The organism is Streptomyces sp. NPDC107528, from assembly GCF_055639295.1.
The window spans coordinates 459,503-574,845 of sequence record NZ_JBVKAV010000005.1; the positions used below are offsets into that span (position 1 = coordinate 459,503).

92 protein-coding genes and 12 pseudogenes (1 of these 104 cut by a window edge) are annotated in these 115,343 nt (G+C 68.7%); 59 read left to right on the top strand and 45 right to left on the bottom strand.

Annotated elements, in window-relative coordinates; all coding sequences use genetic code 11:
- Positions 1 to 69 precede the first annotated feature (69 nt).
- Positions 70 to 705, top strand: coding sequence for an ABC transporter ATP-binding protein (locus tag ACZ7L5_RS19000; RefSeq protein WP_471517969.1), 636 nt, complete (start codon positions 70 to 72; stop codon positions 703 to 705).
- The gene (locus ACZ7L5_RS19005; protein ID WP_471517971.1) at positions 702 to 1,493 is read left to right on the top strand and encodes a hypothetical protein; all 792 of its coding nucleotides are present in this window, start codon (positions 702 to 704) and stop codon (positions 1,491 to 1,493) included. The genes ACZ7L5_RS19000 and ACZ7L5_RS19005 overlap by 4 nt, the downstream gene beginning before the upstream one ends.
- Positions 1,494 to 1,571: 78 nt before the next feature.
- On the opposite strand, the gene ACZ7L5_RS19010 is transcribed toward ACZ7L5_RS19005, so the two are convergent.
- Positions 1,572 to 3,311: a PP2C family protein-serine/threonine phosphatase gene (locus ACZ7L5_RS19010; RefSeq protein ID WP_471517973.1), complete on the bottom strand. Its 1,740-nt coding sequence runs from the start codon at positions 3,309 to 3,311 to the stop codon at positions 1,572 to 1,574.
- A 270-nt stretch (positions 3,312 to 3,581) separates the two neighbouring features.
- Positions 3,582 to 5,267 (bottom strand): ribonuclease J, encoded by a 1,686-nt coding sequence (locus ACZ7L5_RS19015; RefSeq protein WP_471517974.1) that lies wholly within the window; start codon positions 5,265 to 5,267, stop codon positions 3,582 to 3,584.
- 804 nt (positions 5,268 to 6,071) lie between these two features.
- On the opposite strand from ACZ7L5_RS19015, the pseudogene ACZ7L5_RS19020 reads away from it, so the two are divergent.
- A pseudogene (locus tag ACZ7L5_RS19020) lies at positions 6,072 to 6,173 on the top strand (IS5/IS1182 family transposase); the annotation flags it as partial.
- Here the strand turns inward: ACZ7L5_RS19020 and ACZ7L5_RS19025 are convergent.
- On the bottom strand, positions 6,157 to 6,819 hold the full coding sequence (locus ACZ7L5_RS19025) for a hypothetical protein (protein ID WP_471518131.1): 663 nt from the start codon (positions 6,817 to 6,819) through the stop codon (positions 6,157 to 6,159). The pseudogene ACZ7L5_RS19020 and the gene ACZ7L5_RS19025 overlap by 17 nt on opposite strands.
- 489 nt (positions 6,820 to 7,308) lie before the next feature.
- Complete coding sequence (locus ACZ7L5_RS19030) at positions 7,309 to 8,289, bottom strand: GNAT family N-acetyltransferase (protein ID WP_471517975.1); 981 nt, start codon at positions 8,287 to 8,289, stop codon at positions 7,309 to 7,311.
- A gap of 195 nt (positions 8,290 to 8,484) precedes the next feature.
- On the opposite strand from ACZ7L5_RS19030, the gene ACZ7L5_RS19035 reads away from it, so the two are divergent.
- Positions 8,485 to 8,664, top strand: a complete 180-nt coding sequence (locus ACZ7L5_RS19035; RefSeq protein ID WP_471517976.1) for a hypothetical protein — start codon at positions 8,485 to 8,487, stop codon at positions 8,662 to 8,664.
- Positions 8,665 to 8,823: 159 nt separating this feature from the next.
- Here ACZ7L5_RS19035 and ACZ7L5_RS19040 read toward each other — a convergent pair whose 3' ends face one another.
- The 3 genes from ACZ7L5_RS19040 to ACZ7L5_RS19050 all read right to left on the bottom strand — a co-directional run bounded on the left by ACZ7L5_RS19040 (position 8,824) and on the right by ACZ7L5_RS19050 (position 10,696).
- Positions 8,824 to 9,000, bottom strand: a complete 177-nt coding sequence (locus ACZ7L5_RS19040; protein WP_471517977.1) for a hypothetical protein — start codon at positions 8,998 to 9,000, stop codon at positions 8,824 to 8,826.
- 119 nt (positions 9,001 to 9,119) lie between these two features.
- Entirely contained in the window at positions 9,120 to 10,229 is a 1,110-nt protein-coding gene (locus ACZ7L5_RS19045) for an SPFH domain-containing protein (RefSeq protein WP_471517978.1), read from the bottom strand.
- Between the two features lie 29 nt (positions 10,230 to 10,258).
- On the bottom strand, positions 10,259 to 10,696 hold the full coding sequence (locus ACZ7L5_RS19050) for an NfeD family protein (protein WP_471517980.1): 438 nt from the start codon (positions 10,694 to 10,696) through the stop codon (positions 10,259 to 10,261).
- Positions 10,697 to 11,152: 456 nt separating this feature from the next.
- Here ACZ7L5_RS19050 and ACZ7L5_RS19055 point away from each other — a divergent pair, with 456 nt between their 5' ends.
- Complete coding sequence (locus ACZ7L5_RS19055; RefSeq protein ID WP_471517982.1) at positions 11,153 to 11,773, top strand: hypothetical protein; 621 nt, start codon at positions 11,153 to 11,155, stop codon at positions 11,771 to 11,773.
- 105 nt (positions 11,774 to 11,878) lie between these two features.
- Here ACZ7L5_RS19055 and ACZ7L5_RS19060 read toward each other — a convergent pair whose 3' ends face one another.
- The gene (locus ACZ7L5_RS19060; RefSeq protein WP_471517984.1) at positions 11,879 to 12,115 is read right to left on the bottom strand and encodes an NAD-dependent epimerase/dehydratase family protein; all 237 of its coding nucleotides are present in this window, start codon (positions 12,113 to 12,115) and stop codon (positions 11,879 to 11,881) included.
- 174 nt (positions 12,116 to 12,289) lie between these two features.
- Here ACZ7L5_RS19060 and ACZ7L5_RS19065 point away from each other — a divergent pair, with 174 nt between their 5' ends.
- The 5 genes and pseudogenes from ACZ7L5_RS19065 to ACZ7L5_RS19085 form a co-directional block, all read left to right on the top strand.
- Entirely contained in the window at positions 12,290 to 13,027 is a 738-nt protein-coding gene (locus tag ACZ7L5_RS19065; RefSeq protein ID WP_471517986.1) for a flavodoxin family protein, read from the top strand.
- Between the two features lie 274 nt (positions 13,028 to 13,301).
- Complete coding sequence (locus ACZ7L5_RS19070; RefSeq protein WP_471517988.1) at positions 13,302 to 14,657, top strand: PucR family transcriptional regulator; 1,356 nt, start codon at positions 13,302 to 13,304, stop codon at positions 14,655 to 14,657.
- A gap of 325 nt (positions 14,658 to 14,982) precedes the next feature.
- Complete coding sequence (locus ACZ7L5_RS19075; protein WP_471517990.1) at positions 14,983 to 15,291, top strand: hypothetical protein; 309 nt, start codon at positions 14,983 to 14,985, stop codon at positions 15,289 to 15,291.
- Positions 15,291 to 16,925, top strand: coding sequence for a sodium/solute symporter (locus ACZ7L5_RS19080; RefSeq protein ID WP_471517991.1), 1,635 nt, complete (start codon positions 15,291 to 15,293; stop codon positions 16,923 to 16,925). Before ACZ7L5_RS19075 ends, ACZ7L5_RS19080 begins: the two co-directional genes overlap by 1 nt.
- A gap of 298 nt (positions 16,926 to 17,223) precedes the next feature.
- Positions 17,224 to 17,345: pseudogene (locus ACZ7L5_RS19085) on the top strand (universal stress protein); the annotation flags it as partial.
- Between the two features lie 318 nt (positions 17,346 to 17,663).
- Here the strand turns inward: ACZ7L5_RS19085 and ACZ7L5_RS19090 are convergent.
- Together ACZ7L5_RS19090 and ACZ7L5_RS19095 are read right to left on the bottom strand one after the other, a co-directional pair.
- Positions 17,664 to 17,828 (bottom strand): hypothetical protein, encoded by a 165-nt coding sequence (locus ACZ7L5_RS19090; RefSeq protein ID WP_471517993.1) that lies wholly within the window; start codon positions 17,826 to 17,828, stop codon positions 17,664 to 17,666.
- 53 nt (positions 17,829 to 17,881) lie between these two features.
- Positions 17,882 to 18,556 (bottom strand): type III effector protein, encoded by a 675-nt coding sequence (locus ACZ7L5_RS19095; protein WP_471517994.1) that lies wholly within the window; start codon positions 18,554 to 18,556, stop codon positions 17,882 to 17,884.
- Between the two features lie 129 nt (positions 18,557 to 18,685).
- Here ACZ7L5_RS19095 and ACZ7L5_RS19100 point away from each other — a divergent pair, with 129 nt between their 5' ends.
- The 3 genes from ACZ7L5_RS19100 (at position 18,686) to ACZ7L5_RS19110 (ending at position 20,108) form a co-directional block, all read left to right on the top strand.
- Positions 18,686 to 19,117 (top strand): Hsp20/alpha crystallin family protein, encoded by a 432-nt coding sequence (locus ACZ7L5_RS19100; RefSeq protein ID WP_471517996.1) that lies wholly within the window; start codon positions 18,686 to 18,688, stop codon positions 19,115 to 19,117.
- A gap of 100 nt (positions 19,118 to 19,217) precedes the next feature.
- The gene (locus tag ACZ7L5_RS19105; protein ID WP_471517998.1) at positions 19,218 to 19,613 is read left to right on the top strand and encodes a DUF2267 domain-containing protein; all 396 of its coding nucleotides are present in this window, start codon (positions 19,218 to 19,220) and stop codon (positions 19,611 to 19,613) included.
- A gap of 57 nt (positions 19,614 to 19,670) precedes the next feature.
- Positions 19,671 to 20,108: a DUF2267 domain-containing protein gene (locus tag ACZ7L5_RS19110; protein WP_471518000.1), complete on the top strand. Its 438-nt coding sequence runs from the start codon at positions 19,671 to 19,673 to the stop codon at positions 20,106 to 20,108.
- A 430-nt stretch (positions 20,109 to 20,538) separates the two neighbouring features.
- On the opposite strand, the gene ACZ7L5_RS19115 is transcribed toward ACZ7L5_RS19110, so the two are convergent.
- Positions 20,539 to 21,852, bottom strand: coding sequence for a cation:proton antiporter (locus tag ACZ7L5_RS19115; protein ID WP_471518002.1), 1,314 nt, complete (start codon positions 21,850 to 21,852; stop codon positions 20,539 to 20,541).
- 256 nt (positions 21,853 to 22,108) lie between these two features.
- Here ACZ7L5_RS19115 and ACZ7L5_RS19120 point away from each other — a divergent pair, with 256 nt between their 5' ends.
- The 3 genes from ACZ7L5_RS19120 to ACZ7L5_RS19130 all read left to right on the top strand — a co-directional run bounded on the left by ACZ7L5_RS19120 (position 22,109) and on the right by ACZ7L5_RS19130 (position 24,065).
- Entirely contained in the window at positions 22,109 to 22,327 is a 219-nt protein-coding gene (locus tag ACZ7L5_RS19120; RefSeq protein WP_471518003.1) for a hypothetical protein, read from the top strand.
- Between the two features lie 142 nt (positions 22,328 to 22,469).
- Positions 22,470 to 22,922, top strand: coding sequence for a hypothetical protein (locus ACZ7L5_RS19125; protein WP_471518004.1), 453 nt, complete (start codon positions 22,470 to 22,472; stop codon positions 22,920 to 22,922).
- 126 nt (positions 22,923 to 23,048) lie between these two features.
- Positions 23,049 to 24,065, top strand: a complete 1,017-nt coding sequence (locus ACZ7L5_RS19130; protein WP_471518005.1) for a 5'-nucleotidase — start codon at positions 23,049 to 23,051, stop codon at positions 24,063 to 24,065.
- A 451-nt stretch (positions 24,066 to 24,516) separates the two neighbouring features.
- Here ACZ7L5_RS19130 and ACZ7L5_RS19135 read toward each other — a convergent pair whose 3' ends face one another.
- From ACZ7L5_RS19135 to ACZ7L5_RS19145, 3 genes are all read right to left on the bottom strand, one after another.
- Complete coding sequence (locus ACZ7L5_RS19135; RefSeq protein ID WP_471518006.1) at positions 24,517 to 27,903, bottom strand: CARDB domain-containing protein; 3,387 nt, start codon at positions 27,901 to 27,903, stop codon at positions 24,517 to 24,519.
- A 511-nt stretch (positions 27,904 to 28,414) separates the two neighbouring features.
- Entirely contained in the window at positions 28,415 to 29,353 is a 939-nt protein-coding gene (locus ACZ7L5_RS19140; protein ID WP_471518007.1) for a sigma-70 family RNA polymerase sigma factor, read from the bottom strand.
- Between the two features lie 10 nt (positions 29,354 to 29,363).
- Positions 29,364 to 30,554 carry an NAD(P)/FAD-dependent oxidoreductase gene (locus ACZ7L5_RS19145; RefSeq protein WP_471518008.1) on the bottom strand — a complete coding sequence of 397 codons (1,191 nt, stop codon included), beginning with the start codon at positions 30,552 to 30,554 and terminating at the stop codon, positions 29,364 to 29,366.
- A gap of 943 nt (positions 30,555 to 31,497) precedes the next feature.
- On the opposite strand from ACZ7L5_RS19145, the pseudogene ACZ7L5_RS19150 reads away from it, so the two are divergent.
- The 4 genes and pseudogenes from ACZ7L5_RS19150 (at position 31,498) to ACZ7L5_RS19165 (ending at position 34,986) form a co-directional block, all read left to right on the top strand.
- A pseudogene (locus ACZ7L5_RS19150) lies at positions 31,498 to 32,117 on the top strand (ABC transporter ATP-binding protein).
- Between the two features lie 29 nt (positions 32,118 to 32,146).
- Positions 32,147 to 32,929, top strand: coding sequence for an ABC transporter permease (locus ACZ7L5_RS19155; RefSeq protein WP_471518009.1), 783 nt, complete (start codon positions 32,147 to 32,149; stop codon positions 32,927 to 32,929).
- A gap of 99 nt (positions 32,930 to 33,028) precedes the next feature.
- On the top strand, positions 33,029 to 33,700 hold the full coding sequence (locus ACZ7L5_RS19160; RefSeq protein ID WP_471518010.1) for a hypothetical protein: 672 nt from the start codon (positions 33,029 to 33,031) through the stop codon (positions 33,698 to 33,700).
- A gap of 5 nt (positions 33,701 to 33,705) precedes the next feature.
- A complete protein-coding gene (locus tag ACZ7L5_RS19165) occupies positions 33,706 to 34,986 on the top strand; it encodes a hypothetical protein (RefSeq protein WP_471518011.1) in 1,281 nt (426 codons plus the stop codon).
- A gap of 17 nt (positions 34,987 to 35,003) precedes the next feature.
- Here ACZ7L5_RS19165 and ACZ7L5_RS19170 read toward each other — a convergent pair whose 3' ends face one another.
- The 3 genes from ACZ7L5_RS19170 to ACZ7L5_RS19180 form a co-directional block, all read right to left on the bottom strand.
- Complete coding sequence (locus ACZ7L5_RS19170; protein WP_471518012.1) at positions 35,004 to 36,074, bottom strand: polyprenyl synthetase family protein; 1,071 nt, start codon at positions 36,072 to 36,074, stop codon at positions 35,004 to 35,006.
- 91 nt (positions 36,075 to 36,165) lie between these two features.
- Complete coding sequence (locus ACZ7L5_RS19175; RefSeq protein ID WP_471518013.1) at positions 36,166 to 37,242, bottom strand: polyprenyl synthetase family protein; 1,077 nt, start codon at positions 37,240 to 37,242, stop codon at positions 36,166 to 36,168.
- A gap of 381 nt (positions 37,243 to 37,623) precedes the next feature.
- Complete coding sequence (locus tag ACZ7L5_RS19180; RefSeq protein WP_471518014.1) at positions 37,624 to 38,487, bottom strand: YhjD/YihY/BrkB family envelope integrity protein; 864 nt, start codon at positions 38,485 to 38,487, stop codon at positions 37,624 to 37,626.
- Positions 38,488 to 38,640: 153 nt separating this feature from the next.
- Between ACZ7L5_RS19180 and ACZ7L5_RS19185 the strand changes: the two are divergent.
- Positions 38,641 to 38,799: pseudogene (locus ACZ7L5_RS19185) on the top strand (ISL3 family transposase); the annotation flags it as partial.
- 42 nt (positions 38,800 to 38,841) lie between these two features.
- Here the strand turns inward: ACZ7L5_RS19185 and ACZ7L5_RS19190 are convergent.
- The 3 genes and pseudogenes from ACZ7L5_RS19190 to ACZ7L5_RS19200 form a co-directional block, all read right to left on the bottom strand.
- Positions 38,842 to 39,381, bottom strand: a complete 540-nt coding sequence (locus ACZ7L5_RS19190) for a DUF4262 domain-containing protein (protein WP_471518015.1) — start codon at positions 39,379 to 39,381, stop codon at positions 38,842 to 38,844.
- Positions 39,382 to 39,565: 184 nt separating this feature from the next.
- A pseudogene (locus ACZ7L5_RS19195) lies at positions 39,566 to 40,066 on the bottom strand (helix-turn-helix domain-containing protein); the annotation flags it as partial.
- Positions 40,067 to 40,176: 110 nt separating this feature from the next.
- Entirely contained in the window at positions 40,177 to 40,995 is an 819-nt protein-coding gene (locus tag ACZ7L5_RS19200) for an SAM-dependent methyltransferase (RefSeq protein ID WP_365064392.1), read from the bottom strand.
- A 308-nt stretch (positions 40,996 to 41,303) separates the two neighbouring features.
- Here ACZ7L5_RS19200 and ACZ7L5_RS19205 point away from each other — a divergent pair, with 308 nt between their 5' ends.
- The 4 genes from ACZ7L5_RS19205 (at position 41,304) to ACZ7L5_RS19220 (ending at position 45,234) form a co-directional block, all read left to right on the top strand.
- Positions 41,304 to 42,644 carry a ferredoxin reductase family protein gene (locus ACZ7L5_RS19205; protein ID WP_471518016.1) on the top strand — a complete coding sequence of 447 codons (1,341 nt, stop codon included), beginning with the start codon at positions 41,304 to 41,306 and terminating at the stop codon, positions 42,642 to 42,644.
- 178 nt (positions 42,645 to 42,822) lie between these two features.
- Positions 42,823 to 43,626 (top strand): hypothetical protein, encoded by an 804-nt coding sequence (locus ACZ7L5_RS19210; protein ID WP_471518017.1) that lies wholly within the window; start codon positions 42,823 to 42,825, stop codon positions 43,624 to 43,626.
- A gap of 313 nt (positions 43,627 to 43,939) precedes the next feature.
- On the top strand, positions 43,940 to 44,371 hold the full coding sequence (locus ACZ7L5_RS19215) for a class I SAM-dependent DNA methyltransferase (protein ID WP_471518018.1): 432 nt from the start codon (positions 43,940 to 43,942) through the stop codon (positions 44,369 to 44,371).
- 155 nt (positions 44,372 to 44,526) lie between these two features.
- The gene (locus ACZ7L5_RS19220) at positions 44,527 to 45,234 is read left to right on the top strand and encodes a hypothetical protein (protein ID WP_471518019.1); all 708 of its coding nucleotides are present in this window, start codon (positions 44,527 to 44,529) and stop codon (positions 45,232 to 45,234) included.
- Positions 45,235 to 45,618: 384 nt separating this feature from the next.
- Here the strand turns inward: ACZ7L5_RS19220 and ACZ7L5_RS19225 are convergent, their stop codons facing one another.
- Positions 45,619 to 46,071, bottom strand: coding sequence for a VOC family protein (locus tag ACZ7L5_RS19225; protein ID WP_471518020.1), 453 nt, complete (start codon positions 46,069 to 46,071; stop codon positions 45,619 to 45,621).
- 536 nt (positions 46,072 to 46,607) lie between these two features.
- On the opposite strand from ACZ7L5_RS19225, the gene ACZ7L5_RS19230 reads away from it, so the two are divergent.
- Positions 46,608 to 46,799 (top strand): hypothetical protein, encoded by a 192-nt coding sequence (locus ACZ7L5_RS19230; RefSeq protein WP_471518021.1) that lies wholly within the window; start codon positions 46,608 to 46,610, stop codon positions 46,797 to 46,799.
- The gene (locus ACZ7L5_RS19235; RefSeq protein ID WP_471518022.1) at positions 46,796 to 48,124 is read left to right on the top strand and encodes a hypothetical protein; all 1,329 of its coding nucleotides are present in this window, start codon (positions 46,796 to 46,798) and stop codon (positions 48,122 to 48,124) included. The genes ACZ7L5_RS19230 and ACZ7L5_RS19235 overlap by 4 nt, the downstream gene beginning before the upstream one ends.
- A 95-nt stretch (positions 48,125 to 48,219) precedes the next feature.
- On the opposite strand, the gene ACZ7L5_RS19240 is transcribed toward ACZ7L5_RS19235, so the two are convergent.
- The 3 genes from ACZ7L5_RS19240 to ACZ7L5_RS19250 all read right to left on the bottom strand — a co-directional run bounded on the left by ACZ7L5_RS19240 (position 48,220) and on the right by ACZ7L5_RS19250 (position 52,224).
- Positions 48,220 to 49,917, bottom strand: coding sequence for a serine/threonine-protein kinase (locus ACZ7L5_RS19240; protein WP_471518023.1), 1,698 nt, complete (start codon positions 49,915 to 49,917; stop codon positions 48,220 to 48,222).
- Positions 49,914 to 50,708 carry a serine/threonine protein kinase gene (locus ACZ7L5_RS19245; protein WP_471518024.1) on the bottom strand — a complete coding sequence of 265 codons (795 nt, stop codon included), beginning with the start codon at positions 50,706 to 50,708 and terminating at the stop codon, positions 49,914 to 49,916. The genes ACZ7L5_RS19240 and ACZ7L5_RS19245 overlap by 4 nt, the downstream gene beginning before the upstream one ends.
- Positions 50,709 to 51,162: 454 nt before the next feature.
- Entirely contained in the window at positions 51,163 to 52,224 is a 1,062-nt protein-coding gene (locus tag ACZ7L5_RS19250) for an Lrp/AsnC family transcriptional regulator (RefSeq protein WP_471518025.1), read from the bottom strand.
- 106 nt (positions 52,225 to 52,330) lie between these two features.
- Here ACZ7L5_RS19250 and ACZ7L5_RS19255 point away from each other — a divergent pair, with 106 nt between their 5' ends.
- From ACZ7L5_RS19255 to ACZ7L5_RS19270, 4 genes and pseudogenes are all read left to right on the top strand, one after another.
- The gene (locus tag ACZ7L5_RS19255; RefSeq protein ID WP_471518026.1) at positions 52,331 to 52,720 is read left to right on the top strand and encodes a VOC family protein; all 390 of its coding nucleotides are present in this window, start codon (positions 52,331 to 52,333) and stop codon (positions 52,718 to 52,720) included.
- A 124-nt stretch (positions 52,721 to 52,844) separates the two neighbouring features.
- Positions 52,845 to 53,141 (top strand): annotated as a pseudogene (locus ACZ7L5_RS19260) (DoxX family membrane protein); the annotation flags it as partial.
- 498 nt (positions 53,142 to 53,639) lie between these two features.
- Positions 53,640 to 54,716 (top strand): NAD(P)H-dependent amine dehydrogenase family protein, encoded by a 1,077-nt coding sequence (locus ACZ7L5_RS19265; RefSeq protein WP_471518132.1) that lies wholly within the window; start codon positions 53,640 to 53,642, stop codon positions 54,714 to 54,716.
- Positions 54,717 to 54,718: 2 nt separating this feature from the next.
- Positions 54,719 to 55,207: a carboxymuconolactone decarboxylase family protein gene (locus ACZ7L5_RS19270; RefSeq protein ID WP_471518027.1), complete on the top strand. Its 489-nt coding sequence runs from the start codon at positions 54,719 to 54,721 to the stop codon at positions 55,205 to 55,207.
- Positions 55,208 to 55,338: 131 nt separating this feature from the next.
- On the opposite strand, the gene ACZ7L5_RS19275 is transcribed toward ACZ7L5_RS19270, so the two are convergent.
- Complete coding sequence (locus ACZ7L5_RS19275; RefSeq protein ID WP_471518133.1) at positions 55,339 to 56,892, bottom strand: GMC oxidoreductase; 1,554 nt, start codon at positions 56,890 to 56,892, stop codon at positions 55,339 to 55,341.
- Positions 56,893 to 57,303: 411 nt separating this feature from the next.
- On the opposite strand from ACZ7L5_RS19275, the pseudogene ACZ7L5_RS19280 reads away from it, so the two are divergent.
- Together ACZ7L5_RS19280 and ACZ7L5_RS19285 are read left to right on the top strand one after the other, a co-directional pair.
- Positions 57,304 to 57,669 (top strand): annotated as a pseudogene (locus tag ACZ7L5_RS19280) (STAS domain-containing protein); the annotation flags it as partial.
- 22 nt (positions 57,670 to 57,691) lie between these two features.
- Positions 57,692 to 57,961 (top strand): annotated as a pseudogene (locus ACZ7L5_RS19285) (hypothetical protein); the annotation flags it as partial.
- A gap of 424 nt (positions 57,962 to 58,385) precedes the next feature.
- Here ACZ7L5_RS19285 and ACZ7L5_RS19290 read toward each other — a convergent pair.
- Complete coding sequence (locus ACZ7L5_RS19290) at positions 58,386 to 58,847, bottom strand: hypothetical protein (protein ID WP_471518028.1); 462 nt, start codon at positions 58,845 to 58,847, stop codon at positions 58,386 to 58,388.
- 331 nt (positions 58,848 to 59,178) lie between these two features.
- Here ACZ7L5_RS19290 and ctaD point away from each other — a divergent pair, with 331 nt between their 5' ends.
- The 6 genes from ctaD (at position 59,179) to ACZ7L5_RS19320 (ending at position 65,284) form a co-directional block, all read left to right on the top strand.
- Positions 59,179 to 60,891: an aa3-type cytochrome oxidase subunit I gene (gene ctaD, locus ACZ7L5_RS19295; RefSeq protein WP_471518029.1), complete on the top strand. Its 1,713-nt coding sequence runs from the start codon at positions 59,179 to 59,181 to the stop codon at positions 60,889 to 60,891.
- Positions 60,888 to 61,262, top strand: coding sequence for a hypothetical protein (locus tag ACZ7L5_RS19300; RefSeq protein WP_471518030.1), 375 nt, complete (start codon positions 60,888 to 60,890; stop codon positions 61,260 to 61,262). Before ctaD ends, ACZ7L5_RS19300 begins: the two co-directional genes overlap by 4 nt.
- Before the next feature lie 645 nt (positions 61,263 to 61,907).
- A complete protein-coding gene (locus ACZ7L5_RS19305) occupies positions 61,908 to 62,339 on the top strand; it encodes a DUF2243 domain-containing protein (protein WP_471518031.1) in 432 nt (143 codons plus the stop codon).
- A gap of 53 nt (positions 62,340 to 62,392) precedes the next feature.
- The gene (locus ACZ7L5_RS19310; protein ID WP_471518032.1) at positions 62,393 to 63,172 is read left to right on the top strand and encodes a cytochrome c oxidase assembly protein; all 780 of its coding nucleotides are present in this window, start codon (positions 62,393 to 62,395) and stop codon (positions 63,170 to 63,172) included.
- Positions 63,173 to 63,479: 307 nt separating this feature from the next.
- Positions 63,480 to 64,679 (top strand): hypothetical protein, encoded by a 1,200-nt coding sequence (locus ACZ7L5_RS19315; RefSeq protein WP_471518033.1) that lies wholly within the window; start codon positions 63,480 to 63,482, stop codon positions 64,677 to 64,679.
- A gap of 11 nt (positions 64,680 to 64,690) precedes the next feature.
- Entirely contained in the window at positions 64,691 to 65,284 is a 594-nt protein-coding gene (locus tag ACZ7L5_RS19320) for a hemerythrin domain-containing protein (RefSeq protein ID WP_471518034.1), read from the top strand.
- A gap of 498 nt (positions 65,285 to 65,782) precedes the next feature.
- Here the strand turns inward: ACZ7L5_RS19320 and ACZ7L5_RS19325 are convergent.
- Positions 65,783 to 66,414 (bottom strand): annotated as a pseudogene (locus ACZ7L5_RS19325) (HemK2/MTQ2 family protein methyltransferase).
- A gap of 735 nt (positions 66,415 to 67,149) precedes the next feature.
- Positions 67,150 to 67,812, bottom strand: a complete 663-nt coding sequence (locus ACZ7L5_RS19330) for a GAF and ANTAR domain-containing protein (RefSeq protein WP_471518134.1) — start codon at positions 67,810 to 67,812, stop codon at positions 67,150 to 67,152.
- Between the two features lie 369 nt (positions 67,813 to 68,181).
- Here ACZ7L5_RS19330 and ACZ7L5_RS19335 point away from each other — a divergent pair, with 369 nt between their 5' ends.
- Both ACZ7L5_RS19335 and ACZ7L5_RS19340 read left to right on the top strand, forming a co-directional pair.
- Positions 68,182 to 68,370 (top strand): hypothetical protein, encoded by a 189-nt coding sequence (locus ACZ7L5_RS19335; protein WP_471518035.1) that lies wholly within the window; start codon positions 68,182 to 68,184, stop codon positions 68,368 to 68,370.
- A gap of 128 nt (positions 68,371 to 68,498) precedes the next feature.
- On the top strand, positions 68,499 to 70,007 hold the full coding sequence (locus tag ACZ7L5_RS19340) for a DUF4246 domain-containing protein (RefSeq protein ID WP_471518036.1): 1,509 nt from the start codon (positions 68,499 to 68,501) through the stop codon (positions 70,005 to 70,007).
- A gap of 76 nt (positions 70,008 to 70,083) precedes the next feature.
- Here the strand turns inward: ACZ7L5_RS19340 and ACZ7L5_RS19345 are convergent, their stop codons facing one another.
- Entirely contained in the window at positions 70,084 to 70,662 is a 579-nt protein-coding gene (locus ACZ7L5_RS19345; RefSeq protein ID WP_471518037.1) for a TetR/AcrR family transcriptional regulator, read from the bottom strand.
- A gap of 421 nt (positions 70,663 to 71,083) precedes the next feature.
- On the opposite strand from ACZ7L5_RS19345, the gene ACZ7L5_RS19350 reads away from it, so the two are divergent.
- The 6 genes and pseudogenes from ACZ7L5_RS19350 to ACZ7L5_RS19375 form a co-directional block, all read left to right on the top strand.
- Entirely contained in the window at positions 71,084 to 71,662 is a 579-nt protein-coding gene (locus tag ACZ7L5_RS19350) for a (2Fe-2S)-binding protein (RefSeq protein ID WP_471518038.1), read from the top strand.
- The gene (locus ACZ7L5_RS19355) at positions 71,659 to 72,651 is read left to right on the top strand and encodes an FAD binding domain-containing protein (RefSeq protein ID WP_471518039.1); all 993 of its coding nucleotides are present in this window, start codon (positions 71,659 to 71,661) and stop codon (positions 72,649 to 72,651) included. Before ACZ7L5_RS19350 ends, ACZ7L5_RS19355 begins: the two co-directional genes overlap by 4 nt.
- Positions 72,648 to 74,771 carry a xanthine dehydrogenase family protein molybdopterin-binding subunit gene (locus tag ACZ7L5_RS19360; RefSeq protein ID WP_471518040.1) on the top strand — a complete coding sequence of 708 codons (2,124 nt, stop codon included), beginning with the start codon at positions 72,648 to 72,650 and terminating at the stop codon, positions 74,769 to 74,771. The genes ACZ7L5_RS19355 and ACZ7L5_RS19360 overlap by 4 nt, the downstream gene beginning before the upstream one ends.
- Positions 74,764 to 76,089: an XdhC family protein gene (locus ACZ7L5_RS19365; protein ID WP_471518041.1), complete on the top strand. Its 1,326-nt coding sequence runs from the start codon at positions 74,764 to 74,766 to the stop codon at positions 76,087 to 76,089. Before ACZ7L5_RS19360 ends, ACZ7L5_RS19365 begins: the two co-directional genes overlap by 8 nt.
- 829 nt (positions 76,090 to 76,918) lie before the next feature.
- A complete protein-coding gene (locus ACZ7L5_RS19370) occupies positions 76,919 to 77,770 on the top strand; it encodes a M64 family metallopeptidase (RefSeq protein WP_471518042.1) in 852 nt (283 codons plus the stop codon).
- A 155-nt stretch (positions 77,771 to 77,925) separates the two neighbouring features.
- Positions 77,926 to 78,270 (top strand): annotated as a pseudogene (locus ACZ7L5_RS19375) (NF041680 family putative transposase); the annotation flags it as partial.
- Positions 78,271 to 78,493: 223 nt separating this feature from the next.
- On the opposite strand, the gene ACZ7L5_RS19380 reads toward ACZ7L5_RS19375, so the two are convergent.
- From ACZ7L5_RS19380 to ACZ7L5_RS19425, 10 genes and pseudogenes are all read right to left on the bottom strand, one after another.
- Positions 78,494 to 79,789, bottom strand: a complete 1,296-nt coding sequence (locus ACZ7L5_RS19380; RefSeq protein WP_471518043.1) for an MFS transporter — start codon at positions 79,787 to 79,789, stop codon at positions 78,494 to 78,496.
- Positions 79,786 to 80,325: an ArsR/SmtB family transcription factor gene (locus ACZ7L5_RS19385; protein ID WP_471518044.1), complete on the bottom strand. Its 540-nt coding sequence runs from the start codon at positions 80,323 to 80,325 to the stop codon at positions 79,786 to 79,788. Before ACZ7L5_RS19385 ends, ACZ7L5_RS19380 begins: the two co-directional genes overlap by 4 nt.
- Positions 80,326 to 81,160: 835 nt before the next feature.
- Positions 81,161 to 83,254: an NAD-dependent DNA ligase LigA gene (ligA, locus tag ACZ7L5_RS19390; protein WP_471518045.1), complete on the bottom strand. Its 2,094-nt coding sequence runs from the start codon at positions 83,252 to 83,254 to the stop codon at positions 81,161 to 81,163.
- A gap of 123 nt (positions 83,255 to 83,377) precedes the next feature.
- On the bottom strand, positions 83,378 to 84,484 hold the full coding sequence (locus ACZ7L5_RS19395; protein ID WP_471518135.1) for an FG-GAP and VCBS repeat-containing protein: 1,107 nt from the start codon (positions 84,482 to 84,484) through the stop codon (positions 83,378 to 83,380).
- Between the two features lie 185 nt (positions 84,485 to 84,669).
- Positions 84,670 to 84,831, bottom strand: a pseudogene (locus ACZ7L5_RS19400) (FG-GAP repeat protein); the annotation flags it as partial.
- A gap of 253 nt (positions 84,832 to 85,084) precedes the next feature.
- Entirely contained in the window at positions 85,085 to 86,443 is a 1,359-nt protein-coding gene (locus ACZ7L5_RS19405; RefSeq protein WP_471518046.1) for an FG-GAP and VCBS repeat-containing protein, read from the bottom strand.
- Positions 86,444 to 87,108: 665 nt separating this feature from the next.
- A complete protein-coding gene (locus ACZ7L5_RS19410) occupies positions 87,109 to 87,522 on the bottom strand; it encodes a WD40 repeat domain-containing protein (protein ID WP_471518047.1) in 414 nt (137 codons plus the stop codon).
- Between the two features lie 306 nt (positions 87,523 to 87,828).
- Positions 87,829 to 88,950, bottom strand: coding sequence for a glycoside hydrolase family 12 protein (locus ACZ7L5_RS19415; protein WP_471518048.1), 1,122 nt, complete (start codon positions 88,948 to 88,950; stop codon positions 87,829 to 87,831).
- 224 nt (positions 88,951 to 89,174) lie between these two features.
- Positions 89,175 to 90,197 carry a LacI family DNA-binding transcriptional regulator gene (locus ACZ7L5_RS19420; protein WP_365064300.1) on the bottom strand — a complete coding sequence of 341 codons (1,023 nt, stop codon included), beginning with the start codon at positions 90,195 to 90,197 and terminating at the stop codon, positions 89,175 to 89,177.
- Positions 90,198 to 90,614: 417 nt separating this feature from the next.
- Complete coding sequence (locus tag ACZ7L5_RS19425; RefSeq protein ID WP_471518049.1) at positions 90,615 to 93,407, bottom strand: AAA family ATPase; 2,793 nt, start codon at positions 93,405 to 93,407, stop codon at positions 90,615 to 90,617.
- Positions 93,408 to 94,025: 618 nt separating this feature from the next.
- On the opposite strand from ACZ7L5_RS19425, the gene ACZ7L5_RS19430 reads away from it, so the two are divergent.
- The 10 genes from ACZ7L5_RS19430 (at position 94,026) to ACZ7L5_RS19475 (ending at position 106,504) form a co-directional block, all read left to right on the top strand.
- Positions 94,026 to 94,994: a GlxA family transcriptional regulator gene (locus ACZ7L5_RS19430; protein ID WP_471518136.1), complete on the top strand. Its 969-nt coding sequence runs from the start codon at positions 94,026 to 94,028 to the stop codon at positions 94,992 to 94,994.
- Between the two features lie 484 nt (positions 94,995 to 95,478).
- A complete protein-coding gene (locus tag ACZ7L5_RS19435; protein WP_471518050.1) occupies positions 95,479 to 98,358 on the top strand; it encodes an AfsR/SARP family transcriptional regulator in 2,880 nt (959 codons plus the stop codon).
- A 779-nt stretch (positions 98,359 to 99,137) separates the two neighbouring features.
- Positions 99,138 to 99,920 (top strand): class I SAM-dependent methyltransferase, encoded by a 783-nt coding sequence (locus ACZ7L5_RS19440; protein WP_471518051.1) that lies wholly within the window; start codon positions 99,138 to 99,140, stop codon positions 99,918 to 99,920.
- Positions 99,921 to 99,933: 13 nt separating this feature from the next.
- Positions 99,934 to 100,647 carry a 7-carboxy-7-deazaguanine synthase QueE gene (locus tag ACZ7L5_RS19445; protein ID WP_471518052.1) on the top strand — a complete coding sequence of 238 codons (714 nt, stop codon included), beginning with the start codon at positions 99,934 to 99,936 and terminating at the stop codon, positions 100,645 to 100,647.
- Positions 100,648 to 100,682: 35 nt separating this feature from the next.
- Complete coding sequence (locus ACZ7L5_RS19450; protein ID WP_365064286.1) at positions 100,683 to 101,045, top strand: 6-pyruvoyl trahydropterin synthase family protein; 363 nt, start codon at positions 100,683 to 100,685, stop codon at positions 101,043 to 101,045.
- A gap of 37 nt (positions 101,046 to 101,082) precedes the next feature.
- Positions 101,083 to 101,673, top strand: coding sequence for a GTP cyclohydrolase I (gene folE, locus ACZ7L5_RS19455; RefSeq protein ID WP_471518053.1), 591 nt, complete (start codon positions 101,083 to 101,085; stop codon positions 101,671 to 101,673).
- Between the two features lie 163 nt (positions 101,674 to 101,836).
- Complete coding sequence (locus tag ACZ7L5_RS19460; RefSeq protein ID WP_471518054.1) at positions 101,837 to 102,817, top strand: aspartyl/asparaginyl beta-hydroxylase domain-containing protein; 981 nt, start codon at positions 101,837 to 101,839, stop codon at positions 102,815 to 102,817.
- Positions 102,818 to 102,849: 32 nt separating this feature from the next.
- Positions 102,850 to 103,539 (top strand): 7-cyano-7-deazaguanine synthase, encoded by a 690-nt coding sequence (locus ACZ7L5_RS19465; RefSeq protein WP_365064278.1) that lies wholly within the window; start codon positions 102,850 to 102,852, stop codon positions 103,537 to 103,539.
- Positions 103,536 to 104,561 carry an isopenicillin N synthase family dioxygenase gene (locus ACZ7L5_RS19470; RefSeq protein WP_471518055.1) on the top strand — a complete coding sequence of 342 codons (1,026 nt, stop codon included), beginning with the start codon at positions 103,536 to 103,538 and terminating at the stop codon, positions 104,559 to 104,561. The genes ACZ7L5_RS19465 and ACZ7L5_RS19470 overlap by 4 nt, the downstream gene beginning before the upstream one ends.
- A gap of 110 nt (positions 104,562 to 104,671) precedes the next feature.
- The gene (locus ACZ7L5_RS19475) at positions 104,672 to 106,504 is read left to right on the top strand and encodes an AfsR/SARP family transcriptional regulator (RefSeq protein WP_471518056.1); all 1,833 of its coding nucleotides are present in this window, start codon (positions 104,672 to 104,674) and stop codon (positions 106,502 to 106,504) included.
- Positions 106,505 to 106,598: 94 nt separating this feature from the next.
- On the opposite strand, the gene ACZ7L5_RS19480 is transcribed toward ACZ7L5_RS19475, so the two are convergent.
- From ACZ7L5_RS19480 to ACZ7L5_RS19490, 3 genes are all read right to left on the bottom strand, one after another.
- A complete protein-coding gene (locus ACZ7L5_RS19480; protein ID WP_471518057.1) occupies positions 106,599 to 107,738 on the bottom strand; it encodes a GNAT family N-acetyltransferase in 1,140 nt (379 codons plus the stop codon).
- A gap of 338 nt (positions 107,739 to 108,076) precedes the next feature.
- A complete protein-coding gene (locus ACZ7L5_RS19485; protein WP_471518058.1) occupies positions 108,077 to 108,532 on the bottom strand; it encodes a hypothetical protein in 456 nt (151 codons plus the stop codon).
- A 66-nt stretch (positions 108,533 to 108,598) separates the two neighbouring features.
- Positions 108,599 to 109,738, bottom strand: a complete 1,140-nt coding sequence (locus ACZ7L5_RS19490) for a GNAT family N-acetyltransferase (protein WP_471518059.1) — start codon at positions 109,736 to 109,738, stop codon at positions 108,599 to 108,601.
- Between the two features lie 295 nt (positions 109,739 to 110,033).
- Here ACZ7L5_RS19490 and ACZ7L5_RS19495 point away from each other — a divergent pair, with 295 nt between their 5' ends.
- Together ACZ7L5_RS19495 and ACZ7L5_RS19500 are read left to right on the top strand one after the other, a co-directional pair.
- Positions 110,034 to 111,437, top strand: coding sequence for a hypothetical protein (locus tag ACZ7L5_RS19495; protein ID WP_471518060.1), 1,404 nt, complete (start codon positions 110,034 to 110,036; stop codon positions 111,435 to 111,437).
- Between the two features lie 9 nt (positions 111,438 to 111,446).
- Positions 111,447 to 112,811, top strand: coding sequence for an MFS transporter (locus ACZ7L5_RS19500; protein WP_471518061.1), 1,365 nt, complete (start codon positions 111,447 to 111,449; stop codon positions 112,809 to 112,811).
- Between the two features lie 178 nt (positions 112,812 to 112,989).
- On the opposite strand, the pseudogene ACZ7L5_RS19505 reads toward ACZ7L5_RS19500, so the two are convergent.
- From ACZ7L5_RS19505 to ACZ7L5_RS19515, 3 genes and pseudogenes are all read right to left on the bottom strand, one after another.
- Positions 112,990 to 113,109: pseudogene (locus ACZ7L5_RS19505) on the bottom strand (EamA family transporter); the annotation flags it as partial.
- Positions 113,110 to 113,266: 157 nt separating this feature from the next.
- Complete coding sequence (locus tag ACZ7L5_RS19510; protein ID WP_471518062.1) at positions 113,267 to 114,124, bottom strand: alpha/beta fold hydrolase; 858 nt, start codon at positions 114,122 to 114,124, stop codon at positions 113,267 to 113,269.
- Positions 114,121 to 115,343, bottom strand: the 3' end of a protein-coding gene (locus ACZ7L5_RS19515; RefSeq protein WP_471518063.1) for an amino acid adenylation domain-containing protein. The gene runs 1,744 nt beyond the window's last position; the window shows 1,223 of its 2,967 coding nt (coding positions 1,745-2,967); the start codon falls outside the window, past its right edge; it ends in the stop codon at positions 114,121 to 114,123. The genes ACZ7L5_RS19510 and ACZ7L5_RS19515 overlap by 4 nt, the downstream gene beginning before the upstream one ends.

Here is a 115,343-nt window from a genome sequence, read left to right on the forward strand (position 1 = left end):
ATCGGTCCGCCCGGGGCCGCACCGTGCGGGTCGGCTCGTTACATCTGTCCGATCATTCGAGGGGCTCATGTGCAGACAGTAACGACGCGCCACCGGCCACGGCTGCGGATCAGCGGAGTCTGCAAGGCGTTCGGCGGCAGGCAGGTCCTGCGCGATGTGGATCTTGATGTGTCTGCCGGGACGCTGGTGGGAGTCGTCGGCGAGAACGGGGCGGGGAAGAGCACTCTGTTGCAGATCGCCGTGGGACACCTCGCACCCGACCGCGGAACGGTGGCACGGACCGGGGCGGTGGGATACTGCCCGCAACGGGCGGTACTGAACGACGCGTTCACCGTCGGACAGCATCTGCGGTTGTTCCAGATGGCCTACCGACTGCCGACACTGGAGCGCGCCGGCGAGCTGATGGAGCTGCTGGCGCTGGCCGGCTGCCGGCGACAGCAGGTCGGCGAACTCAGCGGCGGAACGCGACAGAAGCTGAACCTGCTGATCGCTCTCATGCACGATCCGCAGTTGCTGGTCCTGGACGAGCCCTACCAGGGCTTCGACTGGGACACCCATCAGCGGTTCTGGACCCTGGCCGCCGACCTGCGTGATCAGGGCCGGTCGATCATCGTGGTCTCCCACCTGCTGCACGACCTGCACCACTTCGACGCGATCGCTCACCTGCGCCAGGGCCGTCTGCACTTCGAGGAGACCAGCCGTTGAAAGCCACCTGGACGGCATTCACCGAACTGCTGCGCTGCACTCTTCGGGGCCACCTGCGCAACCGGCTGGCCCTGGTCCTGGCGATCGCGTTCATCCCCATCTGGATCGCCGTGGCACGCCTGTGCACCTCCGATCAGGTGGTGCGCATCCGGCTGGACGCCATCAGCACCCCCGTCTCCGCCCCGGCCAGCCAGGCCGGCCAGGTGGCCAGCGCGCTGGGTGCCATCACCATGGTCGCCGGCTTCATCACCTTCATCGAGACCTTCCGATCGCGGGAGATGGACCGCCGCCTGCTGCTGGCGGGCTACCCCCGGCTGCCGATGCTGCTGGCCAAACTTGCTGCCGTCGCCCTCACCACCGCCGCGCTGGCCCTCTACACCACGATCCTGCTGTGGATCTCCCTGCCCGTGGGCCGCACAGGTCCACTGGTACTGGCCCTTGCGGGTGCCGGCCTCGTCTACGGCGGCATCGGCCTTCTGCTCGGCTCTCTGGTCCGCGGCGAGTTGGAGGGCTTCTTCCTCATCATCATGCTCAGCCTGGTCGACACCGGCCTGCAGAATCCCGTCTTCAACACGCTCATGGACGTGGCGGGCGTGTCCGCCCTTCCTCTGTACGGCGTGAACCAGCTGGCGCTGAGCTCGGCCCTCACCCCCCACACCCCCTGGTCCCACGGTCTGCTCTCCCTCACCTGGTCCGCAGCGACCGGCGCCCTGGCGCTCCTCGTCCTCCACACCCACCGCCCTTCCCGCTCCCCGTGGTCCCGCAGAACGAGAGCCCAGGCAGAGTGATCACGGTGAGGACGGTCTTCGTCCCGGGCTCTCGTTGCCCACCGGGAGGCTGTCCCGTCATCGGTGTGCACGCGCGAGTCAGGCGGGTCCTACGGGAGGGGGTGTGCGCAGCGCGATCATGGCGACGTCGTCATCGTTGTCGCTGGGACGGACCTGGTCCAGCAGCAAGTCGCAGAAGGAGTCGAGGGGGCGGTGGGCGAGGGAGGCCGCGTGTCGGCGCAGCCGGTCAAGCCCGTGATCGATGGAGTGGTGCGGGGATTCGACCAGTCCGTCGGTGTAGAGCAGGAGCATGGCCCGGGGTGGCAGGACGGTGACGGCGTCGGGGCGAGGTCTGGTGACGCCGGTGCCGAGGAGTATGCCGTGGGCGTCGTCGAGGTAGCGGGTCTGTCCGTCGTGGGTGATGAGCAGGGGCGGCGGGTGGCCGGCGTTCGTCCAGCGCAGGCGCCACAGTGTGTCGTCGCCGAGCGTGAGCCTGGCGAGGATCATGGTGACCATGGGTACCTCGGCTATGTGCATCACTGCCTCGTCGAGCCGTGTGACGACGGCGCTGGGTGCGGCCTCGGGGTGGGACCAGGCGAAGGCCCGCAGCATGTTGCGGACCTGCGCCATGCCGGCTGCGGCGTCGAGATCGTGTCCGACGACGTCGCCGATGGCCAGTGCGTGGGCATGGGCGGCCAGAGCGAAGGCGTCGTACCAGTCACCGCCCACGGATGAGGCGTCCGGAGCGGGAACGTAGCGCGCGGTCATCTCCAGTCCGGGCAGGACGGGCAACTGCGGCAGCAGGTGGCGTTGCATGGTCTCGGCGACTTTGCGCTGGCGCTGGTACAGGCGCGCGTTGTCCAGCGCCAGGCCCGCCCGGCGGGTGAGGTCCTCCAGCAGCGGCAGGTCGGCAGGGGTGAAGGCGTCATGAGGCTGGGCGCGCCCCAAGGTCAGGGCGCCGAGTACGTCGCGCAGTCCCCGAATGGGTGCGATGACGGCGGAATGCATACCTGTCGCGGTGAACAGGCGCTGCTGCTCGACCGCGATGCCGGAGTCGGGCGGACCTTGGTAGGTGGCGGGGCCGGCGAGGGAGGAGGCGGCGCCGCGCAAGGCCCGTGACAGGGGCATCGGGGACTCTGCCGGCACAGGAGGCATCGGGCCCTGCAGGTCGTCCCGCTCGACGAGAATGCCGTCCTTGTGCTCCATCACGAGAACGCGTCGTACTTCGTCACGTTCGGTGAGCAGATCGAACACGGCCCAGTCCGCGAGCCGGGGCACGGTCAGGGCCGCCAGCCGGTGCAGCGCCTCGTCCGCGTCCAGGGTGGAGGTGAGCTGCGTGGTCGTCTCCGCCAGCAAGGCCAGACGGTCCAGTTCCGTCAGCGGCGCGGAGTGCCCGCCGTCGCTGTGGCGCGTGCCCTCCGGTTTCGGCTCGTACAGCATCGCCAGCGCACCTGTCCCGCCCGGACCGAGTGCGTAGGGCGTGACGAGCCAGGACAACTGGACGAGAGCGCCGTCCCCACGGGCGAACCACTCGGCGTCGCCATGCCTGGTGTCCCCCGTGAGCAGCGCTTTCCTCATCCGGCAACGCGTGCGCGGCACCGAGTGCCCGTATCTGTCCCGGTGCAGCAGGTCGTGGAAGTCCTCACCGACGAGTTCTGAAGCTGCCCTGCCCAGCAGGCTTTGGGCTGCGCTGTTGACCGCGACGATGAGGCCATCGTCATCGACCGCGATGGCGGAAGCCCGCAGGTTTTCCAGCGTTCCGCCGAGCAGGGCGCCAGAACGCGCCTGGTGCCCCGACAGGGCAACACTTTCCCTGCCGGGAGCGGCGACGTCGTCCATGTCCCTCCTCCGTTTCAAGCCCGAATCGCGTCGAGTACCCCAACCGGATTCCGGCATGCATCGAAGGCTCGTCTGTCCTGCTGCGACTGATCGAGCACACCCTGGCGGTGCAGGAGGAAGCTTCCCTAGCTGTCCCGAAGATCCCGAATGCCGGTTCTATGACTCACTTGCGGAGTGCGTTGCCACCCCGGCCCCGGGGTGCTGCCCGTGTCCGGCCTCGATGACGGCGGGACCGCCACCGGAACTAGGGGCGTGCTCCCGGGCGGTGGCTCAGGCATCGATGATGACGGGGATGATGAGGGGCTTGCGGCGGTGGGTGCGGAACGCCCAGTTCGCCACGGCGCGTGCGACGAGTTGTTCGAGTTGGCGCGCGTCCCCGACACCTTCCTCGGCCGCGGTGGCCAGCGTCTTCTCGATGACGGGGATGACCGGCTCGAAGGTGGTGTCGTCGTGGACGAAGCCCCGGGCCAGGAAGTCGGGGGCCTCGGCGAGGGCGCCGGTGTCGGCGTCGACGATCGCCACCACCGTGACTACGCCTTCGGCGGCGAGGGTGAGGCGGTCCTTGAGGGACGCTTCGGTGGCGCCGCCGACTTCCATGCCGTCCACGTAGACATTGCCGGCGGGGACCTTGCCGGTGATGGATGCGCGCCCGTCGACGAGGTCGACGACGACGCCGTCCTCGGCGATGACAACCCGGTCGGGGTCGACGCCGGTACGGATGGCGAGGTCGCCGTTGGCCCGCAGGTGGCGCCATTCGCCGTGCACGGGCATGACGTTGCGGGGTTTGACGATGTTGTAGCAATAGACGAGTTCGCCGGCGCTGGCGTGTCCGGAGACGTGCACCTTGGCGTTGCCCTTGTGGACCACGTGGGCGCCCCACCGGGTGAGTCCGTTGATCACCCGGTAGATGGCGTTCTCGTTGCCGGGGATGAGAGAGCTGGCGAGCAGGACGGTGTCGCCCTTGCCGATGCGGATCACGTGGTCGCGGTTGGCCATCCGTGACAGCGCGGCCATCGGTTCGCCCTGAGAGCCGGTGCACACCAGAGTGATCTTGTGGTCCGGGAGCTTCTCCAGCTCCTTCGTGCTCACGACCAGACCGGACGGAACCTTCAGATATCCCAGGTCGCGGGCGATGCCCATGTTGCGGACCATCGACCGGCCTACGAAGGCCACCTTACGGCCGTGCTGGTGGGCGGCGTCCAAAACCTGCTGGATGCGGTGCACATGGCTGGCGAAGCTGGAGACGATGACCCGGCGCGGCGCGGTGCGCATCACCTGCTCGATCGCCGGGTTCAGCTCACGCTCGGAGGTGGTGAAGCCGGGCACTTCGGCGTTGGTGGAGTCGGTGAGGAACAGGTCCACGCCCTCCTCGCCGAGGCGGGCGAAGGCGCGCAGATCGGTGATGCGGTCGTCGAGAGGGAACTGGTCCATCTTGAAGTCGCCGGTGTGCAGCACCATCCCGGCGCTGGTGCGGATCGCGACCGCGAGGCCGTCCGGGATGGAGTGGTTGACCGCCACGAACTCGCAGTCGAACGGCCCGAAGCCGCGCCGGTCGCCCTCCCGCACGCGCACCGTGCGCGGCCGGATGCCGTGTTCCTTGAGCTTGGCCTCCAGGAACGCCAGCGTCAGCTTGGAGCCGACGACGGGAATGTCGGACCGCTCGCGCAGCAGGTACGGCACGCCGCCGATGTGGTCCTCGTGGCCGTGGGTGAGTACTACGGCCACGATGTCGTCCAGCCGGTCCCGGATCGAGGTGAAGTCCGGCAGGATCACGTCCACGCCGGGCTGCGTCTCCTCGGGGAACAGCACGCCGCAGTCGACGATGAGCAGCTTGCCCGCGTGCTCGAACACGGTCATGTTGCGGCCGATCTCACCCAGGCCGCCCAGGGCGATGACCCGCAGCCCTCCTTCGGGAAGCGGTGGGGCGGCTTTAAGGTCGGGATGTGGGTGACTCATACCTTGACGTTACCCGGAGAGCGGGAGGGGGTGATCCACTGCCTGCGTGATCTCTTCTTCCTCCGGAGCGGGACATGCGCAGTGGATGCCCCCAGGACGCTCGGATCACGCCGTCGGACGGGCATGCACTCACGGCCGCTGAAGAACAGAGGGTGAACGTGATGTCGACCTGCCCCGGCGGCCCGAGAGCATCACTGGGAGCGCAACAGCTCAGGAGCTAAAGACGCCCAAACTTGACTCATCTGCACCAACCCCGTGGGCCGCCCCGCCCCACGCTGTCAATCGGATGGGACGCCAGCGCCGCGACAGACTCGGAACGACAGCCGAGATCCTTCGAGCGATCGCCCGCCACACAAACAGCGCCCGCCCAAACTGTCCAGAAAAAAGAGCGACCCATGGCCATCGACCAGGACGCTGCCTGTTGCGAGTGACGGACGAAGCGCCCCACCGTCAAACAGACAGTGCCCGGCCGGGGCTTCTACTGTGCTCGCCTGCTCCGCGTCGGGCAGCGCTCCGCCCACATCCTGGCCGCCATCTCATCCGCTTCGACCTGCGGCGTACCAGCTTTCACGAGAATGATGCCGCGCGACTGGTCAGGGAACGTCACCTCGCGCATGGTCGTACCCAGGGGGCTCGGCGAAGACTCGTCCGACATGGCACACCCAATCTGTTGACAAACGGCCACGCTAGCCGCCGACAGCTGCCACACACGGCGCGAGCCGACACGCGTCCGGGTGATCTCGGACAGCAGCGGCAACACCCCGGGTTGCGTGGCCCGCCATGCCGGCTCAACTACGCACCTTCGCCCGCCGGAGCATGGAGACCCCACAAAGACCCGGACGCCACCGATGGGTCGTCGAACGGACCATGTCCTGGCTCGCTGGCTGCCTCATTCGCCGTGGAGACCCCACGCGTCGAGGCCACCGTAGACATGGGCCTCAAGGCATCGCGGGGCGTCCATGCCGACCGCCTCACCCCGGTAAACGGCGATGAGTGAGTCCTTGCCCCGCCACCATGTGTCAGTCAAGCCCCGCACTTCAGCTACCGGCTCGTACCCTTCGAGGTCTAGGGCGTCGACGGCCTTCCCGGTGATCCTCGTGATGGTTTTGGCCCAGCGTCTCGCGTGGCTGGCCAGCGCCAACGATTCCACCCAGCCCTCGGTACTGGCATGCAGTGGCGCCCAACTGGAGCCCTGAATCCCGAACTCGCCACCAGGACCGATCACGAATCCGTAAGCCATGGACACACGACAGTCCCCGGCCGGGATCCACCAGCCCTCAGCGGCCGACCCCTCGGGGACGTCAGCGCCCAGGATGCGCGGGCCGCTCTCGTAGAACGGCGCCGGTGGCAGGGCGAGACCACCCCAACGGCCTTGGAAGGCCACTGCACGGTCGATCTCCACGGTCGGGATGCCGTGCTCGATCCAGGCATCCCGGTGACGCTCGATGTCCCGCCGAGCAACCTGGATGCCCTCCACCTCGATGAACCTCGTGGCCCTGCGGGACAAACCGGCCGGTGCGACCGGGATGGGCGATGGGGGAGTGGCGGCCATCATGGTGCCGGAGTCTACGGGTGGGGGCCGGTAGCACCTTTGACGGAAGCCAGCCCGCTGGCTCGCGGGGCCAGGAACCGCGCGCAAGGGCCAAACATTCACGCTCCGTCCCACATGGCCCAAGGAGATCGCCATAAGAACGACGTCTAAGGCCAGGTCCGTCCGTGCCCCCGACTCGCGAGGTCTGAACTGCCAGGTGGTTCAGGCCCGTTCGGCTGCTGCATTACTTGGTGCACGGCCGACAGCGGTTCGAGACAGATTCCAAGTAGCCCGCGGCCCTGAACTCCCAATCAAGGCACCCGTGTGGCGTACCGAACCGAGGCTGGAGTGGCACAGCGCCGTATTTGCCGAACGCGCGGTGGCTCTGTCCATGAGAACGGACCAGCACTTCGACAGGGGTCCGGGGGTGTCCGGCCGTCGGCGCCGGCGAGTTATGTTCGCGGTTCGGGCAGCACCGGGCCTTCCTCGCGGGCCGAGTGCGGCGGGGTCTCAGCGCCAGTCGTCGATCACGTAGGCGTCGGGGTGGCTGTAGCCGGGTTCGTTGGGCCTGTGCATGGCCACGCCCTGCAACCAGGTGCGGAAACCGCGGTCGACCATTCGCCGGTAGGCATCCTGGCGGGCCAGGTTCATTCCGGCGTCCAGTTGCCCCAGGCCGCGCTCGGCGGCGAGCCGCTCGCACGCGGTGAGCAGTCGTTCGAACCGGTCGGCCGCCTCCGGGCCAGGACGCACGGCGCCGAATTTGACGAAGCACACGTCTTCTCCGGCCTCCGACCCGGCTCCGCAGTGGCAGACGGCCAGGCCATCGAGCTCTGAGCCGGCCCCCTGGAGCAGGATGGTGTCACCGAGTCCCTGCGCGTGCGTGGCCACGATCTCGCGTTCCACGCTCAGGCCCTCGAACACGGCCCCGGTCAGTGTGCGACAGAGGCTCAGGGCGGCGAGCCGCTCGGCGTCGGGAAGCTCGCCGTACAGCACTCGGCCGGGGACCGCGGCACCGCCTGCGACCTGCTTCTTCATGATGGCTGTGAGGAATCGGGGCCAGAAACCGTACCGGCGGTAGAGCTCAAGGTGCTTGGGACTGTGCGAGAAGGTGAACAGGCCCAGGTGCCGGTTCTCCCAGGTCTCGAAGCAGTCCATGACCGGCTCCATGAGGCGCCTGCCGACGCCCTGGTCCCACAGGTCCGGACGTACGGTCAGCGGGCCGAAGTACCCGACGCTGCCCCAGTTGACGGCGAAGTTCGATGCAACGACTTCGCCCTCGACCGTCGCTGCGAAGGCCGCCTGTGGATCGGCCGCCCAACGAGTGCGGACGTAGTCGGCGGTCCCGAAGAATGTCTTCGGCTCGGGAGCCCCGAGGAACGTCCCGAAGGCGACCCTGAAGACCTCGTCGGCCCGATCCAGATCCGCCTCACCGAGCGGGCGGACCGACACAGGGCCCGTGCCATTCCTGCGCTCCCGTGCCCGTGGGGTCATCGCTCTCTCCTTCCCGACCACCCCCTGTTTCATCGCACCACGGGCGTGCGCCGCAAGCGAGGCGAAAGGTCCACCGATACCCAGGGGCCGAGGACCGGGCGGTCTGCCTTGCCTGTCCGCCGGGAACTGCAGCAGTCGCGGGTTCCGAGGCCCAGGAAGGCCGCCCCCTGCCCGGGAGGGGGAGTCAGTCGACGGGTGCTGTCCGTTCTCGTGGAGGAGTCGCGCCGGACGTTCTCGCCGGCCGCGCTGTACGAGGTCGTTCAGGTCTGGCAGGCTCGCCTGGCCTCCGCGTCGGCGGTCGACGCGTTTCTCGCTTCCGGCCGGGACGAGTCCGGGTTCGTGGACCTGGAGGAGATCCGGGGCCGCCGCCGGTGACCGTACAACAGCCGTACAACAGCCGTACGGGTCCGGCTGTAGCCGCCTGCGGCGAAGGCCCTCGCCGCGCTGCCCGAGCCCAGCGGGCCTGCCACCGGCCGGAAGCGAGTATGTGTACCGTGTCGAACTCGCGTCGCCTCTGCGGCTTGTGTCCCGCCGTCAGACCCCCTTCCCGTAGCGGGCACGGATGCGGCGGACCGGCTCGACGGTGCGCGCCTCGACGTACTCGACGACCGCGCTCTCGGGGATGCGGACCGGTGGCTGAGCTTGACGTAGCGGCTGCGGCGTTCGGCGACAGGCGGCGGACGAAGCGCTTGCCCGCCGCTGCGTGGTCACCGTGTGACATCCCGCATCCTGTGCTGGACCACCGGGGTGTCGGGCTGTGCACGAAATGCATGGGCCGACCGAGCGCTCTGGAAGCCTCACGGCGGTCCTGGCGGCAATCGAGGGTGGGCTCAATCGCCGGACGGCTGCGCCCGGCGCGGGACCTGAGGCGACTTCGCAGCCTCGGCCTCTGCCTTGGCATCGCTCACCGCGGCGGCGGCCTCCTTTCCGGCCTCGTCAGCAGCCGCCGCCGCGTCGAGCGAAACCTTCCAGCCTGCATCGATCTCCGGAGTCCCGCCTTCGGCCGACGTGTCGTCGGCTGTGGCAGTGGCTGCTTCCTCTGGCTGCGCGGTTTGGGGAGGGCCCGCGGTCGACTGGTCACCGAACGCCCGGGTGACGGTCCGAACTGCCTCGGTCAGCTCCCCGGGGATGACCCAGAACGTGTTGTTGTCGCTGCCGGCCAAGTGCGGGAGCGTCTCAAGGTACTTGTAGGCCAGGATCTTCGGGTCGGCGTTGTTGCGGTGAACGGCCTGGAAGACGAGCTCCACCGCCTTTGCCTCGCCGTCCGCCCGCAAGATCATGGCTTGTTGCGTGCCTTGTGCCTCCAGGATGTCCTTCTGCTTCGTGCCTTCCGCGGTGAGGATCTTGGCCTGCCGCTCCCCTTCGGCGTGCAGGATGGCCGCGCGCTTGTCACGCTCGGCCCGCATCTGCTTCTCCATCGCTTCCTTGATGGTGTGCGGCGGATCGATGGCCTTGATCTCGACGCGGTTGACGCGGATACCCCACTTGCCGGTGGCGTCGTCGAGGACGGCGCGAAGCCGAGAGTTGATCTCCTCGCGCGAGGTGAGCGTCTCCTCCAGGTCCATGCTGCCGATGACGTTCCGCAGCGTGGTCACGGTGAGCTGATCGATCGCATGCAGGTAGTCAGCGACTTCGTAGGCCGCGGCCCGTGGGTCCGTGATCTGGTAGTAGAGCACGGTGTCGATGTTCACTACGAGGTTGTCCTCAGTGATCACTGGCCTTGGGTCGGATGAGTAGACCTGCTCACGCACGTCGAGCTTGGTGTTGACGCGGTCCGCCACCGGCAGGACCAGGTTCAGCCCGGGTTGCAGCGTCCTGCGATATCGGCCGAACCGCTCGATGTTGTAGCGGCGTGCCTGCGGGACGATCCGCACCGCGGAGGCCACGAGGAAGACAACGACAATGGCCGCCACAAGAATGGGAATGACAACTGGATCCACAGTGCCTCCGTTGCTATGTGCTCAGCCGTTCACGGAAGGAGTTCGCGGGGGTAGACGATGGCTGTGGCGCCTTCGATCTCCATCACATCCACCAGTGCTCCCACCGGGATCACAAGGCTCTCGTCGAGGGCGCGGGCGGACCATTCTTCGCCGGAGAGTTTGATCAGCCCGCGGGTCGCGGTGACCTCCTGCATGACTTCGGCCCGCTTGCCGATCAGCGCATCCGTACCGTCGCGGGTGATGGGTTGCTGGTTCATTTGCCGTAGCGCGACAGGACGGACGAGGATGACGCCCGCTGCCGCCGCTGCACCCAGGGCCAGGAGCTGGCCGAGAATGCCGATTCCCACACCAGCGACTACGGCGGCAACCAACGCGGCGCCCGCGAGCAAACCGAAGACGAGTGTCAAGGTGAAGAACTCAGCGACCCCCAGTGCCGCGGCGGCGAGCAGCCATACGAACCACGGCATCGGATCGCCCTCCTTAAGGGGCCTTCTCCACCAAGCTACCTCCCGGATCGCCAGGCAGAACAGGCACGGCAACTGTGGTTCTTGCTCATTGGGCGCCTAACCGGCCCCGGTCGGCCCAGGCGTCACGGCACCGTGCCGGCGGAGCGTCCTCAGGAGCGGACAACAGCGGTCACCAGCGGAGACCAACCCGCTCTCGCGGGGTCACCGCTGACTCACATAAGCGGAGGTCAACGACTACGCCGCGGCCCACGCACCGTCGCTGCCCAAACCGGGTCCGAAGCTGGTCGAAGGCAGGCCTGGGAATACCTGCCCCAGGAACTGGGTTTGGGTCCGGCATGACGTGCTGGCGCCGGTCGGCCGCGACGGCGGGTGGACGTTGCCCATCGCGTCTTACGGATGTCTTACGCATGGCAGACGGGCGCCCAGCGCCATCGGGCGGCTGCCTAGTGTGAGCCGATGCGATCCCTCCGTACGTTGCGCGTGATGGTCCTGGTGACCGCCGCCCCACTGCTGTTGGCAGGCGCCGGGTTGATGCACCCGCGACATCTGACAGCGGCCACGGCAGGCCACTGGGCCGGACTGCACATCGCCCTGCTGCCCGTCTTCCCGCTCCTCGTGCTCGGACTGCTGGTGCCCTTGTGGGGCAGACCGCGCCGCGACGCGGAGGGAGCCTTGGTGGTGCTGTCCTGGGCCGGATGTCTCTGCTTCGTCGCGTACTACTCGGGTCTCGATGCGGTGGCGGGGATATCCGCCGGCGTCGTGGTGGATCACGGGGTGCACGGGGCGGCCGGTCGACTGTTCGTCACCGGCGATGAGCTGGGCCGATCCGGGGTGTACGGGCTGGCCGTGGCCTCGCTGGCCACCTGCGCGGTGCTGTGGCGGCGGTGTGGTGTGCGGGTACTGCCGGGCGCCGCGACCCTGTTCGTCGCCTGCTGGTCGTTCGTCGACAGCCATATCTTCTGGCCGAGGGGTGTCCTCACCATGCTCGGCTTCGCCGTGGCGTTCGCCCTGCTGTCGGCAGCGGTACCCCAATCCGCCGAGGGCGAGCGGGATTCGGGACGGCCGGCGAAGTCCTGACGTCCGCGCGCCGAGAGGCCCGTCGCGTCGGCGGACCGCAACACAGGCCCAGGTCCGCAGGCAGAGCGGCTTCGGGGCGGGTCCGCCGGGGATCATCGCCGGCGATCAGCGCGAGACGTACTCCGCCGCGTCGGCGACCCCGTCGCCGAGCCCGGCCGGCACCGCTCGGTGACAGCCGGTGTCGAGGCCGGCCGACGCGCAGACGACCGCAGCCGGGCCCCGCACATCGGCGTCGGGCTCCTCTCGGACGTCGTACACCAACGGCTCGTGCCTGTGAGCCGTGAGCGCCTGGACGACATGGGACCCGGTGCACCCGGCATGGCCGGTGACCGGTCCAGGCATGCGGCCACGCTGGATCCGCGACGGTGCAGTATCCCGTGAGCCGCCCGACCCGCCATCACTCCGTAAGAGATCGAAAGCGCGTCAAGACATCGAAAGCGCGTCGGAAGAGGGCAAAACGGCCTCTCCGCGAGACGCTGCCGTATGCGCCCGTCACCGCCGCTCAGGGAGACCGTCATGGCAACGTCGCCTTCCCCGTCCACGCACGACTCCTACCGCTTCGACGACCTCACCGCCCTGTTCGTCAACTGCACGCTCAAACCCTCCCCGCAGCTGAGCCACACCCAGGGGCTGATCGACATGAGCGCGGCGATCATGATGGGGCAGGGGGTCACCACATCCGAGGTCCGGGCCATCGACCACGACATCGCCCCTGGTGTATATCCGGACATGACCGAGCACGGCTTTGCGGTCGACGAGTGGCCCGCGCTGTACGAGCAGGTGATGGCCGCCGACATCCTGGTGCTCGCTGGACCGATCTGGCTCGGCGACAACAGCTCCGTCACCAAGAAGGTCATCGAGCGGCTCTACGCCTGCTCCTCATTGCTCAACTCCCAGGGCCAGTACGCCTATTACGGACGCGTCGGCGGCTGTCTGATCACCGGCAACGAGGATGGCGTGAAGCACTGCGCGATGAACGTCCTCTACAGCCTCCAGCACCTCGGCTACACGATCCCGCCCCAGGCCGACGCCGGCTGGATCGGCGCGGCCGGCCCCGGACCGTCGTACCTCGACCCCGGATCGGGCGGCCCGGACAACGACTTCACCAACCGCAACGCCACGTTCATGACCTGGAACCTGATGCACCTGGCGGCCCTGCTCAAACGCTCCGGCGGCATCCCCGCCCACGGCAACCAACGCTCCGAGTGGGACGCCGGCTGCCATGCCGACGCGGCAAACCCCGAACACCGCTGAGGTACTTACGCCCGAGGCGTAAGACTTCCGTCACGAAGGGGCCCGGCCTTTGGTCTCGACCGCGGTCACCTCCTGCAGTGCGTGGCTCGTCACGATTTGACGGACGTTTCGCGCCAAGGGGTGACCGACTGCTTAGCATGTGGATTCCTTGAAGTGCGCTCCACCGGCATACGCCGATCGCCGACCGGTGGAGCCACCCACCTGCGACCCGCGCGGCGCAAGACATGGCGACCCGCCGTGGTGTTCTCGCACGTCCCGTCCGTCTGGAGGGTCCATGCACACCAGTTCCGCCCGTGGCGCGGTCCGCCCCCGCGTCACCGCCGCCGTCGGCTCGCCGCTGCCCCTGCCGGAGCCCGCCGACGAGCCCTCGCCGCACCAGCTCTTCGGTCACGCCTGTCGGCGCCTGCTCGGGCGCGGCCAGGCATTCAGCGACATCGTGGCGGACCAGATCCGCACCGAGGTGCCGTACTACGCGGACCCGGTGCTCGCACCCCCCGACCTGCCGCAGTCCGTGTACAAGGGCGTACACATCACCCTGGAGGCCGCCCTCGACCCGGGCCGGATGGCGGACGTCGAGCGCTACACCCGTGAGCTCGGCATCCGCCGGGCCGAAGAGAGCCGCCCCCTCGACGAGGTGCTGCACGCCTTCCGGGTGGCCGGCTCGGAGGTCTGGAACGGGATCATCGGCGCAGTGGAGCGGGACGGCCTCGGCGACCAGCGTCACCTCGTGCACGTGGCCGAGCTGGTGTGGAAGAGCAACGACCGCGACTGCGTCCTGCTGGCAGACGCGTACCGCCAGGTCGCCAAGGGTGTGGCCAGCCGCCACGACGAGCGCGTACGCCTGATCCTCGCCGCCGTACTGGAGAGCCGCAACGACCCTGCGTTCATCCGGGACGCGGCATCGATCCTCGACCTGCCGCCCGACGGACGCTTCGCGGTCGCGGAGATACGGGCCACGCCGCCCGTCGGCCGCACGCCCGACGCCGTCCCGGAGATCCGCGGCGTGCGCGTCCTGCGCCACACCGGGGGTCGGCGCAATGTGCTCGTCGCCCATCTCGGTGACCGCGCGCTCGACGCGTTTGTCTCCGCCCTCGATGCCGGTCCCGGTATGCGCATTGGCGTCAGCCCGGTCGTCCAGGGCCTGGAGAACCTGCCCCGGGCGCGGGACATGGCCGGACTCGCCCTGCGCACCTGCCGGGGAGACGGCGAGGTCGCCCGGCTCGACGCCCGTCTGCCCGACGGCCTGCTCGTCTCACGGCCCGACCTGTCCGCCGAACTCGCGCTGCGGGTGCTCCGGCCGCTGTACCAACTGGAGCCCGCCGACCGCGAAACGCTGATCGACACGCTCGGGGCGTGGATCGAGAAGGGCGGCTCGGCGGTCCAGGCGGCCCGGCACATGCTGTGCCATCGCAACACGGTGCTGAACCGGCTGCGCCGTTTCGAGCAGATCACAGGGCTCGAACTGTCCCGTCCCCGTGACCTCGTACGGCTCACGCTCGCGTTCGACGCACTCCAATTGCTCGGGCCTCCGGCCGTCCTCGGCTGCGCGGACGCCTGGGATCGCGATCGCGATCGCGATGTGGATGGCAGAGGCCGCAGACAGCGACGTAGGCCCGCTGCGAACACGTGATGTGTGACCGGCGGGGCCGCCGCACATACCCCCTCGGCTGCTGGCTGCTGGCTGCTGGCTGCTGGCTGCTGGCTGCTGGCTGCTGGCTGCCGGCGGCCGCACCGCCATGGCCGGTTACCTTGCCGCAGTTGCTGAATGGGCATCAGCACAGTGGCCGCCCCCTGCCGTTGGGAGCGGACAACGCCGTGCCCGAAGCGCATGGACTGACTGGTCGGTACGTGCTCTCGTGAGCCCTCATCAGGGGTACTGCCGTCAGGGGCAATGCCCGCGCAAGGCATCGCCCGAGCCAGGCGATGCGCGCTTCCCTGCCCGCCAGGAGAGCTCCATGGCCCATCAGCACGTCCATCCGCACACCCCCCAGCTGCATCAAAGACCCCGGCCCCACGCGCCGGGCAGATCCTTCGCGCTCGTCAACGGACTGACCTTCGCGGTCCACCTCCTGCTCGCCTGCACCGCCGAGGACCTGCTGGCCACGCGAGTCGCCGGACAGATCACCCTCGGCGTCGTCGCACTCCTCGCCCAGGGTTCGCTCCTGGTGTGGACGGCGGCGCGCTACGACCGCGCCCCCTACGGCGACGCCCACGACGGGGCCCTCTACGGCGAGTCCGCGTGCGAGCCGCAGGGGGAGCGCTGATGCTTCCTCAGATGCTGCTCGCCGCAGGGACACCCGGCTCCCTCGACCTGGACGCGGACACCCGCTCCTGGGTCCTCGTCGGCTTTCTGACGTTCATCGTCCCGATGCTGCTCATCTGTGTGCTCAACGGCCCCGAGCGCGACCGGGTCAACGACTTCTACACCGCGGGCCGCAGGCTGCGCCCCGTGCAGGGCGCCATCGTCCTCTCCGGCGTCTATCTCTCGGCCGCGACCGTGCTCGGTACGACGGGAACCGTCGCGGTCTTCGGCTTCGACGGCCTGTTCGTCGCCCTGTGCACCGTGCTGTCGCTCGGCGTCCTGCTCCTGCTGTCCGGCCCGCTGCGCGAGCGCGGCAGCTACACCCTCGGTGACACCTTCGCCCTGCGCGCCCCGGGGCCCGCCGTGCGGATCGCGGCCGCCGTCGTCACGCTGAGCGCCTGTATCCCGTATCTGATCGTCCAGCTCTCCGGCGCGGGGCGGACCACCGCCGTGCTGCTCGGCCTTTCCGGGCCGGGTGCCGAACAGACCGTCATCGTCATGATCGGCACGCTCGTCGTCTGCGCCACGGCCTTCGGCGGGATGCGAGGCATGATCGCGCTTCAGATGATCAAGACAGCGTTCCTGCTTGTCATGGCGCTCGCCGTGGCAGCGGTGCTGCTCCACCGCTTCCACTGGAGCGCCGACTCTCTCATCGACGCCGCCGCTCAGGGCAGCGGCCGACCCGAGGGCTATCTGCGTCCGGGCCTGCGCTTCGCCGCCGGCGGCCCGGTCGAGAGCACGCTCGACTTCATCGGCCTGATGATCACCGTGGTGCTGGGCGTGGCGTGCCTGCCCCATGTAGCCACCCAGCTCAACACCGCGCCCGACCCGGCCGCCGCCCGACGTACGGTCCGCCACACCATCGGCATCGTCGGCGCCGTCTGCCTCGTCACCACGGTGATGGGATTCGGTGCCGCGGCGGTGATCGGTGCCCCGAAGATTCTCGCCGCCGACCCCGGAGCCACCAGCAGCCTGCTGATGCTCACCGGCGATCTCGCAGGAGGATCGACGGCGAAGACGGGCGAGGCATGGCTCGTCGTGCTGGTCGCCTGCGCGGTGTTCCTCACGACGCTCGCGGTCGTCGCGAGCGTGACCCTGGCGGCGGCGGGCGCGGTCGCCCACGATCTCGTCACCAACGTCGTGCGCCGCGGGCGCACCACCGAGGGCCGGGAGGTGGCCGCGGCCCGTATCGCGTCCGCCCTGGTCGGGGTACTGAGCATCTGCGGTGCGGTGTGGGTCCAGGGCTGGAACATGGGCTTCCTGTCCACGCTCTCCCTGGCCGTGGCGGCCTCCTGCCTGCTCCCGGCGCTGGTGTACGCGTTGTTCTGGAGCGGCTTCACCCGCCGGGGGCTGCTGTGGACGCTGTACGGCGGCCTGGGCTCCGCGATCGGACTCCAGGTGTGCAGCCCCGTATTCTCGGGCAACCCGATGGCGCTGGTGCCCGAGTGGCACATCGACTGGTTCCCGCTCCAGACCGTCGCCCTGGTGTCGCTGCCCGTCGCGTTCCTGCTCGGCTGGCTCGGCAGCGTGACGGGACAGCGGCATACGGCCCCGGTGGCGGAGGCGCCCGTCAAGCCTGAGGCCCTGACGTACTGACGCAGGAAAGCGGCGGTTGGCGGAGCGCCCTCACACGCTCCACCGGCCGCTGCCCCAGAACGTTTCACCGCCTCGCGCCGACCACGACTGAGCCAGCCGCGACCTCGTCGACACGCTGGTCCGCTCGCGCGGCCAGGAGAGCGGCCCACGCTTCGGTATCGCCCCCGGGGTGCGGTTCATACCCTGTCGTCGCGGTCCAGGAGGCTGTGGGAACCGATGCGGCGAAGATTTGACGGACACGCGTGAACCGCTGCGGAGACGCGTAACACCGCCGATGCGGAACGTCGTCCCCGGTACGGATCTCGTGATGACCGGGGCGCGTCGCCGCATGGCCACTTCGGTCTGCAACTCGGCCGCGCGGGCCACCCGCTGCTGCACCACGCGCACTGCCCGGTCGCGGTCGTACCGCAGTTGGCGTGAACGCTGTCCCCTCAGGAGGCGGCCCGCTAGCGGCATCCGCGGCGACGGACCATGCTTTGTCTACAGTGATCAGCCCGCGGTGCACCAGGGGCTCCACGAAGGGATTGGGCCGGAGCGACGGCCTGTACGCCCCTGGGAGGTGTTGCCGTGGTTGTACGAGCCGGTGTTCGAAGACCGCTACCGGGCGGCGGTGTTCACCCGCCAGCCCACCTTGTTCACCGCCTCGCGTCACCGACACCCGGCTGTTCTTCAAGCTCTATCCAGATGCCAGCGGCTGCAGCGTCCACATCACCTCCGCCGGCGAACGCCCACAACCCCTCAGCCCGCGCCGGTACTTCCATCCCCGGCAGAGCCCGTAAGTGCGGTCGCGCTGTACTCCCAACCCGCCTCGCCCCCACCCTCGCGGAGGCCGCTGGTGTCCGCGATGTCGTCGAGCGGGCCGCCGACCAGATGGTCCCTGCTGTCGGCCGGGAGCCCTGGCACTGCTGACAGTGGAAGACGGACGCCTGAGCATTCGCACTGGTCAGAGCAGTACGTCAGGTTTGGTTGCGGCGCTGTTTTCCGCTGTGCCGGCGGAGTCGGTCGGTGTGACGCGTGAGGTCATCGACGCGCGCGGCTAGGTCGGGGTGGCCGGATGTCAGATACGGGTGCGTGTCCGCCAGAGGTGCGACGAGCGTGGCCGGGTCGTTGTCGGCGAGGGCCTCAGTGAGCTCGGCGAGTGGGGCACGGGCGGGGGCGGGCAGGTCGGTGAGGGTGGTGATCTGGCCGGCGAGTTGGCGCAGGCTGGCGGCGTTGGCGCGGGCCCAGGCGGTGACGGTGCGGTCGGCGGCGCGGCGGTCGCGGGTGGCTCTTACTCGCTGTTCGCCTGTGGAGCCTGGGTTTCCGGGGCGGCCGCGTAGGTAGCGGCGTTCGGCGGCTTGGCGGCTGGCGACGCCGAGGGGGTGGGCGAGGTCGGCCCAGCTGGCTCCCGCGTCGCGGGCAGTTTCGATCAGACCGGTCTCCCATCCGGCGAGTTGCTCGCGGACCTGTCGCAGCAGCATCAGGGATGCCAGCGCCTGCTCCGGCGCGGGCGCATCGGAGGTGTCCGGGGACTGTAGCTGGGCGTCGCGTAGGGCGTCGTCCATGGCGGTAAGAGCTGCCGCGGCGGCGAGGAACGACGCCGGGCTGTGGGCGTTCGTATGGGTCGTGGACGGCTGGTCGGCTGCGGTCACGGACACCACCCCTCGGGTTTGTCGTCGTGTGGACGACCTCGTGTTTGTCATCCATTGGATGACATGTTACAACAGTGTCAGTGAGCGCATTGGCAGCAACTGCCTGAACCTGCTGGAGGTGTTTTCACGATGTTGATGCGCACTGACCCCTTCCGTGAGCTGGATCGGCTGGCGCAGCAGCTGATGGGTCCGGGGACTTGGTCGAAGCCGTCGGCGATGCCGATGGACGCCTACCGCGAGGGTGACGAGTACGTGGTCGCGTTCGACCTTCCCGGTGTCACCGCCGACGCGATCGACATCGACGTCGAGCGGAACATGCTGACCGTCAAGGCCGAGCGCAGGCCGGTGGCGAAGGCCGACGACGTGCATATGGAGCTGTCCGAGCGGCCGCTGGGTGCCTTCTCCCGCCAGATCGTGCTCGCGGACACCCTCGACACCGAGCACATCGAGGCCGACTACGACGCGGGCGTGCTCACCCTGCGCATCCCGATTGCCGAGCGCGCCAAGCCCCGCAAGATCTCCATCGGCGTCGGATCCGGCCGCAAGGAGATCTCCGGCTGACACCGGCCGGACCGGTGCGGAGGACGGGCACCTGATCTCCCCCCAACCTCGTCCTCCGCACCCCCGTGGGCAGTCCGAAGAAGAAGGGGTGGCGGCCGAGATGACTCTGCGACGCGAAGCGTTCCTCGGCCACGTGAAGGAACGCGGCGATTACGACACTGTGGAGGAAGCCGAGCGCGCGGCCCGTGTGGTGCTCGCCCTGCTCGGCGCGCACCTTGTCGGCGACGTCCGCGCCCAGTTCGCGGCGCGCCTGCCGGAAGAGTTCGCACTGATCCTGCTCAACCCGCTGCAGAGCGCTGAACCGCTGCCCCCGGAGCGGTTCGTCCGCGCAACCGCAGCCTGGATCGCGGGCGCCACCGAGCAGACCGCGACCTGGGACGTCAGCGCCGTGCTGTCCACCGTCGCCGACGCCACCGGCGAGGACCTGCTGGGGCAGATCCTGCTCCAGCTTCCCGCCGGCTACGACCTGCTCTTCGGCCGCCCCAAGACCACCTGACCATCCGTGTACCCCGGTGCCCGACAACCGGCCACAGCAAGAAAGGCAACCACCCCAGTGATCTCCGACCGGCACGCACCGCACCAGCAGCCGTACGGGACGGCATACGAGCAGATGCTGGAGAAGGTCCGCTACGAGGGCGCATACCCCACCCGCGAGAGAGCGGACGAAGCTGTCCGCCTGGTTCTTGCCGGACTGGGACGCCAGCTGACCGGCGACGAACGCGTCGACCTGGCGCGCTGCCTGCCCTGGGAAGCCGCGCGTGTACTGACCGCACAGATCCCCGATACCCAGCACCTGACCGGTTGGGCCTTCGTCAAGAACCTTGCCGCCCGCACCGGCGCCTCCCTGGCCACCACCCGTTGGGACACCGGCTCCGTCTTCTCCGCCGTCTCCGCCTACGCCGGCCCCAACCTGATCACCCGCATCCTCCACCAGCTCCCCACCGGCTACGCCCTGCTGTTCGGCCGCGCCGAACTCACCCCGGCCGCCTAAACGACGACGAACGTGCTCGGGCGGGCGCGAACAACACACGGGCACACGCGGACGAGCGCATCGTTTCTTGAGCCGGCAGGAACGCTGTGCCCGTCCGCGTATGACCACCGTGCGCACCGGTCCGGCAGCGGAGGCCACCCGGGTGCGCATCGGGTGCGCAGTGGAGTCCCCTCGGTGGGCACCATCCGATGAGGGAGTGCGGTGCATCGTGCGCAACTCATCGCGCCGCGGGCCCTGGTGCGCGCCTCCGCGAGCCGCCGTTCCCAGTGGCCGGTGTGCGTGGCGCGCGACGGCGACCGGGAGTCGGCTCTACGATCCGCGCGGTGGGACACCCCCCGGCACAGAAGGCCGCGACGGCGGCACGCGGGCGGCAGACGAGAAAGCGGCCCGGCACGGCGTGGCGCCTCGGTGACAGGTGGATGACGTCGTCTCACGTCTCTGGTTGGTCCGGCCGGCCCAGCCTGCCGCGTGCCGGGGTGTCGAGTACGGGGCTGCCCTCGCGCAGATCCCGCGAGGTGGCCGAGGCCTGCTCGTGCCAGCGGCCGTACCGCTCGGCGAGGGACACGGCCGAGATGCCGTGCAGGAGGACGCTGAGACCGACGGTGATCGCGACCACCCGCCCGAGCAGTTCCACCCCCGGGACGTGTTCCTCCACCACCAGCAGCGCCAGGACCACGGAGGCGAGACCGCGCGGCCCGAACCAGCCGATGTACGCCACGGTGGGTAGCCGCAGCCCGCTGCCGGCGAGCGAGAGAGCCACGGGCAGCATCCTGACCACGGTGAGGCTGAGGACGGCGTACAGGATGATCCGCCAGTTCAGGTGCTCGAGCGCGGGGCCGAGCAGCACCGCCCCGAACACGAGAAGGCTGATCGCAGCGAGGAGTTCCCCGAGGTTCTCGGTGCACTCGGCTGTGTGGTCCGGCTGTCCCGTGTCGTTCTCGATCCTGTGGCGGCGCAGTGCGAACCCGCAGGCGAACCCGGCGACCCACGCGGCGATGAAGCCGCTGCCGTCCGTCACGACGGCGAGTTCGTACGCCCCCGCGGCGACGGCCGGCAGATAGAGCTGCCGCCACTCCCGCGTGACCCATCCCTTGGCCCGGGACCACTGCAGAAGACGCCCACCGACCCACCCGACCAGCAGCCCCAGCGCGGTGCTCAGCACCAGGGCCCGCCAGAAGACGCCGACCACGCCCTCCTCCGCGTAGTGCGTGCCCGGGATGGCTGCCAGGAACATGAGGAAGAACGGCAGCACCATGCCGTCGTTCAGGCCGCTTTCGACATTCAGTCCGTGACGTACGAGCGCCGGGACCCGGGGGTGGGTGATGGCGGTCTTTCCGAGGGCGGCGTCGGTCGGGGCGAGGATGGCGCCGACGAGCGCGAGCTCCCACATCGTCAGCCCCGGCAACAGCGGCCAGGCGAGCAGCCAGCCGGCCCCGATACTCAGCGGAAGCCCGATTCCCAGCAGCCGACCAGGCATAAATCCGCCGGTCCGAAGGTCTCGTCTGCGCACCGACATGGCATCGGTGAACAGCACCAGCCCCAGAGTGATTTCGAGAAGCGCGACGATCGGCGCGGCGTCGTGCGCCAAGTCGACGATGTCCAGCACCGCTGGTCCGATGAGGATGCCGGAAGCGACGAACACCATCCCCGACGAGATCGGCGTCGTGGACAGCCGACGCGAGCTCAGCGCGTACGCGGCAGTGACACCGGCCACCGCGGCGCCCGTCCAAGCCCCACTGCTCATGTTCCAGCCCTCCGGATGATCGCCTCCGCCCCTTCTACAGGTCGGCTTACCGCTGCCTGCCGACGCCTGCGGGGACACGCCGGGCCGCACCGCCCAGGAAGTGGAACGGCGCGTCGCGGTCGGCCGGGAACGTGCGGCGCTGTCACACCGCCGAAAAGCAGACGACTCTGAACACAGGAACTTGACGGGGGAGACCACGTTGTGGACGACCTGGTCCGGGTCCTGCACCACCAGCCATCCCCGGATCGTGTACCCGGTGCTCACCGAGGTCCAGCCAGGCGACCTGCTGCACGTCGCGGGCTTCCTTGTGCGGCCCGACGACCCGGCGGTGCCCGCCCGGCTCAGCGTCGATGCCCTGGAGGTCCTGGTCCTGGCCACCGCACCGGCGCGAGCGCTGCAAATGCAGCAGCACGCTGCACGCACCGGGATGCTGTTCGCAAGCGCGCCGAGGGAAAACGCCATGCCCAGGCCGTGATCGCCCTTGCCCGCCGCCCAACGTCCCGTGCGCCCTGATCCTCGACCGGCGGCTCTACGAGTTCGCCCCACCACAGCCCACCGGTCAGGTGCTGCCACGAAAATCGAGGCGATGAGCCTTGCCCTCCCGGCAGACTGCGGGCATGTCCACCGATGTCAGCGGAATGATCGAGTGCAGGCCCTTGGCCCGGATCTTCGGAGAGGACGACGAGGACGCGGTATGGCACGCCGCCATTGATCTCTTCCTCCTCAATACCGGCAACGCCTATGACGCCTTCGCTTGCCTCTTCGGCGTCCGCAACTCCTTCGGGTTCCGACCGCTGTCCGAGGACCGCGGCCTGCCGGAGGACGCTTCCGAGGGACTGCGAGGGGCGTTCAACGCCTGGGGTGGGCCACAAGACGCGCACGGAGCGACGTGGATCAGCTGGGCCGAGTTGGCAGCCGCCGACTGGGACGAGACCGATCGGTCCGGCACACGCAGCCGAAGCACCGTGGCCGGGGCGGGGACCCACTGGGCGCCAGTCTGGGACGTCATGAGGACCCTGGCCGAGCTGCATGGCCCAGAGCACGTGCGCCTCGCGGTCTGGTTCGACTGATCATGGAACTGAGAGGGCGGTAAGTCTGTTTCCAGTGCTGTCCGACTTCCCCGCCAACGATCGCAAGGAGCGGCCCTCATAGCATTGTTTTAGACGGGTGTGCGCATTGATGTCGGGGAGGACGCCGTGGCCGTCTATGAACTCAAGAACCGTCTGGTCGTCGGTATCGCCTCCAGTGCGCTGTTCGACCTGGAAGAGGCGGATGCGGTCTTCCGGGATCAGGGGGAGGAGGCCTACCGCGCCTGCCAGGAGGAGCATCTGGACGACACGCTGGACAAAGGAGTCGCCTTTCCGTTCATCCGCAGGCTCCTGTCCCTGAACGACCTCTCACCCGACGACCCTCTGGTCGAGGTCATCATCCTGTCCCGCAACGATCCCGACACTGGGCTGAGGGTCATGAGATCCATCCAGTCACACGGCCTGCCGATCAGCCGGGCCATCTTCATGCAGGGCCGCTCGCCCTACCGCTTCATGCCCGCCTTGAAGATGTCCCTGTTCCTGTCCGCGAACGAGACCGACGTCCGCGAGGCCGTCACGCTTGGGCTGCCCGCCGGTCGCGTCCTCGGTCCTGCCACGGCGGACGAGGACGATGACCAGGATTTGCGGATCGCCTTCGACTTCGACGGAGTCCTCGCCGACGACGCCTCGGAACAGATCTACCAGGCCGACGGCATCAAGGGCTTCCACTCCCACGAGACGACGAATGCCGCCACCCCGCACGACCCGGGACCACTACGGGACTTCCTCGCCGGCATCAACCGGCTCCAGCAGCGCGAAGAAGAACAGCGGGCACAAGACTCCGACTACAAGATCCGCGTCCACGTCTCCCTTGTTACCGCCCGTAGCGCACCCGCTCACGAACGCCCGGTGCGCAGCCTGAAGAACTGGGGCGTGACCGTCAACGACGCCTTCTTCCTCGGCGGCATAGACAAGAGCACGATCATGGAGGTACTCAAGCCCCACATCTTCTTCGACGACCAGGTCAGCCACCTGACCGGCACCGCCCCCAGCACCCCCAGCGTGCACGTCCCCTTCGGGAAGATAAACCAACGCGCGCCCGGCACCCGAGCAAGCTCGGCCATGAGCCCCGTGCCGGGCAACGCCGACGCCGACGCCGGGGACGGCCCGTCTGCGACGACGTAACCGCCCCTTCACACAGGGCCGTTGGCCGAGCCGAGCCGGATCCTGTTGCCCCTTCGGGAAGGGTACGGCGGTGGCCCATGCGCTGCAGTAGACGGTGACGGGCCTTTGGTCAGGCCTTGACTTAAGAGTGGACGCCGCCGGGGAGGTTCCGCTGCCGCTGCGAGCAGTGGCGGACAGTCCGGGCTGGGCGATGAGGGTATTGATGCGCGGGAGGATGCGGTACTGCTCGTCGATGCTGCCGATCACATACGGCGTCAAGGTCAGGAAATCGTGGTGCTCGCTCTTGTCTGCGAGGGCGGCTGAGAGTCTCTGCCCATGGACGCTCTTGCGCGGCCTGCCAGCGGTGGCAACCGCGGCATCATTCGAAGACGACATGGGTGGTGCGGGTCACCAACGGGTGTCATGACGCCGGGGCTCGTCGGCGGCCCCGGCATCATGGCGATCGAGAGTGCTAAAAAGCCGCCGTCGTGGTGCCGTTGATCACGAACTGCGAGCCCGGTTCGATGAGGACGTTCCCGTCGGCCGAGTCGCTGATGCTCACATTGGTCAGTGTCGCGCTACCGCGTGCGCCTCCCATCGCGCGGATACCCGCGCCGTTGTTGGAATTGGTGATCTTCACGTTGTCGATCTTGGCGTTCGGTACGGCACCGCCACCCGTCTTGAACTGGATGCCGTCGTAGGTCGAGTCGTGGATCTCCGTGTCGCGGATCGTGACGCCCGGGATGTCGGGGCCCGCCGCGAAAAGCGTGATGGCGCCGAACTCCTGGGCCTCGCCCCAGAACGCGCCGCCCGTACGGTACAACCCGTTGTTGGCGATCAACGTCTGTCCCGAGAACGGGATCGGATCGTGGTCCGTGGCGAGCATGATGCCCGGGTAGTTCATGGTGTCGTAGACGAGGTTGTTCTCGATGGTGTTGCCGTAACCGCCGTACACGGCGATGCCGTTGGCGCGCCACGGCAGCTGGACGGTGTTGTTGCGGAAGTGGTTGTCGTGGCCGATGTCCACCGACTGGTCCTTCACGTACTTGCTGGCCCACACCGCGAGCGCGTCGTCACCGGTGTTGCGGAACGAGGAGTTGAACACGGTCGAGTTGCGCGTCCCGTTGGTGAAGTTCACGCCGTCGGCATAGGTGTTGCGGATGCGCATGCCGCTGAACTCCAGGCGGTCGCCGGGGCCCCACAGGTCGGGGATGTTGGAGTAGTCGCGGCCCACCCAGACGCCCACGTTGGCGTGCTCGATCCATACGTTCGTGATCTTGGTGTCCTCGCCGAAACGGCCGTTGAGGCCGACTCCGCCCTCCGCGCCGCCGTCGCCGCCGCGAATGGTGCCCGAGCCGAAGATGGCGATGTCGGAGATCTTGGTGTTGTCGTCGATGTCGAAGCCGAAGTTGCCCTCGTGCGGGTGGTTGATGCCGCCGGCCTGGTGCGGCGGGGTCAGGGTGTAGAGCTGGGAGTGCCACATGCCTGCGCCGCGGATCGTGACGTCCCGGATGCCCACCTGGTTGTAGTCGCCCCGGTTCAGCGGGTCGTCGGTGAGGATCTTCTGTTCCTGGCGCCACTGCCCGGCCGGGATCCACACACAGTCGATGGTTCCGTTCTGGTCGGCCGTCACCGCCCGCTGGATGGCGTCCGTGTCGTCGATGCCGTCGTTCGGGATGGCGCCGAATTCGGTGATCGAGGTGCACTCGGCGGGCTTGCTCGCGGCCGGCGCCACCTGCTCCAGGTCGATCATGTCGACGATGTAGTACGCGGCGTTGTCACCGGCGTCGCGCTGCAGCTTGAACTTGGTGCCCGCCGGATACGTCTGCGACAGCAGCGCGTGCGACTCGTCGAACAGCCGTCGCGCATCGGTCTGCGGGGTGTTGGTCAGGCCCTCGGGGTCATCGGAGTTGCCGTACAGCCAGCTGTACTTGGAGGTGAGGGTCAGCTTCTGCACGAACGTGCCGTTCGCATACAGGCTGAGCGTGGCCTCCTGGCCGCCGCCGCCCGGGGCGTCCGGGATCGAGTTGCGCACGACGATGGAGTTCGACGCGCTGGTCGAGGTGAACTCCACGTACTGTCCTGAGGAGTTGAGGCGTACGGACTCACGCCCCGACGACTCGGTGGCGAAGTTGGTGTGCCCGAAGGTGCGTTCGCTGTCGGTCTGCAGGAGCGTGCCCGTGTACTGGGCGTCCTCGGCCTCATACTCCACGTACGGCACCGCCGCGCCACGGCCTACCACGATCGAGCGCGCGAACACGTTGTTGTTCTCGTTGGTCTCGGTGACCACGCGGGTGGCGTCCGCGGTGGCGGTGAGGGTGGCGCCACCGTTGGTCGCGGTCCAGCTGCCGCCGACGGCCACGGTGGCGGTGTCACCGGCGGAGATCGCGGGAGTGGTGCCATTGAGCGTGGTTCCGCCGACGGTCAGTCGGGTGACCGAGCCGGCGCCGGCGGCGCTGGTGCCACGGTTGTGCACCTTCACGTTGAAGGTGACGTTCGAGCCCACGGCCGGGTTGGCCGGGCTGGAGACGATGCCCGTGACCTCCAGGTCGGGACCGGGGGCCTGGCCGACGACCAGCTTCGCGTTCGCCGTCCGGCTGTTGTTGCTGTTGTCCAGCTCAGCCACGGTGTCGTTGGGGTCGACCACCGCGGAGACGGTGTAGCTGCCCATTGCCCGCTTGCCGACCGTGACCGGGACGCTCGCCGTCTCTCCCACCCCGAGGGCGCGCACCGAGCCGCTGCCGGCGACCGTGCCGCCCAGACTGACGTTGAGCGTGGTCGCGGCCCCGGCCGCGGAACCGCCGTTGCGCACGGTGGCGTTCACCGTGACTGCGTCGCTCTCGCTCGGCGCTGCGGGAGTCCAGGTGAGGTCGGTGACGGTGAGGTCCGGGTTGGGGGCCGCGACTCCGGTGACCTGGAACTCGGCTACCTGGCCGCCGAAGCCGGAGCTGTTGGTGTAGATCTTCAGCTGGACGTCGGCGTAGCGACCGGTCACCGGGATCGTCACCGCGTTCTGGTTCGACGACGGATTGAAGGTGTAGTCGGCGCGCGCCTTGAGCGAGGTGTACGCGGAGGCGTTCTGCGCACGCCCGAGCACCTCGATGTTCTGGGTACGGGTTGACCATGCGGCGTCGGGGTTGAGTTTGACCACGACCCCTTCGAGGTCCGCGTCGGCGCCCAGCTTCACCGTGAGCGTCGACGGACTGCCGCTGGACTCCCAGTAGGTGCTCACGTTGTTGTCGTTGGCGTTGGCGGCCACGTAGTTCTGCGTCGAGGAGGACGCCTCGATCGGCTTGTTGACCGCCAGATTGGTCCCGTTCACAGGCGGCGGGGCCTCGCCCTCCTCCCCGTAGATCTCCAGCTCGGATACCTGCGCCGCGGGCCAACCGGTGTTCGCGGTCACCTGCACCCGCACGTACCGGACGTCCGTGGAGTCGAAGTCGACCGTGACTCTGCTTGATCGTGACGGGTCGAACTGCCGCCCGGCGGAGCCGGAAAGGGTGCTGAAGCTGCTGCCGTCACTGCTGCCCAGAACTCTCAGGGTCTGCGTACGGGCCTCCCATGAGGTGGGGAGCTTCAGAACGACCTGGTCGATCGCGGCGCTGCCGCCGAGGTCGACCTGAATCCACTGCGGGAAGGCGTTGGACGGGCTTTCCCAGTACGTCTGCTGGCTTCCGTCAGTGACGTTCCCTGCGGGATAGCCACTGTGGGACCCACTCGCCGTGGCGGTCTTGCCCAGGGCCAGGTTGGGGCCCGCGGCTTCGGCTGCGGAGGCGGCGACGGGCAGGAGCCCGACGGTGGTGAGACCCGCTATCAGCGAGCTGACGACCAACCGCCGGACGGAGTGCGTCCATCTCATGGTGTCCTCTGTTCCACGGGGATTCAGGGATCCGTGCAGAGCGGGACACATCCGGCAGATCTGTCCACACTCGGTGAACTTGCGCGTGTGCCTACGAAATTTGAGTGATTCAGTCGAAGTTTTGCGTGCAGCACGTCACAGATTTCATGGAGGCCTTGAGATTGTCAACGGCTCTCACCGGACTGTCCTGTTGCACCCTTGGACCTCGGGGCAACAGGAGAGACACGGGCCCCGGCCGAGCATCATCGCCTCGGCGGGGTTGGTGGCCTGCAGATGACTGGGCGTCAGCGACCACGGCGCGCAGCGCGTCCTCGAGGTCGAGGTCGCCGGGCAGCCTGTCAGGGCGAAGGCGCCGCGGAAGACGACGCTGCTGCGGGCGCCGGCCGCCCTGCAGAACGTGGAACTGCGGCACGGCCGACGTCCAGGTCGGCGTCCGGCCCGAAAACGTCAAGGATCCGCCCTGGGCAGCCCCTCCGTGACGATTCGTAGTTGGCTAAGCCGGGGGCTCCGGTCACCATGCCTTGATGACCGGCGCGTCGGGTTCGTGCTGCCGCCAGGTGTCGTTGAGGCGTGCGATCCGGTCCGCGGCGGCGATGCCGCACAGGGACGCGACCTTGCCGTCACTGACTTCGAACGCCACGGCGCCCACGACCCGGTTGTCGACCACGGCGAGGACGGCCGGTGAGCCGTTGACCAGGGCGATATGCATGGCGGGCGAACCGCCGGCCAGCCGCCGCTTCGCCGGCGTGGGCTTGAAACCGGCCCGCACGTAGGAGGCGACCCGCTCGCGCGTCTTGTACCGCAACAGCCGCGTGGCCAGTCCGGCGCCGTCCGAGACCGCCGTCACGTCGTCCGTGAGCAGCGCCACCAGCCGTTCGGTGCGCCCCGACGTGGCAGCCGCGAGGAATTCCTCGACGACCCGGCGCGCGGACGCGGGGTCGGCCTCGCCGCCGCGGCGGCGCTCGGCGGCGACCCGGATCCGGGCCCGGTGGACATGCTGCTGGCTCGCGGATTCGGTGATGTCGAGGATGCCGGCGATCTCGGCGTGGCTGTACGAGAAAGCCTCACGCAGGACGTAGACGGCCCGTTCGACCGGCGAGAGCCGCTCCATCAGGGTCAGGACGGCGAGGGACACCGATTCGCGCTGCTCGAAGGCATCGGCCGGGCCGAGCATGGGGTCGCCCTCGAGGAGCGGCTCAGGCAACCAGGCACCGGACGCTCGCTCGTGGCGCACCTGCGCCGAGCGGAGCCGGTCGAGGCAGAGATTGGTGACGACCTTGGTCAGCCACGCTTCCGGTACCTCGACCCGTCCGCGGTCTGTGGCCTGCCAGCGCAGGAACGTGTCCTGCACGGCGTCCTCGGCGTCGGCGGCCGAGCCGAGCAGACGGTACGCGAGCGAGGCCAGCCGGCCCCGGCTGGCCTCGAACCGATCGATGGCTGCGCTGTCCATGCTGAACAGCCTATGCAGTGGCCCTTGCACCGGCCCGGTCAGGCGCGGTGGCCAGGCGGCGCTTGCGCTTCGGCATGCCGAAGGTGGGGTGGGCGATGCCCCACCCGGCCCCCTTGAGCACGCCCGACTTCAGCCGCGCGGCGGTCCGGCCGCCCAGGTACCAGGACTTCGACCGGGCGTCCCTGTCCACCATCTGGAAGATTGCGTCCCGTCGCCCGAGGCTGATGTGGTTGCCGTGGTACTTCAGCCCGGTGGTCGGGACCTCGCTGCCCGTCAGGCGCGAAATGATCGCGGCGGTCGCCTGCATGTTGGTGAAGCCGGCCGAGGCGCAGGACATCGGCAGCGGCCGGCCGTTGTCGCCGAGGGCGTAGGCGCAGTCACCGGCGGCGTAGACGTCCAGGTGGGAGACCGAGCGCATGGTGCGGTCGACGACGATCTGGCCGGTCTCGGCGATCTCCAGGCCGCTGGCGGCCGCGAGGGGGTGCACGGCGAAACCGGCCGACCACACGGTCACGTCGGCGGGGATGGACGTGCCGTCGGTGGCGATCGCCCGTGTCGGCTCGACGGTTTCGATGCCAGTGTGCTCGTGGACGGTGATGCCGAGCCGGTCGAAGGCATGGCGCAGGTGACGGCGCGCCTTCGGGGAGAGCCAGGCGCCCAGCTCACCGCGGGCGGCGAGCGCGACCGACAGGTCGGGCCGGGACTCGGCGAACTCGGTGGCGGTCTCGATGCCGGTCAGCCCCTCACCGACGATCAGCACGGTGCCGCCCTCGCCCAGTGCGGCCAAGCGCTCGCGCAGGCGCAGCGCCGAGGACCGGCCGGTCACATCGAAGGCGTACTCGGCCACGCCGGGGACGCCATGGTGGGCTACGGAGCTGCCGAGCGCGTAGAGAAGGGTGTCGTAGGCGATCTCGCCGTCGCCGTCCTCGCCGGTCACGGCGACGGTCTTGCGCCCGGGGTCGACGCTGGTGACGAGCGCCAGGCACAGCCGCACCCCGGTGCCCGCGAATACGTCGGCGAGCCTGCGGGACGCGAGGTCCTGGCCGATCGCGAGCTGGTGGAGCCGCATCCGCTCAACGAAGTCGGGCACGGCGTTGACGACGGTGATCTCGATGTCGGCGGGGGAGAGCCGACGGGCCAGGTTTCCGGCGGCGAAAGCCCCGGCATATCCGGCGCCGAGTACGACGATGCGGTGCTTCATGCTGTTGCTCCTGTCTCGTTCGCGTGCCCCTCGAACGAGACGGCGCCGCGATTACTGACAGGAGCCGGATGTGATGCCAGTCACCTAACTCAGGCCGTGTCCCATGACTGGCAGCCTGACCGGTGGGATCTCCGAGCGGCGGTGATCCCGCTGCAAAGACGACGCAACAGAGAGGAGCGGCGGCACTGGTTCGGGGGAGCGCGCTTGTGGAGGGGGTGGAGTGCCCTCGTCATCGTCGTAGCCCCAATTGAGTGGCCACCGTGAGCCTTGCGGGACGGGTAGTTCTTGGCGTGGTGGGGTCCGAAATGGTGTGGTGAGCGGCGCCGGGGCTGTTGACGCTTGCACCCCGGCTGGGTCGCTTCACCGGGCGCGATGCTCAAGGAGGTCTTCGACCTCCTCACTGCCGGCGCCTAGGAAGCGGTCGGTGCCTTCGGTGTGCCAGTGGTTGGAACCTGCGATCCAGTCCCGGACACCGGCCCAGAAGGTAGAGCCTCTCGTCGGACGCTGAGTGAGAGGCAAGCCGCAGGTCGGGGAGCTGCGGATCCCGTTGGGTGGTGGTGACGCAGTGGCGCGTGTAGCCGGATCCGTAGCCTCTGCCTTTCCTGACGTGCGACGCAGCGCTGCGACCTGCGCGCTGATTGAGTCGTGCTGGTGAAGGGGGCGTGGCGCTGCCCGATGTGACTCCCCGGTCTGACCCAACTCGCCCTCGTCGAACGCACCCGATCAGCACCGAGCGGGACGTGTATCCATTCGTGTCCCGTGGGCTGCCGTGTTCGTTTGCAGGACTGGGCCCGGTCCGGGCATCGCCAGTCCTTGAGTGAGCCGTAGGACCGTTTGAAGCCGAATACGTGAATGCGTTCGGTCGGACTGAGGGCTCGAGAACTTCTGAGCCGGGGTGCGCAGCTATGTGGAGGGTGCAGTGGTGAGTTCACTTGACCCGGTACTGCGGGTGCGGGGTGTACGGAAGGGCTACCGGCAGCGTCCTGTCCTGCGCGGTGTGTCGCTTGACCTTCCTGCGGGTCAACTGGTGGGCATCGTCGGTGAGAACGGCGCCGGTAAGAGCACCCTGCTCCGCATCCTGGCCGGAGATCTCGTCGCTGACAGCGGTGCAGTGGAGCGGGCGGGCCTGCTGGGCTGCTGCCCGCAGGACACCGTGCTTCACCCGGCATTCACCGTTGAGCAGCACTTGCAGTTCTTCCAGGCCGCCTACGGCATCGGCAGCCTGACCAGCGCCTAAGAGCTGTTGGAGCGGTGAACTTCAGCGACTGTCGGCACGAACAGGTGGCCGCGCTCAGCGGCGGCACACGCCAAAAGCTCAACCTGGTCCTTGCCCTGATGCACGACCCTCAGGTGCTGCTGTTGGACGAGCCGTATCAGGGCTTCGACTGGGAGACCTACCTGCGGTTCTGGGATTTGGCAGCCGACTTGCGGGACCGGGGCTGCGCGGTACTGGTGGTTTCCCACCTTGCCTACGATGCCGCCCGCCTGGACGCCTTGTACCGACTTGAGGCCGGCGTACTGCAGGAGACGGAGCAGACCGAAGCGGGAGTGGCGGCGGTATGACGCGGTGGTGGTCCTGCTTCCGTACGGCCTTGCGGTTCGCGCTGATCGAGCAGGCCCGCAATCGGCTGGCGCTGCTCATCGTGGTCCTGTTCGTGCCGCTGTGGACCACGCTGGCGTTCACGGTGGTGGCCTCTGCCCCCTTGCGGTTTCGGATTCGTCCGGCCGGCCGCACCGTGGTCGTGGACGGCAATGTCCTGCTCCAGATCAACGGTGCGCTGCAGGCCCTGTCGCTGGTCATCGCGTTCATGATGTTCGTCGCCACAGTCCGCTCCGCACCGTTCGATCAGCGCCTGGTACGCGCCGGCTTTTTCCGGTCGGGCCTCGCGCTCGCCAAGTGCAGTGCGCTCCTTCTGGTCGCCGCCGCGGTCGCTGCCTACACCGCCGCGTGGATGCACTTGTTCTGGCGACCTGAGCAGCACCTGGTACTCGCCGCGGGCATGTTCACCTGCGCCTTGGTCCACGGCGGTATCGGGATGGTGCTGGCGGCCGTGGTGCGCAGCGAGCTGGCCGGCATGTTCCTCGCCATCATGATCAGTTCTATTGATCTGGTGCTGCGGAACCCGCTGATCAACCCGGACGCGGACAGTCTCGTGGTGCGTTTGCTGCCGGCCTACGCAGCGGTGCAGACCTCGGTGGCTGCCGCCGGTCTGCAGGTGGTGACGGCCAGTTGCCTCCTGCTGGGCGGAGGCTGGGCGGTGGGCATGGCCGCGCTGGGCATTACCGCCTTCGCCGCCCGGACCCGCACCCGCCTCCCGCGCGCGGGGGCCAAGGCAGCGTCGAGGGGCGTCGAGCAGGCTGCGTCGGTGTCGTGACCGGCCCGGCGCGAGTGTCGTTTGGACGATGAGCGCCGCTGGACGGTGAACGCCGAGCGCGGCGACAGCGTGACCATGTGAGGGACGGGGGCTTTCAGGGTGCCGGACGACGAGGCTGCGGCTTCGGCCGCGTCACCGCTCGCATCAGCCGCGCCGCCCGGCCAAGGGCGCTCGGCGGTGCAGGACTTGGTGCCTCGAACGGAGGCGCGCTGGGCGTGGCTGCTCAGCGACGGCGGCGACCCCCGGAACTGGATGCTGCTCCTGGCCCCGCTGCTGGGCTGGCACGCCGACGGCTGGGCCGGCATTGGCTGGGGCGTGGTCGCTGCGGTGTTCACCGCGGTGCTGCCCACGTTGCTCCTTCGGCTCGGCGAGCACCGCCAGTACTGGGGAGACCGGCATGTGCGGGGGCGGCACGACCGCATTGTGGCGGCCCCAGGGGTGATGGCCTCGGTCATCACCGGCACCGCACTGCTGTATGGGCTGGATGCTCCCGTCGAGGTGACGGCCCTGGTGGCGGCGATGGTCGCCGTTCTGCTCGCTCTGCTGGTGATCACTTTCTTCTGGAAAGTGTCGGTGCACTCCGCCATTGCCTCTGGTGCCCTCGCCATTCTCGCAACGGTCTTCGGCCCCTGGTTGCTCCTTTTGGCTCCCGTGGTGGTGCTGATCGGCTGGTCCCGCATCCGGCTGCGCTGCCACACCGCCGGCCAGGTCAGCGTCGGGTTCCTCATCGGCGCAGCCGTCAGCTCACCCGTCTTCGACCTCGTGAGGTGATGGGCATGAACCCATTCCCGGTTCCCAGTCCCGCCGATCTCGTACTGGTCAAGGCTGAAGAGCTTGCGGAGCATCCGGACGCCAACGCGAGGATCGGGGCGGTACTGCACCTGACCGGCGCTGTGCCCGATCTCGCGGGCCTGCGCGCTTACGTCACCGCGCGTCTGGACGGCCTGCCCTGTCTGACGCACGTCCTGACCGAAAAGGGGCCGACCGCACGGTGGATGCCAGCGGACCCGGACATGACCCGGCACATCCGCGCCCAGCACGTCGGCGGCGATCCGGAGGCTCTCGAGACGGCAGTGCGTCGTGCGCTGCGAGAGCCGTGGCCGGAGGAAGCCCTGGCCTGGCGCATGATCCTTCTGCACGGTCACGTGCCCGACGGGTTCGCTCTGCTGTATCTCAGCCACCACGCGGTTCAGGACGGTGCCAACATCGTCGCGGTGGTGGATGCGCTGTTCGGTCCGCGCCCGCTGACTCAACAACTCCCCGCGCCCACCCGGGACGCCTCCCAGACCCCACGGGCCGGCCTGCGCCAAACCGCCCGCAGCACCGTGACTCTACTGCGCCACGCGCGCCGGCACCGCCTGTGGCAATCCACCTCGCATCCGCTGTCGAGCCGCCGCCACCTGCTGTGGACCCAGGCACCCTCCGCCGGTCTGCGCGCCGCGGCCCGCGCCGGTGGGGCCAGCATCAACGATGTCTACCTCACTGCTGTGGTCCACGCGATCACCCAGTGGGCCAAGGACGCTTGGCCCCGCGCCGCAGGCACGACGATCCCTGTGGTGGTCCCCGTCAACGTGCGCACGCCCGACGTAGTCGCGGCCCCAGGCAACCGGCTGTTCCTGACCCGGATCGATCTGCCCGACGGCACCATGCCGGTGAACCGGCGCCTGGCACGCACGCGGGCCGTCACCTCCGTGCTGAAGCCCGCCGGACACAAGAGGGTGCTGAGAGCGGCCCTCACCCGACTTCCCCGGCGGCTGCTCCAGCTCCTCGTGGACGCGAGCACCGTCCCGGGCCGGCTCACCATCTGCGCCTCCTACCTCGTGGTGCGTCAGCCTCTGCACTACGTCGAGGCTGCAGTGCACCGCATCGACCCCATCATGTGCTGCCCGCCCGGCGTCCCCCTGGCCGTCGTGGCGACGACATACGAAGACACCACCAGCGTCTCCTTCCGCATCGACACCGCGCTTCCCGGCGCCGAAAGCCTTCCCGAACGCCGGCGCCAGACCGTCACGGAGCTGACGCGCGCGACCCCGCTACCCCGGGGCAGCACCCCGTAGGCGCCTGAACGGGCCGGTCACGAGGTGCGGTTGACGCTCCACAGCGGCACGTGTTCGAAGAAGGTGACCGCCTCTTCCCGCCACCGTGTCCGCCAGCCGGCGGCCAACTCGGTGGCCTGCTCCGCACAGCGGCGCATGTCCGCCTGCATCCTGCCCGGCACATCACGGCGCTCCCCGATCTCCCGGACGGCGGCGATGGTCTCCGGCGGGCAGGACGCGTTGCCGAGCGCGGCCTCCACCACGCGACGCTCGGCGTCGTCGCCGGCCGCCAGCAAGACACTGACCGTGTAGCTGTGCTTGCCGTCGCGGATGTCGGTTCCGGTCGGCTTGCCCATGACGGACGCGTCCCCGAACAGATCCAGGTAGTCGTCTCGCATCTGCCCGCAGATCCCCACCAGCCGCGCGTACTCCCGCAGCTCCTTGTCGAAGAGAGCCGGCTGCTCGCCCGCGGCCAGGAGCCCGAGCTGCAGGGGCGCGAGAATCGAGTAGCGGGCTGACTTGTAGTCGGCCACGCAGTGCAGGACCTCAGCGCCCGGCGCGGCTGCGAAGTCGCGTTCCAGGTCGACGATCTGGCCGACGAACGTGTCGGCCGCCGCTCGCGTCTGGACCTCGACCATGGCCTGCCGCACCGCCACAGGCACCTTCGCGTCCAGCAGCACCTGCAGCGACAGGGCGAGGGCGAGGTCCCCCGCGAGCACGGTCAGACCAAGGGCCGCCTGCGGCTGGCCGGGAAACCGCTCACGGTAGGCGTAGTAAGTGGACGGGCCGCCACGGCGGGTGGGGCTGTCGTCGATGAGATCGTCGTGCACCAGGCCGTGGGTCTGCAGCAGCTCGATACTCAGCGCCGCAGCCTCCAGCCCCTCGACCGGCTCGTCCGTCACCAGACGTGCCGCCTCATGCAGCAAAACGACCCGCATCCGCTTCCCGCCCCGTAGGGACAACTCCCGCAGCAACCGCAGGCACTCCGGAGTGAAACGGCTGAACGACGGCGCATCCAGCCCGGCGCCCAACGTGTCGAAGTACTCCTCGAAGAGCGTGTTGAACCAGCGCTCACATCCGGCGACACGATCGAGAACCTGCTCGGTCATCACGAGTTCTTCCTGCTCGGGGTCGGGTGACACCGCTGTAGACGTGCGACGGCTGACGTTTGGTGCCCTGGGGCCCCGGTCGTAGCAGGGGTCAGGAGGTGTACTGGGTGGCCTTGACCGCCAGCCCACGCAGAGCACGATCCGCGGCCGGCGGGAAGCCGGCTCCGTCCAGGACACACAGGACGTGTTCATAGCGGGAAGTGATCATCCGCTCGGTCTCCTCGCGTGCCCCCGTCGCGAACAGGATGCCCCGGATCTCCGCCGCTTCACGCTCTTCCAGGTCGGCCCGGCCCACCAGCCGGTCAAGCCGCGCCCGCTGGACCACGTCAGCATTCTGCAGGCCCAGGGCCAGCAGAACGGTCCGCTTGCCCTCCCGCAGGTCGCTCAGGCCCGGAGCGCATGCGCCGTCCGGGCTTCCGAATACGTCCAGCAGGTCATCCCGGAGTTGGAACGCCTCCCCCAGCGGCAAGCCCAGCCCGGTGAAGACCTCCATCGCGGCCTCGTCGGCCCCGGCGACCGCAGCCCCCAACTGCAGGGGCCGCCCGATAGTCGCAGTGGCGGTCTTGCAGCGGATAATCCGCAAGGCGGCCTCGACGTCGTCAGCGCCACGGCCCGTGCCCATGACGTCCAGGTACTGCCCGTACATCACCTCTTCCAGCATTGCGTCATACAGCCCATGGACCAGCCGCTGCCGGCCGGACTCGATCGGAGCGGTGTGCAGCAGCTCCTGCGCCCACATCAGGGCCAGGTTGCCCACCAGTAACGCGCCGCCCGCACCCAGCCGCTCGGCCCGCTCGCCAGCTCCCAGCCGGGCTCGCATCGCACGGTGGACCGCGGGCCGCCCGCGGCGGCTGGCCGAGTCGTCCATGATGTCGTCGTGGATGAGCGCGAAGGCCACGAACAACTCCAGCGACGCCGCCACCCGAACCGCCGATGTCACATCGCCGTGGCCACCGGCGGCATGCCAGCCCACCACGCACAAAAGCGCCCGGATCCGCTTCCCGCCAGCCGCCAGGAAGTCGCGCACGGTCTGCACCACCTCCGGCGGATGCCCCCGGCCGGCCGCCGCACGAGCCTTCTCGGCCAAGAAGCTCTCAAGCACCGCGTCAACCTGGCGCTGCACCGCGCGCAGATCGATCGCTTGCGCGTCGACCACACCCGACGTCACGACTCACCACTCCCAACCAGGGGAGCCAGCCTCATGGGAACGGACGAGCATGGACGATGGCTGCCCCCTGACTCAGGGTTCTGACGACAGCCGAGGCCGCTGACTGGCCGCGTCACCAATGTGGTCTGCATGATCCGTCCAACGACCCACACCGCTGAAGAGCACGCCAGGCACCTCGCCCAAATCCTCGCGGCGTCCGGCATCGCCGCGAGCAGTACACCGCATCTGCACGGCCCCAGGTACTCCGCCTCCGGCCGCTCGCGGGCCGGTACTGCTGATGACCCTTGCGGCCAAGGGAACCAAGACAGGGGACTCAGATTGAGGTCCCACGCGTTCCCGCGCTTGAAGTAGCGGGACATACTCACCAAGCTCCGCTTGGTGTCACCGTTCGCCTGGCACGGGAAGCCAGCGCCGCTCCAGACGCTCGTGGAAGAGCCGGCCGACCAGAGCCCCGCCGTACACCACGAAACCCACGCCGACCAGCCAGGACTGCAGAGCCAGGACGGTCCCGAACGGACCGTACGTCACCGTGTTCGACGCGATCAGCGGCGAGAAGACGTGCTGGGAGAAGATCCGCAGTCCGAGGAGCCCCAGCGCCGTCGCCGCGGCCCCCGGCACCAGCGCCCGCCAGCGGATGCGGCCGCAGAGCAGCAGCCGCTGCGACCACCAGAAGAAGACGAACGCGCCGACCACGTCGACCCCGGCGACCAGCACCGACATCAGAGCGGACGCCTCCTCGGGGGTGGGCGCGGCGAAGAACAGCAGCAGGGAGCCGGTCAGTACGGCCAGCCAGACGACATGGCGCCACATCGTGTGCCAGCGCGCCGTCGGCAGGGCCCACACCCGCTCGTACCCGGTCTGTACGGCCGCGCCGAAGGTCACACCGAACGCGGCCAGCGCCGCGAGTCCGAGCGCCGTGGTGCGCTGCAGGGCCTGCCCCGGCCGGCCGAACATCCGCTCGACCTCCTCCTGCGACACCTCCGACACACCGAGGCCCTGGACCAGCCACCTGGCGAAGCCCTGACCTCTCGCGAGGTCGGCCGCCGCGACGACGACCAACAACGGCAGCAGCGTGAGGAAGCTCAGCGCCGCGAAGCCCATGGCGCGGTGCATGAGCTCCATCTCGCGCCCTCGGTTCCAGACGATCCCGATCCACGAGCTGAGCACCCACCGGTGGAGCCGAGCGAACCAATGGCCGTGGTGCGGGGCGTGGTCGTCTTCCGGCGCACCGAATCTGAAGGGCATGTGCCGTCGACTACCCGTCCGCCGGGCGTGACCCTACGCGCTTGCCCCCGAACGGGTGTCCCCCCGCCGATCGTCGGCGGCCGCCCAACAACGGGTCGATGGCGATCACCTCGGTATCTCCTCCAGCTACCCGGCTTCACTGGCTTCGTACTGCACCTGCACCGAGACTTCGACGCCGTGACAGCCGGACTCACCCTGAACTGGAGTTCGGGCAGCATCGAGGGTGCCGTGAACCGCATCCAGAAGATCAAGAGGCAGCTCTACGGCCGAGCCGGATTTGAACTGCTCCGCAAAATGATCTTGCTTCAGTAGTTCGCGACGGTGTTGGTCTGTCGCTGGTCGGCACGTTAGAGGTCAGAGTTCGGTCGTCCAGATCCCGACAGGGTGCTCACTCGGCGGCTGCCACAACTGAGGCTGGGAGTCCCGATGCTTCTCCTCAGCCTGCTCTTCCCAATGAAAGCGGCCATCCGCGTCGGGCCAGGCGACTTGCAGCACAGGGAAAGGGGGCCGCCGGCAGAACCCGATGGCCCGCCCGAAGAAGGTTCGGTACCAGCGGAGATCGACCTGCCTGAGCGCGACTTGCTGACCATCGACAACGTCAGGTTGACTCTGGCCGTCAGCCAGGACAGCGTCGGAGGACTTTGTCCCGAGTCTGTTGAGCATGCGGCGCATGGCGTGAATGTCGAGTCCGAACAGGGCGAGTTCAGGCGCTCCGTGAGTGTGTGCGAGGCCGATCGTGTATGCGAAACCAGGACCGATCTCGTCCTCGGGAACCATTACGACGTGCCATCCATGCTGCTGCACATTCTCGATGATCGTCAGATCCATGCGGTCCGCTTCGTCCTGGTCACCGTATTTCATGGCAGAGGACGCAGCGGCACTGGAACGGATCACGAGTCATGTGCAGAGGCTACGAGGTAGGTGTTTGATTCGGGCAGCGGGTTTCTAACGAAACCGTCATCCTCAGTGACCGCTCCCCAAGATCTGTGCCAACCGAGTTTGGGGAGCGTTTGTTCACCACTTCGGACAGCACGGTGCCTTGGCACTGTTCGAAAGGCCGCCAGGGCTACTCCTTGAGTCAGAGACGGAAGGTGCGGCGGTAGGTGTCGGGTGGGACGCCGACGCTGCGGTGGAAGTGGCGGCGCAGGGTGGTGGCGGTGCCCATGCCGGTGGCCGCGGCGATGGTGTCCACGGTGGCGTCGGTGGTCTCCAATAGTTGCTGGGCGTGGCGAATGCGCTGGGTGTGGAGCCATTGCAGTGGCGTGGTGCCGGTGAGGTGCTTGAAGTGGCGGCCGAGGTGGCGGGAGCTCATGCCGGCCTGGCGGGCCAGGTCCTCCACGGTCAGCGGCTGGTCCAGCCGCTCAAGCGCCCAGGGGAAGAGCTCACCCAGGGGGTGGTTGCCTGGAGCAGGGATGGGGGTGGCGATGAACTGGGCCTGGCCGCCGTCGCGGTGGGGTGGGATGACGAGGCGTCGGGCGACCTTGTTGGCGTTGGCCGAGCCGTGGTCGAGGCGGACCAGGTGCAGGCACAGGTCCATGGCGGCGGCCTTGCCCGCGGAGGTGAGGACGTCGCCGTTGTCGGGAACGGCTCACAGAATCGCCGTCTCGCGACCGCTACGACGTCGGCAAAACGGCCAGGCAACCCGCGAGCATCATCGAGCGCGACAGCCTCAGGAGATCAAGGACAAGTTCAGGCTTTGAGCCCTACACCACCGAACATGGCTACCTCGGCGGGCAGAACGGTCTCGCCGTCATCCGATCGCCAGCGGTTGCAGGACACGACGCCCGGATTGAGGAGCTCCAGGCCGTTGAAGAACCCGGCGATGTCGGCCGGCGTGCGCTGGGTCAGTTTCGGCGTGCCGTGCTCGTTCCAGAACGCGACCGCGGCGTCGACGTCCGGCATGTCCGGCCGCGTGATCGTGTGGGAGAGGGCGAGGTGGCTGCCCGCAGGCAGCCGGTCCATCAGGCGACGCACGATGCCGGACGCCTCGTCGTCGTCCTCGATGAAGATGACGACGCCGAGCAGCATCAGCGCCACGGGCTCACTGAAGTCCAGGGTTCGCTCCGCCTGTTCCAGGATGGTGTCGACGTTGCGCAGATCCTCGTCGAGATAGTCGGTGCGGCCCTCTGGCGTGCTGGTCAGCAGGGCTTCGGCGTGGGCCAGCACGATGGGGTCGTTGTCGACGTAGACGATGCGGGATTCCGGGGCGATGCGCTGAGCGACCTCGTGGGTGTTGTCTGCCGTCGGCAGGCCGGTGCCGATGTCGAGGAACTGCCGTATCCCGCGCTCGCCGGCGAGGTATTGTACGGCCCGCCCGAGGAACTGCCGGTCGGCGAGGGCGTAGTCGCCGATGCCCGGGTGCAACGTGCGGATCTGGTCGCCTGCAGCTTGGTCGACGGGGTAGTTGTCCTTACCACCCAGCCAGTAGTTCCAGATCCGGGCCGTGTGCGGCTGGTCGGTCCTGATTCGCTTGTGCGCCTCGGCCGAGGCAGCGGGAATCCTGGTCACGCGATGTCCTCCAGATCAGCCCGATTCAGGGGTCAAGGAGCAACCTAGCGGCAGAAGTTGGGGAGAGTCGCGGCACCCGGGGCACGGTTCGACTCAGGAGGCACGCGGTCTGCTGCTGACCAGGGAGAGTCTCAGCCGCCGGCTGCTCAAATGGCGGTCAGATTGGAAGGTTCCGGCATGAACGGATCGGGCCCATGCGCCGTATTCTTACCCGATCGAGGTGCGCATTTGGTCGAATTCCTCGGTCTTCATGGGGTTTGTGCACACGGGTCGTGAGTACTGCGGCCATGGGGGGATGAGAGGCAACCATGACGGCGGCGAGTAATACGGTGCGTACGGGCACCATGCTTCCGGTGGACGCGGCGCGCTGGGCGATGTGGACCTTCGTCATCGTCAATGTGGTGATCGTCGAGGCGCTGTTCGTCAGCGCCGGTGAGGGCAAGAACGGGGTGCTCACAGTCGCCAAGTTCTTCGGCCTGCACGCGGCCCTGCTGATGCTGTTCCAACTGCTGCTGGTGGCCCGGCTGCCGTGGCTGGACCGCCGTATCGGAATGGACCGGCTCACGGTGTGGCATCGCTGGGTCGGCTTCACCTTGCTGTGGACCGTCCTCACCCACGCCACTTTGGTGGTGCTCGGCTACGCGACTCTCGACGACGCGTCCATGGGGAAGACGTTCGTCGCGCTCAGTGGGGTGCCGGCCTCCCTGCTGGGCATGCTCGCAGCGGCGATCATCGTCGTGATCGCCGCGATCTCCACGCGGGGCCTGCGGCGCCGACTGCAGTACGAGGTCTGGCATGGCCTGCACCTGCTGCTCTACGTGGCCCTGGGCCTGGCGTTCGTCCACCAGTTGCAGGAGACGACGACGTTTACGTCCTCCGCGTTCGCCACGGCCTACTGGTGGATTCTGTGGCTGTTCGCCTTCGGCGCGCTGCTGACCGGGCGGGTCGCCGTGCCGCTGTGGCGCAACGCCTACCACCAGTTCCGCGTCGCTGCCGTAGTGCCGGAGTCGGACAACGTGGTCTCGGTGTACGTGACCGGCCGGCACCTCGACAAACTCCCTGCCCGGGCCGGCCAGTTCTGCGTCTGGAGGTTCCCCGGGCACAACCACTGGTGGCTGGCCAACCCCTTCTCCCTGTCGGCGGCGCCCGGCGGCCAGGGACTGCGCCTCACAGCGAAGGCGGCGGGCAGCGCCAGCGCCGGCCTGCGGGACGTCCCGGTCGGCAGCCGCGCGTTCGTCGAGGGACCGTACGGGGCATTCACCTCCTTGCACCGGACCCGGCCCGGCGTCCTGCTGATCGCCGGAGGCGTGGGGATCACGCCCGTGCGGGCCATGCTGGAGGAACAGACGACCGGCGACGTCGTTGTGCTGTACCGCGTTCGTAGCGAGGCGGATGCCGTGCTGCTCGACGAGGTGCGTCACCTGGTCGCGCTGCGGGGCGGAAGGCTGCAGCTGCTCACCGGCAGAACCGGCGAGGGCGGCGTCCCGCCGTTCGACCCGGGCAGCTTGTACCGGCTGGTCCCCGACATCACCGACCGCGACGTGTACGTCTGCGGCCCGCCGGCCATGACCAGGGCCGTGCTCGGCGGCCTGCGAGACCTGCGGGTCCCCGCGCGACAAGTGCACGCCGAGAGGTTCGGCCTGGCCTGAGTTGGTGGTGGGCCCAACGTCCTTACCCACCCGGGCAACACGAGGGTGCCCCGCAGACCCAACTGACCGCGGCGCGACGATCGCGGCCGACATGTGCCGTGGCTTGGTGGCGAACCTCTGTGCGAACCTGGTCCGGCTGGCTGTGTAATCTCGCTTCCCACATCACAGGGGAGGGATCATGCGAGGTAGAACGGCCAGAACGGCCAGGGGGACCAGAACGGCCTGGGTTTTGGCGAGTGGGGCGGTGGCCCTGACGCTGCTGTCCGCGACGGGGGCCCATGCCGAGGGCAGGGGGGACATCCGGGTCACCAAGACGGTCGTGAACGGTGGGAACAACGTCATTCTCGGCACCTCGGCGCGCGTCACCTATCCGATCGCCATCACGATCCGGGACAACTCCGGAGTGAAGGGCCTGTCGGACGTCAGTGTGTTCAACAAGACGAACGGCTGGGGCTTCAGCGACTGGGTGGACACCCGGTGCGAGAAGAAGAGTTCCACCACGTCGGTGTGCACGGCCACGATGACGATCGCCCCGGCCTGGCTCCCCGGCAGTATGCCCGAGGACGTAAACCGCAGCGCGGGCGTCTGGCAGGTCAACGCCACCGTCAAGGCCAAGGACGGGGACTACTGGATCTCCGACCACATCGCCGAGTTCAAGATGAAGCGCGCTTCCAAGCTCGCGACGAACGCCGGGCCCGAGCCCGTGGCCAAGGGCGCCAAGCTCACCGTCACCGGCAAGCTGTCCCGGGCCAACTGGGAGGACCTGAAGTACCACGGATACGCCAGGCAGGACGTGAAGCTTCAGTTCAAGAAGGCCGGCAGCGCCCACTACAGCACGGTCAAGACCGTGAAGACGGGCGATACCGGGCAGCTCAGCACCAAGGTGACCGCCACCTCGGCGGGAAGCTGGCGCTGGTACTTCCCCGGGACGACGACCACCGCGCGGGTCGTGTCGGCCGGCGACGCGGTAAGTCTGAAGTAGCAGCCACTCAGACGAAGTTCTGCGCCCAGGTCACGTCGCCCGTGCGACGTGGCCTGCGGCTGCTGACCTTCAGCTAGTGCCATGTCAGAGAACGTTTGCCCTGTGTGGCATTCATCGCCAGCCATGGGACGCAGTTCCGACGGGGACACAGACAGCACGCCCGCCAAGTCGCTGCCGCGGACATGCCCTGTCTCCGAGGGCTGCCAGACTGCCGGGCTCGCGCGAGCGTTGCCAGCGACTACGACAGCTTCGCCGAGGCGTATTCGGCCTCGAAGAGACGAGCCTCTTCAACGCCTACCACGAGCGGCCCGCGATGCTGGACCTGGTCGGAGACGTGGCCGGTCGACGAATCGTGGACGGCGGCTGCGGCTCCGGCCTCCTGCCCGCGGTGCCGCGCGACCGGGGCACGATCGTGACCGGCTTCGACTCCAGTGCCGAGATGCTGGAACTGGCCAGGAAGCGGCACGGCGAGGACGCGGTCCTGCACACCGCTGATCTGCGCAGCCCGCTGCCGTTCCCCGACGCGGCGTTCGACGACGTCGTCGCGTCCCTGGTCCTGCACTACCTGGAGCGCAGGGCGGTGAACCGGGCCTCGATGCGGTTGCGCCTGGGGTTGTTGGTCGGGGGGGTAGGCGACCCCGACGTTGTTGGCCGCGGCCCAGTCGCCGACCTGGGTTCCTTCGTCCTGGTCAGGTGCGGGGAGAAGTTGTCGAGCAGGATCGCGACACGGATCTTCGACGGGTAGAGCCGCGCAGATCGGCCTCGGAGAACGGCTCAGGCATACGGCTCCTATCGAGGCGGCGCCACAACTGTGTCGGCCGGTCCAAGAACTCCTAACGGAGGCCCTCAACCTCGTTGAGGCTCGTACGGTGCGTAGCGGCTGCGTGCGAGGATGCTGCTGTGCTGGATGAGATCGACGTGGTGGACTGGGACTCCATACCGGGCCATCCCAACTGGTATGAACCGGATCGGGCCGCCCGTGGTCTACGAGCCCTGGCCGAGGCAGCGAACGTGGTACAGGCGGCGGAGGCGGGCTCGCAGCTCGGCGGGGGCGGGATCGTTCATGGCCACAGTGGCGCGGTGTTCCCAGCGGCTGTGGTTGCGACCCCGTTGCTCCTGGACATCGCCCGGCGGGGCCACTCGGCGGCGCAGGACACCGCGATGGGGCTGCTTGATGAGGCTCTGTCGTGCTATCCGCATGCCGGGTACACGCGGGTGACGGCTCCTGACGGCAGCGCGGTTCCCATCTGCTGTGCCATCGCCCACCATCTGAGGGATCGCGCCGATTTCCTTGTCGGGCGGGGCAAGAGGGGCAAGTCCTTGCTGGCCGACGCGGCCGCGCACTGGCGCTTCGAGATCCGCGAGTGCGTCGCCGACGGCAGCGACACGGCAGCCTTCGGCATCTTGGCCGGCTGTCTCCCCGACGGCGTGCACGCGGCGGAAATGCAGCTCGCTGGAGCCGTCACCATGCTGAGCGAACTCACCCTCGAATATCCGGCCACGGAGGACACTCGCGAAGCATGCCTGCGGGTGATCACCCGGCATCCGAGCGAACTGCCGCCAGGTGCCGTGCTGTTTCCGGCGGAATGCGGGGACCGCGTGCACTGACTGGCTCCAGCGCCTTCAAGGACCAGGTGAGGAACGCTTAATGGATGTCGTCGCGTATCTCCCAGCGGATCCGCAGGCGGCGAAACCGGGCCGGTGAGCGAACGCATGCTCGACGAACCAGCATTGAGTGCCCAGTCCAGTCCAGCCCAGCCCAGAGCCATGAGCGGTGCCGCGTCGTTCGATCACGGGCTTCACACCGAGGTCCCAGACCAACTGGCGGATCCCAGACCCCGGCCAGCGGTACTTGTCGTGGTCGTAGCCACGCGTGCCGCGCACCGGCGGCACTTACTGAAGTACCTGGCGTGCGCGGCGGAGTCGGTCCAGGGGTCGGGGGTGCTCGTGGATGTGGCTGGGGTGGGGTGGGTCGGTTGCCTCGCCAGCGCTTCAGTTGGTGTGGGTGGGCGTGTCGGCGTATGTGCCGTGGAGCATGCCCGTGGCCTGGCCGACTTCGATGAGGTAGCCGTCCGGGTCGCGTAGGTAGCAGCGCAGTTCGGCTTTGCGGTCGATGGGTGGTGTGAGGAATTCGGCGCCTTTGGCACTCCATTCCCGGTGACATGTTTCGATGTCGGCGACGCGGAGGTTGAGGAAGCTGCTCACCGTGGTGGGGTCGGTGGGCGGGCACAGGGTGACATCTGGTTTGTCCGGGGTGGGGCCGCCGCCGGGGTTCATGATGATCCATCCGTTGGCGAGTCTGATGGTGCAGGGGTTTTCCTCGAGCACTACTTCACCGCCGAGGACGTCGGTGTAGAAGGCGCGGGATCGGGCTACGTCGGTCACCGTCAGAAAGTGGGTGAGGAGGAGCCCGGAATCTGGTGCGGGAAAGCCATCACGGTGCATGCAAAACCTCCTGGTGGATCAGACATTTTTCCCATAGTGGTCGATGGGTCTCCGTGAGTGCGGATGAACACGGCCGGAGGTGGGAGCCATCCGTGCGCTCCGCGTTCGTCCCCGCCCCGGCATCCTCCTGTCGAGCCGTCGATCCCGGCCGGCCGCAGGCCCTCGCCGAGATCCACCCGGGCCGGCGTGGTCTTCCGCGCGCTTCTGCATGCCGGCTAGGAAGGCGCCGCAGCTGTCGTGGGGGAGTGCTGTTGGTTGTCACCCTGTCATTTGTCAGGGTCGCTGGTGCCGCTTTGTTTTCTAGGGTTCGAGTGTCTTTCCGGCTCCCGGCGCTGCAGAGGGTCTCCTTCGCAGACAGGAAGAGATTGCATTGATGCGCGTGCCCTTGTCCCGTTCCGTGCTCGCCGCAGGTGCCGCCTTGTGCATGGTCGCTGGCGGCGTGGTCCTTGTCCGGCCCGCGTAGCCGGCACGGGCCCCGGCCCCGGCCGCGGACTGCGGGTGGCGCTGCCGCGCTTGCCCTGACCACCCTCGCTGTCTTGGCCGGCAGCGGCCAGGCGCAGGCCGACGGCGGCTCGTGGGCGGGCTGCCCGTGCGGCGCCGACGGTGCGCTGGCCGAGACGTGCAAGTCCCTCACCGCGGGCTGTCACTTCACGATCGGCGCCCAGGAGGGCTTCTACGTCGACCTCACCCCGATCAATTCGATACTGCTCAGGGAGCACTACCAATGAAGCGCCGCCTTCTAGCCACCTCCGCCGCGCTGCTGCTGATCAGCTGTGCCGCAGCGGGGTCCGCCACCGCCAACGCCCCTGCCGATGCCCGCGTTCGGGCGGACGCTGATGCCGCCGTTGTTGCCCCTGCCGGGCGGGCTGCGCAGGCCGGTCCCGCGTCCGTCCAGGTACCCGACGGCGTCACCGCCGGGGCTGCCGTATTCGACCGGCAGACCGGTACTTTCACCGAGCAGCTCAACCCGAGTCTGCGCTTCCGGTCCGCTTCCGTCGTCAAACTGCTGCTGGCGCTGGACTTCCTGTGGAACCGCGGCCCCGACTACACGGTGCCCGCCGCCGACCGGGCCCGGCTGGAGCCGATGCTCCGCAGCAGCTGGGACGACGCGGCAAATTACTACTGGTCGCAGAACGGCGGCCCGGCGATCATCACCCGTATGGCCGACCGTCTCGGCCTGAAGGACACGGTCGGGCCGCCCGCCGGGTACGACGGTTACTGGGGCTATGCCTCCCTCTCGGCCCGTGACACCGTCACCATCTACCGCTATCTCCTGGACTCGGCGCCGGCACCGGTACGCGACTTCGTCATGGGCAACCTGCGTCAGTCCACCCGCTGCGCCTCGGACGATTTCGACCAGCACTTCGGCATTGCCGGGGCGTTCGAGAAGCCGTGGGCCATCAAGCAGGGCTGGGCGGGGTCGTCGTACGAGGAGGGCACCTGCGGCCCGCCGGGCACTGCCCGCGGGCCGGCGGCCGCGCCGCGTACGGCGGACAGAGCGACCGCGTCATCTGCCCAGGCACAGGCCGACCAGGCCCAAGCCGCCCATGCCCAGGCCGCCAAGGTCGCCAGCGCCGCAAAGGCTCCGGCCCAGCACCAGCAGAACCAGGCTCTCGCTCCCGTTGCCGCGGACGTGGATCTGACCCGGCCTGCGTTGCACAGTACGGGGACGGTGGGTGCGGATGACCGGTTCGTCGTGGCCGTGTTCACGCTCCATCCGGTCGGCACGTCGTACGGGAAGGCGTACACGGACATCGGCCGGCTGACCCGCTCGCTGGATGTTCCGGGTGTGGCGCGGTCTGCCGGGTGGTGGTACGGCACGTGGAGCAGCCATGTGAACGTCCGCCGTGACGCGTCCACACGTAACGCGCCGATCACACAACTGCCCGCCGGGGCCGAGGTGTTGGTGGGATGCCAGGCGCGGGGGGAGGAGGTGCAGGTGCCGCCGTACACCAATGACTGGTGGGCCTATCTGCCTCAGTACGGCGGCTGGGTCTCCAACATCTTCATCAGCTCGCCCGGCAACCGGCTGCCGGACGTCAAGGACTGCTGACCGCGGCGGACCTCAGAGGCTGCTGTCCCGGCGGACGTCAGGGGTTGCTGGGCGCGGCTGCGCGAGGCTTGGGTGGTGCGAAGTCGGCCGTCTCCTCACCGCTCGTAGTCGGCGAGGAAACGGAGCACCTTATCCACGTGCGGCCGTACGCGTTCGGGGACACCGCGCTCCTCGATGACCGTGCGGTCGCTGGTGCGGTAGCCGGCTGCGATAAGCGCGGGCAGGTCCTCGGCGGGCAGTCGGGCCTGTTTGAAGCGCTGGTCGAGCCAGCACACGTACAGGCTCATGGTGTGGATGGCGTCCGGCGGTGACAGGTGCTCCTTGTCGCCGTCGCCGTCGCCATCCACGGCCCAGGCCCGGAACACCGATGGCGTCCACATGGCGATGCCGTGCTCGTCGGTGGCAGGGCGGGCCGCGTTGGCGTCGAAGCCGCTTTCCGCTTTGAGCAGCGCGGCGAGCAGGGCGGGTGTGACCTCGGCGTCGGTGCAGCGTCGGGCGGCACTCACGATGACCGGCCGCAGTGCTTCGGGTACGTCGGCGTCCTGCGGGATCTCCCCGGCGGCCACGACGGGCGTACCGGTGACGACGGCCGGAGTGCCACGCCCGCCACCGCGGTCACCATCCTCGTCATCGTCGCTGCCGAACAGTCCGAACCCGGCGACGGCCACGGCGACGGCGAGCGCCACACCGGCGGCCGGCAGCAGTCGACGCCGGCGGCGACGCCCGCCGGGAAGGTCGTCCATGCGGGCGGCGAGGCCGGCGGCGGTGTGCGGGAGGCGGGTCGCGTGGTCCGGTGCCAGACAGTCACTGATGAGCCGGCGCCAGTCCTCCTCGAGTCCGGCATCCAGACGTAGTGGCGCGCTGCCGCGGGCGTAGGCCTGCGCGGCGAGCGAGCGGGCGCGGGCGGTGGCGCCGGCGAACGGGTGAAGGCCCCCGGTGAGCACCTGATGGGCCAGCACACCGAAGGCCCAGACGTCGGCGGTCGGCCGGACCACCGACCCCTCGGCGCCGGTGCGCTGGGACCACCACTCGGGCGGCAGATGGTCGAGTGTGCCGAGCGGCGGCATGTGGGCGTGGGTGCCGTCGAGTTCGGTCGTTAGGCCGAAGTCGGCGAGCCAGACCTCGCCGCCCGTGCCCAGCAGCACGTTGGCGGGTTTGAGGTCACCGTGCACCCACCCGGCGTCGTGCATGTGGGCAAGCCCGGCAGCAACCCCCCGCAGCATGCCTACCGCGTCGGGGACAGGGCGGCCGGTCTCGGCGGCATCCAGGACTTGGCGCAGGCTGGCCTCGGCACGGTCCATCACGAGCGCGATCGCACCGTCCAGGGCGGGCAGCTCCGGCACGTCGAGGGTGCACACGGCGCGGGTCCGTACGAGATGCGGATGGTCCGCCTCCGTGCTGAACCGCACCTCACGCGCCACCAGTTCTCCGAGCGCGGCACGCTGGCCCGGTGCCAGAGCGCCGGTCGGCAGCACTTTCACCGCCACCGGCGTACCGTCGGCGACCGACCGGGCCTCGTACACGGTGCCCCATCCGCCGGAGCCGATGACCGCGTTCAGCTCCCAGCCCTCGATACGGAATCCCGCCGGCAGCCGCGGCGCGGGCGCCCCCAGCGTGTCCTCCCCGTCCCGCGACGGCCCCAGCGCACCGTTGCCGCCCCCTCCTGTTGCCCCGAGCACGTCCTCTCCGTCCCCTGACGGCAGCGCACCGCCGCCGTCTCCTGATGCCCCCAGCGGACCGCTCTCGTCCCCAGATGCCCCCAGCGCGCCGCCCCCGGCGCCTGACAGGGTCACGCCCCAGCCCCCTGCGCCCCGGCCCGCCTGCGCGCCGGCAACAGCGCGAGATGCTCCTCGCGCACCAGACCGAAACGCAGAGCGAGCAGCGCCAGCCGGGCACGTTTGGCACCGGTACGGCCGTTGCCGTCCGCACCGGGCTCCTCGCCCACGTCCAGGCGCAGCTTCGCAAAGGCCAGATAGTCGATGTGGTAGTTCACCGCGGAACGAGTCAGACCACGGCAGCTGTCCAGCGGACGCAGCCGCTCCGCAATGTCCCCGGCCCCCGGCAGCGCCCCGTCCGACCCTTCACGCAGCCGCGGCTCGCACAACGCCACCAGCACCAGGAAATACTTGGCCGTCACATCGAGCGCGTAGGGAAGCACGGTCTGCTCGCCCGCGCCCGGCACGGACCGCTCGTCCAAGAAGGCGTGCTGCGGGGCGAACACCTTGAACTCCGCGGTCCCGCTCAGCGCCGGCAGCACAACCCGGGAAAACTCGAAAGGCACCGGCGCCCCGAGCCTTCTCGGCGCAACGGTCATGTACTCGCCGGCACCCTCCAGGTTCTCCACCACATACGCGCAGTCAGAGCTGAAGTTCGACAACCGCCAGTAGTCCTCGGCCGCCTCCAGCCGCCCCGCCCGCCGGGAGATCCCGGGATCGGGCAAGACGATCGAGACGTCCTCGCCACCGGGCAGCCCCCGCCCGAAATCGGCCACATCACCCGGCCCCATGTACAGCAGCCCGGGCCCGCCCGCCCCGGCAGCGCCCGGCCGCACCGGACCGGACGGCTGGACAATGATCGTTTCCATGCCGATTCTCCCCCCGAAATGATCGCCAGGACTGCAGGCGGTACCGGTTACCGCCGGCCCGGCGCGATATGTTTGCACCTCACATCGCAACTCCCGGCGACGGATGGTCAGTCCAGCCTCGGTCGGCACGACACCGAGAGCATCACCGGTCACAGCCGCCGCCGCAACCTCCCACACCCACCGCCCGGCCATGGAACCATCCCTCCACAGCTGACCTGCAGAAACGCAAGAGCCTGGGATACCCAGCCCCGCCCGCACCCCGTAAGAGCCCTGCAGCAGCAGGGCGTTGCGCACAGCGGCACGCTCGCGGACGGCGGCCCGAGAGCCCACCGAGCCCGTCAGCAGGAACCACAAGATGCCGATCGTGAACGGCCCTGCAGCCGACAGCCCCAGACGCTCCGCCACGGACGGGGAGTGTCCGCGTCCGCGTCACGGGGAGAATCCGACTCAGTCGTCATCTGATCCGGCCGGCCCCGTGGACCGTCCCCCGGGGGGCGAACCGCGGCGCGCGTTCCGTCATCGCCGGCAGCAGGAGCGGCCCCGCCCGCTTGGCGCGCCGCTGAACAAGAGCGCTCTCCACCCGGCCGATGCCCGCCAGCGCGCCCAACTCGCCTGCCAGGTAGTCATACAGAGCGCCGGTGTCACGGCACTGCACCATGGCGAACACCGACGCCCTGCCTGTCATGACGGCAGCGAAGGCGACTGCAGAGTGCTGCGACAGCGCTTGCGTCACCTCACCCAGCGAGGCCGGCGCCACCTCCAGCCACAACAGCGCCTCGACCGGGAAGCCGAAGTACGACGGACTCACATCCACCTCGAAATGCAGCACTCCGGCGGTCCGCAACCCGGCGACACGGCGCCGCACGGTCGAGACCGACCATCCGGTGGCAGCGGCCAGCTGGGCGACGTCCGCCCGGCCGTCCAGGGCCAGTTCACCCGCCAGCCGCGCCTCCGCGTCACCCCAGCCGGACACCTCGGCAACCACGTCCGGGCACTGCGGTGACACGGGCGCGGAGTCGAGGAGAGCGGCCTGCTCGGACGCCTCCAGCGCGCTTGTACGGCCTGCCCAGCCACCGACCCCGGCGACCGCCCGCAGCACACAGCCCGCCTCGACATCTCGAACCCCCGGAGTCCGCAGCAAGTGGTCGAAGAGCGGCCGACCGCCCTCCGCCCCCGCGCCCGCTGTGCGGACCATGCACGTCAGCCGCGGGCCGCCGGCGAGCGGGGCGATCCACGAGGTGTCGTCCCGCTGCGCGAGCGCGGCGGTCAGCACATCGGTGGCCTCCGGCGTGCAGTCGATCCGGACGAACCAGTCGAGCATGCCGATCCGCTGGCTGTCGACAAGCCCGACCACCCGGACCACGAGGGCCGACCGCAGCCGCTGGTAGCGACGCGCGACAGTGCGCTCCGGGACTTGGAGCACGGCGGCGATCCGGCTGAACGAGGCGCGCCCGTCGATCTGGAGAGCATGGATCAGACGGCGGTCCAGCACGTCGAGCGTGACCGATTGCGCCACCAGACCCCCTGCAAACGTCCGATCGTGTCCAACTCGGCGACCCTACAGCGCGCAGCGGAGCACCCGGCAGGACGCTGGCTGGCAACGCACCGCAGAAAGGCACACCATGCTGACCGTCCTTCCCATCAGGTACGTGGCCGACGTCGACGCGTCCCGCACCTTCTACGCCGGGCTGGGGCTCAACGTCCGCCAAGAGCCCGGCGCTGCCGTCTGGGTCCGCCTGACCGCCGCATCCGGCGCCGTCGGCATCCACGCCGCCGCCGTCTCGCAGGGCCGGCCACCCGGCACCACCGAACTGGGCTTCACGACGGACGAGCCACTGGAACAGGTCGCGCAGCGCCTCGAACGCAACGGCTACCCCTACGAGCTCGTCGAGGAGAACTTCGGCCACAGCATCCGCGTCACCGACCCGGACGGGGTCGTCATACAGATCCAGAACATCGACCCCGACACCGTCCGCAGGTCGGCCGCGGCCGTGGCCGACGACACCGCCTGACCAGCCAGTCACGGCAAACGCCCCGCCGACCGTCCTCGCACCGTCAAGCCAGGCCGTCACGACATTCGCCACGACATCCACCAGGACATCCACCAGGACATCCGTCACGGCAGAAAGAACCGGCATGGAACCGCTCGTCACACTCGTCGCCGTCACAGGCCTGCTGCTGCTCGCCGGGGCGCTCGGGGCCATACGGCTCCGTCGGCCGACCACCGCCCTGCGCGGCGGCCTCGCAGCCATGTTCGCGCTCACCGGCGGCGCTCACTTCTTCGGCATGCGCGACGAACTCGTCGCCATGGTGCCGCCCGCCCTGCCGGCTCCCGGCCTGCTCGTCACCCTGACCGGCATCGCCGAATTCACCTGCGCGCTCGGATTGCTGTGGTCACGAACGGCACGGCTATCGGCCGCCGCGCTCAGCGCGATGCTGGTCCTCATGTTCCCGGCCAACGTGTACGCCGCCACTGGCGACGTGCCCTGGTACGACGAGCTGGGCCCCCGGACCGCCATGCAGACCGTGTTCCTGGCAGCCACCATCACCGTGCTGGCCCGCCACAGCCGGGCAGCAACGGAAACCACTGCGCAAGCCTCGCTCAGCCCCCGCCCCCCCCGACCACCGCCGGGCCAAGGCCGAAGACGGCGGCGATCCGCAATCCGGACCCGCGCCAGATCCCACTCCCCGGACGTCATCCAGCTCGGCGAGTCCGTCGTAGCAGGTGAATGCCCCAAGCAATTCTCGCTCGGCCCGATGCCGGCTCCTGCGGCCACACCCTTGCACGGGCTGGGGCCCCTACGCGCGGACCGCGGCCCCGCCCCAGCCGCCGGACGGGCACGCCATCCGGGCCGGACTCCTCCGCCCGCTGGGCCCGATTCCTCTTGCACGACTATGGGAAGTTTTAGGGCGCATCGTTACCCTCCGCCCATGATTCCCACGGTGGTTTGGGGCACAGGCAACGTCGGACGCGCAGCCATCCGAGCTGTTGCGGCACACCCGATGCTCAGCCTGGTGGCCGTGCTGGTGTCGAACCCTGCGAAGATCGGCAAAGACGCGGGCGAACTCAGCGGACTCGACCGACACTTAGGCGTGGCGGCCACGGACGACGTGGACAAGGTCCTCTCCGAAAACCCCCGCGCGGTCGTGTACGCGGCCTCCGGCGACGTTCGCCTGGACGGCGCCATCGAAGACATCACACGCGTGCTCCGTACCGGCGCCGTAGTCGTCACACCGTCCCTGTACGGCATGTACGACTGCACCAACGCACCGGACGAGATCCGCGAGGTACTGCTCGCGGCCGTCGAGGCCGGCGGCGGCGCGCTGTTCGTGTCCGGCGTGGACCCCGGCTGGGCCAACGACATACTCCCGCTCCTGATCAGCGGACTGGGATCCGACATCGACGCCGTCCGCTGCCAGGAGATCTTCGACTACTCGACATACGACCAGGAGGAAGCAGTCCGCCACCTGATCGGCATGGGACACCCCCTGGACTACCAGCCCCTGATGCTCGCCGACGGCATCCCGACGATGATCTGGGGTGGACAACTGCGGATGATGGCCCGAGCCCTCGGTGTCGAATTTGACGGCATCGAAGAGACCTTGGAGCGCCGCCCTCTAGAAACGTCCGTCGTCACTGACACGATGGGGGAGTTCTCCGCCGGCACTCAGGGAGCGGTGCGCCTTGAGGTGCAGGGTCTGGTGGAGGGCGAGCCCCGCATCATCGTCGAGCACGTCACCCGCATTCACGCCACCTGCGCCCCGGACTGGCCGGCACCACCGGATGCCGGAGCGGGCGCACACCGCGTGATCATCGAAGGGCGCCCCCGCATAGAGGTCACAGTCGAAGCCACGGACGAGGGACTCAACAGAGCCGCCGGCGGCAACGCGACGGCAGCCGGCCGCCTCGTCAACGCCATCGACTGGCTCGCCGAGGCCCAACCCGGCCTCTACGACGCACTCGACGTCCCGCTGCGCCCGGCGGTGGGCAAACTGGGAAAGAAGTGATCATGCACATCGACATCCCCGACGGCGCCGAGCCGATCCCGTACGTCTGGGGCGACCTCGTTCCCGAAATCGGCCAGGCAGCCAGTGCCTTCTCCCTGGCCGTATATCAGTACACGACCCTTGGGCTGCGCGAGTTCGAGGCCGCCCGTCTGCGCATCGCGCAGATCAACGGATGTCTGTTCTGCCTGGACTGGCGTACCGAACGCGACGGAGAGAAAGTCGAGAACGACTTCTTGGACGCGGTCGCCCAGTGGCGGACCACGGAATCCTTCGACGTACGGACGCGGCTGGCCGCCGAGTACGCGGAGCGCTACGCACTTGACCATCACAGTCTGGACGACGAGTTCTGGGACCGGATGAAGGCGCACTACAGCCAGGCGGAGATCGTGGAGTTGAGCATGAGTATCGGCTCCTGGCTGGCGTTCGGCCGCCTCAATCATGTGCTGGGGCTCGACAGCGTCTGTGTGCTGCCGTCGCCACAGGGTTCCTGACAAGGCGCGCTCAGGGTTGTGGGCCGGGCCCCTCGGACACGGCCCACAGTTTCCGCACGGCACTACAGGGTCCGCACGGTCCGCACGGCACTACAGTTTCCGCACGACGCACCGACGGGACGCGCTAGCGGTCAGAAGTCCTCGGCGATGATCTTCTCGATGTTGCGCTCGGCGAGCGCGGTGATGGTGACGAAGGGATTGACGCTGACGTTGCCGGGAATCAGGGCACCGTCCATCACGTACAGACCCGGATGGCCGTGCAGCCGACCGTAGTTGTCAGTGGCCTTGTCGAGAACCGCCCCGCCGAGCGGGTGGTACGTGAGGTGGTCGCCCCAGATCTTGTACGCGCCGAAGAGGTCTGTGCGGTAGATGGTCCCTTCCTTGGCGTTGATCTTGTCAAAGATCGTTTTCGCCATGGTGATCGACGGCTGCTTCCAAGCCGTTTGCCAGTCCAACACCACTTTCCCCGCCGACGCATTCCACGTGAACCGGCCCCGGTGCGGATTGTTCGTGATCGACAGGTAGAACGACGCCCAGGTCTCGATACCGGTCGGCAGCGGCGCCACCTCGGCGAACGCACCCCCCGCGGCCCAGTTGTCGATGCCGGCCGTCGGGATCGACGACTGCAGCGCCCCGGTCGGGTCCCACAGATGATTGGCCCGGCCGCACATCACGTTGCCGTTCTCGCCCCAACCGCTGCCGACCTCATTGTTGAGCCCGGGCAGCGCACCCGTCGCCTTCAGACGGACCAGCAGTTTGCTGGTGCCGACGCTGCCCGCGGCGAAGAACACCCGTTGCGCCCGCACGGTCTTGGTGGTGGTGACGGCTCCGCTCGTGTCGAGTTGCTCCATGGTCACCGAGTAGCCGCCGGTGGCGGGCGTCACCGCGGTGACCCTGTGCAGGGGTGAGATGGTGACCCGCCCGGTCGCGCGAGCCTGCGCGAGGTAGGTCTTCGGCAGCGACTTCTTGCCGTGGTTGTTGCCGTACAGGATCTCGCCGGCCAGCGCCGACTTGGTCACCGCCCCCGCAGCCTCCTGCTTCATGTAGTCCCAGTCGTAGACGTTGGGGACGAACATGAAGCGGAAACCGGATCGCCCGGCGTGTTTGCGGCCCACGCGTGCGTACTTGTAGGCCTCGGTCGTCTCGAACCAGGCAGGGTCGATCGTCGTGACGCCGAGGGTGCTGTTCGCCCGCGGGTAGTAGACGTCGTACATTTCATCGGCGTCGACCGACGGGAGCACTCCGGGGAAGCGGCTTCGCTCGGGTGTCACTGCCATGCCACCGTTGACGAGGGAGCCGCCCCCGACACCCCGCCCCTGGTACACCACGATGCCGCCCATTTCCTCGGCGTCCAGGATGCCCGTGTACCGCGGCACGTCACGGTCGAGCGGGAAGCCGAGGAAGTTGCTGATGGGCTGCTTGGTCCGTGTGCGAAGCCAGAACGACCGGTAGTCCGGGGTGGTGGTGTTGGCGAAGACCTTGCCGTCCGTCCCCGGAGTTTCCCAAGCCATGCCCATTTCCACCATGTGCACGTCCACGCCGGCCTGGGCGAGCCGGAGCGCGGTGACGGACCCTCCGTACCCGGTGCCTATCACGAGGGCGCTGACCTGTGCACCGGGTTCGATCAGGCCGGGCTCCTCAGGCAGTGCGGCAGCGGCCGGCAGGTCGAATGCGCCCAGAGCGATGGCACCAAAAATAGAACCAGTTCTGCCAAGGAAGCGACGACGGGAGAGACCTCTTCCCTCCGGTGTTTCAGGTAGTTTGGAGTCCACGTAGATCCCCTTTCTCTCACGCAACAGAAACGAGTTCTACTGAGAATCGTGAAACAAGTCACGAGAAACCTACGGGTAACTTGAGCACCGTCCTCGGGTTTCCCGCATCAGGAATAGCCGGTTATCGCACCCGCCTCTTCAGTACCGATCTGATCCGAACTAGCGGACCATGACGTTACAAAACTGATCCCTTTTTAGATTCACCGGGCGAGCGCGACGCAGGAGGCGATCGTGGTGGCGGCCGAGGATTCAGGTCAACGGACGTTCCGTGGCTACCGGCCGAAATGACCGACGGAAGGGCGTCGTTGCGGGGCCGTTCTTGAGGATGCGTTGATCAGCGAAGGGCGGATGCGGATCGTGCTCGACCTGAATCAGGTGACCTTCATGGACTCCGCCGGACTGGGTGTGGTGGTGTACGGGATGCGCCGTGCCGAGGCACGCGGGGGCAGGCTACGGCTGGCTGGTCCTGGCTGGCCCTGGCTGCCAGGTGCGTCGGCTGCTGGAACTGACGGGGCTGGACACGGCGATCGGAGTGTTCCCCGATGCCGCCGCGGCGTGCCATGCACCGTGGCGTTGATGTTTCAGGCACCTGGCTGGCTTCTCCTGTTCCGGGGCGGGCGGGCAGAATACGCGGCGTGGACAGTTCTCCCGGGACAGATGCCGTCCCTGCCGTCTCGGGTGAGGAGTTGATGGCCGCCCGTTCGAGGCGGCGGGTGCCGGCGTGTACGCGGTGGACGCCGCCGGGCTGGTGATCGCCTGCAATCCGTGGGCGGAGCGGCTGCTGGGCTATGCGCCGGGCACGCTGATCGGCGTAGATGCCCACCGTGCCCTGCACCCGCCCCCAGGCGCAGGCAGGGGGCTGCTGGCTCAGCGCTCGATTCTCACCGACGTCGCACAGGGCAAGTGGGCCGGCGGGGACCGGACCGGCCGAAGCATTGAGAACGGCTTATCCTGCCGCCGGCTTCGGGCGCACCGGATATAGTCCCCGCCCAGCTCGAAGAAGTTGTCCAGGGACGGAGAGCGAGGGCGTCGGCAAGAAGTCCTGCCACAGGGCGAGCAGGGCCCGTTCCTGCTCGGTGGCAGGGCGGGTATTCGGCTCCGCCGTGTCCGGCTCCCCCTCGTGTCGGGCTGATGTGACGCGGTCCAGCAGGTCCGCAGTCATGTCCGGCGATACGTCCTCGCCCGCACTGACGGATGCCCGGCCGTCGGCACGCAGATGGAACGCGTTCGCAGGTTCGGCGCGACCACACCGAACCCGGCGCGGGGAGGTCGCATGTCGAACGCCGGTCCCACACGCACGCTGACACATCCACACGGGACAAAATCCACCGGCCGCAGCGATCACCGGCGAGGCCGGGACGGTGATCCGCCTTCAAGATGGCACCAGGTGTCGTCGGGTGCGGGACTCATTCCAGACGTTCGTGACTGCCGGGAGGCCGGGCGGCGTGGTCGGGATGGCCGACGGTGCGTCGTGTCTCCTTCATTTCCGCCTCGTACAGGTGGCCGCGGCCCTGGGCCAGCTGATCGACGGCCTCACGCTCCAGGAGCGTGAATGGCCTGTGGTAGGTGACGTCGTATGCCTCCACGATCTGAAAGGTCCAGTGCCCCGGGATGACGTTCCGGCCGAGGATCTCCGACTGCACTCTGTCTGCCCACTCGGGGTGGCCGGCTCGACGCAGCAGCTCAACGGCTCGGTCAAGTTGGAAGTCAGACGTGCCGGTCAGCTGATGAAAGCTGTAGAGGTGGCCTCTGGCGCGTTCGGTGGTCTCCAGAGCCTTGGACAGCGCCCCGAGTGCTTCCACGGTCTCGTCACTGACGCCTTCGGGGCGCCGGTGGGCCCGGTCAGGCCCGTCTTGATGAATCTCCATGATCCTGTCCGTCTCTCGTGATCACCGGTGTCGCAGCTTTGCGGGCTGCAAGCCAGGCGAACACGCCGCCCAGCATTGCGGTCAGCCCTTACGGCTCACTTCGCCCTCACGGAAGCCGCGCCGGCCGCCCCATCGGGTATCCCACTCCAACGGATGGATCTGTCAGCCAGTCAGCCCCAAATCAGACGCTACAAGGGCGTGGTGAGGGGACGGCAGGATTGGGTTCCGTTGGGCTGGTTGCGCGCAGTCAACACGTCTGAAGGGCGGGGCGATACTTCGCTCTCCCGGTCGTGCCCACCCATGCGCTGAATTGCTGTCGAACGAGGGACTCATGGCGACACAAACTGAACCGGTGTCTCCGGTACCGGCGGCAGAGAGCCGCAGCCGCGGCGAGGTGATCGTCACCTGGCTGACCACAACGGACCACAAGAAGATCGGGCACCTGTACCTGATCACGTCGTTCGGGTTCTTCCTGGTCGGCGGAGCACTGGCGATGGCGATCAGGGCGGAGCTGGCCCGGCCGGGGATGCAGATCCTGTCCAACGAGCAGTACAACCAGGCGTTCACCATGCACGGCACGATCATGCTGCTGCTGTTCGCGACGCCGACGTTCGCCGGGTTCGCCAACGCGATCATGCCGCTGCAGATCGGCTCCCCGGATGTCGCGTTCCCGCGGCTGAACATGTTCTCGTACTGGCTGTTCCTGTTCGGCGGTCTGATCGTGCTCGGCAGCTTCCTGACACCCGACGGTGCCGCCGACTTCGGCTGGACCGCCTATACCCCGCTCAGCGGGGGTGAGCGCACGTCCCACGTGGGCGGTGACCTGTGGATCATGGGGCTGGCATTCACCGGGTTCGGCACCATCCTCGGTGCGGTCAACTTCATCACCACCATCATCTGCATGCGCGCCCCAGGTATGACCATGTTCCGGATGCCGATCTTCACCTGGAACGTGCTGCTCACCTCGGTCCTGGTCCTTTTCGCCTTCCCCGTCCTGGCCGCCGCGCTGTTCGCGCTGGAAGCGGACCGGAAATTCGGTGCGCACATCTTCGACCCGCAGAACGGCGGCGCGGTTCTGTGGCAGCACCTGTTCTGGTTCTTCGGCCACCCCGAGGTCTACATCCTCGCCCTGCCGTTCTTCGGCGTCGTGACCGAGATCCTTCCGGTCTTCTCCCGCAAGCCGATCTTCGGCTACATGGGACTGATCGGCGCCACGATCGCCATCACCGGACTGTCCGTGACCGTGTGGGCGCATCACATGTTCGCGACCGGCGCGGTGCTGCTGCCGTTCTTCTCCTTCATGAGCTTCCTCATCGCGGTGCCGACGGGGGTGAAGTTCTTCAACTGGATCGGCACGATGTGGAAGGGCTCCATCTCGTTCGAGCCACCGATGCTATGGGCGGTCGGCTTCCTCGTCACGTTCCTCTTCGGCGGCCTGACCGGCGTCCTGCTCGCCTCTCCGCCGCTGGATTTCCACGTCACCGACTCCTACTTCGTGGTCGCGCACTTCCACTACGTGCTGTTCGGCACGATCGTCTTCGCGATGTTCGGCGGCTTCAGTTTCTGGTGGCCGAAGATGACCGGCACCATGCTGAACCACCGCCTGGAGAAGATCCATTTCTGGACGCTCTTCGTCGGCTTCCACACCACCTTCCTCGTCCAGCACTGGCTCGGCGCGGAGGGCATGCCCCGCCGCTACGCCGACTACCTCGCCGTCGACGGCTTCACCGCTCTCAACACCGTCTCCTCCATCGGATCCTTCCTTCTCGGCCTGTCCACGCTGCCCTTCCTCTACAACGTCTGGAAAACCGCTCACGAAGGCAAACTCGTGGAGGTCGACGACCCGTGGGGATACGGCCGCTCCCTGGAGTGGGCCACCTCATGCCCGCCCCCGCGCCACAACTTCCTCACCCTGCCGCGCATTCGCACGGAATCGCCGGCGTTCGACCTGCACCAACCCAGTCTGGCGCAGCTCGATGAGGCGGAGAACGCCGGCAAGCGGGACGTGGTGGAGGCCGAGGGGCACAAGGGCGAACCATCATGAAGCCCGACCCACCCGGCACACCCCGCAGCGCGGCGAACAGCGCTCTGGCCAGCGAAGCCGAGGGCTACCTCCTCGCACGCGCTCACCACGACGAGGCGCGCCGCGAGGCCGAAGACCTCTGCGCACGGATGCCGTGGCTGACCGCCTCCCAGGCGGAGGACGTCATACGCCACTACATCCACAAGCGCATCGACCTCACTCGCCGGATGCTGCTCGGCACAGTCGAACGATCCGCCCAGTTGCGGCAGGAGTACGAAACCCGGTACGCCGCCCTGCAACGGGGCCTGCTCAAACGCCATGCCGCTGGTGCCTGCGCCGTCCTGGCCTGCGTGGGCGGGATGGGGGTGCTGACATCCCTGCTCAGCCGCTGACGGTGCCCAGCCGACGCCGGCAGCGGACGGGGATGGCAGCGCGTCTTCGGTGGCAAGCGGGGGCTGCCGGACTCATTGGCTGTGGGCGTCCTTGCGGGGCAGGGGCCGGCAGCGGTTTGGCGGCCGGGGCGGGCGGCGTGGCGCTTGTCCGGGCCCCGGGCCGTGACGGGCGGCCAGAGCATCAGCGACGGCACCGGTGGCGTAGCCGTAGACGGCCTTGTGTAGGAGGTCCACGACGAGTTCGCTGCGAGGCCAGCCGCTGGATGGCGCACCGACGCCGGTCGCGTTTCTATCGAGCGCAGCACGCCGAGCAGAGCGGCCTGGCCGAAGTGCATGGCCCAGTTGACCGGCAGCGGCTGCTCGCCCGCCCGTTCGGGCCTGCCGGTGACGGCCTGCTCGATCATCTCGCCGAGGACCATCGCGACGCCTCCGGCGGCACCGGCGATCAGGCCCCGCCACAGTGCGCGCTTGAGCATGCCCATCGGGTACCCGGTACCACCCGAGCCCCCCAGCCGCCGGGAGCCCCTGGGCAGGCCCAAGCGTGAGGGACAGCCGACGACACGTCGATCGGAAAGGCGGATGCGCATGAAAGAACCGGGCCGGCCACCCAATGCCACGGGCCCCTGTACAGAGCCTCGCAGGTCGATGATCGTGTGGGCGCTGATCGGTGCGGCGGTGATGGCCGCTGTCGACGAGATCGTCTTCCATCAGATTCTGGGCTGGCACCATTTCTATGACCGATCCACTACCAGCGTGGGCCTGTTGTCCGACGGGCTGCTGCACAGCGCCGAGTTGCTGACACTGGTCGCCGGGTTCTTCTTGCACGCCGATCTGCGCCGCCGTCGGACCCTGGCACCGGCTCATGCGCGGGCGGGGTTCTTCCTGGGCCTGGGGGTCTTTCAACTGTTCGACGGGAGCGTGGACCACAAGCTGCTGCGCCTGCACCAGATCCGCTACGGCGTTGACGTCACCCCCTACGACTGGGCGTGGAACATCACCGCCCTGGCCCTGCTGGTCGTCGGTGTGATCCTGGCGGTAGGTGCGGCTCGCCGTGACGGCCGGGGGCCGGAGTTGTGAGCCTCGCGCACGTGCACCCGGGACCGGACAACCTGGCCGCGTCCGAGCCTCCCATGGCCGTAGCAGCACTGCTGACGGCAGTCATCTATGTACTGGCCGCAGGTCGGCTTCGGCGCCGTGGGGATCTCTGGCCCCAGTGGCGGGACGTGTCCTTCACCGCCGGCAGCCTCGCCACGGCCTGGGTGGCGGTCGGTCGGCCGCCGGGAGGGCCGTTCACCGGGCACATGATCCAGCATCTGGTTCTGGGTATGGGCGCCCCGCTGCTGCTCATTGTGGCTCGCCCCCTCACGTTGGCCCTGCGTGCTCTTCCGTCCGGCCGGGTGCGCCGGGCCCTGCCGGCCCTGATGCACTTTGCTCCAGCCCGCTGGCTCGTCTTTCCTCCGTTGGCGGCACTGCTGGACGTCGGCGGACTGTGGCTGCTGTACCGCTCCGAGCTGTTCGCGGCCATGGCTCACGATCCCTTGCTGCACGGTGTGGTGCATGCGCACGTACTGGCAGCGGGGCTGCTGTTCACCTTCGCTGTGTGCCAGCTCGATCCGGTGCGTCACCGTTGGAGTGTTGTCGTGCGTGGTGCCGCTTTGCTGGCCGCCGGTGCCGCACATGGCGTGCTGGCCAAGGTCCTCTACGCTCAACCGCCGCCCGGCACCGGCTTCACCACCGCTGACCTGCACAACGGTGCTCGGTTGATGTACTACGGCGGTGATGCGGTGGGAGCGGCGCTGGCTGTGGTGCTGGGGGTGGGCTGGTATGCGAGTCGCGGACGAACGGATCCGGGACGGTCGTACGCGCCGCCAAGCAGTGTCGCGCTGGGAGGTCACTGGAAATCGCGGTGATGTCCGCCAGGATGCCGATCGACATCGGCAGGTGGCCCGCCGTACGCGGCGCCGACAACCCTGCCCCCGCTCCGGGCACACCGGTCGCGCGGGTACGGGTGAGCCCCGAAGACGCGATTTCCCCGTCCGGTATGCAGCCGATCAGCCCATGGGCCTGCTCGAAGGTGGGACTGGTGCAGCCGTCCGTGCGTGGGCGATGGCTGGGGCACCGAGATGGCTGAAGCATGGCCCCGGTGCCTTGTCCGCTGATATGGAGCACGGCGGCGGGGGTACTTCGCTCACCCACCTCTGCCTGAGGAGTGCGTCCATGACCTTCAATCCTTTGGAGCAGCGGGGTATCCCGCTGGACCGCCAGTTGCGCAACTGGCGCGAGCTGAATGTGCAGCCGATCGATCCCGACCGCGGTGACCCGTACACCCGGTGCCGGATCATCACGATGAACGGGATCGAGGTGGAGGCGATCCTGTTCAGTCACCAGCTTGCCCGCAACACGGTCGATCCTGAGGTGAAGCGGCAGCTCGCCCGGACCCGTTACATCGAGGCTCAGCAGCAGAAGGTGGTGAACTGGCTGCTGCCGGGTGTGTCGTCGGTGCTGGAGACGACTATCGCCTACGAGCAGGTCGCGGTGGACCTGACGGCGTGGGTGGCGCGGATGGAACCGGATCCGTACCTGCAGCAGGCATATCAGTTCGGTGTGCTGGAGGACTTCGACCACTTGTACCGGTACGCCAACCTGTACGAGATGATCGAGCACCGCAAGGCGGAGTCGATCGTCGACGGGCTGACGGAGGTCATGCCCGGGCGGCCGACCAAGTTCCACCACCGTGACCCGGTCGACAACGTGCGTGATCCCTACGCCAAGGACGAGACGGACCCGTTGTCGAAACTGCACGCGCTGACGATCATGTCGGCGGAGCAGCAGACCATGAACTTCTACATGAACACCGGCCCCACCTACATGGAGCCGATCGCCCGCCGGCTCTACCAGGAGATCGGGCTCATCGAGGAGGAGCACGTCACCCACTACGAGTCCCTCGTCGACCCGGGCGAGACCTGGTGGGAGCAACTCGTCAACCACGAGTACAACGAGTGCTACCTCTACTACTCCTTCATGGAGCAGGAGAGCGATCCCAAGGTCAAGGCGATCTGGGAGCTTCACCTGAACATGGAGCTGGAGCACCTGCACACCGCCTGTGACCTGATGCGCCGCCATGACGGTAGGGAGCCGCAGGAGGTCCTGGCGCCCGAGCTGCCGAACGTGCTGACCTTCGAGCCGAACAAGCAGTACCTGCGGGAGCTGTTGGACACCCAGATGGACCTGACCACCCTCGGTGCCGGCTATGTGCGTGAGGCGCACGAGCGGTTCGAGAAGATGCAGGAGCAGATCCACGGCGGGGAGGAACCGCCCAGCGAGCGGGTCATGGCAGAGCACGACGAGATGTTCGGCCGCGAGTACCGCATCGAGTCCGAGGGCGAGCACCCCGACCCCGCCATGCGCGAGAAGTGAAGGGATCTGAGATGTCCGATCTTGACACCCCGCAGGCCGGTGACGACCGGTCCAAGGACACCGACGTCGTGGCGTTGCTGATGCGCCAGCACGGCGACATCCGCAACCTCTTCGACGAGGTCGAGGCCGGCACCGGCGAGGAACGCCGTGACGCCTTCCGCCGCCTGGTGCGGCTGCTGGCCGTGCACGAAACGGCGGAGGAGGAAGTCGTCCATCCCTTTGCCCGGCGGGCCCTGGCCGGCGGTGAAGAGGTCGTGAAGGACCGGCTCGCCGAGGAACGGGCGGCCAAGGAGACGCTGGCCGCCCTGGACGACCTCGACACCGACGACCCGAAGTTCATGCCGCAGCTGATGAAACTGCGCAAGGACGTCCAGGAGCACGCGCGGGCTGAGGAACGATACGAGTTCATCCACATCCGCCGCAGCACCGACGCCGCCGGCCTCGCTGCCATGGCCAAGGCCGTCAAGGCTGCCGAAGCCATGGCACCCACTCGCCCGCACCCGGGCGTCGAGTCGGCAGCGGCCAACGCGGCCCTGGGGCCACTCGCGGCGCTCACCGACCGCACCAGGGACGCGGTCCGCAAAGCCTTGGGCAAGAACGACTGATGGACAATCGGCAGCCTGGCCGACGGGCCGGGCTGCCGCCCCAAGAACTTGCACCGGTCAGTGACTCTGTGGCAGCAACGATGCGATCGGTTTTGAGGCCGATGCCCCTACGACCCACTCCGCGTATCGACTTCAGTCCGCGAGGACGGCCGACACCGTCTGCGGACTCGCCTCGATCAGACGATGCCGTACCGCCACACCACACCTCCAGGGGCATCGGTTCACAGCCAAGTCCCCACCTCCATGCGGATGAACCGGAAAACGACGGTCCTTGCCGGATGGGCGGGGCGGGCGACACGGCCGATGCGTGGAACGGTCGCGTGCTGGTCTCTCACCACGGGAAGCGTTCGAAGGCAACGCTCGTGCGATTCGACCAGATTTTCCGCAGTTGGGCCTTGAGGCCGGGCGGCACCCCACGCTCCCTCCGCGTGTCCGACCCGCGCCCGCGCGCACGCGGCCGTCTGGGCATCCCCTGCCCTCGCTACCGCCGAGCGCCCGTCACACCGGGAATTCCCGGACGACCACCAGCTCCTCCGCTTGCTCCGGGGTGGGTAGCAAGCCGCGTTCCCGTAGCCAGCGCTCCCGTGACCGCAGCACGGGCCCGTACGGGATGATGCGACGGCCAGTAACAAAATGCCTCAAGCCCGCCCCGCGCAGGTGCGCCAGCGTCCGGTCGGGACAGCTGAGGGCCGAGTGCACGACCAGTAGGACACCGCCGGGGCCCAGCAGGGCGGGGGCCTCCCCGCAGATCCGGTCGAGGATAAGCCGCCTATCACGCACGGTTCGGCGTCCCAGGACCGGGCGGCACCGCGCGGCGGCCGTCCGGTGTCGGGTGTGGGCACGTACGGCGGGTTGGCCAGGATGAGGTCGAAGGACTGACCGCGCACCGGGGCGAAGAGGTTGCCGTGCGGGGTACGAACAGGGAGGCGGGCGAGTCGGGCGTTCAGCCGGGCCGTGCACACCGCCCGCCACGACACGTCCACCGCGGTCACGTGCGTGCCGCGCCGAGCGGCCTCGATCGCCAGCGCACCAGAACCGGTCCCCGCGTCGAGGCCGCTCGCACCGTGCGGCAGCCGCTCGTCACGCAGTGCACCGATGAGTAGGTCGGTGTCTTCTTGAGGGGCGTACACGCCCGATGGCACGGCGTGGGGAGCGACGACCGGCCCGCGCCGGCCGCCGAGCAGCCAGCCGGAAAAGCCCCGGTGAAGTCGATACCAGGGACGACGCTGAACGCGGGGACACTTGCGATCCGCGCACGGCTGGCGGTGTCGAGAATCCGGCGACGGTCCGGTGCACGGCGCCCGGATGTTCAAACTCGCCAAGGACTCCGCGGTCAACGCTCGCACCCAGGCGATCAACCAGTTCAAGGCCGTCCTGGTCGAGGCGACCACGCGCCGCGGGACCGCTTGTCTGGTCCGGGCAGCCGCGAGCTGTTCCGCACGTGCGCGTGCCTCGGCCCGCGCGACGAGGAGGCAATGGCCCAGACCACCCATATGAGCCTGAGCATGCTCGCCCAGCGCATCGATCAGCTCACCGGGCAGATCGATGAGCTGAATCAGTGCCTGACCCTGCTCGTCGAGCTCCACATCCCGCAACTGCTCGTACCGGTGGGCATCGGCCCGGACAGCGCATCGTCTTCACCCGGCTGCGATTCGATCCCCGCACCCAGGCGTACGCCGAACGCCGCGCCCAGGAGGGTAGTTCCTGACCTTGGGCACCTCCCTGGGTACCACATGGCACAGGTAGGCCCGGTGGGACGGGGGACCTGGTAGGCAGGCCGAGTTCAGCAGCTTTCCCCTGGCGGACTGGCGCGGCTCAGGCTCTTCTGGTTCAGCCCACGTGCTGGGGGAGCCGCTCAGCCGGGGTCACGAGAGGCTGCCTTTTTGGCAGACGCGGTGGGCGACGTCGCGGAGCTTGATGTTGTTCTCCTGGGAGTAGCGCCGCAGGACGTTGAAGGCCTGGTCTTCCGTGAGGTGGTGGCCTCCCATCAGGATGCCCATCGCTTCGCCGATGAGGTGGCGGGTGGCGACGGCCCGCACCATCTGGGCGTGGGTGCGGGCGCTGGAAAAGGCGACTGCCGCGTGTGAGGCGAGCAGCCAGCCGGCCAGCTCGCTGGCCTCGGTGAAGGCGCCGGGCTTGCGGGAGTAGAGGTTCAGGGCGCCGAGGTCTTCGTTGTCGGTGAAGAGGAGGAAGCCCATCATGCTGCCCACTCCGAGGGCGCGGGCCTGCGGGGCGTAGGCGGGCCAGCGCTGTTGTTCGGCGGTGAGGTCGGCGATGCGGTAGACCCGCTCTCCTTGCGAGGTTCGGGCGGCATCGAAGCACGGTCCTTCGCCCAGGCGCTGCTGCAGCTGATCGCTGTCGATGACCAGCTGGTGGGTGGGAGCGAGCGTCTCCACCGTATGGTCGTGCAGAACGAGGATGCCGGCCACGTCGCAGCCGTCGACCAACTCGGTGGCCGCCGTGGTGATCCGCTCCAACGTGGCATTCACCGAATCCTGCGCCAGAAGGTCCCGTGCCATCGACGCCATCTGCTGCGCGAACCGACCCCAGTCCACCTTTGTCCTCCGCTACCCGTCCCGCCTGGACGAGCCCAGCCTTGCACGCGCGTCGCGCGGTCACAGCGCAGACGGATGACAATCTGGCCGGGCGCGCCCTCGTGCCGGTGTCTCGGCCGGGCCCGGAGACGCCGGTGGGATTCCGACGCGGTGCTGCCGGTGGTGCGGGCCGCCGGGGTTGGTCGGGTCGGTCGGCACGGTCTGGAGAGGGTCCGGCGACTGCCCAGGACTGACTGTGCGTTCGGAGGTAGCCATGAGCCCATCCATTCTTTCGCGCGGTGGGGCTTCTCGCGCAGGCCCTCCACACTCAGGGCAGGTGTTGGGTATCCAATGAGTAGGGGGATGGTTCGGGCCGCGACGGAACTTGTGGTCGGGCCAGCCGATTTCGCCGAGCGGGGCCACGAACTGTTCTCCGCGCTCGGCGCCTTCCCGGACACGCTCACCGCCGAGCGATTCCAGGGCACGTGCGGCCGCCTCCTGTGCCTCGGTCGCCTTGATGTGCGAGACCTCGGGCTGCTCGGCTTCGGCTGAGCTCGAACCGGGCATCACACGTCTCCGCCGAAGCCCTGGCTCCCGGACCAACCGGAGCTGCCGCTGGGGTGTCAGTGCCCTGACGTATCCTTCCCGCTGCCGTACACCGACTGGGAGGATCAAGAGAATTGACTGGCCTGTCTGCTTTCCCGCTGCCCTTTCATGCTTCCCGTTCCATATCGTTCGCGACACCCCGAACGCTGCGGGAACTTCAGATGATGCAGTGCAGCGCCCACATTCGGGCGAAGCCGGGGTGGTTCGACAAGATGAACGACGCCGACATTGTTGCCAGGTGGACGCAAGAAGCGGTCTCCCAGGGCCTCACTGAAGCACAGGTTTATTACGTGCTTGCTGAACTCGCGCATTACGCCGCACTGCGAGACGGGCGTACCGGTATCGAGGTCTCCGCGGTCGACGGGGTGTGGCAGTCGGACACACTCGTCGACAACGAGCTCAGATCCCGGCTGCGCGAAGCGGTTCGGGTTCTGGAACAGGTGCCCGAAGCGGAACAGGACTGGCATCCCGGATCCGATGGTCAGGTACTGGATCTGGTTCATCCCTCGCTGTTCTGCCTGGTGCGTGAGGTGAGCGGCGCGGCCGAGCGGGCTTGGCGGAACCCGACGGACCGCTATTCGCGGTACGAATTTTCGGAGAAGTTCCAGTGGCTGCCCACTGACGTCGAGGTCAGTGACGACGGCGCTGTCGCTTTCCGTTCGTACGTCAACAACGTCCACCCCGATACTCACCGCGAACTGGCCGCTGTCCTACCAGACTTGTTCGCACGCCTGCGCCCGCTGCTGGAGAACGTGCTCACCGATCTGCGCCATCCGCGGCCCCTGAGGATCGAGGCGAATCCTTACGGGTGGTACGACTCGGAGCCGGAGCACCCGGACAAATCCGCCTACAGTGATGACGGGGCCTACCAAGAAGCGGTCAGGACTTGGGAAGAGGCCCAGGACGACTGGTGGGAAAACCGCCGCCCGGTCATCCCGGACGCCCCGACGTTCACCCCGCCGGAGTTGCCCGATGACTCGGCCCGAGTCGATCTGCGCGGCCGCCGTCTGCAGGTCATCGTCAAGCTTGCCACCATTCATCTCACGCCGGACAAGCCCGAGTACTTCGGCGGTTCCTGGCATGTCGAGGGGATGATGAACGAGCGGATCGTCTCGACCGGCATCTACTACTGGGACAGCGAGAACATCACGGAAAGCCGGCTGAGCTTCAGGGCGGCACTCGAGGACCCGAGTTACGAGCAGAACGACGACAACGGTCTGCGTGAGGTCTATGGCCTGGAGGACGAAGACGCACTGAACCAGATGCTGGGCTCGGCATCGACCCCAGCGGGCCGCTGCCTGGCGTTCCCCAACATCCTCCAACACCGCGTCGGCTCATTCCGCCTCGCGGACCCCACCCGCCCGGGACATCGCAAAATTCTCGCGTTCTTCCTGGTCGACCCGTCGGAAGAAATCGTCTCCACATCCGATGTGCCACCACAACAGCCATGGTCCCCCACCTCGACCATGACGCTTGAACAAGCCAAGGAGTACCGCGAACAACTCATGCAGGAACGCAAGTTTTTCGTCGACGAACACAACGAGCAGCTCTACGAACGAGAGTTCTCCCTCTGCGAGCACTGAGGAGATCGTCCTCCGTGTACTCGTTCCGAGGCGCAAGCCTCGTACCAGGTTTCCTCGGGGTAGTCGCGAAGACGCCTCACGGCCGCGCCGCACCCGCCCGCAACCCGTCCATGACCAGGTCGAGAAGTCGTGCCGCGCGCGGTCGCCAGTCCTCCGTCGGGGTCATCTGCCACAGGCCGGCGATGGCGAGGACGAAGTCGTCGGCCGTGACCCCGGGGCGGATGGTGCCTGCCTCCTCGGCTGTGCGGAGCAGGAGTTCGGCCGCCTCGGCGACGGGGGTGGGGGAGGGTTTCGCCGGGCCCCCTGGCGCACTGGTGGCTAGGCGGATCGCGTCGGCCAGGCCCGCCTTGGTCATGGCGAACTCGGCCAGTCGGTCCATCCAGGTGCGCAGGGCCTGCTGCGGCGGCAGCTCCTGGAGCAGTTGCGTCGCGCTGTCGGCGACCTGCTGCATCTCGTGGCGGTAGATCTCCAGGACAAGGGTCTCGCGGTTGGGGAAGTTGCGGTAAAACGTGCCCTGGCCGACCCCCGCCTTCTTGGCGATGGCGCTCAGGGGCGCGTCCGGACACCGCGTCAGTTCGGTCAGGGCGACGCCCAGGATGCGTTCACGGTTGCGTTGCGCGTCCGAGCGCAGAGGGGTGTCTTTTTTGTGCTGCACCGTCACTCCTTGAGGCACGTGGCAGGAGCGCACCCTTGCCAAGCGGACAACTGTCCGTTACGTTTCCCGGGTAGCGGACAGATGTCCGGTTGGGGTCCACTCTAGCTCCGGACACGACAGGCACGTCAGTCCTCTGCCGCCGTTCAGCGCCGCCGTTCAGTGCTTCATCTTCCGCCGTGCACCTCGTGCACTGCATGCGCCCCACAAGCACAGGCCCACAACCGTCACGCCCTCACTGTCACCAGCGCTCACCATCCCCCCACTCATTGCAAGCGCCCCCGATCACCAGCGATGTCGCGCACCACCAGCACACCCTCACACCACGACGCGCACCCCAGGTGGCCGAGACGCCGCCTACCGGGTCCACGCACGCCCGAGGCTCGGGGCCCCTCAAGTACCGAATGCCTGAAGGAAGTTACTCATGGCCTTATCGACGTCCAGCGTCATCACCCTGCACATCAACGGCGAGAAGCACACGCTGCCCGTCGACCACCGCACCACCCTGCTCGACGCCCTGCGCGAGCGACTCGATCTCACCGGCACCAAGAAGGGCTGCGACCAGGGGCAGTGCGGTGCCTGCACCGTTCTGATCGACGGCCGCAGGACGGTCGCCTGCCTGCAACTCGCGGTCGCGGCCGAAGGACGTGAGATCACCACCATCGAAGGCGTCGCGAACGGCGACCACCTGCATCCGGTGCAGCAGGCGTTCCTCGAACTCGACGGATATCAGTGCGGCTACTGCACCCCCGGACAGATCTGTTCGGCGATCGGCATGCTCGCGGAGCACGCGGCCGGTTGGCCGAGCGCCGCCTCCGACGACGTACGTCCGGCGGCCGGGCCGCCGCCGCTGACCCCGGACGAGATCCGTGAGCGGATGAGCGGCAACCTGTGTCGCTGCAGCGCCTACACGTCGATCGTCGAGGCCGTCGCACGAGCTGCCGAGGCCGACGCCTCGTCAGTTGCGGACGTGCCGGGGCAGTCCAAGGAGGCCGCCGCATGAGGGAGTTCGACTACCGCAGGGCCCCCGACGTGTCGGGTGCCGTCGCCCTCCTCGACGACGATCCGGACGCGCGCTACCTCGCCGGCGGCACCAACCTGGTCGACCTGATGAAGAGCGGCGTGGAACGCCCCGCTCGCCTAGTCGACGTACGGGAACTGCCCCTGGACCGCATCGAGCCGGCCGCGGACGGCGGACTTCGCGTCGGTGCGACCGCCACCAACAGCGACCTCGCCGCCCACCCCGAAGTCCGCAGCCACTACCCGATGCTGGCCCAAGCGGTGCTCGCCGGTGCCTCCGGCCAGCTACGCAACATGGCCACGGTCGGCGGCAACCTCCTCCAGCGCACCCGCTGCGCCTACTTCACCGACACGACCAAGCCGTGCAACAAGCGCGAACCCGGCAGCGGCTGCCCGGCCATCAGCGGCGAGCACCACAACCACGCCATCCTCGGCGCGTCCGAGACATGTGTCGCCGTACACCCCTCGGACATGGCCGTTGCCCTGACCGCCCTCGACGCCGTCCTGCATTACGAAACCGCGGACGGGCAGGGCGAGTTGCCGATCGGTCAGCTGTATCTTCCCGTTGCCGGGACCCCGCACCGCGAGACGGCCCTGCCGGCCGGTGCGCTGATCACCGGAGTCTCCCTGCCCCGGGTTCCGGTCGCGGCCCGCTCCCGGTACCGGAAGGCGCGCGAGCGAGCCTCCTACGCCTTCGCCATCGGCTCCGTCGCGGCCGCGCTCGACATCCGCGACGGGGTCGTGCGCGACGCACGCCTGGCGTTCGGCGCTGTCGCCTCCCGGCCCTGGCGCGCCGGCACCGCAGAGCGGCTCCTCATCGGGGCGCCCGCCACGGCCGAGACGTACGCGGCCGCCGCCGAAGCCGAACTTGCCGCGGCCCGGCCGCTGCCGCACAACGGATACAAGGTGACCCTGATGCGCAACCTGACCGTGGCCGTGCTGAGCGAACTCGCCGAGGAGGCCGCGCGATGACCACCACCGCGCAATCAGCCGCCGTACGCGCGGTCGGCACCGGTCACGTCCGGGTGGAGGGCCGGGACAAGGTCACCGGCGCGGCACGCTACGCGGGCGACATACCGTTCACCGAACTCGCCTACGGATGGCTGGTGTTGTCCACCGTGGCGCGGGGCCGCATCCGCGCCATCGCCGGCGCTCCCGTCCTTGAGATGCCCGGCGTCGTCGCAGTCCTGGACCACCGCAGCGCCCCGCGCCTGGAGACCGACTACGTCGGCCTGCTGGGCATCAGGCCCGACCCCACCTGCGCCGTCTTCCAGAACGACACCGTGCCCCACCTGGGCTGGCCGGTGGCCCTGGTCGTCGCGGAGACTCCCGAGCAGGCGCGGGAGGCGGCCGAGGCCCTGGTCGTCGAGTACGAGCCGCTGCCGCACGACATCGAGTTCACCGGCGATCACCCGGACTCCTATCCCGTGGACGGCCACATGCCGGGAGTGACGGACAAGGGCGACCTGGAGGCCGAACTGGCCACGTCAGCAGCCGTCGTGGACGAGGAGTACACCACTCCCGAGGAACACCACCACCCCATGGAGCCCCACGCGGCGACCGCCCGCTGGGACGACGGCCGGCTGGAGGTGGTCGACTCCAACCAGGGCGCCACCTGGGTCGTCGGCGAGCTGGCGAACCTGTTCTCGCTGGATCCCGCCTCGGTGCGGGTGCGTTCGGAGCACGTCGGCGGTGGCTTCGGCAGCAAGGGTGTACGCGCCCACCAGGTGGCGGCCGTGATGGCCGCGACGATCCTCCAGCGTCCGGTGCGCGTCGCTCTGACCCGGCCTCAGATGTTCGCGCTGGCCGGGCACCGCAGCCCCACCGTCCAGCGGGTCAGGCTCGGCGCCGACGCCGACGGGCGGCTGCGTGCCCTGGACCACCGCTCGGTGAGCCGCACCGCCACCGTGTACGAGTTCGTCGAGCCGAGCGCCGGCGTGGCGCGGGTGATGTACGACGCCGACGCCCACCACACCGAGAACCGCGTCGTACGCCTCGACGTTCCCAGCCCCACCTTCATGCGCGCGCCCGGTGAGGCTCCGGGAGCCTTCGCGCTGGAGTCCGCGCTGGACGAACTCGCCGAGAAGTGCGGGATCGACCCGATCGAACTGCGACTGCGCAACGAACCGGACAAGGGCCCCGTCTCCGGCCTGCCCTTCGCCAAGCGCAACCTGCGCGCCTGCTTCGAGGAGGGCGCTCGCCGTTTCGGCTGGACCGAGCGCGACCCCCGGCCGGGTGTGCGGCGCGAAGGCCGATGGCTGCTGGGCACCGGCACCGCCGCCGCGTCCTTCCCCGCGGGCGCCGCCCCCTCCACCGCCGCCATCACCGCCGAGGCCGACGGCCGCTTCACCGTCCGGATATCGGCGGCCGACATCGGCACGGGCGCGCGGACCGCGCTCACTCTCGTCGCGGCCGACGCCCTCGACGTCGTACCGGAGCGGGTGACCGTGCGGATCGGGGACAGCGAGTTCGGCTTCGCGATGATCGCGGGCGGTTCGATGGGCACCCGCTCCTGGTCCATGGCCATCGTCGCGGCCGCCGGCGAGCTGCGGGAACGACTCGTCCCCGGCATGGTCATCCCCGCTGAAGGAATCACCGTGCGCTCGGACACCACCGCGCAGATCGCCGCGCTCGCGAACATGGAACGGCACTCCTACGGCGCCCAGTTCGCCGAGGTGGCCGTGGACCCGACCACGGGTGAGGTGCGCGTACGACGCATGCTCGGCATCTTCGCCGCCGGCCGCATCGTGAACCCGCTGACCGCACGCGGCCAGTTCACCGGCGGCATGATCTGGGGCATCTCCATGGCCCTGCACGAGGAAGCCGTGCGCGATACGGCCTTCGGCGGGCCCGTCGGCGCCGACCTGGCCGGTTATCACGTGGCCACCCACGCCGACGTCCCGCGCATCGAGGCGGACTGGGTGGACGACACCGACCCCGACGACCCGGTCGGCATCAAGGGCATCGGCGAGGTGGGCATCGTCGGCGCCGCGGCCGCCATCGCCAACGCGGTCTGGCACGCCACCGGCGTACGGCACCGCAGGCTGCCCATCCGCCCGGACCGCGTCCTGACGGCAGGCCACGATGCTTGACCTCCTGCCGGAGCTGAAGGACTGGCTGGCCGAGGGGCGTGATGTCGCCGTCGCCACCGTCGTGTCCGTCGGCGGCAGCGCCCCACGGGGCCCCGGCGCCACACTCGCCGTCGACCGGGCCGGCACCGTCATCGGCTCGGTGTCGGGCGGTTGCGTCGAGGGCGCCGTCTACGATTTGTGTGCGCAGGCGTTGGAGACCGGGCAGAGCGTGCTGGAGCGCTTCGGCTACAGCGACGAAGATGCGTTCGCCGTAGGCCTGACCTGCGGCGGTGTCCTCGACGTGATGGTCATGCCCGTGCTCGCGGACACGCCCGTCAGGGCGCTGCTGTGCTCCGCTCTGGAAATGGTGGCCAAGGGCGAGCCGGTGGCCATGGCCCGAGTCGTCGAGGGCCCGACCGCGCACTTCGGTGCCGCCCTGCTCGTCCACGGCGACGGCTCCACGGAAGGCGGCCTCGGGATCCACGAGGACCTCGACCTCACGGCCGCAGCACAGGCCCTGGCCGCGCTCGACGCCGGACGCACGGGCACGGTGGAGCTGTCGCCGGACGGCTCGCACTGTCCCGACGGCCTCACCCTGCTCGTGGAGTCCAGCACGCCTCCGCCGCGGATGATCGTCTTCGGTGCGGTCGACTTCGCCGCGGCGCTGGTGTGGGTCGGTAAGTTCCTGGGCTATCACGTCACCGTGTGCGACGCCCGGCCGGTGTTCACCACGCCGGCACGCTTCCCCGAGGCGGACGAGGTCGTCGTGGACTGGCCGCACCGCTATCTGCGCGGCACCCGGACCGACGGCCGGACCGTGCTGTGCGTCCTCACGCACGACGCCAAGTTCGACGTCCCCCTGCTGGATGTCGCGCTGCGGCTGCCGGTCGCGTTCGTGGGCGCGATGGGCTCGCACCGTACCCACACCGACCGGGACCGCAGGTTGCGTGGAGTGGGCCTGAGTGGAGAGGAGTTGGCGCGGCTGAGGTCACCCATCGGGCTCGACCTCGGAGGCCGTACGCCCGAGGAGACCGCCTTGTCGATCGCCGCGGAGATCGTCGCGACCCGCAGAGGCGGGACGGGCCTCCCGCTGACGGGTTCGGGGACACCGATCCACCACGGGGCAACGGTTCCGGCTCTCGCCCACCGCTCACCCGGCGGGCGGGAGCCGCCCACCGGGGCCGCTGACCTCGCTTCCCGGGCGGCATCACCACCTCCGCCCCCTACAACCCGGCGGGGGAGACCAAGCCCGTCACCGACCCGGCCGGAACGGCCCGCTTCGACTACCGGGGAGCATTCGACCGTGGTCGCCGTGACCTGTCGGCCCAGTTCGTCGTAGGTCGCACTGGGCGGTGCTGCCGGTGCCGTGGTCGGTGGTGGCGGTGACGGTGCCGTCCCAAGCCGAAGGCAGCTGGATGATCGAGCCGGGCACAAGGCTCGCTGCCGCGTTGGCCTTCGCCTTCGCCTTCGCCTTCGCCGGGTCCGGGTCCGACATGGTCGCCGGCCTCACCCCTGACCCCACACAGTCAGAGGTCAACTGCTACACCTACGTGGGCGGCGGCCCTCTCGCCGCAAGAGATCCCAACGGGGTCCGGAGTCGCCGACGGTGCCCCACACAGGTAGATGAACCGGCCGTCTGGACGGGCCTGAATGTGGGCTCCCCTCACATCGCGGCCACTCGGTATTGCTGGCATGGCGCAACCCAAGGTTCCAGGTGGCGAAGACGGCGTCGCCGAGCTGCCGGGCGATAAGTCTGGCCAACTCTCCGCAACTCAGGCGCACTTCACCTCTGATCGACCCGAATGGCTTGTCGGTGACCCTTCATGCCGCTAACTTAAGTCGTCAAGTAAACCAACTTAATGGGCGACTTACACTCCTCCTCTCCTCCCCTTCTCTGCGGGGCCGGGAGTCCCAGGGTCCGAGGTCGCACCTGTCGCGGCGGCGCGTGCGCTCCCCATGACGCCGCGGCAGGGCTCACCCCCCACCGCACCCATCGAGGTACCAGGAGGGCGCTGATGCGCCGAAGAGGTCCCACCTTCCTGACCGCGGCCATGCTCTGCGCAGCGGGATTCGCCGCGGCGCCCGCTCCCGCCGGAGCGGCGGACGCAGGCCCATCAAAGCCGGACGAATGGCGAGAGGCATTCTCTCCGGACGGCACCATCACCCGCGTGAAGATACCGAGGCAGGCCGAGGCCGCACCCTCACGCGCCGACGAACGAGCAGCCGCAGCTGCCGACGTGATTCCCATCCAGAACTCCGGGCCTTCCGACGCCCGCTTCGACATGGTGTTCGTGGGCGACGGCTACACCGCCTCCGAGATGGGCCTTCTTCGCCAGCACGCACAGTCGAAGTGGGACGAGCTCTCCACCACGGCCCCCTGGGACAAGTATCGCCAGAGCATCAACGTATGGCTGGTAAACGTCGTCTCCAACCAGTCCGGCGTGGACAACGACCCCACCGAGGGCGTCAACCGTGACACCGCCCTGGACATGGGCTTCTTCTGCGGCGGCCTCGAACGGCTGCTGTGCCTGAGCGAGCCGAAGGCCCAGGCGTACGCGGCGCAGGCCCCCGGCGTCGATGCGATCGTCGCCGTCGGCCACACCACCAAGTACGGCGGTGCCGGCTACCCCAGCCTCGCCACCGTCGCGGGCGGCAACGAGCACTCCGGACGCATCGCCATCCATGAACTCGGCCACTCCGTGGGCGGGTTGGCCGACGAATACTTCACTCCGGACACCACCTACCCCGGCGGCGAACCCGGCGAGCCCAACGTCACCACCGATCCGTCCGGCTCCAAGTGGGCGTCCTACCTCGGACAGAGCACCCCGGACGGCGGCACCATCGGTGCCCACGAGGGCGGCAGTCAGTACGAGCGCGGCATCTACCGGCCGTCGCAGGACTCCCTGATGCGCAGCCTCGACAAGCCGTTCAACCTCGTCGGCCTCGCCGCGATGGACCAGGCCATCGGCTCCAAGATCAGAGGAGTGGCACCCGGCACGTCCGAACAGGCCCCACGTTAGACAGCAACGCTGCCGGCCCGTCCGCGCCCTCACCTCAGTAAGGGCTGGACGGGCCAGGGAACGAGGACCGCGCCGGCGCCGGTGCCTACTGGCAACCACACCAGCGCCCGGAACAGCGCGCTGGCCGCTGGCGAGCAGCTCCCACGGACGTCATCACCGGCCGGGGCGGCGAGGACGTCGACGTGGGCCGGCAGGCGCTCCTGCGGCGCTGCCACCTGGAACACACATTCCGGCTGATGAAGCAGACCCCTGGGATGGACCCGCCCGAACATCCGCACCCCCGACGCCGGAGACCGCTGGACGTGGCTCGTGATCGCCGCCCTACCCAGTTCCGGCTCACCCGTGAAGCCATTGCGGATCTCCGCCGCCCCTGGGAGGCCGGCCGAGCCCGCACGGCTTACCCCGGCCCGTGACCGCCGGGGGTTTCGGGACCTCCGCCCGCACCTGACTGTCCGGCCCGTACACCGAAACCCTCAACACCCGGACGAGGAAGGCCACTGTTGCCCCCGGCACCCACACGCGCGCCCGCATCGGAGTCAACACCGCCTTCAGCTTGGTCAGTTCCACCGGAACGGACGCCGCCGGCTTCGCCTTCGCCCTCTTCCCGCTCCCGCTGTGCTTCGCCCCGCGGATCTCCCAGTAGCTGGAGCAGCCGCGCCGGCACTGACGACGAGCCGCCGGTCGGCCCCGCTCCGAACCCTTCGTGACACCTTCCGCGAAACGTCACAGCGATTCGGGTGCACCCTCCCGAACGGGATCCTTGGATGCCGGGTGCCCCGGACCGCTGGCCGAGGCAGCGCCGCGCAGTGCTGCCTCGACCCGGCGGTTGCTGGTCATGGTCGCTGTGACGGCGGTCATGGCGAGGAGGAGGCCGGCGGCCGTGTAGAGCGGGGTGCGTACGTCGTACACGGTGGCCAGCCAGCCGCCGAGGAAGGCGCCGAACGGGGCGGCGCACATGGCGAGCATGCGAGAGGTGGAGGCGACCCGGCCCATCAGGTGGGAGGGGACGATCGCCTGCCGCAGCGAGGGTCCGAGCACCATCGTGGCGCCCATGCCGGCCCCGCAGACGGCGAGCGCGAGGCCGGCGACGTACGGGTTCGGGGCGGCGGCAAGGCCCAGGATGGCGAGTCCCTCTACTGCGGCCGTGCAGGTAAGCGCGGCGCCGGTGCCGAGTCGTCGGCCCAGGAAGGAGGCGATGGCCGCACCGAGCAGCCCGCCGGTGGCCTCCGCTGTGAGGAGCAGGCCGAACCCGAAGGTGTCGATGCCGAGACGGTCGTGCGCGAAGAGGGCGAGTACGGTCTCCACGGCGAGGAAGGCGGTGTTCCCGACCGCCGGACGCAGCGCGAGCCCGAGCAGCAATCGGTCCCGGAAGACGTAGGCGGCCCCGGCCCGCGCCTGCCGCAGCAGCGACTCACGGGCCTGCGGTACGGGCCGGGGTGCGGTGGGCAGCGACCGTACGAGCAGGGCGGAGAGCGCGAACGACACCGCGTCGGCGAGCAGCGGAACCGCCCGCCCGAGCGCGAGCAGGGCACTGCCCGCGGGAGGCCCGGCGAAGCCGGAAGCGGCGGTCTGGGTGCCGCGCAGACGGGAGTTGGCGCGCTCCAGGAGTGCGGGGTCGCGGCCGAGCAGATCCGGCAGATAGGCCGTGGCGGCGGTGTCGAAGAAGAGTCCGCCGAGGCCGAGCAGGAAGGCGACGGCCGCGAGCAGCGGAATGCTCAGCACGTCGAGCGCGGCCGCTGCCGCCGGTATCGCGAGCAGTACGGCACGCGCCGCGTCCGTGACCCACATCGTGCGCCGGCGGTCCCAGCGGTCCACCAGCGCACCGCCGAGCACCCCGAAGAGCAGCCACGGCAGCGTTCCGGCTGCCGTGACCACGGCGAGCGCCATCGGATCCCGCGTCAGTGTCAACGCGAGCAGCGGCAGCGCGGCATGCGACACCCCGTCACCGAGCGAGGACACCGTCTGTGCAGTCCACAGCCGCCCGAACCCGGTCGGCAACTTTCGCGGGTCTGAGGTCACTTGTCGTCTCCTTCAGCCTGCTCGCGCGATGCCGGATGGAACAGTGCGAAGACCAGTGACGCGTCCGGCAGTGACGGATCGGACAGCTCCCGGTACTCGTCCGCCAGTGCCTGCAGCCGCGCCCCCAGCTCCGCGAACTGCTCCTCGGTGAGCCGCAGATGCGCCATCCGCACGTGTCGTGCGCCATCCACCGGCGCTGCCTCCAGGTCCGCCACCGCATGCCGCATCAGCACATCCGGCCCTCCCTCGCCCGGATCCGGCAGCACGATCGACCGCGCGGCCATGGCGTAGTACCGCTCGGTGACCCCCCGCACCTTCCGCGTTCGTACCACCGTCACCAGGCCGGCCCGTTCCAGCAGCCGTACGTGGTAGCTGGAACTCCCCTTGGCAAGGCCCACTCGCTCGGCGATCTGCGTAATCGTCGCCGGCTCGAAGCGGAGCACGGCCATGATCCGGTGACGCGTGAGGTTGGAGACGGCGCGCAGCTGCTCGTCAGTGGTGATGTGGAACGTCTCGGGACCATCAGCGGTAGGCATCACCCCAATGGTCAACACTTCTTGACCATTTGGCAAGGGAGTTCAGTTCGGTCATCCGGAGATCGCTGTCCGGGGCGAGAGGCCTTGACTCGTGCGCAAGGGGCCGCGGTACGCTCCCTGCCCCGCTGGTCTGGGAGTGCCGACGCGGCAACCGGCTCGTGGGCAACGCGCCGGAGACCTCGATCGGCTACGAACTTGACTTCACTCGCCGCTGGAAGAGCGCGCTTGCCGACTTGATGCCGACTCAGACCACGGCGGGAGCCCAGCCCCGACTCCACCAGTCGCTGCACCCAAGCGGTCTCCCTGACCGCTCGCCCGCGCGGCCACGGCGCCGTGCTCCCGCAGCGACTGTGGCGCACAGACCATGATGGCCGGGCGCAACCGCAACCTCCAACGAGGGCCCTACGGCAGCCAGTCAGAAGGCGCTCCGGCCGGGATGCAGGAGACGTGTGGGCTGTTCTCACAGAGATCAACGAACGGCACTTCGAGTCCACTCCGGCCAGCCGTGGCCAGGACATCGCCCACGACTTCGAGTCAGGCCCGCGGAAGACACGCGACGGCGCGGTCATCCCCGTGCGGATCACCGCCCACAACGCCTGTCCCGCCTGCGCCACCAGGGCAGATGAGAAGGCAGGGGGAGGGGCGTGTCATCCGGGAGCATCACTCCAGGCACGGAAGCCCGGTGGTGCCGAAGTCGCGCTATCTGGGCGATCACCTGCCGCACCATCCTGCCGGTGATGACCCGCGCCGTCCCTGGAGGAGCGTCAGGCGGCAACTCGCTGATGCCCAACCGCCCCCTCGCCGGCCCGCCCTGTGCCTCTCCTCTCCTCAGGGATCAGTCGACGAAGTCGGCTACCAGAGCTGCGAATTCGTCCGGTGTGGCCAGGCGGATGCCGAGGGTTTCGGCCTTGGCGCGTTTGGATCCGGCGCCTTCTCCCGCGACGACCAGGGTGGTCTTCTTGGAGACGCTGGAGGAGGAGCGGCCGCCGGCGCGTTCGATGAGCTCGTTCATCTGGTTGCGGCTGAGCTTCTCCAGGATTCCGGTCATCGAGCCGGTGACCACGACCGTCATTCCGGCCAGTGGCCCGTTCGCCGCACCCTCGATCTCGCCGTCGGCGACCGTGTCCCCGGTCGTGGCGGCGGCCGACGGGGGAGTGGCTCCGGGTTCGGTCATGTTCACCCCGGCGGCGACGAGTTTGTCGATGAGCGGGGCCAGTTCGGCGAGTTCGGCGACGATCGAGGGAGCCTTCTCGGTGCCGATGCCCTCGACATGCTGCATCGTTTCGGCGTCGGCGGCGCGGATGTTGTCCATGGTGGCGAAATGGCGGGCGATGCGGCGGGACATGGAGCGGCCGGTGCCGCGGACCCCGAGCGCGCACAGCACCCGTGACAGCGGCTGCGCCTTGGCCACCGCGATGGCGGCGAGGAGGTTGTCGGTGCTGGTCTCACCCATCCGCTCCAGGCCCAGGAGCTGCTCGCGGGTGAGGGCGAACAGGTCAGCGAGGTCGGCGACAAGGCCGGCGCCGACGAGTTGGACGATGCGGGTCGTGCCGAGGCCTTCGATGTCGAGCTGGTCGCGGCCGGACGCGTAGGACAGGGCGGCGACCATGTGGCAGTTGCGGCCGTTCCCGCAGCGCCAGCGCTGCTCGCTGGTGTCGATGTCGGCCCCGCAGCGCGGGCATGCCGCGGGAAAAACGATGGGCTGTTCGTCGCCGGTGCGCAGGTGCGCCACGGGGGCTTCGATGCGGGGGATGACGTCGCCTGCCCGGTGGACCATGACGTGGTCGCCCAGGCGCAGGTCGCGGCGGGTGATGTCGGCAGGGTTGTGCAGGGTGGCGTAGGTGATGGTGGCGCCGTCGATCACGACCGGTTCCAGGACGGCGCGCGGGGCGATGATGCCGGTGCGGCCGACGTTCCACTCCACCTCGAGCAGCCGGGTGATCTTCTCGACGGCGGGGAGTTTGTAGGCGATCGCCCAGCGCGGGGCCCGCGTCCCTGAACCGGCCGTCCGCTGGTCGGCGGCCAGGTCGGCCTTGATGACGATACCGTCGATCCCGAACGGCAAGTCGGCCCGCAGGGCCGCGATCTCCTGTACGCGGGCCAGCACTTGCTCGACGCTGGTGGCGGTGGTGCCGGGCACCGCGGTGGTGGCGGTGGTGTTCACTCCGTACGTGGCGGCCTGCACCATCAGGTCGCTGTGCGCGAGCTCGCCCAGCAGTACGGCGAGCGCCTGCTCGGTGTCGGCCAGGGGCAGCAGGCCGTAGCCGAAGAACGTCATCGGCACTGTGTAGGCGCGCTCCTTGGCGCGCAGGGTGCCCGCCGCGGCGCCGCGCGGGTTGGCGAACGGCTGCCCGCCGTGCCCGGTACGCACCTCGTTGCCATGCTCGAACTGGGCGGTGGTCATCAGGACTTCGCCGCGGACCTCCACGGTGACCGGCTCGGTGAGTTCGTCCGGCAGGCCCTCGATGGTGCCGATCGCGTGCGAGACGTCCTCCCCGGCCGTCCCGTTCCCGCGGGTGATCAGCTGTCTCAGGCGGCCGCCGATGTAGCGGGCGGCGACCGCGAGTCCGTCCAGCTTCGGCTCGACACTGAAGCGCTCCACGTCGTGGCCGACCCTCCGGGCCAGCGAGGCGGTCCAGGCGGTGAACTCCTCCGGCGAGAACACGTTGTCCAGGCTCAGCATCGCCACCGTGTGCGGCACATCGCCCTCCACCGCGCCACCGGCGACCTTCCCCGTGGGCGAGTCGGGCAGCACCTGGTCGGGATGGTCGGCCTCCCACGCGGCGATGCCGCGCACCAGACGGTCGTAGGAGTCGTCGTCCAGCACGGACGTGCCGCCCGCGTAGTAGGCGGCCGACGCCTTCACCGCGTCCTCGACCGCCTGTGCGTAGGCGGCAACATCCACGATCACTGCAGCTGGTGTGTTCATACCCGCCATCCTGCCTGCCACCACTGACAACGCCCCGGGGCTGGATCAGCTGCCGGTGGCCGCGCGTCACCGTGATCATCATTCGCCGCCGGTTTCTCCGACGGGGAGGGCCGAGGGGTCGGATCAGTCCGCCATCTGGGTGCCGAACCGCGGGGTGCCGGACGTGGAGACCTTGGCGGCGGTCAGGCCGATGCCTCGGCCGGATGTGTTGATCTTCGAACCGTCGGAGGCGAAGGCCACAATGTAGCCGTCGCTGTTGTTCTCCCCAGGCAGGCCGACCGTCAGGTCCGCCCTGCCGTCGCCGGTGGCGTCGGTGAGCAGCAGTTCGCCGCCGAAGCCGTCGTTCTTCTCGTTGCCGCCGGGCACGCCGGGCGTGTCCTGGGCCAGGGACTGGGCTGCGGCGCCCTGGAAGCCGGACGTCGAGCCGTAGAGGACGGAGACCATGCCGGCGTCGGCGATGCCGTTCAGGTCCTCGCCCGGCGAGCCGATGGCGAGGTCGTCGTAGCCGTCGCCGTTGATGTCGCCGAGGGAGAGCTCCCAGCCGAAGGCGTCACCCGTCTCGCCGGTGCCGGGGACACCGGCGCTGTTCTGCTCCAAGGTCCCCGTGCCGCCGGTCGGACCGGTCGAGGTGCCCCAGACGAGCTGGATGGCACCGCCCTTGGCGGTCCCCGGGCTGTCCGAGGAGGCGTCCCAGTGGTTGCCGATGACGATGTCGCCGTAGCCGTCGTTGTCGACGTCGCCGATGTCGGAGATGAGCCCGGCCGGCAGCTTCCGGGCACCGGAGGTGGTCACACCGCCGGTGGAGCCGGGCAGGTAGTAGTTGGCGTTGAAGTAGTAGTCGCCGCTCGTCTCGCCCTCGTAGCCGTCGACGAGCAGGTCGGTGCGGCCGTCGTTGTTCACGTCGCCCGGCGTGAGGTTGAAGATGTCGTTGCCGGGCACCTTCAGGACGGGCGTGGTGACCTTGTAGTGGCCGCCGGTGGAACCGGACTTGGTGAAGCCGCCGCGGTAGATGTCGATCGTGTTCTGGTCCGAGCCGATGGCGAGGTCTTCACGGCCGTCACCGTTGTAGTCGCCGGCGGCGAGCGGGGCGCCGAAGGAGTCGTGGCTGGTGCCGGCGGGGTCGGAGACCGTGGTGCCGCCCGACAGACCGGTGGAGCCGCCCCACAGGATGACCGCGGTGCCGCCGTTGGTGTCAGAGCCGACGTCCTCGCCGGGCACGCCCACGGCCAGGTCGGCGTAGCCGTCGCCGTTGAAGTCACCGGCCGTGGTGTGCGAACCGAAGCCGTCGCTCGCCTCGGCGCCCCCGGTACGCCCGCGCTGTTCTGGGAGAGCGTCTGGACCTTGGCGGCGCCTGCGCCGGCCGGGGAGCCGTACAGGACCGTCACGGAACCGGCCGCCGAGTGGCCGCCCACCGAGGCGCGCGGGGCGGAGACCGCTATGTCCTGGTGCCCGTCGCCGTTGAAGTCGCCCTCCAGGCCGGAGACGGCAGCCGCGGGGCCTGCGACAGCGACGAGCAGACCGCCGGTGAGTGCGCCAACGGCTGCGGTTGCCACGGCCGTACGGAGGTTCTTGCGCATGTGGTTCTCCTGCTGAATACGGATGACTTGCCCGTTGGCCGGGTGTTCTCCTGGGCTTAACGGGGTGATTGCGGTGCAGGAGACCTCCGGTGTGCGCGGATGGTTGTATGTCGAACGAGAGGTGGGAAGACGAGAGATGGGAACGACGGCGTCGAACTCGCCAACCGCGAGGCTGTAGATCTCCGTGAAAGCGACGAGCCCGGCACGGTGATCATCACCACCGCCACCGGGCCCGCCGCCCTCATACGTCACCTCAGTCGCTGAACGACCCGCCCATCAGCGGCAGCTCGGTCAGCCCGGTAGCCGTCGGCCCCCCGCTCGAACCGCGCAGCAGCACGCTGACGTCGGCCGCGCCGATGCCCAGGTCCGCTTTGCCGTCGCCGGTCACGTCGCGCAGGCGCAGGGCGTAGCCGAAGGACTCATGCGAGTCGGCGGCACCCTGAACCGACTGCGGGATCCACGAGGACCGCGCACCGGTCAGGCCGCCGGAACCGCCCCGGAACACGTGGACGCCGCCCTGGTCCTCCAGGCCGTTCACGTCCTCGTGCGGCACGCCGACCACCAGGTCCGCGTAGCCGTCGCCGTTGGTGTCGCCGGCCGAGACGGAGTAGCCGAAGTTGTCGTCCGCCTCGGGGCTGCCGGAGACGCCGGAGCTGGCCTGGTTGTACGTCATCGAGCCGCTCGGGCCGGAGGACGTGCCGCGCCAGACGCTGACGATGCCTTTGCCGTCGTTGTTGTCGGGCAGGCCGACGGCGATGTCGCCGTAGCCGTCCTTGTTGAAGTCGCCGATCGCCGCCGTCCACGGAGCGCTGATGTACGTCTTGGAGGCGCCCGAAGTCAGGCCGCCCGAGGCGCCCTTGAGGAACCAGATCCGCGGGACCGGCTTGTTGTCGATGAACTGCTCGCCGAGTACCACCAGGTCGGTCTTGCCGTCGCCGTTGACCTTGCCGGCGGCGAAGCCGTACGAGTACCAGCCCTGGCCCTCTTTGTCGATCTTGCTGACGCTGCCGGTGGTACCCGACTTGGTGAACGGGCCGCGGTACAGCCAGGCCTCGTGGCCGCCGATGACCGCGAGGTCGGGCGAGCCATCGCCGTTGAAGTCGCCGGTGGCGAGGTCGCGGCCGAAGTAGCTGCCGGCGCCGGACTTCGGGGTCACGTTGGTCCCGCCCGACAGACCGGACCGGGAGCCCCAGACGATGGTGACCGAGCCGCGGTACTGCGTGCTGCCGACCGTCTCCATCGAGTTGCCGACGATCAGGTCCGCGTAGCCGTCCTTGTTGAGGTCGGCACTGCTGATCGACTCGCCGAACATGTCGTCTTCCTCGCCGGAACCGGGGATGCCCGGGCTGTCCTGGTGGACAACCTGGGTGCGGGAGGTGTCGAGGCCGCCGGCCTTGCCGTAGACGACGTTGACGGCGCCGCCCTCCCAGCCGTCGTCGCCGGAGGTGCCCTGGTAGTAGTGGCTGTACGCCAGGTCCCGGTATCCGTCACCGTTGAAGTCGTCGTAGTGCTTGGCCACCGCTGCGGACGCCGGCGCGCTCAGGGCAAGGGGGGTGAGGCCCCCGGTGAGGAGGGCGGCCGCCATGGCCGCCGGGGTGGTGCGTCTGTGCATGGGGAGGGGAACTCCTTGGGTTTAGCCGGGCATGATCATGCCGAGTCGGGGGTGGTCGTCGCCGGTGGAGATGCCGATGCGGATCGGGCCGTACGTCGTCGCGCGGGACGTCGACATGCCCTGGGCGGAGCCTTCAGGACGGTGACGAGGCCGTCGAAGTCGTTCCCGCCGTTCGCGGCGGCCGGCAGATCGACCGCGCCGTCGCGAAAGCGAGGCGCTGAGGGTGCTGCTTGTGCATGCGGGGTCTCCTGCTGCATGCGGGGATGCCCGGCGGCCATCCGCGGTCGGTGGGTTCCTGTCCGCCCGTGTTTGCCAGGGGTTGTCCCCTGCTTCACCGGGTGGTCAGCGATGAGAAGACGCTTGGAGGGGCGTGAGGGTTGTACGTGAGTTCGGGTACCGGCTCACGCGGACGCCGACCGCGTGGGACGCGCACTGTGGCCAAGGGGTCTTCACCCGGCAGTATGTGGAGGGGCAACGGCTTTTGAAGGGGCGAGACATTGCGCGAGCAGGTCAGGATGTCGGCGGCGAGGGCAGGCAGCGCTCGGGGCCTCCGGGCTCGGCGCATGTACGGCAGGGCTGAGTGGTTCGAGGCGGCCGCATCCGCTTGAACCTGCGGGGCTAGGCGGTCATCCTCTTCGCGCAGCGCCTGAGCCTTGGCCTTGAGCTCATTGCCTAGCGGTGGCTAGCCAGGGTCGCGGCGCAACAGCTGCCCGCGCCGGGTTCCAGGTATCGCGTGGAGGTCGTCGAGAGGACCACGGCCTTGAGGGCCAGGCCCCTAGAGCGCCGCCCGCAAGGGGACGCTCGATCTGGTGACCCGGCGGTCGCGGCGGGCATCCTGACGGTGGCCAATGTGCCGTACGGTCTTCACTCGACGTCAGCAGCGTCTGACCGTCGGCAGTGCACGCGATGGTGGGCACCCGGTCGTCGTGCCAGGTGAGTACCGCGTAGGAGCGCGGGTGGTCGCGTGGGCCGGCGACGTTCCAGAGCTGGGCGTTGCCGTCCTGTTCCGCGGTGGCCAGGCGGCGTCCGTCCGGAGCGAAGGCGATACCCCCTGCACACCACCCACACAGCCGCCCCACACCGACAGCGGACGAGGGTGAGACGGGCAGACTTCGGCCCTGGACGGTGCCGCCCGCGACCTGCTGGAGGCCACCTACCTGCGCACGTTGAGGGACGCGGGGAGTGAGCTGTGCTCCGGCCGGGGATCACGGCTGTCACGGATCTGTCCGCCGCGAACACCGGGCCCCTCTGAACGGAAGGCCGAGAAGGTGCCTGAGAGCGGGCCCTTTTCCGGTCGGCCTCAGGGTGGAAGGGGCGCTGTGCGGCCTCCCGGGCCCGGTGGCCGGTGTCGTGGAATCAGGCGGGCCCGGGAGGGTGAATGTGTGTCACACGGTGGTGCAGGCACTGCCGTTCAGGCTGAAGCCGGAGGGCTTGGCGAAGGTGCCGCTGTATGTGCCCTGGAACCCGAAGGTCGCCTGGCCGCCGGCCGCCACCTCTCCGTTGTGGGCCACGTTGCTCGCTGTGACAGCTCCTGACGCCCCGGACAGGTTGGCGTTCCAGGCCTGGGTGGTCCGCTGCCCGGAGGGGAGGGTGAACGCCAGGTTCCAGCCGCGGACGGGGGAGGAGCCGGTGTTGGTGACGGTGACGTCGGCGGTGAAGCCGCCCTGCCAGACGTTCGTCGCGTACGCCACCTTGCAGGCCGAGGGGCTGCCGGGGTCACCGGAGGAGCCTGTGCTGACGGTGGAGGAGAACGAGGTCACGGCGAGGCCCGCGCCGTTCTGCCAGGGCTCGAACCCCGCCTGAACGCTCGTCAGGTACCAGTTGTGCTGGGCGAGTCCCCGGGAGACGGCCTGCCGGGCGAAGTCCATGACGTCGAAATTCCAGTTGGTGATCGCCGACGGTGCGACGAACGACAGCACGTCGTTCGAGCCGTTGTTGCCGGACCACACCTGCCACTCGCGCCCAGCCACGCTGGCGGAGCCGACCGGGGAGCCGATGGGCTGGATGGATCCGACCTTGTTGAACCAGATCATGATCTCGGTGCGGTTCACGCCGTCGGTGCGGGGGGTGGGGTCGAGCCAGATGTCGTACGAGGCGTTGTACGCCGCGTCGTTCACATAGCTGTAGGAGACGCTCGTGGGCGCGGAGGAGATGGTGCTGAGCTGGGCCGGAAGCTTGGTGCCGGGCGAACAATTGGTGTAGTGGCAGCCGTCGTAGACGGACGGGTAGGACTTCGGAGCGCCGTTCGTGGGGACGGATCCGTCGGCCTGGGTGATCCGGAATCCCGAGTCGGTGACGGCGATGCACTGAGTGGCGCTGGTGCCCCAGCGGTTGTTCTGGACCACGTAGCGGCCCTGGATGGTGGTTGTGCCGAAGGGTTGGCAGATCGTGGTGTCGGCCTGCGCCACTGACGCCGTGGTCAGCAACGCGGCGAGTGAGACGAGCGAGGTGAGCAGCGCGCCGAGCAGGCCACGCGCGCTGTGGGCATGGTGCGGTGAAGGACGCATGCGGATCCTCTTCAGAGGCGATGTGGGGTAAGGGAGGTGCTCCCGCAACCCTGTGAATGGGAGCGCTCCCAATCGTGGCTCGGCAGGGACTGTAGGGATGGTTCAGGTCCATGACAAGGTCGCCCGCATGAACCCGTCGAACCGATTTCAGAGACGCAGGTCGGACGACGGACTTGTGACACGGGGCCGGGGAGCGGGAAGTGCTCCCGGGCGGGTTGGCGGTGTCAGGTCGACTCGCGTAGCACCAACTCCGTACGGAGGATGACGTGACGCCAGGCCACGGCACCCTCCTCCATCTCCTCCAGGAGCAGTCGGACCATGGCCCGCCCGATCTCCTCGATCGGCTGGCGCACCGTGGTCAGTCGTGGGGTGGTCCGCTGAGCCAGCGGAAAGTCGTCGAAACCGATCACGGCGACATCCTCGGGCACCCTGCGTCCGGCCGCGCGCAGTGCCTCCAGGGCTCCCGCAGCTGTGGTGTCCGATGCGGCGAGGACGCCGTCGATATCCGGATGCCGTTCGAGGAGGTCGGCCATGGCGCGGCGACCGCTCTCGGCCGTGAAGTCGCTCTCCGCGACAAGGGTCTGCTCGGCCTCCAGGCCCGCCAGCGTCAGGGCCTCTTGATAGCCGCGCAGTCGGCACTGGGCGACGTACATGTCGAGCGGGCCCGTGATGGTCGCAACCACTCTGCGGCCCTGTCGCAGGAGTTGGGAGACGGCGCTGCGGGCGCCGCCGATGTTGTCCGCGTCGACGTAGCTGACGTACTCCTCTCCCGAACGGCGCCCCAGCAGCACCGTCGGCATGCGGGCCTCGGCGAGCATGTCCGGCAGCCGATCGCCGGCGCGCACGGACAGGAGCAGGACACCGTCGACCCGGCCGCCGCGCGCGTACTCGAGGAAGCGCTGCCGCTCCGCGTCCGAGCGCACCAAGGTCAGCAGCAACTGCATCCCGGTGTCCGTCAGCGCGTCCCCGAGTGAGCGTACGATCTCGGAGAAGAAGGGCTCCGCGAACGACCGCCAGTCCGGCTCCGTCACGACCAGGGCGACGGCATCGGCCCGCCGCCCCGCCAGGGAACGGGCCGCGAGATTGGGCACGTACTCCAGCTCTTCGATGGCTCGCCGCACGGCCCGGCGCGTCGACTCCTTCACCCCCGCCGCATTGTTGATGACACGGGACACAGTGCCCCGCCCCACCCCGGCACGGGCGGCCACCTCTTCCAGCGTTGGTGTCCCCGGGCGCCGTCTGCCCATGACCACCTCCCCCACGAGATCACCGATCTTACCGGCCGGAGCCAACCGAGCACACGACTTGGCCAAGGGCACGGAACAGGTGATCGCCCTGCACACGAGGGTTGGGAGCGCTCCCGATCCGAGGGGGTTGTGGGTGCCCGTCGCCGACGGCCGTGCTGGAATCGCGCGAGGATCGGGCAGCCCCCAGTGCGAGTGGGGCCGCCCGGCCGGGTGACCCCGTCACCAGGCGACGGGGTCGCGTACGCGGTCGCCGGCGGCGGCTACTTGAGGAGTTCCGCGTACGAGTCCCATGTCCAGTGGGTCACGCCGCCGGGGGAGTCGGACGGCAACAGCGCCCCCGTCCCCAATGACCAGGGCAAGGGCTTCGACCGGAGGTGCGACCCGACCTACGGCGGCAAACCCCGCAACGGCAACGCCTCAGGGATCAACCGGTCGGCGGACACTGCTGACCAGAGATCCGCCCGCAGCGTTGCCCTCCGACAGGGCCGCGCTCAGCGCGCTGCGCCGGTGGATGCCCAACTTGCGGTAGCAGTGCGTCAGGTGGGTCTCCACGGTACGGCGGGCCAGATGGAGCAAATCCGCGATCTCCGCGTTGGTGCGTCCCCCCACAGCCAGTTCGGCGATGCGGCGCTCGCTGTCGGTGAGCGAGGCAGCACCGGTCCGCGTCGCCGGACGACGCGCGCCGCCTGCCCGCAGCGCCTCCTCCGCCAGGTCCCGCAGGCGTATCGCGCCCAGACGTTCGGCGAGCCCGGCCGCCTCCCGCAGGATGTCGCGGGCGCGGGACGACTCGCCCGACGCGGTCAACTGACGGCCCAGGGCCAACAACGCCGCCACGAGCTCCGGTCCTGCCGGGCCGTCACGCAGTAGACGTACCGCCTCCTGAGTCAGCTCCAGACCCCGATGCCCGCCGGTCGCGGTGCCTAGGACCCGCAGTGCCCGGCCCACCGTGCGGGGCGTGTTCCACACCCGGGCCAGGCGCAGCTCCTCCTCGGCCAGGCCGAGCGCCTCGCGTGGGACACCCAGGGCCAGATGGCATTCGGCGGCGGCCGTGCGCCACGGCGTGACGACCGGGCTGAACTCCTCCCGGGCCGACTGGCGGCGCCCGCACTCCAGGAAGTCGTGCAGGGCTCCCGCCAGGTCACCGTTCGCGGCGCGCAGTTCCCCGCGCGCGTACAGGAACCGGTTGAGCTCCGAGGACTCCGGCGCCGTCCGCAAGTCAAAGGCTTCGGCGAGGCGTTCGGCTTCGGCGACGCGGCCCGTCTCCACGAGTGCCGACAGCGCGTGGGCATGGGCGTTGGTCGGGCCCGCGGCAGCCGGCGGCGGGTCGGCCGGCAGGCGCGTGTAGTCGGCCCGTGCCGCGACGATGTCCATACGGGTGTTGAGCAGCGCCTCGTGCATGGGGTGCAGGATGTCGGGCCGTTGCCCGGTCAGACCGCGCTCCACCAGCCGTTCGGCCTCGTCGAGTTCACCGGCCCACTGTGCGACCACGGCGGCCGTCCCCAGTAGGTACGGCTCGGACAGCGGGTCGGCCGGTTCCGCCAGCAGACCGCGCAGGCGCAGCATCGCATCCGCCGCCGAGATCCGACCTGCCGTGACCGCGTATTTCACCAGGAACGCGTGACCGGCCGTGCTGATTGTCTCCGGCGAGTGCTCGGCCACCTCGGCCAGCCGCTTGTACGCCTCCTGCCGCACCAGTTGTTCCTTGTCGGACAGTTGCAAGAACGCCTGCCGCAGGATGCGGACCAGGTCGGGACGGTCGGCGAGCGCGTCGTACAGCGAGCGCAGCACCTCGACCCCCTCGCGAGTCCTGCCACGGGCGGTCAGCGCCGTCCCCAGAGCGACCGCTGCGCGTACCCGTTCCTGCGGCGGCCCGGGCAGCCGCATCGCCTCGGTGAGCCTGAGGATCGCGGCCGAGGAGCCGGGGACCGCGTACTCCAGTGAGCCCAGATCGGTCAGCAGGCGTTGTCTGTCCTCGTCGGAGAGGGGTTCGTCCAGAGCGCGGCGCAGGAAAGCCACCGCGTCCTCGATGTGCCCCTCGCGCAATGCCAGTGAAGCGGCGTCCTGAAGCACCGGCAGTGTCCAGGGCGCGTCCACCACGTCGGTGAGGAGCAGTTGACGGGCGACCAGCTCGCTGGAGACACCGCGGTGCAGCATCGCCTCGGCGGTCGTCCGGTGCGCGGCACGCCGCCGGTCCGCGGGCACGCCGGTGAGCACCGCGTCCCGCAGCAGCGGATGGGCGTAGCGGGCGCGGCCCATGCTGTCGGGGCGCAGCAGTCCGAGGCCGGTCATCGCGGTGATCCAGCCCGTGACCCGGGCCGGGTCGGCGCCGGAGAGTTCCGCGAGGAGGGACGGGATGTGGAGGACGGGGACCCCTGGGCTGAGGGCGGGCCCGTGGTCCCAGCCCTCGTCCAGGATCGCCAGCGTCCGAGCCACCTCCGCGGTACCCGGCCCGGCACAGTCGAGCCACCACTGCACGGCGGCCGGGAACCCTCCCGAGTACAGCGCCGCCGAGGTGTCCGGCACGACCGGGTGAGTGCCGTCGGAGAGGTCGTCAAGCAGGGCCCGCAGCAGCAGGGGGTTGCCCGCGCCGGCACGTACGCAGTTCTCGATCCAGGCGTCGTCGGCGTCAGGGAAGGCTGAACGGACCTCCCTCGCCGCCGAGTTGTCGGACAGTGGGGTCAGGGTGTGTGTGGTGACCAGGGCGGGGGAGAGGCTGTGGGCGAGGCCCGGTGCGGGCGGGCCGACGTCGTACTGGCTGCGCTCGGTGGCCGCCAGGACGATCGGCAGCTGGTCCATGAGCCGTGCGGACTCCACCAGCCAGCGACGGGACGCCGGATCAGCCAGGTGCACATCGTCCACGGTGACCAGCAGCGGCGACTGCTTGGCGTAGGAGCGCAGCACCCGTCGCAGCTCGGCGCCGATCGCCCGTTCATCGCCGTTCCGAGCGGGCTCGGCCAACTCTGACGCAGGGCACAGGAGTTGACGGACTGCGGCAAAGGGGATCTCGGAGTCGCCGGCGGAGCAGCGAGCGCGCAGCACCTGCATGCCGTGGGCGGCGGCTGCCTCGGCTGCGGCCTCCAGGACCGTGGTGCGGCCCGTGCCGGTGGCACCGCGCACCAGAATCAGACGACCGGTGCCCGCGTGAGCGCGCTCCGTCGCGGCGGCCAGCAGCTGTGCTGCTTCCCGTAGTGCACATGCCGGTCGGGACATCCCTGCCTCCTCGTGCGGACGTGTGCGTCCTCACTCACGAGGACGGAGTGCGCCGGACATCGGTGGCGTGACCCCCACCGTGAGAAGAACCACCTTGATCGCGCCCCTGTGCGCAGGAACCGGGATGTCGCTTCCGTCATCAGGTTCCCACTGTCGTGGTTCCCGGACGGACGATCTCGTGGTCCGTGTCGTGGTGCTCCACGATTGCGCTGGTCACGAGGGTCACATGAATGTGAACAGCCTCCGCCCGCCTCTGACCCCACAGAAGTGGCGCGGTCGCGGACAGGAGACAGGGTGCTCAACTCAATCCGGATGACACACGCCGCTACGGCAGACGGCGCCGCCGTGCCGTCGGCTCAGGTTCCCGTGGCGGAGCATGCCCGGGTGGTGAAACGGCGTCAGCCGACGTGCTGGTTACGCCGGCCGTACCACGTGACGGCATGGACGAAGCGCCCCGAGGACGAACATCGTCTGGCCTTCGCGGTGTTGGTCGAGCGGGAACCGGAAGTACGGCCACCCGCTGTGCCACCGAGGGCGAAACCTGGCGCCAAGCCGATGGCGGAGATCGTCATGTTTGTGTCCTTGCTGCCAAATGGCACGGCGGGCCAGGATGATCAGGTGACTCAACGGCGCGTCGTCTTTCTTGTCTATCCGCGGTTTCAGGTGCTGGACCTGGCGGGACCGCATGAGGTGTTCGCGCAGACGCAGCGGTGGGTGCCCGAGGGTGAGGGCTATGCCGTGGAGATCGTCGCAGGCCGGGCAGGAGCGGTGTCGGCCTGTCACGGGATCGACGTCACTGCCGGCAGTAGCGTCCAGCAGTGCGAGGGACCGCTGGACACGGTGGTGGTCGTAGGTGGACCGGGCGATCGGGAGGTGGTGGATGATGACGAGGTTGTCAGCTGGCTCAGGGCCGCGGCCGGGAGGGCCAGGCGGGTCGCTTCGGTGTGCACGGGCGCGTTCCTGCTCGCGCGAGCCGGACTGCTCGACGGACGGCGCGCGGTGACACACTGGGCGGCCTGCGAGCGGCTGGCCCGCGACCACCCGGACGTCACGGTCACCCCGGACCAGATCTTCGTACACGATGGGGCGGTGTGGACCTCCGCCGGAATCACAGCGGGGATGGACCTGGCGCTAGCCATGGTCGAGGAGGACCACGGGCCCGAGGTCTCCCGGGCCGTCGCGCGGATGCTGGTGATGTTCGTCCAACGCTCGGGAGGGCAAGCCCAGTTCAGCACCCAGCTCGCGGCGCGGCGACCCACGCGTGAGCCGCTGCGGGACGTTCAGGCATGGGTCACCGACCACCTCGCCGACGACCTGAGCGTCCGGGTGCTCGCCGAACGGGCCAATATGAGTGAGCGCAACTTCACCCGGGTCTTCCGCGCCGAGACCGGACTCACCCCGGCCGCCTACGTGGAGACCGTCCGTGTCGAGGCTGCCCGGGCTCTGCTGGAGACGACGGACACCACCATCGACGCGATCGCTCGAGCCTGCGGCTTCGGCTGTGCCGAGACCCTGCACCGCCGCTTCAAGCGGACCCTGGGCGTCACACCGGGCCAGTATCGCCACCACTTCTCCAGAGCAGGATGAAGGTGCGGCCGGCCTGGCCGTCGCGGTGAGAAGCCCGAGTGTCGCCGACATGTCTCCTTGGGCGCCTGCGGGCACCGCGGGTTGCGGAGTGACATCAGCCCTCCGCCGCCCGGACGCCGATCTGGGCCGTGGGACCTCACCTCAACGCCCGGACCTGGCACGGACAGCACACGCGGCGCACGTGCCGGTAAGCGACGCGGTACACCACGACATCGGTCTCATCCAGCCGAACGCTCACCGCACCCTCCTTCCCGCCGACCTCTTGAGGGTGCCGGGCGACGCGGCCAACGGCTACGGCTGAGTGACCAGGTCGTAGGTATGAGTTCCGTCCACCTTTGCAAGCCGGACCACATCGCCTGGCTAAACAGCACAGAACAGGTTATGCATGGCAGTCTCGTCAGATTACGACGGCAGCGGCGTAGCGGCAGCTACTTTCCGAGTGCTCGGGCCACTTGAGGTGAGCGGTGAGCTGGGGGCCGTATGCGTGGCACCCGGGCGTCAAGAGATCGTCCTCGGGGCGCTGGTGCTCGAACTGAACAGAGTGGTGGAGACGACCCGTCTGGTGGATGTCATCTGGGCTCACGATCCGCCGAAGACCGCTCGCGCCCAAGTGCAGATCTGCATCTCCCGGCTGCGCAAGGCACTTTCGGACGGGGGCGTCGACGCCACCATCGAGACCCGCGCTTGCGGGTACGTCCTGAGGGCGCCGGAGGATGCGACCGACGTCGGCAATTTCCGTCGCCTGGTGGCAGAGGCGCATGCGCTGACCCGTGATGGTCTGAAGATGCCTGCGGTGGAAACGCTTCGCTCGGCGATTGGCCTGTGGCGGGGGCGGTGCCTGGCCGGTGTAGCCAGCGAAGTCCTGGCCGGTACGGCAGCGCAGCAGGACGAGAGCCGCCTGGAAGCGGTGGAGACCTGCATGCGGCTGTTACTGGAGCTGGGCCGTCATGAGCACATGGTCGGCGAGTTGATGCAGCTAGTCGCCGAACATCCGCTGCGTGAGCGGCTGCGGGGGCACCTCATGGTGGCGTTGTACCGTTCCGGCCGGCAGGCGGAGGCGCTGGATGTCTACCACCAGGGCCGCGCGATGCTCATCGAAGAACTGGGCCTGGACCCAGGAAAGGAACTGCGCGACCTGGCGCAAGCGATCCTGACAGGCGACGCCGACCTGGCCCTGACCGACCCCGCTGAACCGACCGAACCGACCGAAGAGGCTGAACTGGCCGAACCACGCTCTCTCGTGGCGGCGCCGCTCTCCGAGGTGATGCCAGAGCGCAGTGCCGATCCCGACCCGGTTGTCACCCCAAGGCAACTTCCCGCCGACATCGGCGACCTCGTAGTCGACGACACCATCGTTTCAGCGGTCTGCGACGCCGTCACCGAGGCACGGGACATGGTGCACCTGAACGTGGTCCTGTTGCTTGGCAGACCTGGTGTCGGCAAAAGCACGTTGGCCAGGCACGTGGCGCACCGACTCGCAACCGAGTACTTCCCGGACGGACAGCTCTACTGCGACCTTCGAGGGCCGGACGGACAACCGGTGGGTCCCGCGGAGGCGTTGGGGCGGTTTCTCCGAGCGCTGGGTGTACCAGGTGAGGCCATACCCGATGCGCTTGATGAGCGCGCGGAGATGTACCGCAGTCTGCTGGCCCGTCGCCGGATCCTGGTGATGCTGGATGACGCGGTGAGCGAGTCGCAAGTGATGCCCCTGCTCCCCGGTACCGGCAGCAGCGGCGTGCTGGTCACCAGCCGCGGCCAGCTCACGGCGTTGCCGGGCACGTGCCGGTTCGACTTGGAGCCGCTGACGCCGGAACAGGCCGTCGAGCTCCTGGGGCGGATCATTGGAGAGCGCCGTGTGGAGAGCGAGTGGGAGGCAGCGCGGGCCCTCGTTCACTTGGTGGGCGGACTGCCCCTCGCACTGCGCATCATCGGCGCGCGCCTGGCCGCGCGCCCGCACTGGTCACTGGCCTCCATGCGGCACCGGCTTGAGAACGAGCAGCGCTGGTTGGACGAACTGGCACACGGCGAGCTGTCGATCCGGGCAAGTCTTTCGCTCAGCTACGACGGCCTGGAGGCGGCTGACCGTCGCCTGTTGTGCCTGCTCAGCCTGGCCGAGGGGACGGAGCTTCCGAGCTGGCTGGGTGCCGCCCTCATCGACGACCGCACTCACCACCCCACTGACCTGCTGGAACCGCTCATCGACATGCGGCTCCTCGACATCACCGCCTTGGACCAGGGCGGGGGAGTCCGATGCGGACTGTCACAGAGCGTGCGAATGTTCGCGCGCGAACGGCTGCCCGCAGAGATTCCCGAGCCAGAACGCGCCGAGGCGGTGCGGCGTATGGTCGGTGGCTGGATGGCGCTCGTGGAGAGGGCGCACAATGAGATCTACGGTGGTGCGCACACCATCGTGGTGGGGCGGGGCGAACGGTGGCATCCGCCGGAGGACCATGTCCAGCGGTGCCGCCGCGACCCGCTCGGGTGGCTGGAGAGCGAGCAGAACAACCTGGTGAACGCCGTCGAGTTGGCGGCCAGGTCCGGGCTCGACGAGTTGTGCTGGGAGCTGGCCACCACTCTGGTGACACTTTTCGAGGCCCGTGGCCGTCCCGAACTCTGGGAGCGCACACATCTGGTGGCGCTGACCGCGGTACAGGAGGCCGGCAACGAACGGGGCCAGGCGGCGGTACTCGGCTCGTTGGGGACCCTGCACCTGTACCGGGGCGAGCATGAGGCGGCAGGCCCTTACCTCACCTCCGCTCTGGAGATCTTCGAGCGGGTTGGTGACGTGTGTGGTCAGGCGCTTTGCCTGCGTGACCTGGCGCGCATCGAACGGCACCACGGTGACGACGATCGGGCACTGTTTCTCTACGGGAGCGCCGAGCGCAACTTCGTGCGGGCTCAGGACCCCATCGGCCGGGCGTACGTGCTCGGCGAGATGGCACACATCAGGATGCGGCGTGCGGACTTCGTGCGAACCCGTTCGTATCTCGACGAGGCTCTCGGGATCTGCCGCGCGGCCGGCTTCGACCGGGGCCAGGCCCTCGCACTGCGACGGCTGGGTCAGATGCTGATGTACCAGGAGCGGTACGAGGCGGCGGAACGAACCCTGCTTGAGGTCCTCGCCATGGTCGTGGCGAGCGGTGACCTGGTCGGAGAGGGGTATGTGCTGCATGACCTCGGCCGGGTCAATGCCCACCTGCGTCGCATGGAACAGGCCGTCCAGTACTACTCGCGATCGGCCAGGATTCGGGACCGGATCAGGGACCACAGCGGGGCCGCTGCGGTTCGGGCCGACATCGTTGTCGCCCTCGGTAGCGCGACAGGGTCATTGCGTGAGCTGGATCTGTCCGGGTTCGTCAGGTGAGGCCGAGGGCCCGTAGGTGCCGGTGGTAGTGGCGGACGGCCGCCGCGATGTTGGGCTGGCCGTACTGGCGCGGGAGGACGATGGCGAGGTTGCCCCGGGAGGCCATGCCCGGCGTTCCGGGTGTTCATCTCGCGTCGCCACCGCACGACTTGGATCATCTCGGCCCCGCGGTCGGATTGCTGCGGCCGTCCTGGTCCGCGGGCTGCGCACCCCCTTGCCGTCGACCGCGATGACCTGTCGCGCTGACACCGTGATCCGTTCGTGGACAGCGGTGAGTGAGCGAGCCCTGGTCAGTGGCAGCGGGCCCTGGTCAGTGGCGGGATGGGCCGTGCTGTTCGGCCAGGCGCGGTCTCGCGCCGTTCGCATGGGTTTCGACAACCTTCGTCACCTGCGTCAGGGCATGGCTGAAGCCGGCGTGAACCAGCTGCTTATCGCGGCCACATGCTCCCGCTATCGCCGCCTTATCCCTGCCTCGTCCCGCCGTGGATGCGCTGTGATGCCGGGCCGATAGGGCGACACCGGAGATTGGGTCCTGCCGACCTCGGCGCGCCCCTTCGGGGGATGGCCCCTCAAGGAGTGGTCCGAATGACCGTAGCGACTCGGGACGCAGTGACGCCCGCCGCGTTCGGCGTCCCGGAAACCGAATCGCAGCGCAGCAAAAAGGAACCCGCGGCAGCAGCGGTGAACCATGTCAGGGATTTCCTGCGGAAGAGGAAGGAACCGGGACGCGCGCTCCAGTGCCTCTCCTCGACCGTGGCTCAGGGGAAGGTGCACGGCCGATGACGATGGACGCGGAGTTCTACTCCCGGGTGGCCGAGCGTTTCGGCGGGTACTTCAGCGATGCGCGGAGCACCGACGTATTCGCCGACGGGCGCCCGGATGACGTCTTCGATGAACTGGTGAATGCGCTGGGAGCGTCGGACGCCCGACTGCTGGATGTCGGCTGCGCCGACGGGCGTAGTCTGTTGCGCATCTCTCGTCCGTACGGCGCCGTAGTCGGGATAGATCTGTCGCCGTCGATGCTGGAATGCGCCGCGCGCTATCGAGCGGAGTCAGGTCTGGCGCATGTCACGTTTGAGCTGTGCGATGCCGCCCACACGGGCCTGCCTGACGGCTATGCCGATGTGGTCACTTCCCGTCGCGGCCCGCTGATGGCCCGCGAGTTCGAGCGGGTGCTGCGCCCAGGCGGTGTCGTGGTGTACATGGGGATCGGCGAGCAGGATGCGCGCGAACTGAAGGAAACGTTCGGCCGCGGCCAGAACTTCGACAGCTGGAATGGCAGGCCCTTGGCGGAGGAGATTGCTCAGGAACTCTCCGACGCGGGCTTCATGGTGACGCGAAACCAAGCGTTTCGGTTCGAGGAGTTCTACCACTCGGCGAGCGATCTGGATACTTTCCTGCACCAAGTGCCGATCGTCGACAACTACGATTCTGAGGCGGACAAGAACGCATTCGATGGATATGTCACCGCGGTGACTGCCAGTCAGGGCATCCGGCTGAGTCGGCATTGGTTCATAGTGCAGGCGCAGAAGCCGGCTCGCGTCGAGTCGTCCCACTCATAGGAAACGGTGCACCATGGAACAGGATCTCGTAGTCAACGAAATCTTCGGTCCGACCGTTCAGGGCGAGGGTCAGTCTCTGGGGCGCAGGTGCGCGTTCCTGCGGCTCGGTGGGTGCAACCTGTCGTGCTCGTGGTGCGATACGCCCTACACGTGGGACTGGACCGGAGCCGGGGACAGCGGGGTCGCCCACGATCCGCGCAAGGAGCTGCACCGCCGCCCCGTCGGAGATGTCGTAGCAAAATTGCTCGAATTCAACACCGACCTGATCGTGATCTCCGGTGGTGAGCCCTTGGGGCAACAGGAGCGGCTGATTCCCCTGGTGTCAGCGCTGACCGAACGCGGGACTGAGATTGAGATCGAGACGAACGGGACGCATGCTGCGCACCCCGAACTCATTGCCGCCGGCGTCAGGTTCAATGTTTCGCCGAAGCTTTCGCACTCGGGTGACACCCTGCAGCGCAGGATCGTCCCTGATGCGCTGACAAGCCTCTCGGCCCTGCCTGGAAGCACGTTCAAGTTCGTCTGCCAGAACATTCGCGATCTCGACGAGGTGGCGGAGATAGTCGCTGCCTTCAACCTGGCCTCGGTGTGGATCATGCCGATCGGCCGTACCGCCGACGATGTCACAAAGCACATGAGCGAGTTGGCTGATGCAGTGGTGGAGCGCGGCTGGAATCTCACAACCAGACTGCACACCCTGCTGTGGGGCGACAAGCGTGCCGTTTGAGTAACGGGAAATGCAAGAAGAGGAGATGCACATCGATGGCATTTCGCATCACGAAGAAATTTGAATTCTCGGCCAGTCATCAACTCTCTGGTCTCGCTCCTGAACACCAGTGTGCCCGAATGCACGGGCACAACTATGTGATCGAGCTGGAGCTTGAAGCGGATGACAAGGGTCTGTTGCCCGTGGGCTTCGTTCGAGACTACGGAGATCTGTCCGCATTCAAGATCTGGCTCGACAAACACCTTGATCATCGGCACCTGAACGATGTGATGGACGAAAACCCGACGGCTGAGAATATGGCGGTCTGGGTCTACAAGACATGGTCGATGGAGTTCTCTGAGTTGACCTGCGTGCGCGTCTCAGAAACTCCCAAAACTTGGGCCGAGTACCGGCCGTGAGGTCCGAAAGTTCAGAGCCCGGACGAAAGGTGGCCGCATGTCGGTGACGAAAATGGACCTTGATGGTGACCCCTCGGTGTCGAGGACGGCTGAGGATCCGCTGGTCGAGCTTGCCCGCCAACTGCTCAAGGAGATCGGCGAGGACCCGAGTCGCGATGGGCTGCGCGACACACCTGCGCGGTTCGCCCGCTGGTGGCGCGAGTTCATCAACTACGACCCGGGTTCGCTGGGAACGCTTTTCGAGTCCGTCGGCACGAGCCAGATGGTGGTCGTCTCGGACATTCGAGTCTGGTCGCTCTGTGAGCATCATCTTCTACCGTTCAACTGCTCTGTGACCATCGCGTACCGTCCGACGGGGCAACTGCTCGGTCTGTCGAAGTTCGCCAGGGTCGCCCATCAGTACGCGCACAAGCTGCAGGTCCAGGAGCGCCTCGTGGACCAGATCGCGCTCGAGATCAGCAGCCTCAGCGGCACCCCCGACGTGGCGGTCATAGCGAAGGGCGAGCACCTTTGCATGTCGATGCGCGGCATCAAGGCTCCCGCGCAGATGACATCGACCGCATACCGCGGGGAGTTCGGCACGGATGCCGGGCTTCGGAGCGAGCTGTTCGACTTGCTCCGGGCGTGACGAGCCGTCCGACTCCGAAAGCGAAAGCAGTGAGCGATCGCGAACCCCTGGCCCTGCCGGGTACCGGCGGGGCCGTCGCGGTCCTACCGCTGTGACGGGTCGATCGAGGCCGACGGGGTCGACACACCTGCGCATCCGGTCCGCTCGACATGAAAGGACAACGATGGACGTAAACGATTCTTCGACGCCTGCGGAAGCGGTTCGGCTGCTCCCGGTGCTGGACGCCGACCGGCTGGTGGCCGACCTCATGACGGCACGTGACCACCTGTGGGATGAGCAGAGCTCGTACACCAACGGGCGAGTGTCCAGGTGGGCCGGACAGGACTGGCGCTGCCTCTCGGTGCGCAGCCCCGGCGGTGACAAGACACGTACCGACCCGGGGGGCCCAGGCGGTGTGGAGTTCGCCGACACCGAGTGGCTGGACCACATGCCGTACGTGCGAGAGGTCCTGCGCTCGATTCCCGGGCCCCTCTACGCAGCCCGATTCATGGATCTTGGACCCGGCGTCGTCGGATACCCCCATTCCGATCCCAAGTTCGCCCCGGACTGGGGCATGGCCCGGCTGCACATCCCGGTCATCACCCACGAGGAAGCCTCGCTGGACCTTGACGGAGAGATCTATCGCTGGCAGCCCGGTGAGTTCTGGTTCGGCGACTTCAGCCGCAAGCACCAGATCCAGAACCTCGGTCCCGAGCACCGGGTACATCTCGTCGTGGATGTGCTCGTCACACCGGAGCTAGCACAGCTGTTCCCGGCTGACTGGGCCGACTACTTCAACGGCTCGGATGTGCTCTACAACCGTCCGACGCTGGCCACGACCGACCGAGAGCGGGAAACGTCGCGGTGTACGTTCGACGCGCCGGCGCACCTGCTGGAGATAGAGGTGTTCGGGTCGCTCACCGGCCCGCAGTCGCAGGCCACCTTCAGCATCGTGGACGCCGGCACGAGCCTCGCCATTCGATCTCCTCAGGACCACCTCTTCCCGTTGGTGGCCCTCGGCGGACACGAGTACCGCCTGGTCGGGTGGAGCGAGGAGCGAACCGTCACCACGAGGCTGGACGGTCCGCGACCAGAAGTCGAACTGACCTACCGCAAGGGCCACCGATCGACCCGGCTGGTCGTCCCGGCCACGCCGGCGCCGTGACGGCCGCCCGCACGTCCGCCGGAGGGCGTCGTATGCCGAAAACTGTCGCAATCGTGTCCGGTGGCCTGGACTCGGTCACCATGGCCTACCACCTCCAGGCGCAAGGACACACACTCCATCTGCTGTCCGTGAACTACGGCCAGCGTCATCTCGTCGAGCACGAGTTCGCCGAGAAGGCGGCTCGATCGCTCGGGGTGCCGCACGACGTCGTCGATCTCAGCCCCGTCGGCAAGCTCCTGAGCGGCTCGTCGCTCACCGACCCGACCGTCGACGTGCCGGATCACAACAGTGGGTCGTCCGGCGGGAGCCCGAACGTCGTACCCAACCGCAACGCCCTTCTGCTGTCCGTCGCCTTCGCGGTCGCCGTCGCCGAGAAGGCGCAAGCGGTGGCCGTCGGGGTGGTCGACGACCTGCAGGCCGCGCCCGACAGCAATGCCGCGTTCATCGATTCCTTCCTCGCCATGGAGCGGATCGCGACCCGCGGATACGCGCACCCCGACCTGACCCTGACAGCGCCGCTGGTCAGGCTGCGCAAGAGCGACGTGGTGTCGCTCGGCGAGGAACTCGGCGTCCCCTGGACCGAGACCTGGAGCTGCTTTCGTGGCGACACGCTGCAGTGCGGAAGGTGCGCCGCTTGCAGGGAGCGGCAGGAAGCGTTCCGGGACGCCGGCGTGACCGACCCGACGACCTACCAGACCAGCGACACGAAGGAGCTGCGATGACCGACACCTTTCCCGTGCTCGACCTGCGTGACGCCGCCGGCTCGGAAGAAACCCGGGCAGAGTTCCTGAACCGGTTGCGCAAGGCGATCCACGAGGTCGGCTTCTTCCAGCTCGTCGGCCACGGTGTCGAGGACGCCGACGGCATGCTCGAGCTGGCCCGTCGGTTCTTCGCCCTGCCCGAGGCCGATCGGCTCGCGCTGAACATCCTCGACTCGCCGCTGTTCCGCGGCTACTCCGAACTCGGCCGCGAACACACCAAGGGCATCCCCGACCAGCGCCGCCAGCTGGACATCGGGCCGGAGCAGCCCGCGAGGACGTCCGCGCCCGGCGATCCCGCCTACCGGTGCCTGATCGGCCCGAACGAGTGGCCCGAGGCGATGCCCGAGCTGCGCCCGGCCATCGAGTCGTGGATCGACCGGCTGACCGACCTGTCACATCGACTGCTGCGGCTGATGCTCGAGTCGCTCGACGCCCCCGCCGGGTTCCTGGACGACGTGGTCGATCCCGATCCGCAGATCCACCTCAAACTCCTGCACTACCCCGGTCCCGCGCACGCGAGCGAGGACGCAGGCGAGGGCCAGGGGACCGGCATACACAACGACCTCGGGCTGCTCACCCTGCTCGTCCAGGACGACAACGGCGGCCTCCAGGTCGCGGTCGAGGACGGCAAGTTCGCCGACGTGCCGGTGATTCCGGGGGCGTTCGTGGTCAACCTGGGAGAGCTGCTGGAGGTGGCCACGCGGGGGTACGTGCGGGCCACCCTCCATCGGGTGGTCCGGCCCGCCCCGGGCGTCAACCGTTACTCCATTCCCTTCTTCTACAACCCTCGGCTGGACGCCACGATGCAGCCATTGCCCAGCCCATATGTCGACGGCGCCGGGGGAGTCATCGACGTCGCCGACAACCCGTTGTTCGCCCTCTACGGCGACAACGTCATGAAGGGGCTGATCCGCTCCTTCCCCGACATCGTTGCCCGACACCACCCGAACCTGGCCGCGGTAGCCGGGTCCAGGAGTTCCTGACACCGGCGGCCGAACACATCCTCACCGCCCGGCTCGAGCGGTCGGGCCCGGCGGTGGCGTCGCCGGCCGGCCCGACAGGGAACGAACGAACACGAGACAGGGCGAATTTCATGAGAATCAACCTTCTCGGGCCGCTCCAGGCCTACGGGGACGATCACCGCGTCGAGATGGCGCCGGCCGCCCAGAAAGTACGGCAGACGCTGGCCATGCTCGTGCTGAACTCGGGCCGGGTGGTGCCCTTCGAGCAACTCATGGACGAGCTGTGGAACGACAACCCGCCGGCCAGCGCGCACACCGCGCTGCAGACGTATGTGTACCAGCTCAGGAAGCGGTTCTCCCTCGGCAATCCGAGGAGCGGCGGGGCGGCACGGGCGGCCGGGCCGCTGCTGGGCACAGTCGACGGCGGCTACCAACTGTCGCTGCCCGCCGATCACGTGGACGTCTTCCGGTGCGAGCCGTTGCTCGCCCGTGCCCGGGCGGAGTTCCGTGACGAGGACTTCGCCCGGGCACGTGACACGGCCGCCGAGGCGCTGCAGCTGTGGCGGGACGATGCCTTGGTGGACGTACGCAAGGGTCCCGCGCTGAACGCCGAGGCGGTCCGCCTGAAGGAGTTGCGTACCAGCGCCCACCACCTGCGCATCGAATCCGACCTGCACCTCGGCCGGCACCACGAGGTGCTCGGCGAACTCACCTCGATGGCCGGGCGGGAACCGACGGACGAGCGGGCCCAGGGCAACCTGATGACGGCTCTGTACCGCATGGACCGGCGGGCCGAAGCGCTCCAGGTCTACCGGCGGGCACGCGAGCGGATCGCCACCGAGCTGGGTCTCGAACCTTCGCCCCAACTCCAGGCGCTGCACACGGCTGTGCTCACGTCGGACGAGGCGCTGCTGCCTCCTGGCGGGCGGCTCACGGCCGTGACCGCCGCCACCCGGGCGCCCTGCCATCTGCCCGCCCCGCGCGAGCGGCTGACCGGACGTGCCGGCCAGTTGGCGCGCCTCACGGCGGTGCTGGCCGGCCGGGGGCGGGAGGACCGGCCGATCGTGATCGTGGGGGGCGCCCCCGGCACGGGGAAGAGCGAGCTGTGCCTGCACGCCGCGCATCAGGTGAGCGGTCACTACCCGGACGGACGGCTCTACGCGCGTCTTCGTGACGGCGCCGGCCGGCGGGTGCGGCCCGCCGAGATCCTTCGCTCGTTCCTGCGTGGACTCGGCGCGACGGAGGAGCAGTTGCGACTGGGCACGACCGACCTGAGCCTGCTGTTCCGTACCTGGACCGCCGACCTGCGCGTCCTGGTCGTACTCGACGACGTTTGCGACGTACGGGACTTGACGCCGCTGCTGCCGTCCGGTGCCGGCTGCGGCATGGTGATCGGCAGCCGACGGCGACTGTTCGTGTCCACGTCGGCGGTCCACGTCGAACTGGCCGGACTGCCCTTCGACGACTGTCTGCACCTGCTGGCATCCTCCGTGCCGGGACACCCGATCGCCACGGACCCGGAGGGGCTGCGACGGCTGGCCGGGTTGTGCCGGGGGCTGCCGGGCGCGCTCTTCGCGGTCGCTTCGCAGTTGCGCCGCCGCCCGCACTGGACGGCCCGGCAGGCCACTGCCTGGGTCCTCGGGTCCGGGGGCGCCGACAGCGACCCGCTGGGCGTACGAGCCGGATTGGACCGGACGCTGGCGACGCTGCCCGCCGAGTCGCGGTCCCTGGCGTATGCGCTGTTGTCTCCCGGCGTCCCCGATCGGCTCACCCCGGCGCTTGCCGCCGCGACCCTGGGGATCAGCGACCAGCGGGCCGAGGACCTGCTGGAGGAGTTGGCGGAGAGCTACCTGCTGCGCGCGCGGCACCCGTGTGTGAACGGCCGGTTCTCCTACGCATGGGAGCCAGGAATCCGCCCGTTCGCGGCGCGGCCGAGCAGCGTGCCAGTGATGTGCTCCGCCTGACGGACACGCTCCAGAACGACCTTGCCCGTCGTGCCGCGCGTCTCCAGCGCGTGGTGCGCGGCGGCCGGTTCCGTTACCCGTGCCCCGCACGCGGTCAGTCCAGCAGCCAGTCGTCGGTGTTGATGCCACCCACCACGTACTTGTCGTACTTGGCCAGGAAATCCGCCGATCGGGTTCGGTTGTACTCGCGCACAACCCTGTCCTGCGCCTCCAACGGCCGGTCCACACCGACGAACACGCTGTAAAGCGGGGTGGGCTGGCCTCCTCGGCGCATCTTGGCCTCATAGGTGTTGATGCCCAGGTGGATGCTGGAGACCTTGCGGCCCACACCGGCAGCAATCTGGTGGTAGAACATCAAGTTGTAGTAGTCGTCGGCGTTGGGCACCGAGTAGTCGAACCCGGCGGCGCGGGCGTACAGCATGTCGTGCCGGCGGTACCGCAACACGAAACCGACAGCCTTTCCGTTCTCCTTGCAGAGCAGCACAGAGCTTTCATCGCCGAGGAAACGGCTCTGCCGATCGAAGATGGTCACCGCTCGCTCCTCGTCGTGCCCGGTGTGCCCGTACTTCTGCATGAGCGCGCTGTTCAGCGGCGCGATCTCCTTGACCACCTCTGGCAGCGGCAGCTCGGTCACGACTCGCCCGCTCTCCAGGAATCTGCGCAGCTCGCGGCGAACGCGCTGCCGCCGGCCGGACGGCAGCCAGTCGACGTACTCGTCGAAGTCCGCCCACAGGCCGATCGGCATCCTGGTCTCAACGTTGTGCAGGAGCATCATTGCCCCGTCCGAGGCGTGAGCCTTCGCCAACTCGCGTGCGGTCTCCAGCGGTAGGTAGCAGTAGGCCAGCACGCTCGAGCCCGCTTGCTCGGCGAACCGCAACGCTTCCGCAGTGAGCCGGCTGAGGGCCGACTCCCGCTGCTCGGCGGAGGCATCGACGTGCCCGGGCACCTGTCCGCGAAACTCGGACCAGCCGGCCGCGATGGATATCGGCCTCGTGTTCAGATGGGCTGCTCGCTCGTCACTGGTCACCTCGCCCAGCAACTCCCCAGGGGCGTAGAGATCATGCGGTGCGCTGGTGAAGCAGTACACCTCGAGACCCGCAACCGGCGTGCCGTCGCTGTCGCGCGCCAGCAGGTAGCGGGCGTGCGCTTCGGGTGGCAGGGCCTCCTCGCGCACTCCCACGAATCCGCTGGTGGAATAGATATTGGAACCGACCGTGAGCGTGTCCCAGTCCACGGCAGGCAACTCCGCGAAGGAGTCATAGGCTGAGACAGACATAGAAATCTCCTGTGGCGAGGGGGATGGGGCGGGAGGCGAGTGCTGGGATGGATCGCTGGGCGCCAGCGCCGGCCAGTAACTTCAGGTCGCGAAAGCGGTGGAGTTCGTGGCCGAACGGCAGGACGCCCTGACCTCACAGCACGAGCGGCTGCCTTCGTTGCAGCTGATCAGCACGAGAACAACACATCCAACCTTCGAACCAGGACACAGGGGCGGGCGAATCCAACGGCCACAGTCGGCCTCGGGCCGAGGACGTCACTGAATCGGCACGATAGGAGCTGCGCCTCAAGCGCGGGTCAAGCCGACTTACAGCGCGGCCCCGGCCGGTTCGGCTGCCGGTCCGTGTACAGACCCGCCGCTTCCATGGCATGGATCGCAGCCTGGTCGCGGTCGCGGTCGAGGCCGACCGCGCTGTCCGCGACCAAGGGAGACGAAGCCGGGTGAGCGGGCCAAGATCCCGGTGCCGGGTCGTCGGCGAGCAGGCGCAGGTACGCGCTGACGGACATCGCGGACGCGGAGGCGAGAGTCGTGAGCTTGCGCCGCCAGGGCCCGGGGCAGGGGCGGCCCGCAGTTCCCCGTGCCACTTCATTCACGATGTGCGGGATGTGCGGGCAGCCGGCGTCGAGATACATCAGCGCGTGGCACCGCTCGTCCACCATGGCCTGCGCGAGCGAGGCTTCCAGGGCCGGCCCGCCCAGGGCCGGGAACTCGCCCTCGTGCGGGCGGCGACCTCGTCCAGCAGCCCGTGGCACGTGGAGGAATGCATCACGGCCTCAGCCCTTGCTCCGTCACAACTCGCCCTGTGGCGGGAGTCGGCCTCAGCAGTACGGCTCCCAGAGCTCGTACTCCAGGGCGTCGGAAACCGCGGACGAAGAGTCGCGCAGGCGGGCGAGCAGGGCGCGGTTGTGCTCGCGGATCTCCTCGTCGTACCCGGCCAGCGGACTGTCCTCGGACAGGTCCAGCAGCCACAGCGGCCGGAGCTTCGCACCGCGCAGTGCCTTTCCTTCCGCGGTCTCGGTGCCCGCGTGAATCCGGCGCACTCCCGGCAGCCGCGCCGCCATGTAGTAGGTGAGGTTGAAGTACTCTGCGGCCGAGGCGAGTTGGTCGTGGTCGAGGCCGAGCCCCCGCAGGTACACGGTGTCGCCGCAACGGTAATACAGGCAGAAGCCGACCGGCGGCTCGCCGGGGCGCGAGCACAGCACCACTTCGGCGCGCGAACCGGCGAGTTCACCCTGCTTGCGGAAGGACTCGGCCATCGGGTCCACGTCGACAGTTCTGCCGTAGCGCAGTAGGGAACGTGCCAGCAACCGGGCGACGTCCTGCCAGGACTCGGCGAGCGTCCGGTGCTCCACCTCGTATCCGGCCTTCTCGAACTTCCGAATCTCGCTGCGGATACGGCGGGCCCGGTGCGCCGACAGTGACTCCAGCCAGGCGTGGTAGCCGCCGGGCGGGATCTCGATCCAGGCGTCGGTCTTCAGCGCGACCGGTGCGGTCCGCACCCCCGCCGCACGCAGCGCCCCCACGTCCTCGGTGGTCAGGTACATCGCCACGCGGGCGATCTTCGATTCCTCGTGCAGGGGTGAGCGCAACGCGCGGACCGCGTCGAGCACCGCGGCGGCGGCCTCGGTCCGATCGGCTCCCTCTCCGGTCAGCAGGTGCGCCAGGTAGCCGCGGCGCTGGCCGATGAGCAGGCCGCCCGGTTCGGGCGTCGGCAGGCCGCGCGCGGCAAGCAGGTCGTGCCACCGCAGGTCCGGGGTGGGCTCGTCGGTCACCGCCGCCACGGGGATCGCGGCCCGGCCGCCACCCGGGGTCTCCACGTGCAATCCGCCGGAGACCGCCCCGGGTTCGAGGGCGCACACCCGCAGCCACAGCGCCGACGAGTAGAACCTGCCGTCGGCGAGGCGGTCCCACTCGGTGTCCCCGAGCCCGCCGATGGCGTCGGCGAAAGTGTCCGTCATGGCGGGCATTGAGCCTCCCATAGTCTCTGCCTGATCGTGCCGGCGACTCCGCTGCGCGATCGGATACGGAGTCGCCGCGGGCTCCCGCCCGCACAACGTTCCCCCGTGGCTGCAGAACTGTTCTTCTTCCGGTTTTCGATCATTCCAGTCTTAACACAGAGGTTCAGTGTCCACGGGGGCCGTCGGCCGACAACTGAGCTGCAATTGAGCCGCAATTGAGTCGCACCGGGAACCGGGGTGAAATGGTGACCCCTGCGGGCCGAGGGGCCCAGTCACCATCGAGCAGGGAGACTTCATGTCGGCGGAGCGGGTAGTAGCCCAGTACAACGAGGAGTTCCGCACACCGGGCAGCGACTTGCGTACGGTCGCCCAGCACATCAAGGACTTCCCGACGCTCGCATCTTGGCATGGCGAGAATTTGGCCAGACCCCTCTTTGTCGCTGAGCGTGAGATTCGCGAGTTCGCCGATGACATGCAGCGCCTCGTCGACATACTCTTTTCCTTGCCGAACCGGATGTTCGGGGGCGATCTGGACGCATTCCGGTCCGTGCTCGGCATCAGCGACGGCGGCTGGGAAGCGATACGGCGGTTCGGTGACCTACAGCCGCCCTATTATGGCCGGGCCGACATGTACCACGACGGCACTTCATTCAAACTCCTCGAGACCAACCTGGGGAGCGAGACCGGCGGCTGGGGCCTCGCGAGTGAAATGTCCCGGGCGGCATTGGAGGTCGACGCCTTCGCCGACTTCGCTCGCCGAAACCGACTCGGTTACGTGGATCCCGTTCGCGCCGTGGTGGAGGCGCTGCGCAGCTTCGGCGCCCGGGTGGCACCCGGGCGCGACCCGGTGGTGGCCCTGCTGGAATGGCGCGGCGGCCTGACGGACTACGGCGAACTCTGGCTCAACTTCCAGTCCGCACTGCGCTGGGCGGGCCTCGACATCCTGGTGGCCGAGGTCTCCGACGTGCACGAACGCGGCGGGGCGCTCTACCTCGGGGACACGAAGATCGACGTGGTCTACCGCTCCTTCGTCCCGGACCAGATCGCCGAGGAACCCGACGGCTGGGACCTGGTCGCACCCCTGCTGCGTGCGCACCGGGCGGGCGGGACGCTGCTGTGGACCCCCCTTTCCAGCACCATGTTCGCCAACAAGGCCTGTATGGCGCTGCTATCGGACCCGGCGCGGCGGCGCGACCTCAGCGAGGACGAGTGCCGGCTCATCGACCGGGTGCTGCCCTGGACCCGGCTGATCAACACTGACGCACTCAAGGCCGACACCGACCTCGTCGACGAATGCCTGGAGCGGCGGGAGCAGTTGATCCTGAAGGTCAACGCACGCGGCGGCGGAGTCGGCGCCGTGGTGGGCTGGGAAACCGACGATGCCACTTGGCGGCGTGCGCTGGAGAATTCCGCCGTCGAAGGATGTGTCGTACAACAGCGAGTGATCCCGCGGCCTGAGCTCGTGGTGGACCCGGTATCCGGGGAAACCGAGGAATGGCATGCGGTCTATGGCATGTTCTATACCCCGCGTGGGTGTGCGGGAGCAGACGCCAGGGTGGTACCGGCCGGTTCGGGCGGGATCATCACCGGCACGTCACATGCCAAGGCGCGCTACGCAACCGTCTTCCATCAGAGCGAGTTGCCCGCCTGGGGTGAGGTGCCTGCCGCGGGCGAATTGCCCGCCGACGCAGCGAAGTAAAGAGAAGTCATGGTGCCGCAGCATTCCCCCGCGCATTCAGCGTGGCGGCGGATTCAGACGGCCTGGGGTCTGCCGGACCTCTCAGGAAGAGGCCGATTCGTCACGGCCAATCTGATCGACAGCCTGGGAAACGGGTTGGTGATGGCGTTCACCGTCGTCTTCTTCGTGAAGACGACGTCGCTGTCACTGGTCGCCGTCGGTGCCGCGCTGACCGTCGGCCAACTCCTCGCCCTGCCCGTTCCGCCCCTCATCGGGCCCCTGTTGGACACACACGGTCCGCGCACCGTGGTCGCTGTGGGCAACTGGGTTTCGGTGGCCGGGTTCATCGGCTTCCTGTTCTCGCACGCGTCCTGGCAGATCGTGCTGTGGCAATTCGTGGTGCAACTGGGTTCCACCGCCTTCTGGATGGGCAACAGTCCGCTCATCGTGCTGGTCGCCCGGGGCGACGAGCGGGCCCGCTGGTTCGGCTTCGTCCGTGCCCTGCGCAATGTCGGCATCGGATTCGGCGGCGCCGCGTCCGCGGTGGCTCTGAGCATCGGAACCGTCGCCGGGCTGCGGGCGGTCATGGTGATCAACGCGGTCTCCTTCGGCGTCGCAGGCTGGCTCGTGATCACCTTCCGGGGCGCGGACACGAGCGAGGCGGCCGACGCCGGGCACGCAGAGCCGAAGCCTGCTGAGCCGGAGCAGGCGGCGGGCGAACGCACCGGACAGCCCTGGGGCGGCTATCGCACCGTGCTGAAGGACACCCGGTATCTGCGGCTGGTCGCGACGAACCTCGCCTTCGCCTTCTCCTCCGCGGTGATCACGGTGCTGCTCGCCGCCTACGTGGCGGACAACCTCGAAGTCGGCTCCTGGATCGTCGGCGCGCTCGTCGTGCTGAACACGGCCATGGTCGCGCTGCTCCAGACGCTCGCCAGCCGGTGGATCGAGGCCCGCAGGCCGGTGACGGTGCTGATGCTGGCCCTGCTGCTCAACGCGGCGGCGTTCGTCGTCTTCGGCACGCTCCTCGTCCTGCCCGGCTGGGCGGTGATCGCCGGGCTGCTGATCGCGATGGTGCTCTACACCGTGGCCGAGATCCTCGGCTCGCCGCCGACCAGCGAACTGAGCGTGGTGATGGCCCCCGAGCATCTGCGGGGCCGCTATCTGGGCGTCTACCAGATGTCCTGGTCGGTCGGCGGTGCCCTCGCCCCGGCGCTGCTCACAGCGCTGTTGGAGGGCGGTGCGGCGCTGCCCTGGATGTTCCTCACCGCGATCAGTGTGCTGGCCGTACCACTCGTGGTCGGCCTCGACCGGCGGGCCGCGGCCACGAGCAAGGCCGCACCGGCCGGGGACGTCGCCCCTGTGGAGCAGCTGGACGGCGACGCCGTCGGCTGAGCATGCCCGCGCCTGTTGAGCGCGCACCGCGCTCGACGCCGACCGCCGCCCGGCAGCACACCGGGCGGCGGTCGGCGTTTCCCGCGTTCGCCGTTCGTGAGTCCGGGGACCTGAGGTTTCATGCCGTCCCGGCCGGCACCGGCGCACAGCCAGCGAGGCCGAGCGCTCCGAGGCGTTAGCCGCTCAGCCGTTCGCTGCCGAGCCCGGCGATGCCAGTCGCGGCAGCCCACAGCGGTTCCGTGCCGAGCAGCAGACTGGCCCGGGACGAAGACGGACGGCGTACGGCCCAGTGAGGAACGGACGCACCTCGTCGAGAGACCGGTGGCGTACACAGGTGGCGGGGGGGCATCCATCGGCCAGGCAGCCGCTGGAGGGGTCGGGGCAGTGCGCGACCCGCCCGGTCGGCCGTCGAGTGCGGCCTGGACGCGATCGGATCACCCTCATCGTGGGCACGGCTACTCCTCCATCGCCGCGGTCGTGCCTTCCCGTGCCGCTTCTCCAGCCCTTCGTGCCTGTTCGAGCTTGTCGATCAGGCGAGCGAACTCCTGGGGATGACTGACGTGGGCGGCATGTCGTGCGTCCTGGATCTCCACGAACTGCCCGTGCGGTAGCAGGTCGGCGAGTCGTCGAGCGACCTCACGGTGATGGGGGGCAGACAGGGAGCCGGCGGCGACAACGGTGGGCGTGTGGACGTCCAGAGGGTCGAAGAACGGCACATTGAAGGTCGGGTCCGCCATCTCGGCCAACAGCGAGGCTCCGTCGGCAGCGAGATCTGCCGGCTGTGCACGAGCGAGCACCAAGTGACCCGTCCGGCCGAGGATTTCGGTAAGCATCACGCGAGCCGCCTGCTCGGGTCCTCCGTCGGCCGCGTTGCGGCTGACCGTCTCCTCCCAAGGGTCGGAGGCGGGCCACCACGGCAGCCACCGCACCGGAGGTTCGAACGCGACGACGCCCGCGGTCGACTCCGGCCTGCGGGCGGCGGCGGCCAACGCCACCAGCGCGCCATAGCTGTGGCCTACCACCACGGGTGGCGCGTCCACCTCTGCCAGGACTGCACAGAGATCGTCGACATGCGTCGCCATGGACACCTTCGGACCGCCCATCGATCGTGAACGGCCCCACCCGCGCCGGTCGTAGCCGACAACCGGACGCCCCGGGAGGTAGTCCACAACCCGCCGGAAGCCGATGCTGCGGTCCATGGAACCGTGCACGAGCACCACCGGAGCAGCCGTCGCAGGGACTGCGCCGCCCACCTTGCTGACGGCGGGCCTGACCCGCAGCTCACTCGGTTCCGCGCCTGAGAACCCGCTCATCGCGCTTCCTTCCGCCGGCCCACCAACCGCACTACACCGGCCAGCGTGGGGTCTGCGAGCAGTTCCTCCACTCGGATCTCCATGTCGTACCGCTCTTCGGCGGACACCATGAACTCGGCCATGGCCAGCGAGTCTCCACCTGCCGAGAAGAAGTCGGTGTCCAACTTGACGGCCGCCTGCGGCAAGCCCAGGCAGGACGAGAAGAGACGGGCAAGCTCCCAGGTGATGTATGTGGGCTCGTCGGTGCCTTGCGTGTGGGCTTCGGTGGGCCGAGAGATTCCGCAAGGGGACGCCGCGGCAGGCTCGCCCCTGCCCGGTTCGTTCGCCTGGGCGTGGGCCCGCTCCGGGGCATCATGCCCCGCCTTGCCATTGCGGGTGAGAGGGAGCTGTTCGGCGAGGGTGAACGTTGCGGGGATCATCCCGGTGTGCAGGTGCGCCGCGAGGTACGTACGTACCTCCGCCTCCGGCCAGGGGCCAGGCGCTGAGGGCACGACGACGGCCGTCAGCCGACCCTCGCGTTCCGTGACGAGGCACGTGCCCACCCCTGGCGCCCCTTCCAGGATGCGCTCCACTTCGTCCAACTCCACCCGCTGCCCTCGGATCTTGACCTGCCGGTCGCGGCGGCCCACGTACTCCAGGACCCCGTCCGCGCGCCACACGCACACATCACCGGTCCGGTACAGCAGTCGTCCCGGCTCGTCGGCAAACACGTCCGGCACGAAGGAGTCGGCCATACGCTCCGGGCGGCCGAGGTACCTACCGACGCCCGCCCCTCCGATGTACAGCTCGCCGGGGCAGCCGACGGGCAGCAGCCGCCGGTCGTCGTCGAGCACATAGACACGTTTTCCATGAACCGGCCGGCCGATCGGCGGGGTGTCGTCGTCCGAGCACTCGTGCCACGTGGACCAGATCGCGGCCTCGGCGGGCCCGTAGAGGTTGAGCAACCGGCGTCCTCGCTCCCGCCACCGGCGCACCAGATCGCCGCGCAACCGCTCGCCGGCGAACGCGGCGATCCGCAGGTCGGGTAGCTCCACATGGGGAATCACGGCCCACACCGATGGGGTCATGGTCGCGATGGTGACCCGCCGTTCGCGCAACAGGCGCGCCAGGGACGGGCCCGGCATGAGCTCCTCAGTGCTCGCCTGAACGAGGGTCGCTCCGCACAGCAGCGGCAGCACGATCTCAAATATGCAGCCGTCGAAGTTCAGGGACAGAAACT

Coding starts and splice junctions, on each gene's coding strand:
- ACZ7L5_RS19490 (WP_471518059.1), bottom strand. CDS start 109,738: ATGACGGACACTTTCGCCGACGCCATCGGCGGGCTCGGGGACACCGAG.
- ACZ7L5_RS19015 (WP_471517974.1), bottom strand. CDS start 5,267: ATGAGTCACCCACATCCCGACCTTAAAGCCGCCCCACCGCTTCCCGAA.
- ACZ7L5_RS19510 (WP_471518062.1), bottom strand. CDS start 114,124: ATGAGCGGGTTCTCAGGCGCGGAACCGAGTGAGCTGCGGGTCAGGCCC.
- ACZ7L5_RS19140 (WP_471518007.1), bottom strand. CDS start 29,353: ATGGACAGCGCAGCCATCGATCGGTTCGAGGCCAGCCGGGGCCGGCTG.
- ACZ7L5_RS19310 (WP_471518032.1), top strand. CDS start 62,393: ATGGCCGTAGCAGCACTGCTGACGGCAGTCATCTATGTACTGGCCGCA.
- ACZ7L5_RS19270 (WP_471518027.1), top strand. CDS start 54,719: ATGCACATCGACATCCCCGACGGCGCCGAGCCGATCCCGTACGTCTGG.
- ACZ7L5_RS19420 (WP_365064300.1), bottom strand. CDS start 90,197: ATGGGCAGACGGCGCCCGGGGACACCAACGCTGGAAGAGGTGGCCGCC.
- ACZ7L5_RS19385 (WP_471518044.1), bottom strand. CDS start 80,325: ATGCCTACCGCTGATGGTCCCGAGACGTTCCACATCACCACTGACGAG.
- ACZ7L5_RS19050 (WP_471517980.1), bottom strand. CDS start 10,696: ATGCCGTGGTTCGTATGGCTGCTCGCCGCCGCGGCACTGGGGGTCGCT.
- ACZ7L5_RS19360 (WP_471518040.1), top strand. CDS start 72,648: ATGACCACCACCGCGCAATCAGCCGCCGTACGCGCGGTCGGCACCGGT.
- ACZ7L5_RS19290 (WP_471518028.1), bottom strand. CDS start 58,847: ATGGAGATTCATCAAGACGGGCCTGACCGGGCCCACCGGCGCCCCGAA.
- ACZ7L5_RS19425 (WP_471518049.1), bottom strand. CDS start 93,407: ATGTCCCGACCGGCATGTGCACTACGGGAAGCAGCACAGCTGCTGGCC.
- ACZ7L5_RS19030 (WP_471517975.1), bottom strand. CDS start 8,289: ATGACCCCACGGGCACGGGAGCGCAGGAATGGCACGGGCCCTGTGTCG.
- ACZ7L5_RS19170 (WP_471518012.1), bottom strand. CDS start 36,074: ATGACCGAGCAGGTTCTCGATCGTGTCGCCGGATGTGAGCGCTGGTTC.
- ACZ7L5_RS19265 (WP_471518132.1), top strand. CDS start 53,640: ATGATTCCCACGGTGGTTTGGGGCACAGGCAACGTCGGACGCGCAGCC.
- ACZ7L5_RS19305 (WP_471518031.1), top strand. CDS start 61,908: ATGATCGTGTGGGCGCTGATCGGTGCGGCGGTGATGGCCGCTGTCGAC.
- ACZ7L5_RS19060 (WP_471517984.1), bottom strand. CDS start 12,115: ATGCCTGGACCGGTCACCGGCCATGCCGGGTGCACCGGGTCCCATGTC.
- ACZ7L5_RS19330 (WP_471518134.1), bottom strand. CDS start 67,812: ATGGCGTCGATGGCACGGGACCTTCTGGCGCAGGATTCGGTGAATGCC.
- ACZ7L5_RS19445 (WP_471518052.1), top strand. CDS start 99,934: ATGGAACAGGATCTCGTAGTCAACGAAATCTTCGGTCCGACCGTTCAG.
- ACZ7L5_RS19210 (WP_471518017.1), top strand. CDS start 42,823: ATGCGAGGTAGAACGGCCAGAACGGCCAGGGGGACCAGAACGGCCTGG.
- ACZ7L5_RS19145 (WP_471518008.1), bottom strand. CDS start 30,554: ATGAAGCACCGCATCGTCGTACTCGGCGCCGGATATGCCGGGGCTTTC.
- ACZ7L5_RS19100 (WP_471517996.1), top strand. CDS start 18,686: ATGTTGATGCGCACTGACCCCTTCCGTGAGCTGGATCGGCTGGCGCAG.
- ACZ7L5_RS19255 (WP_471518026.1), top strand. CDS start 52,331: ATGCTGACCGTCCTTCCCATCAGGTACGTGGCCGACGTCGACGCGTCC.
- ACZ7L5_RS19125 (WP_471518004.1), top strand. CDS start 22,470: ATGTCCACCGATGTCAGCGGAATGATCGAGTGCAGGCCCTTGGCCCGG.
- ACZ7L5_RS19010 (WP_471517973.1), bottom strand. CDS start 3,311: ATGGACGACGTCGCCGCTCCCGGCAGGGAAAGTGTTGCCCTGTCGGGG.
- ACZ7L5_RS19165 (WP_471518011.1), top strand. CDS start 33,706: ATGAACCCATTCCCGGTTCCCAGTCCCGCCGATCTCGTACTGGTCAAG.
- ctaD (WP_471518029.1), top strand. CDS start 59,179: ATGGCGACACAAACTGAACCGGTGTCTCCGGTACCGGCGGCAGAGAGC.
- ACZ7L5_RS19450 (WP_365064286.1), top strand. CDS start 100,683: ATGGCATTTCGCATCACGAAGAAATTTGAATTCTCGGCCAGTCATCAA.
- ACZ7L5_RS19055 (WP_471517982.1), top strand. CDS start 11,153: ATGCGATCCCTCCGTACGTTGCGCGTGATGGTCCTGGTGACCGCCGCC.
- folE (WP_471518053.1), top strand. CDS start 101,083: ATGTCGGTGACGAAAATGGACCTTGATGGTGACCCCTCGGTGTCGAGG.
- ACZ7L5_RS19075 (WP_471517990.1), top strand. CDS start 14,983: ATGGCCCATCAGCACGTCCATCCGCACACCCCCCAGCTGCATCAAAGA.
- ACZ7L5_RS19225 (WP_471518020.1), bottom strand. CDS start 46,071: ATGCACCGTGATGGCTTTCCCGCACCAGATTCCGGGCTCCTCCTCACC.
- ACZ7L5_RS19065 (WP_471517986.1), top strand. CDS start 12,290: ATGGCAACGTCGCCTTCCCCGTCCACGCACGACTCCTACCGCTTCGAC.
- ACZ7L5_RS19440 (WP_471518051.1), top strand. CDS start 99,138: ATGACGATGGACGCGGAGTTCTACTCCCGGGTGGCCGAGCGTTTCGGC.
- ACZ7L5_RS19405 (WP_471518046.1), bottom strand. CDS start 86,443: ATGCACAGACGCACCACCCCGGCGGCCATGGCGGCCGCCCTCCTCACC.
- ACZ7L5_RS19105 (WP_471517998.1), top strand. CDS start 19,218: ATGACTCTGCGACGCGAAGCGTTCCTCGGCCACGTGAAGGAACGCGGC.
- ACZ7L5_RS19300 (WP_471518030.1), top strand. CDS start 60,888: ATGAAGCCCGACCCACCCGGCACACCCCGCAGCGCGGCGAACAGCGCT.
- ACZ7L5_RS19115 (WP_471518002.1), bottom strand. CDS start 21,852: ATGAGCAGTGGGGCTTGGACGGGCGCCGCGGTGGCCGGTGTCACTGCC.
- ACZ7L5_RS19205 (WP_471518016.1), top strand. CDS start 41,304: ATGACGGCGGCGAGTAATACGGTGCGTACGGGCACCATGCTTCCGGTG.
- ACZ7L5_RS19500 (WP_471518061.1), top strand. CDS start 111,447: ATGGTGCCGCAGCATTCCCCCGCGCATTCAGCGTGGCGGCGGATTCAG.
- ACZ7L5_RS19495 (WP_471518060.1), top strand. CDS start 110,034: ATGTCGGCGGAGCGGGTAGTAGCCCAGTACAACGAGGAGTTCCGCACA.
- ACZ7L5_RS19465 (WP_365064278.1), top strand. CDS start 102,850: ATGCCGAAAACTGTCGCAATCGTGTCCGGTGGCCTGGACTCGGTCACC.
- ACZ7L5_RS19245 (WP_471518024.1), bottom strand. CDS start 50,708: ATGGAAACGATCATTGTCCAGCCGTCCGGTCCGGTGCGGCCGGGCGCT.
- ACZ7L5_RS19460 (WP_471518054.1), top strand. CDS start 101,837: ATGGACGTAAACGATTCTTCGACGCCTGCGGAAGCGGTTCGGCTGCTC.
- ACZ7L5_RS19335 (WP_471518035.1), top strand. CDS start 68,182: ATGGTTCGGGCCGCGACGGAACTTGTGGTCGGGCCAGCCGATTTCGCC.
- ACZ7L5_RS19315 (WP_471518033.1), top strand. CDS start 63,480: ATGACCTTCAATCCTTTGGAGCAGCGGGGTATCCCGCTGGACCGCCAG.
- ligA (WP_471518045.1), bottom strand. CDS start 83,254: ATGAACACACCAGCTGCAGTGATCGTGGATGTTGCCGCCTACGCACAG.
- ACZ7L5_RS19350 (WP_471518038.1), top strand. CDS start 71,084: ATGGCCTTATCGACGTCCAGCGTCATCACCCTGCACATCAACGGCGAG.
- ACZ7L5_RS19475 (WP_471518056.1), top strand. CDS start 104,672: ATGAGAATCAACCTTCTCGGGCCGCTCCAGGCCTACGGGGACGATCAC.
- ACZ7L5_RS19320 (WP_471518034.1), top strand. CDS start 64,691: ATGTCCGATCTTGACACCCCGCAGGCCGGTGACGACCGGTCCAAGGAC.
- ACZ7L5_RS19415 (WP_471518048.1), bottom strand. CDS start 88,950: ATGCGTCCTTCACCGCACCATGCCCACAGCGCGCGTGGCCTGCTCGGC.
- ACZ7L5_RS19080 (WP_471517991.1), top strand. CDS start 15,291: ATGCTTCCTCAGATGCTGCTCGCCGCAGGGACACCCGGCTCCCTCGAC.
- ACZ7L5_RS19025 (WP_471518131.1), bottom strand. CDS start 6,819: ATGGCCGCCACTCCCCCATCGCCCATCCCGGTCGCACCGGCCGGTTTG.
- ACZ7L5_RS19470 (WP_471518055.1), top strand. CDS start 103,536: ATGACCGACACCTTTCCCGTGCTCGACCTGCGTGACGCCGCCGGCTCG.
- ACZ7L5_RS19180 (WP_471518014.1), bottom strand. CDS start 38,487: ATGCCCTTCAGATTCGGTGCGCCGGAAGACGACCACGCCCCGCACCAC.
- ACZ7L5_RS19135 (WP_471518006.1), bottom strand. CDS start 27,903: ATGAGATGGACGCACTCCGTCCGGCGGTTGGTCGTCAGCTCGCTGATA.
- ACZ7L5_RS19215 (WP_471518018.1), top strand. CDS start 43,940: ATGCTGGACCTGGTCGGAGACGTGGCCGGTCGACGAATCGTGGACGGC.
- ACZ7L5_RS19235 (WP_471518022.1), top strand. CDS start 46,796: ATGAAGCGCCGCCTTCTAGCCACCTCCGCCGCGCTGCTGCTGATCAGC.
- ACZ7L5_RS19355 (WP_471518039.1), top strand. CDS start 71,659: ATGAGGGAGTTCGACTACCGCAGGGCCCCCGACGTGTCGGGTGCCGTC.
- ACZ7L5_RS19365 (WP_471518041.1), top strand. CDS start 74,764: ATGCTTGACCTCCTGCCGGAGCTGAAGGACTGGCTGGCCGAGGGGCGT.
- ACZ7L5_RS19070 (WP_471517988.1), top strand. CDS start 13,302: ATGCACACCAGTTCCGCCCGTGGCGCGGTCCGCCCCCGCGTCACCGCC.